Here is a 115,343-nt window from a genome sequence, read left to right as displayed (position 1 = left end):
GAAATCGACGTCGCCCGGATCCGGCAGGCCGAGTTCGGCGGGCAATTCGACCAGGTCGGACGGCACCAGGCTCCGCGCGTGCACGGTGATCCCGAGCCCGGCGGCCGCCGCCGCGCGCAGGCCGGTCAGGCTCGAGGTCTGGCAGGCCGCCCGCCATTCCAGTCCGGCGCGCTCGAGCGTTTCCACCGCCAGCTGCCGGGTGACCGAGGGCATCGGGTACTGCACGAGCGGCACCGGATGGCCGGGTGTGAGGTCCGTCGCCGCCGAGCCGATCCACACCAGGGGTTCGCGGCGCAGCAGCCGTCCCGGGCCGGGCGCGCCCGGACGGCGTTTGCCGAGCACCAGGTCGAGCCGGCCGTCGGCGATCCGGCGGGCGAGCACATCGGACAGTTCCACGTGCAGTTCCACGTCCACCAGCGGATGGCTTTCCCGCAGCCGCCGCAGGATGTCCGGCAGCTCGCCGAGCGCGAAGTCCTCCGACACCCCGAACCGGACCCGGCCGCGCACCTGCGCGCCGCGGAAATGCCGGGCCGCGCGGTCCTCGGTGTCCACTATGGTCTGCGCGAAGCCGAGCATCGCCTGCCCGCGCGCGGTCAGGTCGACCGCGTGCGTGTCCCGGGCGAACAGCAATCCGCCCGCCTCGGACTCGAGCCGCCGGATGTGCTGGCTGATTGTGGGCTGCCCCACACCGAGCCGCCTCGCCGCCGCCGTGAAGCTGCGAGTTTCCGCCACGGCAAGGAAAGAACGGCACAACCGCGGATCCAGCATGCGTCACATCTTATCGGATTTCACAATGACAGTCAGTACGGTCATCGGGGTTCCGAATGACCGTCGGCGACGGGAGAATGACCGGGAAAGGAGATCCACCGTGCTCGCTTCGTTCGCCCGCCCCGTCTCGGCTTTGCTCGCCAAGCTGCGGATCGACCCGTTCATCGCCCTGATCCTCGTCACCGTGGGCATCGCCTCGCTGCTGCCCGCCTCCGGCGCGGTCGCGACCGGATTCGGCGTGGTGACGAAAATCGCGGTCGGTCTGCTCTTCTTCCTTTACGGCGCAAGGCTTTCCAGTCAGGAAGCGGTCGAGGGGATGCGACACTGGCGGTTGCACGTCACGGTACTCTGCGCCACTTTCGTGCTGTTTCCGTTGCTGGGGCTCGCCGCGTCGTTCCTCTCCCCCGGCCTGCTGACCTCGCCGCTGTACACCGGCGTGCTGTTCCTCTGCCTGCTGCCCTCGACCGTCCAGTCGTCGATCGCGTTCACCTCGATCGCGAAGGGCAACGTCGCGGCGGCGATCTGCAGCGCGTCGCTGTCCAATCTGCTCGGCATCGTGCTGACGCCGCTGCTCGTCGCGCTGCTGCTGGCCACCGACGGCCCGGGCGTGAGCGGTTCGGCGGTGCTGGACATCGTGCTGCAGCTCCTGGTGCCGTTCGTCGCCGGGCAGCTGGCGCGCCGCTGGATCGGCGGGTGGGTGCAGCGGCATTCCGCGCCGCTCAAGATCGTCGACCGCGGTTCGATCCTGCTGGTGGTCTACACCGCGTTCAGCGAAGGGATGACCGAGGGCATCTGGCACCAGCTGGACGTCGGCCCGCTGCTGGCGCTGGTCGCGGTCTGCTGCGTGCTGCTGGCGGCGGTGCTCGCCGCGACGAGCGGCGGCGCGCGGCTGCTCGGGTTCGCCCGCGCGGACCGGATCACGATCATGTTCTGCGGGTCGAAGAAGAGCCTGGCGAGCGGCCTGCCGATGGCGACGGTGCTGTTCGGGCACGCCGAGGTCGGGTTGATCGTGCTGCCGCTGATGCTGTTCCACCAGATTCAGCTGATCGTGTGCGCGGCGATGGCGCGCCGGTACGCCCGGCAGGAGGCCGCGCAGGAGCCGGGGGAACTGGCCGCGGTCGGCTGACGTTGACCGGGCGCCTCCGGGCCCGCCAGGATCGGTCCCCATGCGGGAACTGGTGTACGTCTCCGAGGCCAAGCTCAGCCAGTTCGAGAGCCAGGGGCTGGACAAGCACCTGGCCCGGGCGTCGGAGGTCGCCGGGAAGGTCCCGGGCGTCGAGCTTCGCGTGAACCTGTCCGGCCGGGCCGCCCATCCGGGGCTCGACCGGGCGGTCCGGAAGATCGGGACCTCCGCGCGGTGGTACACCGACGACGAGCTGGTCCCCGGGCAATGGGTGCAGTTCGAGGCGCGGCTGAACTACCGCGTCGTGCACGGCGGAAGCCACGGCGGACAGTCCGCCGCGCTGCTCTTCTGGGAGCCCGCGAACGGCGACGAGCCCCGGCTGCTCCTGCACGGTTCGCCGGAGCATCTGGTCGGCACGCGCAAGACCCCGCCCGCCGAAACGATCGGGCTGCCGATCTCGCACAGCGGCGGGATGGCGGATTTCCTCGACGAGCTGACCGGGAAGTCGTTCTCGCAGGCGCTGCACTTCCTGCTCGGGGACCTGGACCGGCGGACGCCGCCCGCACTGGCGGGCTGGATGGCGGGGTACGCGCGCCTGACGGCCGATCTGGCCGTCACGAACACCCCGGCCCATTTCACCCGGGAGGAACGCACCCCGCCGACCCGGGTGGTGCTGGCCAGTCCGCTGTATGTCGAGTACACGAGCGCGCCGGAGCCGGGCTGACGGAAATCCGGTGGAGCCGCGCCCGCATCCGCGGCTACTGTCGCCCGACCAGTGTCGGCTAGGCGAGGACGTGCCGTTGTACATCGCGTGAGGCATCCCAAGCTCTGATCCCGTCGCGCGCCGCGTTCGAGCGTCGCGCTTCTTCGTGCTGCGGAATTCTCACTGGAATCGGTGTACTCCTGTGCTCTTTCACTGGACAGTCCTGCCCACTTGCCTGCCGCTCGTCCGGCGGCGCTGCCATACGTGCTCGTCCGGGCTTTTCCGGGCGGACGGCAAGTTCCGGGTCAACGCCAACCACAAACTCGTCGACGCCTGGCTCCTCGTGCTCTGCACCGGTTGCGGGGAAACGGCGAAACTCACCGTGTTCGAACGGGCGAAGGTGCGCTCGGTCCGGCCGGATCTGCTGGACCGCTTGCACCACAACGATCCCAGCCTCGCCGCCGAACTCCTCCAGGACCCGGTCCTGCGACGGCGCAACCGCGTCGCGCTCGACTGGGAGGGCGCCTGGCGGCTCGACACCGGTGGTCCGGACCACTTGGACCAGGACGCGATCGACGTCTCGGTCGGCTTCGCGGCCCGGATCCCGGTCCGCCCGGTACGGCTCATCGCCGAGGGCTGCCGTCTGCCCCGAGCTGAGGTCGAGCGGTTGCTCGCCGAGGGGAAGGTCGTGTCGGGAGTCCGGCTGAGCGGCAAGCTCTCCGGCGACTTCGCCTTCACGCTCAAGTACTGACCGCCGTGCGGGGAACCCCGCGGGAATCAGGGTTCCCCGCACGGACGGTCGGCGGCGTCTGTCCACAACGGACACCGCAAGTCCGCCCGCGATTTCCGCTCGCATGAGCGCGAACCGCGAACGCGGGCAGCAGCCAGTGCCTGAACGGGCAATCCGCGGCGGCCCCGCACCTCCAGGGGCCCTTCGCGGCTGATCGCCGAGGCGACGTCCGTCCACAGAGGACCGCGCAAGTCCACTCGCGATTCCCGCTCGCATGAGCGCGAACGGCGAACCAGGGCAACGGCGGTGCCTGAACGGGCAATCGCGCGTAACCAGGTCCCGCGGAAAGCGTTGCCGCCGCCCGCGCCCCCCGGGTGGAGGAGCCCCTTGCCCCGCCGTCCGCGCACTGGTGTTCAGAAGGGAACAACGCGGCGACAACCCGTAGACCGGCGCTTACCGTAAGTCCGCAGTCTCCCCGTGCTCTGTCGTATCGGCCGAACGAAGGGCATCCGCGGCGACATCGGCGGTCTGGCATGCCAGTCCGTCATATCCGGAGAACCCGACCAGAGGAGAAAGCATGGCTTCGCAGGACGGCGCCCGCGTCGACACCAGCGTCATGCGCAAGGGCGCGCAGACGATCAGCGACACCGGGCAGAACATCACCGGGGTGAACCAGAAGGTCGACGGCACCATGCAGACGCTGTTCGGCACCTGGCGGTCGGACTCGGCGAACGTGTTCAACCAGGCGATGGGCCAGTTCGACCAGACGGTCCGCAAGATCGTGCAGAAGCTGGACGAGCTCGCGCAGAACGTGCAGACCTCGGCGAGCGAGTACGACAGCCGGGACTCGGACAACACCTCCACCGCCCACAACGCCGCGACGGTCATCGGCGGCGGCGGTCTGCAGGGCTTCTGATCCCCTTCCTTCCCACGAAAGGACATTCCCATGGCTTTGGGCCAGTTCCAGATCAGTTTCGCCACCATGCAGGACACCGTCGGGCAGGCGAAGCAGCAGTCCAACCAGATCACCGAGCTGCTGGACCAGATGAAGGCCGTCATCGAGGGCCAGCGCGAAAACTGGACCGGTGTCGCGGCGGACATGTTCCACGAGACCTACAACTACTGCCACCAGGCGGCGCTCACGCTGCCGCAGGCGCTCGACGCCGCCGCGCAGACCCTCGGCCAGATCAACGAGGGCACCTCCAACACCGAGGGCAACAACGCCAAGCGGTTCGCCGCCAACTGACGCCGCCCGCCTCGCCGCAACTGACCAGAAAGGAGGGTGAACGGCCATGGTCGCGCCAGGTGACACGAACTACGGGATGAACAACGATTCGCACACCCATCAGAAGACCTCGGACGACGGGAAGTTCCACAGTCCGGGCGACCAGACCCCGCCGGACGTGAAGAACGAGTGGATCCCGCCGGGCGACGTCGGCAAGCCGCCGCCGGTGCCGGGCGGTTCCGAGCATCCGGGTCGGGGCGTCACCGCGGTCAACACCGAGGCGATGCGCACGTTCGCGAAGAACATGCAGGCGCTCGCGGACGGGCCGCTGAAGGACCTGCCGGCGAAACTCGACGGCATCCAGCTCAAGCCCGGCGTGTTCCTGACGGCGCAGAGCAAGATCTTCACGCCGATCCAGGGCACGAACGCGCTGCGGGACACCACCCGCACGGCGATCCACGACCTCTGCAAGGCGCTCGACGAGGTCGCGGACGCGGTGAACAAGGCCTCGAAGGCGTACGACAACGCCGACGAGGTCAACAAGATGTCCGCCGACGACTACAACCAGTACTTCAACACCGTCAGCGGGCACATCACCGGCGCCGGTCAGAAACCCTGACCGGACGGGCGGCGGTCTCTCCGGGTTCGAAGCGATCGAGGGAAGATGGCGGACGACAACAACACCCACGGGTTCACCTCGGACGACAACGGGGTCTGGCCCGACACCACGCAGACCGGCAACCAGAACACCACTGGTGACCCGTCGAAGGATTTCGACGGCCTGACGTGGAAGCAGATCGAAGCGGCGATCCTCGGCGGCGGTTCGCTGTCGGGCGGCCAGGACAACCGGGACAAGGCCTACGGCAACGTCAACTGGCAGTCGCTTCAGGACGCGGCCGGGGTGTTTCAGGAGACGCAGCAGAACCTCGCGATGGTCGCTCAGTCCATTCAGGACCAGACCGCCGCCCTCGCCGGACCCGACGGTCCGTGGAAGGGCGACGCCGCGACGAAGTTCAAAGACATGATGACCGCGCTGGGCAACAAGTTCTCCGATCTGGCCGACCGGATCGGCGACGGCGGCGGGTCGAACAACGTGCCGACGAACCTCGTCAATTCCGCGGCCTATCTCAAGTGGGCGCAGGACACAATCCGCTACATCGACAGCTATTACGCCAGCCAGGTCCTCGCCCAGGGCAGCAAGTACCACCTCAGCGACGGGCGCGCGTACATCTCGCAGTTCCCCGAAGCCGTCGAGATGATGACCAACGACATGCGCAAGGTGGGCGGGCAGCTCGCGCAGAAGTACAACACCGTGCACGTCAACGCGGGCAAGACGACCCCGCCCCCGACCCCCGGCGGCGGTGACGTCAACACGCCCAAGCCTCCCCCGCCACCGCCTGCTCCGCCGCCACCGCCCACACCGCCGCCGCCTCCGCCGCCGGTGACCGCTCCTCCCCCGCCGCCGGCTTCTCCGCCGCCGCCTCCGGTGACGCAGCCGCCGCCTACCCCGAAGCCGCCGCCGGTGTCCCCGCCTCCGGGCGGTGGCAACGGCACTCCGCCGCCGGTGAACAAGGCCGCGATTCCGCCGCCGCCGAACGGCGTGAACGGTCCTGGCGGGAGCGATGTGCCGCCGCCGATCAAGAACGCGATGGTGCCGCCTCCGCCCGGGGACGTGAACGGTCCCGGCGGGAACAACGTGCCGCCGCCGATCAAGAACGCGATGGTGCCGCCTCCGCCCGGCGACCTCAACGGTCCCGGGGGCAACGGCACGCCGCCGCCGGTGAACGCTGCCTCCATTCCGCCGCCGCCCAACGGAGTCGGCGGGAACAACGTGAAGCAGCCGTCGGTCAAGCCGCCGGCCATTCCCGCGCCGCCGGGCGATTCGACGGGAGGGAACAACCTCAAGTCGCCCTCGATCCCGCCGCCGCCCGGGGCCTCGGGCAACAACCTGGGCGGGAACGTCAACCCGCCTTCGATCCCGGCCCCGCCGGGCAGCTCGGGCGGGTCGGGGCACGTGAACCCGCCTTCGATCCCCGCCCCGCCGGGCAGTTCCGGCGGATCCGGGCACGTCAACCCGCCTTCGATCCCCGCCCCGCCGGGCAGTTCCGGCGGATCCGGGCACGTCAACCCGCCTTCGATCCCCGCCCCGCCGGGCGATGCCGGCGGCAACCTGGCGAACAACGCGCTCAACCCGGCGCATCTGCCGCCGGGCCTCAACACCCCGCCGGGCAACCAGACGCCGGGCGGCAGCGGCATCCCGATGATGCCGCCGGGCGGCATGGGCGGCGGCGGTGGGCTGAACCCGCCGTCGGCGGAACGTCCGGACTCGTCCGGGCTGCTCGGCAACATCAAGAAACCGTGGATGAGCCCTCCGCCGGACGGCATCGGCAACCCCGATGCGCACGGCGACACCCCGCCGCTCAGCTCGGCCAAGTGGGCTCCGCCTCCTGGCGCGAGCGGAGGCGTCGGCGGACCCAGCACCAACGGCCTCGGCGGCCCCGGCGATGGCGTCGGCGGCCCCGGCGACTCCGGTCCGGGCGCGATCAAGGGCCTCGGCGAGAGCGATCTGCCGAAGATGCCGGACCCGGTCGGCAACCACGAGCAGGTCCCCGGCGGCGGAACCCCGCCGATGATCCCGCCGGGCGGCATGGGCGGCGGCAGCGGCTTGAACACGCCCTCCGCCGAACGTCCGGACTCGTCTGGGTTGCTCGGCAACATCAAGAAGCCGTGGGTAAGCGCTCCCCCGGACGGGATCGGCAACCCCGACGCACACGGCGACACGCCGCCGCTCAGCTCGGCCGAATGGGCCCCACCGCCTGCTGCCGTCGGCGGTCCGGGCGTCAACGGTCTCGGCGGCGAGGAACCGACCGGGCCCGGAGTGAAGGGGCTCGGCGAGAGCGATCTGCCGAAGATGCCGGATCCGGTCAGCAACCACGAGCAGCAGCTACCGGCTTCGGGAACGCCACCGATGGTCCCGCCGGGCGGCATGGGCGGCGGCAGCGGCTTGAACACGCCCTCCGCCGAACGCCCGGACTCCTCCGGACTGCTCGGGAACATCAAGAAACCGTGGGTAAGCGCTCCGCCAGAGGGCATCGGCAACCCCGACGCGCACGGCGACACCCCACCGCTCAGCTCGGCCGAATGGGCCCCGCCGCCAGCTGCCATCGGCGGTCCCGGCGGCGAGGAACCAGCCGGACCCGGAGTGAAGGGCCTCGGCGAAAGCAACCTGCCGAAGATGCCCGACTCCGTCAGCAACCACGAGCAGGCCCCCAGCGGCGGGACACCGCCGATGGTCCCGCCGGGCGGCGGCAGCGGTTTGAACACGCCCGCCGCGGAACGTCCGGATTCGGCTGGACTGCTCGGCAACGTGCAGGAGCCGTGGACGGCCGATCTGCCCGGCGGCGTCGGCGATCCGAGCGCGTTCGGGGAGACCCCGCCGAGCGAAGCGGCGGACTGGGCGAAGAACCAGCAGCCTCAAGGGCCTGGCATGCCGATGGTCCCGCCGGGCGGTGCCGGTGGTGGAGCGAACACGCCCGCCGAACGACCCGACTCCGCCGGGATGCTCGGTGACGTCCAAGAACCGTGGGCAGCAAGCACGCCGGTGGGCATCGGAAATCCCAGCGCACAAGGCGAAACCCCGCCCAGCACCGCAACCAGCTGGGCAAACGACCAGCAACCCGGCGGCATCGCGAACCCCAGTACCCCAAGCACCACAGCCGGTTGGGCAAACGACCAGCAACCCGCCACGCCCGTCGGCATCGCGAACCCCAGCGCCCCCAGCACCTCCGCCGACTGGGCAAACAACCGGCAACCCGGCGGCGCCGGGAACCCCAGCGCCCCGAGCACGGCCGACTGGGCGAAGCAAGCCCAAGGACCGGGCATGCCGATGGTCCCGCCCGGCAATGCGGGCAGCGGAGCGAACACGCCCGCCGCCGAACGGCCCGACTCCGCCGGACTCCTCGGCGACGTCCGGCAACCCTGGACGCCAGCCACACCGGTGGGCATCGGAAACCCCAGCGCACAAGGCGAAACCCCGCCCAGTACCTCAACCAGCTGGGCAAACGACCAGCAACCCGCCACACCCGTCGGCATCGCGAACCCCAGCGCCCCCAGCACCTCCGCCGACTGGGCAAACAACTGGCAACCCGGCGGCGTCGGGAACCCCAGCGCCCCGAGCACCACAGCCGACGGGGCGAACCAAACCCCGGGAGCCGCCATCCCGATAGTCCCGCTGAAGACCCCAGTCAACAGCACAAAGCCCCCAGCCGAACATCCCGACGCGGCCGAAATGCTGAGCGAGGCCCGGCAATCCTGGCTGCCGCAGTCCACTGTGGACACTCTGGCGAACACCGGCTGGGGAACCGCACCAACCCCCGAAGACGAGAGCGTGCGGATCGCTGTGGTCCAACCCCTCGACCACGAGGACATCTCAGCCTGGGACGTAGGCACCGCCGACTTCCTCCCCGCTCTCCTGCCGGTCACCACGCCAGCGGAGGACCGGGCCGAGGAGATCACCACCGACCACGTCCAGCGCACCGACGAACCGTGGCGGCCCGACGAAGCGCTCGGCACCTACCAGCGGGTCCGCGGCGGACCGGCCGAAATCCTGCCTGACGAGCTGCCCACCTGCGGCGACGCACCAGAACCCCTGGAGCCCGAAGCCGACGAGGCGGACGAAGAGACCGAGGAAGAAGAGGAACGCACCATGGCCGACCTGCTCCGGCAGGACGATTCAGCCTGGGGCAGGCATCGCAGCTCTCCGGGGGTGCTCGAATGAGCACGGAAACCGTCAAGCGGGGCCCGCGCGCGGCGGGTCCGGAAATGCCCGAAGGACAGGAAGAACTGCAGGAACCGCCCGTCATGGCGGAACCGGCGGCGCGCGATTTCAACTCGCTGCTGATGATGCTGCCGATGGCCATCGGGTCGCTGGTGATGGTGCTGGCGTTCTCCGGGGTCGCGGGCAGTTCGCCGTTCACCTACGTGATCGGCGGCGGCATGGGCGTGTCCATGATCGCGATGAGCCTCGGGCAGCTGTCCCGCGCGGCCGCCGAGCGCAAGCGCAAAATGCAGGCCGAGCGGCGGGACTACCTGCGCTACATCGGGCAGGTCCGCGAGCGGGCCCGTTCGACCGCGGAGGACCAGCGGCACGCGGTGGCCTGGAACAACCCGTCCCCGGACTCGCTGTGGTCGCTCGCGATGGGGCCGCGGCTGTGGGAGCGCCGGATCAGCCATGAGGACTTCGCGCGGGTGCGGATCGGGCTCGGCACGCAGCAGTCGGCGCTCGAACTGGTGCCGCCGGTGACCAAGCCGATCGAGGACCTCGAACCGCTGTCGGCGATCTCGCTGCGCCGGTTCACCGAGACCTACCGCACGCTGTCGGGCATCCCGACCGCAGTGGGGCTGCGCAGCTTCACCAGCGTCGAGTTCGACGGCGATCCGGACGCGGCCGTCGGGCTGGTCCGGGCGATGCTCGCGCAGCTGGTCGCCTTCCATTCGCCGGACGAGCTGCGGCTCGCGGTGCTCACCACGGAGGCCGCGCAGGCGCAGTGGGACTGGGTGAAGTGGTTGCCGCACAACAACCATCCGACCCTGCGCGACGCGGCGGGCCCGCTCCGGCTCCTCGCCGCCGACCACGACGAGCTGATGGACCTCCTCGGCCCGGACGTCGCCGACCGCGACGACCACGACAAGACCGTCGGGCCGACGACGACCGAACCGTTCGTGGTGGTCGTCGCGCACCTGGCGACGATCCCGGAGTCCTCGCGGCTGGTCGGCGCGGGACTGCGCAACGTGGTGCTGCTCGACGTCACCGGCACGCTCCCGGGCGGCCCCAAGGTCCTGCGGCTGACCACCAAGGACGATCTGGTCGAGTTCCCGGCGGGCAGCGGCGTCGGTTCGGCGACCCGCGACGAGCTGTCGGTGACCCAGGTCGAGGGCCTCGCCCGGCTGCTCGCTCCGAAAAGGACCAGCGGCACCCTCGAGATCGCCGACCAGCCGCTGGAAAGCGATTTCGGCCTGACCGCGCTGCTCGGCATCAAGGACGTGCACACCTTCGACATCCCGGGCCAGTGGCGGCCGAGGTCGGCGCAGCGGGCCCGGATGTCGGTGCCGATCGGCGTGACCGAGGACGGCGAGATCGTCGAACTGGACCTGAAGGAATCCGCGCAGGGCGGGATGGGCCCGCACGGGATGCTGATCGGCGCGACCGGTTCGGGCAAGTCGGAGCTGCTGCGCACGCTCGTGCTCGGGCTGGCCGCGACGCATTCGTCGGAGATCCTCAACTTCGTGCTCGTCGACTTCAAGGGCGGCGCGACGTTCCTCGGCATGGACCGGCTGCCGCACACCTCGGCGACGATCACCAACCTCGCCGACGAACTGCCGCTGGTCGACCGCATGCAGGACTCGCTCAACGGCGAAATGGTGCGGCGGCAGGAACAACTGCGGGCGAGCGGCTACCCGTCGCTCTACGAATACGAAAAGGCGCGCGCGGCCGGCGAACAGCTGGCTCCGATGCCGACGCTGTTCCTGGTGGTCGACGAGTTCTCCGAACTGCTGAGCGCCAAGCCGGAGTTCATGGAGCTGTTCGTCTCGGTCGGACGGCTGGGCCGCAGCCTCGGCGTGCACCTGCTGCTCGCCTCGCAGCGGCTGGACGAGGGTCGCATCCACCGCGTCGAAGGCCACCTGTCGTACCGGATCGCGCTGCGCACCTTCTCCTCGATGGAGTCCCGCAGCGTGATCGGCGCGGGCAGCGCCTACGAGCTGCCGCCGGAACCGGGCAACGGCTACCTGAAGATCGACACCACGAACCTGGTGCGGTTCAAGGCCGCTTACGTCTCCGGTCCGGTCCCCGCGGGCAACGGCGAAACGCACGTGGACGCCGCGCGAGTGAGCCGCGAGGTCGTCCCGTTCCGCACCGAAGCCCGGCCCGCCAAGCTGATCATCCGCGACGACGAACCGGAACCGGCCGAGAAACAGTCCGATGTGGACGCTCTCGAAGCCGCCGTGCCGGGCGGGCCGACGCTCGCCGACGCGTTCATCGACCGGCTGACCGGCGCGGGCCCGGCGGCGCGCCAGGTGTGGCTGCCGCCGCTGGCCGAATCGCCGAGCCTGGACTCGCTGCTGCCGAGCGTCACGCCGGACCCGGTGCGCGGCATGGCGGTCGCCGACCCGGCGCACTGGGGCAAGCTCCGGGTGCCGATGGGGATGATCGACCGGCCGTTCGAGCAGGTCCGCGAGCTGCTGACGGCGGACCTGTCGTCGGCGGCCGGGCACGTCGCGGTGGTCGGCGGGCCGAAGACCGGCAAGTCGACGCTGCTGCGCACGCTCGTGCTGGCGCTGGCGATGACGCACACCCCGCAGGAGGTCCAGTTCTACGGGCTGGACTTCGGCGGCGGCGGGATCATGTCGCTGTCCGGGCTGCCGCACGTCGGTTCGGTCGCCACCCGCCTCGAACGCGACCGTGTCGTCCGGACCATCGAGGAAATCTCGCAGGTCATGGAAGGCCGCGAGACGCTGTTCTCCGAGCACGGCATCGAATCCATGGACGCTTACCGCGCGTTGCGCCGCAAGGGCCAGATCGAGGATCCGTTCGGCGACGTGTTCCTGGTGGTCGACGGCTGGTACAGCCTCAAGAACGACTACAGCGACCTGGAACAGAAGATCGGCGAACTGGCCTCGCGCGGCCTGTCCTTCGGGGTGCACGTGGTGATCGGCGCGACCCGCTGGTCGGAGATCCGCCCGTACCTGCGCGACCTGCTGCAGACGCGGTTCGAGCTGCGGCTCGGCGATCCGATGGAGTCGGAAATCGGCTCCCGCAAGGCGAAAACGGTGCCGAACCAGCCGGGTCGCGGCCTGACCCCGGACGGACTCCATTTCCTGGCCGGGCTCCCGCGGATGGACGGCAGCGGGAACACCGACGACCTCGCCGCGGCGGCCAAGGCGGTCGCCGAGGAGGTCCACCTGTTCTGGCCGGGCGCGCCGGCCCCGGCGGTGCGGCTGCTGCCCGCGAAACTGCCGATGGCCCAGCTGCCCGCGCCGGACGGCGACCTGCGGATCGCGCTCGGACAGGACGAGCAGCGGCTGCTGCCGGTGTGGCACGATTTCGCGGCCACTCCGCATCTGCTCGCCTTCGGCGACAACGAAACCGGCAAGACCAACCTGCTGCGGGTCGTCCTGCGGTCGGTCCTCACGCGCTACTCGCCGAGCGAGGCGAAGATCGTGCTGGCCGACCCGAGCCGCCAGCTCGACGCCGAAGTGCCCGAGGCCTACCGCGTCGGGTACGCGACCACCACCGAAGCGCTGCAGGAATTGGCGCAGCAGGCCAGCGTTTCGCTCACGCCGCGGGTGCCGGACCAGACCATCACCGCGGACCGGCTCAAGCGCCGCGACTGGTGGACCGGCCCGCGGCTGTTCTTCGTGGTCGACGATTACCAGCTGCTGACCAGCGGCATGGGCTCGCCGCTGGAACCGCTGTTGTCCTTGCTGTCGCAGGGCTCCTACATCGGGTTCCACCTGATCCTCAGCCGCAGCACCTCGGGCGCGATGCGGGCGCTGAGCGACTCGGTGGTCCGCCGGATCTGGGAGCTCGGCAGCCCGGGCGTGGTGTTCTCCTACCCCAAGGAGGAGGGCAAATTCCTCGGCGAGGCAGCGCCGCGCCCGCTGCCCGCCGGACGCGCGCAGCTGGTCACCCGCCGCGGCGTGAAGCTCGTGCAGACCGCGATCGCGGAAGAAGAACGGGCCGGCGAGGGCTGGTCCCCGCTCGCGACGACCGAAGGAGGCGTGCGATGACCGCGTCGACCGGCGAACTGTGCCGGATCACCGTCTACGGGCCGCAGGGCAGGGCGGATCTGGCGGTGCCGATGTCCGTCCCGCTGACCAGCCTGCTGCCGGTGCTGCTGGAGCACACCGGCGGCCGCGAGGACCTCGGCGAGGCCTGGGTGCTGCAGCGGCTCGGCGAGGAACCGCTCGACGCGTCCGGCACGCCGGAGTCGCTGGACTGGAAGGAGGGCGAGGAATTCCACCTGCGCCCTCGCGCGGATCCGTTGCCGGAACTGGACTTCGACGACATCGCGGACGGCATGGCCACCGCGGTGAGCCGCCATCCCGGCCGCTGGCGCCCGGAATTCAACCGCGGCCTGTTCCTCGGGTTCGCGATCTTCTCCCTCGTGGTGCTGGCCAAGGTGCTGCTTTACCCGGGTTCGTCCGGGCTGAGCGCGATCGGCGGCGGCGTGGTGTCGCTCGGGCTGCTCGTCGCGGCCGTGGCGACCGGGGTGCGTTCGGACGACAAGGCGCTGCTGGCCCTGCTCGGGCTCGGCGGGTGCGGGTTCGCGTTCCTCGCGGGCGCGGTCGCGGTGGCCGGGCTCGAGCCGGCGTTCGACCTCCAAGGCACGCCGATCCTGACCGGCTGCCTGGCCTTCGCGCTGGCCGGCGGTCTGGTGCTCGGCGGACGGGCCGCCTGGTCGCACGCCATCCCGTTCGTGCCGTTCGGCGCGGTGGTCGCGACCGGGCTGGCCGGGGCGATCTCGCTGTGGCTGCACCTCGGCGCCGGGTTCACCACCGAGCAGGCGGCCGGCCTGGTGTCGTTCGTGCTGGTCGGGCTGATGGTGTTCGCGCCGCGGATCGGCATCCGGTTCGCGCGCATCCGCGGTCCGCAGCTGCCGCGTTCGGCCGGCGAACTGCAGTACGACATCGAGCCGATGCCGGCCGCGCAGATGGTGCACCAGACCGGGTACGCCGACGGCTACCTCACCATCGCCTGCCTCGCCGCCACGGCCGTTTTCGTCGGCTGCTTCCCGTTCCTGGTCGGCCACGGGCTGTTCCCGGCCCTTCTCGGCGGGCTGGTGTCCGCGGCGGTGCTGATGCGGTCGCGGGCGCTGCTGGGCGTGTGGCAGCGGGTTCCGCTCGCCGTCGCCGGCGCGGTCGGCCTGGTGCTGCTCGGGCTGGCGCTGATCCAGCCGCTGCCCGTGCAGTGGCGGGGCGCCTGCCTCGCCGGGCTGTGCCTGGTGTTCTTCCTGCTCCTGCTGGCGATGCTGCGCCCGCCGCCGCGGCGGCTGCTGCCGATCTGGGGGCATCTGGCGAACTGGCTGGAAACGCTGAGCGCGGTGGCGATGATCCCGATCCTGCTGCAGCTGTTCGGCGTCTACGCGTGGGCTGTCGGGCTCACCGAATAAGCGAAGGAGAGGTGCCATGGTGCAGACGCAGAAGGACCACGTCGAGGCGTATTCGTTCCTGATCGGGCGGATGACGTCGGCGCTGGTGCTCGGCGACGCGAGCCACCTCGACGTGCCCGCCCGGCGGGCCTGGGTGGGCCTGCTGGTCGGGCTCGTCCTCGGACTGCTGATCGCGGTCGGGTTCTTCGTGTACGGGCTGATCGCGCACCACACCGGCGGGGCGGCGCCCGCCGTCGGCCGCCGAGCCTGAGCGGAAGGAGGACAGCCATGGAACTCTCGCTGATCCGGCGCGACGACGGCGCTTTGGAGAAGAAGACCGTGGGCAACGCGCTGGTCGTGCACCTCGCGGAGGGGATGACCGGCGAGGCGCAGTCGCTCGCGCTCGGCGTCGCCGCCGATCCCGACCACGACCTGGTGGTCGTCGACCTGCCGGTGGATTCGCCGATCACGATGTGGGAATCGGTCGCCAAGGCGCTCCCCCGGCGCCGCCGCGGCGTGCGGCTGGTGATCGGCGGCCGTTCGCGCGAGACCACCGCGCTGGCCGGGCAGTGGCTGGCCGAGCGGATCAACCGCCCGGTGCTCGCGCCGGACGGGTCGGTGATCCCGAGCGCGGGCGGCGCGCTGTTCGTCCACGCCGGGCGCGGCGGGGGCTGGGTGCGGTTCCGGCCGGGCCGTCCGCCGACGTGGGAGGCGAAGCGGTTCCCGCGCCCGGCATGGGATTCCGGGATCGCCGCCGAGCTCACCCCGACGAGTTCGCGCGGCGTCGCCGAACCGCTGCCGGGCGGCTTATGGGTCCGTCCGGTCGGCTTCGACGCACCCCAGCGGCACCACCGCCGCGCACTGATCTCCCGGATGCCCGCCCAGCACGACACCATGACGATCGTGCTGGGCTGCCCCGGCTGCCCGCCGCTGGCGCTGGACGACGCGGCCCGGCTGTGGGTGCAGCTGCCGGAGAAGGTGCGGGCCAAGGCGCGGTTCGTCCAGTACGGCCCGATGCAGGTGCCCGGCGAGGCCTCGATCGGGCAGGCGCTGGCCGATCTGCTCGGCAAGCCGGTCGCGTTCTACGCTGGCGTCCCGGTCGGTTCGCCACAGCTGCCGACCCTGCGGACAGTGCTGTACGACGGACGGCTCGGCTGGCGTCCGTTCACCACCGAACTCGGCTACGCACCGGGCTCGGATTCCGTGTTGCCTGAGCTGCTGTCGCACCGTCCGCCGATCCACGGACTCGACCAGGTCTCTCCGGCGGTGTACTGGTACTCGCCGGACGCGGTGGTCGAGGTCGTGCAGTCCGGCCTGTTGGTGCGTCCGCCCCAGGACGGTCCTTCGTCGGCGGCGATCCGCGAGATCGGCCTCGACGCCGCGGTGCACAATCTGACCTTTGACGCGGCGGACGAGGGCTCGGCCTCGCGGATGCGGTTGCTGGCGGAGGATTTGCTGGCGCGGCTGGACGAGCAGACTCGCCGGATGAGCCGCGTGCTGCCTGCTGCGGCGCTGCTCGCGGAGCGTGCTCGGCCGCGGGTGGTGGCGCGGGCGTTGGACGCGATCGAGTCCGGGCATCCGGTGCCGGTGGTGGCTGCGCCTGCTCCGGCGGCTTATCTGCCGGCGGCTCCGGCGGCGTTGGGTATTGCCGCGCCGACGGAGGTTCCCGGGGCGATCGCTGCGCCGGTTGCTCCCGTTGCTGCTCCGGTCGCTGCTCCGGCGGAAACTCCCGCCGAGCCCCCGGTCAAGGTCTCCGCCGCTCCTCCGGCCGCGAAGCCGCTCACGCACCTCGCCCCGGCCGACGTCGCACCGGCCAAGCCCGTCGAACCACCGGTCGCCAAGCCCGCGATTCCGGCGTCCACTTCGGACCAGTCGGAACCTCCGGCCAAAGCGGAGCCCGCGCCGAAACCGGCGAAAGCCCCGGCAGAGCTGCGTTTCCAGGAAACCCCCGGCGCGGAATCGACCGCGCTGCTGCCCAAACGCGGGGCCGACAAGGAACGCCAGTGGCTCCGTAAATCGCTCGGCGCGGAATACGGCCTGATGTCGAACACCGTCGCGCGGATCCTGTCCGAGCACCCGGGATTCCAAGGCGTGCTGTCGACGTCGTCCTCGGCAGAGGTGCTGACCGACGCGGTGGCGGTGCAGCTTTACCTGTCCCCCAAGGGATCGACGATCGACGCGGGACTGCGGCGCGGCGCGAACGGCCCGCACGTCCCGGTCGCCCGGTGCGTCGTGGCGGGGCTGAGCAGGCTGCCCTCGCACCGCGGCCCGGCGACCTTCGCCACCGAGCTGCCGCCGTCCGCGTGGCCGCTGCTGGACGGCCGGAAAGTGCTGACCGAATGGGGTTTCCTCAACGCGCTGACGCAACCGTCGTCCACAGTGGACGGGGAGACGGACGTGCTGGTGTGGTCGATCACCGGACGCCGCACCAAATTGCTGGAACCGAGCGAGGGCGGCGTCGAAAACCGCGTCCTGTTCGTGCCGGGGACCAGCTTCAAGGTGCTGGAAACGCGCAAACCGGCTGCCGGTGCGCGCGGCGCGGTGCTGCTGCGGGAGCTGACCGCGAGCGAGATCGACGAGACCGGCCGGGTGGCGAACGACCGGGCTTCGCTGGACGAGCTGGCCATGAATTCGCTCCGGCAGACGGTGCAGACGTGGGCGGAAGCGGGCGAGGACCTGGTCCGGACCGTGATGGACGAGCAGGCCGCGGAGCGGTTCGGGGCGCTCCCGGGCCTGGCGTGAGTGCGGAGAGGCGGAGACGATGAACCGACAGCTGCTCGTGGTCGGCAGCGACCGGCCGGGTGCCTTCGGAACCATCGGCGCGGCGCTGGCGCAGGCGCAGCCGGGGGCGACGATCAGCGTGCACCCCGGCCGGTACGAGGAAAACCTCGTGGTGGACCGGATGGTGTCGCTGGTGGCCGAACAGGGCGCGGGCACCGTGGAAATCGTGGCGAACACCGGGAGCGTGCTCGTCGCGAACGCCGAGGCGGTGCAGCTCAGCGGGTTCGTCCTCACCGGCGTCGACGACCAGCTGGTCACGGTGGACGTCGTGCGCGGCGAGGCGGCGCTGGACGGCTGCCGGTTGTCCGGGACCTCGTGGGCGACGCTGCTGGCCCGGTTGGAGGGTTCGCTCGCGCTGCGGGGCTGCACGGTGACGAGCACCGGCGGTGCCGGGGTCGTGGTCGCGTCGCCGGTGCAATCGGCCATTGAGGACACTGAGATCGTCGACGCCGCGTCGTCCGGCGTTGTGGTGGCCGAGACCGGTTCGGTGCTGCTGCGCCGCTGCGTGGTGCGGGGCGCGGCGGGCAACGGGGTGTGCGTCAATGGCGAAGCGGTCGCGATTGTCGAGCAGTGCGAGATCGTCGGCGCGCAGAAACCGGCGATGGTCGTGGAACAGCAAGGGCGCGCGACGATCACCGGGCTCACCGTGCGGGACAGCGCGAATGTCGACCTGTACGTGACCAGCAAGGGCCGGGTTTCCGTTGCGTCGTCGCAGTTCCGGTCGGCACCGATGCAGGCCGCGCACATCGCCGCGTCCGCCGAGCCGTTGCTGCGCGAGTGCGTGTTCGCCGGGGCAGGTGCGAACGCGGTGCAGGCCACCGGAGCCGCCGCGCCGCAGTTCGTGGACTGCACCTTTGAAGGCTCGCCGGTCACGATCCTGGTCGACGATCAGGCGCGGCCGCGGTTCGAACGCGCGACCGTGCGGGGCTCGACGCACACTGCGATGTCGGCCAGCGCGGACGCAGCGGTGACCGTCGGCGGGCTTCGGATGACGCCGGACAGCGGCGTCGGGATCGTCCTTTCCGGACAGTCCACCTTGGACCTCGCGGACGCCTCCATCGACACCGGCCGGGAAACCGGGGTGCAGGTCACCGAGGACGCCCGGCTGACCGTGGCCGACCTTCGAGTCGATTCGACCTCCGACAAGGCGGTCTCGTTCGCTAGCGGCGCGCCGTCCTCGGCGAAGTCGGTGCAGGTGCGCGGCGGCGGTCTGCACCTTGGCGGTACTGCGGAAATCTCCTTGCAGGATTGCGAGATCATCGATTCCACTGGGGACGGAATCACCGTCGGTACGACGCTGACCGCTTCCCGCTGCCGGGTGCGCAATGCGCGCGGCAACGGCGTGTACGTCGCTGCTCAGGCGTCGTTCACCGAGTGCGAGATCCTCGGCGCGGGCGAGGACGGCTTCCACGTGGAAACCACCGAGCCGGTCAGCATTCGCGATTGCGTGGTCAACGACGCGTCGGGCGAACTCGTGAGCGGCGAGCACGCGGACGTGGACAACCTGAGCACCGATTCCGCCCGGACCGCGGAGCCGGTGCCCGCTGGTCCGCCGAGCGACTTCGCGACTGCCGATCAGACCGTGAGCGAAGCTGCCGGAGAGGTGCTCGAAGGCCCGCTGGGCGATCTGGAGGCGCTGGTCGGGCTCGCCGGGGTGAAGAAGGAAGTCACCGGCCTGATCAACCTGATCAAGATGTCGCAGATGCGCGAGCGGATGGGCCTGCCGATGCCGCCGATGTCGCGGCATCTGGTGTTCGCGGGCCCGCCCGGCACCGGTAAAACGACCGTCGCCCGGCTGTACGGCACGGTGCTCGCCGAACTCGGGATCCTGTCGAAGGGGCACATGATCGAGGTGGCCCGCCAGGACCTGGTCGGCCAGTACATCGGGTCCACCGCGATCAAGACGACCGAGGTCGTCGAGAAGGCCGTCGGCGGGGTGCTGTTCATCGACGAGGCGTACACGCTGAGCGCGCCGACCGGCGGTTCCGGTCCGGACTTCGGGCAGGAAGCCATCGACGCGCTGATGAAGATCATGGAGGACCAGCGCGATTCGCTGGTGGTGATCGTCGCGGGCTATTCCGAGCAGATGGAACAGTTCCTGCAGTCGAACCCCGGTCTCGCTTCGCGGTTCACGCGCACCATCGAATTCCCGAACTACAGCGTCGACGAACTGGTCACCATCACGACCGGCCTGACCCGCAAGCACTACTACGAAATGACCGACGACGCGCTCGCCGCGCTGCGCGAGTATTTCGAACGGGTGCCGAAGAACTCGACGTTCGGCAACGGTCGTGTCGCGCGCAAGCTGTTCGAGGCGATGGTGAACAACCAGGCGTCGCGGCTGGCGCTTTACCCGCCGTCCAAAGACATCGAACTGAACCGCCTCACCGCCGACGATCTTCAGGCCGAACTGGCGCAACTGCCTTCTGCCGCGAAGTCAACGGTTTCGGTCACCGCTGATCCCGCCGCCGCGGTTTCGACCAGCGCGGGCTGGAAACGCCTCAGCGGATTGGTCGGCCAGAAATCGGTGCGAGAGAACGCCGAACGGCTGCTGCTCAAACTCGGCCGGCTCACCCACGAACGGCAACCGCTCGGCCACCAGGCCAACCTGGTGATCAGCGGCAAACGCGGCACCGGACGGTCGGAGTACGCGAAACTGTACGCGCAAATCCTCTCCGAATTCGGCATGGCTCCGATGGGCCAGCTGGTGCACCGCAACCTCGCCGAAGAGCTTTCCCCGCAATGGCCCGGCCAAGCCGAACACCTCGTCGTGGCCGCCGTGGAGGACGCTTCCGGCGGCACCCTGGTCGTCGACCTGGACGGCGACTGGGACACCTCGCCGCACACCCCCGGCATCGAAGCCCTGGAAGCGCTGTCCGAAATGATCGCCCGCCGCCCCGCCGATCCGGTCGTGGTATTCACCGGCGAAAGCGACCGCGTCGGCGAACTGCTCGCGCAACTGCCCACCCTGCGCGACGCGTTGCCGTACGGCTGGCAACTCGGCGAGTACACAGTGGACGAACTCGCCGAGATCGCCGTGCGGTTGCTGGTCCGCCGCGGCCACGAGGTCCCCGACGACGTCCGCGACGCCCTCGCCCACGAGTTGTCCGCCGCGTCCGACCACACCGCCTTCGCCGCGCACGAACTGGCCCGCACGCTGTCGGCCGCCGCCGCGTCCCGCACGCTCGCCGCCGCCGACCTGCGCGGCATCCGCCCGCCCGACACCGGTGCCATGGCCCTCGGGCCCGGCCTCGCCTCGGTCGGCTGAACCCTCGGGAGGAGACCCGATGAGCACGCACTACGAAAAAATGCTCGAGGACGCGATGGCCGCTTACCAGCACCAGCGCGACCATTTCGACCAAGCCCGCCAGGACGTCGAAACCGCCACCAGCACCGTTACTTCCGCTCGCCGCGAGGTGACCGCGACTGTCGGCCGTACCGGCGAATTGACCGAACTTTCCTTCCCCACCAGCGCGTACAAACGCATGGCTCCCGCCGAACTGGCCTCGGTGATCGTGCAGACCGTCTCCGCCGCCCGGCAGAAATCCGTCGCCGCGGCCGCGGAAATGATGGCCCCCATGCTGCCGCCGGGCATTTCCGCGGAGGATTTGATGAGCGGAAAAGTGGACGTCAACGCCCTGTTCTCGGCGCGGGTGCCGGGATTCGACGAAGGGAACCTGCCGTGACCGACCAATTTTTCGTCGACGCCGACGGCCTGGACGGAGGCCGCGACGGCTTCGACGGCAAGAGCGCCGAACTGCGCACGCTGGCCCAGCGGGTGCAAAGCCTGGCAAACCCCAGCCGGATCCAGGACGCGGCCGGGAATGACAAGAACGGCAACGAATTCTCGAAAACGCACATCCAGTCGGCGGCCGAGATCTACAACGGCATCAACGCGTGGGCGCTGGCCGTGGAAGCGACCCGCGACGCGATCGGCGACATGGCGACGTCGTTCCGCGAGGCCGACCAGGGTGCTTTCGACGGGTCCAATGCCCTGTTCAAGAACTTCACCGACCTGCACGAGAAGGTCACCAAGTCCGACCCCGGAGGCGGGTCGGACGCCCCTCCGACCGAGTACCGGCGCGGCGTACGAATCCAAAACAGAGTGCTGGGCAAATCCCCGGAAGCCGAAGACGACGGCTGGACCGCGGCGAAGAGCGTCCGGGCCCGGATTCCGGATCGCGGCCAGGAACCGTTGCCTGACGAGGAACCGCGTTTGAAGCACCTGTCGATCGGACGCCCGGTTCAGCACAAGGTCGTGACCCCGCTGCAGCCGACAGAATCGACCGTCTTCGTCCGCTCGCAAAAGCCAGTGGACGCGATCGAGGGCGAAGTCACGCACCCTCTGGAGCCCGCCGAACTCTGGGAACCCGCGAAGTCGATCCCCGCCCAGCCGCCGATCACCCCGGAAGAACCCGTTTCCTGATTTTCCTCGCGCCAAGGAGGTGCCCCCGCGATGAGTCTCATGGTGGACCCCAGCCTGAACTGGGTGTTCTACATCATCGCGGGCGACGCCTGGCCGCAGGGCGACGAGGACAAAGCCCGCGAACTGGCCGCCGAGTGGGATCAGGTCGCGCAGGAGATTTCCGCTGCGGGCACTGGTTTCAGCCAGTTGGCGGAGCAGGTAGTGTCCAATGTGGGCGGTGAGGTAGCGACCAACTTCGCCGACTACGCCAACAAACTCAGCACCATGGGCGCCGGTTTCTCCTACCGGGCGCAGCAGCAAGCCGCCGCCCTGCGCGAATACGCGTTGAATGTGGAAAACGCCAAATACGGCATCCTCATCTCCATCGCAGTCACCGCGGCGGATCTGATCTGGGCGATGACGAACCCGTTCACCGCCCCGCTGATCCCGGGAATCTGGGCAGCCGGGCGGACCGCGGTGATGCAGATCGAACGCTCGCTGATGTCGCGCCTGATGAGCCTGCTGTCGAGGGTCGCGCGTGAGGCCGCGCAGGAAGCCGCGGAAGAGGCGGCGGAGGAGATGCTGGCCGAGTTCATCCAGATCGCGCAGGGCAACCGGGACGGCTTCGACTGGAAACAAATCGGCCAGAACGCCGCACTGGGCGCGATCGGCGGCGCGTTCGCCGCGGGCGCGCACAGCGGCCTGGGCAAGTGGGGCCACAACGTCTTCGGCGCGGCCGGCGTCGAAGCGGCGACCGAGGTAGTAGTCGGCCTGGCCGGCGCGGGTCTGTTCGGCGGAGACCTGGACAGCCTGGGCTGGGGTGCCCTGAACGGCGGCCTCAGCGGTGCCGCTACGCACGGCGCCCATCACGCAGGCCAAAACCTGCACGACAAACTCACCGGCGGCGGTGGCGGCGGTGAGGGGAAGGGCCCGAACGACCCCGGCGGGGAGAACGGGACCGGGAACATCAAGGTGGACCCGGTCAACGGCCCTAACGGCCTTGGCGGTTCCGGCGATCCGAGGGGTCTCGGCCCTGGCGATTCGGGCGGCTCCGGTCCTGGTGGCTCTGGCCCTGGCGGCTCCAACGGCTCTGGCCCCCATGGCTCCGGCGGCACCGGCCCTGGCGGCGCTGGCCCTGGCGGCTCCAACAGCTCCGGTTCCCATGGCTCCGATGGCACCGGCCCTGGTGGCACCGGCTCCGGCGGCACCGGCCTGGGCGGCACCAACAGCTCCGATCCACACGGCTCCGGCGGCTCCGGTTCCCGTGGCTCTGGCCCTGGTGACGCCAACGCCCCCGGCAATTCCGGCCCGGGCGGCGCTAATAGTTCCAGCAACTCCGGCAACAACGCCCCGCACAGCGACGGCCAGAACAACTCCACCTCCCCAGACACCAACTCCGCCAGCAACTCGCCTGGCAGCCAGAACTCCCCCAACGGCTCGACGACCGGCGGTGCCTCGAACTCCGCGCCCGGCACGCCCAACCCCACACCCGACGCACACTCGACGAACGGCAACCCGTCGACCGGAGACCCCGCCACCAACTCAAGCTCAGCGAACGCCTCCCACACCCCAACCTCACCCGGTGCCAACTCCCCTTCAACGGGCGACCCCAACTCCGCGAACAACGCCCCCCACTCCGACCCCACCACCAGCAACGCTCCCGCGAACGGCTCGGCCAGCAATCCCGCGCCGCAGTCACCCGGCAGCAACCCCGCTGGTTCGTCCGGCAGCACGAACGACAACACCCCCGCCACTGGCTCGACCCCTCCCAGCAGCGGCCCCAGCACCGGAAACCAGGGCGGGAGCAACACCACCAGCCCCACCCCCGACCAGAACCCCGGCACGAATGGCGGCCACAACACTGGCCCTGGCACGAGCGCTGGAAACCCGAGCACCAGTCCCGACGCAAATGCCGGAAACCCCAGCACCAGTTCCAACACAGGCGCCGGGAACCCCAACACCAATCCCGACGCAAATGCCGGAAACCCCAGCACCGGTCCCAACGCAGGCACCGGGAACCCGAGCATCAATCCAGGCACGAACTCCGCCCCGAATCCGGGCGCGAACACCGGTCCCGGCACCAACCCGTCGCCCAGCACGATCACCAACCCAGGCACCAGCACCAGCCCGTCCCCCGGCACCAACCCCGGAGCCAGCACCAACCCACCCTCCGGGGCAAACACCAACCCCAGCACTAGTCCGAACCCCGGGGCAAACACCAATCCCAGTGGCAGCACAAGCCCGTCAACCAGCACAAACACCAGCCCAGGCTCCACTCCCGCCAATCAAGGCACGAACGGTGCCGACCACCACGCCGCGCCGCCCCCGTCCACGCCGGACTCGGTCAAAACCGGGACCCCCACCCCGCCACCGTCCACACCCACCCCCGCCGGGCCGCGAGACTCGACCCCTTCGACCCCGGATTCACCGGCCAACCCCGCCACCAGCCCATCACCGAGCGGCCACCCTGTCTCGCCGCCCGCGACCGGCGCCACCCACACGCCCACCCCGCACCACGACACCGGCCTCCCCGGCTTCGGCGGCCAGAACGCGTCCCCGCACTCCGTCACCGACACCAGCCAGGCGAACGGCTCTTCGAACCCGACGCCCCGCCCCGGTCCGGACACCGCCCCCGACCCGTCCGGCCACACCGGCCCGGTTCCCTCGACCAACGCTTCTTCAAGCTCGTCGCCCGGCCCGAACGTCACCGCCTCCCCGGCCCCGTCCGCTCAGCATGGCCCCGAGACGAACTCGTCACCTGACTCCGTCCGCACCCCGAACACCAGCCCGAGTTCCACCAGCACCAACCCGGACCCGGCGACCGCCCAGCAGACCAAGCCGGTGCCTCCGCCGACGTCAACCAGCGTCAAGGGCATCGACTCCACCCCAAGCCCCTCCCCGAAAACCACCGTCGACGGCTCGAACCCCGCAACCGAACCGAGCCCCGTCCGGACCTCGGTCACCGGCCCGACGACCGGCAACCTCAACCCGGCAACCAACCCGGGCTCCAGCACCGATCCGAACCCAGCCGCGAAACCCGTCTCGAGCCCTGCCCCCGGCCCGGAGCCGACGACCAAGCCGAGCCCCACCCCGGACCCGAGCCCCACCGCCGACCCGAGCGCCCACAGCAATCCGGCCACCAACCCCAGCCCAAGCCCGGCCCCCCGCCCGGATCTGGCAGCGAAGCCCAGCCCCGCCGCGGATCTGAATCTCACCCCGTCTCCCAACCCGAACGTCACTCCCAACCCGGGCACCGATTCGCATCCCGCCACTAACTCCGACCCATCTCCGGCGACCAAGCCCAGCCCCGCCACAAACCCGAACAACGCTGGCAACCTGGGCACCCGCACCAATCCCCATCCGGCCACCAACCCGAGCCCGACTACACACCCGGACCCGGCCGCCAACCCGAGCCCGGCTACCCGGCCGGACCCGGCCAGCAATCCGAACCTGGCACCGTCTCCGGGCCCGAACCTGACCACCAACCCGGATCCGAAGACAGGCACTAACCCCGCTGCCGAACCCAGCTCGAGGCCGAACGCTCCCGGCAGTCCAAGCCCTGACCGCTCCGCCAATCCCACCGGTGACCCGGTCACCGATTCCAGCCCGAACCCGCCTGCGAAGCCAGCTTCCGAACCGAAGCCGTCCGCCAACCCGGTGCCGGCCGTGAATCCGCGCGCAGCCACATCACCGAAACCCGGCTCGGATTCCACCAGCTCTGCGAAGCCCCAGCCGACTCCGGACGACGCCAACAACAACCAACCGCCGAACCCGGCGAAGCCGATCGGCACGAAGCCCACTCCGGCCCCGCGCTCCCGCGACAACACCACGCCGCGCCGGGACCTTCACACTCCAGTCGCAGCGCCCAAAAAGCCCGCGACAACACCCCAAAGCAGCAACCTCCACACCCCAGTCGCAGCACCGAAAAAGCCGACCCCCGCCGCCGGCCCGGGGCCGAATGTCGGCAAGCAGCCGCCTATCACCGGCGGGAAGGGCGACTTCGCTCAGCACCTCAAGAACTTCAAGTTCACCGTCGTGCACGAAACCGGCATCATCGGCAACCTCGGCACCCGCAACGAGAACAACCAGGACAGCATCGGCGTCGTAGCCACCGTCGCCGCGACTCCGGACGACAATCTCCAGGCCATCGCGGAAAAGTACGCAGGCGGGTTCACCGGGAACTCCGCCGACGGACGGTTCGGCCTGGTCATCGGGATCAACGGCACACCAGGCTCGGAACAAGCGATCAACCAGAAAATCCAGCAATTCCAGAATACCTGGGACAACCGCTTCCCGGTAGCGATTATCGGGTTCACCTGGAAACACCCGAGCAACCCGAACATCGACCAGAAGACCATCCCGTACGGCGGCATCCGCGAAACGATGGTCCGGAATCCGGTCACCGAGCAGCTCGTCGGGCAAATCCGCGAAGCGGGCGGGACCAACGAGGTCTACCTGCACACCGGCGACGCCGACGTCCACTCCCTCAACACCCGCACCGGGCCGCTGTTCGACGCGGTCAATACCGTGGTCCAGCAGAATCCCGAAGGGCCGCCGGAGGTGATCAGCGGCGGGTACAACGTCCGGCCCGAGGACGGGGATCTCGCGAATCGCGCGGCGCAACTGGATCTCGACGTGCGACAGGCGCTCGCCGGGGTGGACTCTCGGGCGGTTTACTTCCCGGAGCCGAACACTTTTGTCCGGATGGAGGGCAACAAGCTCGAGAACGACGCGACCTTCGGCACCAAAAACCCGAACACGGGGAATTTCGATTACGGTGCCAAGGAAGGCCAGGGCCTAATCGATTCAGTGCTGTCGCAACGCAATCCGAGCTGGCAATACAGCGACCATCCGACGGCGATCGCGAAGTTCTCGTCCGATCTTGCCATTCAGACCAACGGCACCCGGATCGCGAGCAAGGTCGGCACCGATCCGAACGGGATCACCGCACTGACTCAAAGCCACGCCAACGAAACGACGTGGTCCGATCTGCTTGGCCATTATCTCGGCAACCACACGACGCTCGACCCCAATCTGGCGAAGATCGCCGCGAAAGCCGCGTTCCACGGGATCACTCCGAGCGGGCCGAATCCGAACCGGCCGGAGGTGTTTTCCGAGGTTGTCGCGAATTTGCCCAAGAACGAGCGCACGTCGCTGGTCAAGGGCATGAAGGAGAACGTCGAGGACGGCAAGAAGCTCGCCGATCTGACGCTCGCCACCCGGCAGGCGCTGGTCGACAATCTCAGCGGAAATCGTCCGGCGACCACGCAAACTCCTGCTGCTGCGCCCAAAAACAACGGGCAGGCAAAGGAAACACCGAAGCCGAACCCGAAGACGCTGCCGGGTCCGAAAGACTGGAACGGTCGTCGCGACACCGCGCCGGTTACGCGGTTTTCCTCGGAGCGGTTCGATCCGATCAAGAAGATCGCCGGGCAATTCACCGGAAACCGCGACGGGCTCAAGGGCGGGCAGCTCGCCGGGGCGATGGCGCACATCCGGTTCGACGTGCGGCGGTTCGAGATCGCGCCGGGCCAGTGGGTGCGCGAGCACACCATTCCGATCGACCTGACCTCGCATTCCGGGTCGGTCACGCCGCAGCAGCGAGAGCAATTCGTCCAGGACCTGCGGCAGCATCTCGAAGACTGGGTCAACCAGTCGTCCCGGCTGCCCGGCGGCGACCAGCTGCATCTCCGGCTCGACGTCCGCGTCACCGACGACATCCACCCGGACGACACCGGCTGGCAGGCCGACCCCAGCCGCCGGGTCCCGGTCAACGTGCACGATTCCACTGTGGACCCCGACACCCCGGACACGAACCAGCTCAACTGGGACGTCCACGACTCGCCCTTCGGCGTCACGCACGAGCTGATGCACTTCATCGGTCTCGGCGACGGCTACAAGAACGACGAAATTCTCTTCAACCGCCAGGACCAGCCTGGCGTGATGGGGCCGGACGCGTGGCACGATTCGCGGCTCAACCCGGGCAACCTCGCGCAGATCGAGCAGGTCTCGAACACCGCGAACATCCGCGACCACCACCTCGGCGACGCCCCCGCGCCGAACCCGACGCCGCACCAGGACGACCACCGCTCGGAGCCGGATCCGGACGGCAGGCCGAACCTGCACACCCCTATCAAGGCCCCGCAACCCGACAGCCAAACACCGAACCAGGACCACGCTCAGCCCGGGCCAGACCACAACGCCCCCACGAACACAGCGGAGCAAAACCAGAACCAGCAGGACGCCGTACTCGTAGCGGACGAGCAATCCGAGGAGGAGCCCGACACCCGTCCCCTCGCCGACCGGCTGCCCGAGTTCGTCCGCGACGGCAAAGCGCTCGGTTCCGTGGTCCCGGTCGACGTTCGCGGCGCCAAGGACGTCGGCACGAGCATCGAAAACCTGATCCAGCGCCTCAATCCGAAGCAGCAGAACCCGCCGCAAATACACGGCATCGACGCGATCACCGATTCCCTGTCCGGCCCTGAGTTCGAGTCCTTTATGGGCGACGGCCGCAAGCAAATGGTGCGCGCCGGCGAGAAATGGTACGAGGTGCACGTCACCGCGGAGCCGGACTTCAGCTCCGTCAACGCCGACCAGATCACGAAACTCCCGCAACCGACCATCGGCGACGTCAAGAACGAGGTCAAGACCACCCACGCAAGCCCGAACACCGACACCACCGCGAAGGTCGTCGGCTCCTCGTACTTCGCGCTGTTCCCGGCCGGACCGTACGCGTCCGTCGGCGGCACCGCGCAGCTCGCCAGCCCGTCCGCGGAGCACACCGGCACCACGACCGGGACCGACCAGCGGGTGATCCGCACGGCGGGCGACATGCAGCGGGCCGACGCTCCGGTCACCTATCGCATCACGGTGCGCAACGAAACCGGCGGCCTCGTAGGATCCACAGTGGACGGACAAGTTGGACTCGTCCTCTCCACTGACCTGTCCAACCTGAAGCAGGAACCGACGGTCGGGCCCGCGGAGCCGAAGCCGGACTGGGCCAAGAAGATCGAATTCCTTTCGCCGGAAGCGGTCGACTTCGACGAGAACGCGCTCTTCGATCAGGTGAGCAAGAACCTGCATCCGTCGGTGACCAAATTCGGCGCGCCGGGCCGTACCTCGTTGCGGGAATTCCTCAGCCGCGGCGGGGTGCGCAGCATGCTCGGCACCGCGATGCAGGGCAGTCCGGTGGTGTCGAACGACCTGCTCAGCCCGCACGGCGCCCACCGTGACGCGGTACAGCTGGCGGCGCGGCCGACGAAGGTCGAATACCTCGGCACAATCCCTGGCGACAGCGAACTGCGCTTCAACGATTCCTCGGTAAACGGCGGAAGCACCACCGTCTCGTCGAAATACGGCGGCGAGGTCAATGCGATCTTCGGCGGCGGTTCCTATGTACCCGGGACGGTCGGCGGCGTCGGCGGGGTCAGCGGCAGCTACTCCCGGAAGGTCAACCAACAGTCCACAAGCGGCACCAGCTACACCAACAAGTCCACAGTGAACGCGAAGGGCGACATCGGCCTGTACAAGGTCACCGTCGACCTCGAGGTCACCACCTCAACCGGGGAAACGACCACGATCCAAGCCACTTCGTACACGCGAATGGGCTTGCCCGAGGCGAAAGCCCAGGGGCTTCCGGTGCCGAAGAACACCTCGCCGAAGTTCAAGGACGTCGGCGCGCGCTACGAACCGCCCTATCTCGCGGCGGCCATGGCGGCGGGCACGGCGCGGCCCGGATCGTTCGAACCGGCGACCCGCGTCCAGCCGCAGATCGAAAACGCGCTGCGGAACCTGCCGGGTGCGGACAAGTTCCTGCCCCGCTGGGACAAATTCCAGGGCGACAACCAAGGCTCCAGCCGGGACATCTCCGAGCGGTTCGCGAACCTGCGGAAGATCGCCTCCACGTTCTCGGTCGCCTCGCTGCGGGGCAAAATGGACAGTCTGTTCACGCAAGGCGTTTCAGCGCAGTTGAAGCGGCGCGGGCTGTTCACCGACGAGTACATCAACGTCACGGTGAAGGCGAAGCCGGGACCTGGCCGTCACCTCGGTCAGGCGGACGGCCGCTCGGTCAAGAACAGCAACGAAACCAGCCCCTCGCTGACCAGCGCGACCACCACCGAACGAGGCTGGTCAGTCGGTCTCGAAGGCCGCGTGATCATTCCGGGCGCCAGTGCCGGCGCGAACCTCGGCATCAGCCCGACCGTCAGCCCGCTGCAGTACTCGGACAACCGGACCTGGAAGAACTCCGGCGGCCCGACGGTGACCACGACGACCGGAAAGGGCGGCAGCCCGGATTCGCAGGTCTTCGAGCACGACGTCGAGTTCGAGGTTGAGATCACCAGCTACACCCGCCACCGGCCGTGGGTGCGGCGGCTGACGCCCGGCTCGCCGTTCCGGGTCACGCCGAAGGTGTCCACAGTGGCCAAAACCGGCGATCCCGGCCTGCCGAAGATCGGCGGCAAAGTCGACTTGTGGATCAACGACGGGGCCGCGCTCGCCAAGGACCCGGCCGAATTCACACCGGGCAAGCCGGGCGTCGTCTCGATGTCGCCGAACGAAACCCCGAGCATCGACGACCTGCTGACCCAGCAGCAGAACCAGACGCCGCCGAAGTTCCTGCACGTGGAAGCGTTTGCGAACACCGAGGCACTGCGGGACGAGGCGCTGCGCCAGCTCCAGCGCGCGGCCGGCGGCGACGCGGTGCTCGGCCTGCCGGGCAGCGAGGCGCGCGCCCGCGTGGACCGGATGTTCTCCCCGGAAAACTTCCGCGGCCTCACGCCGAAGCTGCTCAAACAGGGCGGTACCGCGAACGGATTCCGCTACGACCGCCGCGTCGCGGACCGAGTCGGCGGCCTCGGCGTGGGCGTCTCGCTGAGCAATCCGAAGCTCGTCGCGGTTTCGGAAACCGGCGGCGGCGACCGGACGTTTTCCGGCGGCTCGAAAGCCAGTTACGAAGGCACGCACAAGCAATCCATCGAAGCCAACGTGCAGCTAGGCCTCACCATCCGGCCGCCGGGCAGCGACACCCACGGGCAGGGCCAGTTCTTCGGCACCGCGAAATGGAGCCCGTGGCAGCGCAGCTCCGGTTCGTCCCAGGAGATCACCGCGAGCGTCGACCACACCAACCGGTCCTCTTCGGACAGTCGCACCGTGCTGGTGCAGTACGATTCGAACGTCCGGCTGATCGCGGAAAGCCGCCAGGAAGGCCTGGTCAACGGATCGATTTCGCGCGCGGGCGCGGACGTTCATCTGCCGGGTTCGGTCTTCGTGGCGATGACCGAGGACGAGGCACGTGCGGAAGGATTGCTTCCGCCGGTCGAACCGCGCACCCCGGCGCCCGGAAAACTTTCGGCTCCGCCGCTGGTAGGCGGCAAGTCCAGTTCGCTCGGCTCGGCGGTGCTGGAAGACGCGCCCAACCTGACGAAGCTGGTGCAGGACGCCCGGCAGCAGCTCGGCAAGCTCGGCGACAGGCTGCTGCCGAAATCGGTGCTAAACGATTCGATGAACAACCTCCAGCGCACGCTCGACACTGCCTCCCCGGAAGCGGTCACGTCCCTTGTGGACAGTGCACTCGACGGCGGCGTGTCCTTGCTGGCACAAGACGCAGGCGTGCTCTGGACCGACAATTACCAGTTGCAGCTCAAGGCGAAGATCCTCGACACGCAGTTCCTGGGCGTGAAGCATGACGGCAGCGAGGTCGACCACGTCGTCAACTCGACCCAGACGGACAAAAAGAATTCCGGCCACGGCTCGTCCTATGGTGGGCAAGTACGAGGCGCGGGCCGCGGGCTGTTCCAGGACAGCCAGCCCAAGGTCAGCGGCTACGACGGCGCGTACCTCGGCGCTACCGGGACCCGCGCGAAGACCGACCAGACCGTCGAGGCCAAGACCACGACCACCGCGTTGACGTCGTCCTCGAGCGGACCGTCGGCGCGGTATCAGCACCAGGTCCAGTTCGAGCTCGTTGTCGCCCGGGACGGGCGCACCTACCCGGTCGCTTCGCAGGAGGCGACCGTGACGTCGCGGTCGTCCGCGGACGACCACCGGATCTCCGGCGACGAGCAGTACCACACCAAACTGTACGGATCGCGGACGACCGAACTCAGCGCCGCGGAGTCCACTCCGGACCGTCTCGAAGCGTGGCAGCAGGAAGGTTTCGGTGCCCTGCCGAAGTCTTCGACCGTGGAAGGGATCCGCGGCGCCGCGGACGTGCGGGCCGGCGCCATCCGCGCATTGCGGCTAGCCGGCGCGGGCAACGGCCTCACCAGACCCGGCACCGGCGCGCACAACACGCTCTCGTCTTCAATCACCAACGAAACGCTGCAAGCGCATCTGCCGAACATGGTCGGCAAACCGTTCGCGACCCCGGATCTGCATTCCTCCGCGGTGACCGGCAGCAGCCACGCCTCGGTGAAGGTCTACACCCGCGTGGTGAAACCGGATCTGACCGGACTGAGTGATTCGGTGAAATTGGAGCGTTCGGACCAATCCGGATCCACGTTCACCGGCGAGGCCAAGGAAACGGTCACCGGCGAACAGCAGGGCAATATCGGCACCGGCGGCATCACCGACCCCGGCCGGAACACGCATGCCTGGGGCGGGCTCGACGTGCGCGGCCCGGTCGGGCAGAGCGATCCGACGTCCAGCACCGCCGCGGCGCAGCGGTCCGTCGTCGGCAAGGACAAGGGCCGGACCGGGCTGGTCGGGTTCGACGTCGAGTACCGGATCGTCGCGACGGTCGACGGCAAGACCGCGGCGGTCGAGGTGCGGGTGCCGCAGTCGTCGCGGACGCGGATGAGCGAAACGGACCTGGAACAGTCGCTCGGCCAGCCCTTGCCGGAGACGCTCACCTCGGCGCAGGACGCGGTGAAGAAGGCCGCCGAGGATTGGCGCACGGCGGAAGAGGAACTCGAAAAGGCACAGCGCGACTACGACGATGCGTGGCTGTCCGAAAACGACAACGTCCGCACTACGACCGACGGCGCACGCGGGCTGCACCTCCCGGCCGACGGCAATCCCGTGCAGCAAATGCGGCAAGCCGTACAGACGGCGCAGAACGAAGCTCGCGACGTGGGCCAAGCCTTGCGCGCAGGCAATGACGAGATCACCCGGCTCAACGAACTCGACGAGCAGCTTCTGTCGCTGGCTCTCGGCGAGGAACCGGGTTCTGTCGAGCAAAGCGATCTGGTCGCGAGGGCCTGGGACGCGCAACGGCAGGTCCAGCAGATCCGGAACGAGCAGGCGAACCTGGTCCAGCAGCGGCAGGCCGCGCAGGATCGCGCCGCGGAAATCCTGGCTGTGCTGGACGAGTACCGCAACAATCACACCGACCACACCGCGCGGCAGGACGATGCGGCCAACCGGATCCAGGAAGCCCGCGACAAAGCCGACGAGGCGCTGCGGAAATGGTGGCAGGCTAAGTCCGAAGTGGACAGCCAGCTCAACGCGCACACCTGGCCGCGTCCGGCGGAGAACACTGTCGAAGAACATCGCGAAGGCACTGTCGAAGCGAACGACACAGTGTCCGGTTGGGACACTGACACCGACCGGCCGTACAGCTTCGACCCGCACGACATTCAGGTCCGCCAGATCACCGACGCCTCCGGCCGGGTTCGTGCTGTCTCGTTCCTTCCGGCGAACGAGCACACCGAAAGCGTCGAACGAGACTGGGTAGCCAGCAATTCCGGTACGGTCAGCACCCTTCCGGAGGGCGCGACGCCGGAGAAGTTCGATCCGCTTCTGAAGCAGGCCAACGCCAACGGGGCCACGCCGGAACTGTCCGGCCGCCGGTTCGGCGAGTGGGCCGACCACACCGCGGCACCGTGGGACGACGACTCCCTCTTCGTTTTCGCCCACGGACGCGAACAGTCGGTCAAGGTGACTTTGCTGGGCGGCAAGACTGTGCGAGTCGACGGCGATACGTTCGCCCGGATCGTCGCGCAGGCCGCGCCGCTGGCGCAGTCCCATTCGGTCACGCTCATCGCGTGCAGCACCGGCCAGACCGACGGACCAGGCGGCCTGGCCCACGACTTCCAGCGAGCACTCAGCGAACTCGGCGGTCCGTCCACAGTGCACGCGCCGACCAAGCCTGCGTTGTTCGGCCGGGATTCGGCGACACTCGGCAAGGCCATCGGCGCGAAGGACAGCTTCACCGCAGTCACCGACGGCGGGCATTTCCACACCTTCGGCGACCCTTCAGTGCAGTCCACAACAGACAGCGCGCCGCCCGTCGAGGAAACCCGCTATTCCTCGCCCGAGGACCTCGTGGCAGACCTTCGGCAGACCGCGGTCAACGGTCCGGCGCCAGCGCCGTTGCTGGGACCAGACCTGTTCGGCCTGTACCGCGCCCCGGAACCGCCGGAATTCCTGCGCGGACACGACTTCCGGACCCTCACCGCCGGACAGGGCATCAGCTTCCTGGACCTGCTGGACCTCGCCAAGGGCTACCAGCTGAGCAGCGAACACTTCGATCCCGCCAACCTGGACGACAATCGCGACTGGACCCTCGAGAAGGAACGACCCGACGAGAAACTGTCCACATGGGCGCCCGGCAACGTCGAACCGCTCGCCAAGACGACGTCCACCCCCTTGCTGATGCACTCGATCTGGCTGGGCGGACCGCTCAAGGACACCGGCACGATGCACGCCTTCCGCCGCAACTTCGGCGACGCGGCGGACCGGCTCGGCGACGGCATCGTCCCCGTACTGTGGACGGACGTCCCGCGCTGGCAAACCGAACTGGCTCTGACCACCACCGCCCCGGAAGAGGGCCCGGATCCGCTGCACGACGTCCGGGACCTGCTGCGCTGGGCCGGCGAGCACCGCGTCCAACTGGTCAATGTGGACGAAGTGTTCACCAGCGAGCATCCCATGCGGACACAGGAGTTCTATCTGTCCGAAGTGGCCAAACAGACCGGCCCAGGGTTCGCGGCGGCGAGCGACATCCTGCGGCTGGAGCTGATGCACCGGTTCGGCGGTCTCTACACCGACGGCGACAATGTCGTGCACGGCCTGGACGACGTCGTCCGCGCCGCCGAGTCCGACGCCGGCTACGCGGTGCACCGGGTCGGCGGGAACATCGCGAACTCGGCGTTCACCATGTCGAAAGGACACCCGTTCGCCTCGTCCTATTTGGACCAGCTGCGGGACAACTACGGGCAGACGCAGGCGAATCTGATGCCGCGCGAGGTGGACTCGCTCGGCCAGGGCTTCTTCGCCACGCCGATGGGCCGGGTGCACCGGCAGTCGGTGATGTACCGTTCCGGCCCGGTCGCGATGACCGAAACGGCCCGGCGGATCGGCCTGAGCTCCGCGCTCGAACTCCCGGGCATGACGGAGATCCGGATGAACAGCGACCACAGCTGGCTCCTGCCGCCGCAGGGCGATCCGGCCCCGCTGGCGGACCGGTTCGAGACGCTGGAGCTGACCCAGCGCGTGATCCAAACGCTGGTGCGCGGCCTGCACAACCGGGACGGCGACCTGCATCTGACCGCGGTCGAACCCGCGGTGCGCCGGCACGCCGACCCGGATCTGGTGTGGCACGCGGCGTTGTCCTATATCGCGGCGAACCCGGAGCTGTCCGCCCTCGTTCGCACCGTGACCGACCGCAGCAGTTACACCGGCAAGGTGCACGACGTTCCGCTCCCGCCCGATGCCCGCGCGCTGCTGACCATCGACGACAGCCGCGTGCACTACCACCTCGGCGAGGTCCAGCGCGGCGCGACGATGCAAGCCGCCGACGCCGTCCTGGTGGCAGATACGCCGCTGGATAACCTGATCTCCCGCCTGCGTTCGACGGACGGCCCAGTCCCGCCGGTCGAGGTCACGGGAACCGGACCGGACGGCCGAGCGCTCGCTACTGCCGCAGCGCGCGAATTGGCCGGGAAGCTCGCCGACGCCTTGGGTTCCGACGTGCTGGACCGCGTCCCGGTGAAGATCCGAGTGTCCGAGGGGGACGGTCAAGTCAGGATCGCTTTCGGCCCGGGTATGTCGACTGGCACGCCAACGCCGAGGGTTTTCCGCGGCCTGGACGACTCCCCCGCACCCGCGACACCTCGGCCATGGACACCTGACGGCCGTACCGTGGGGGTCCACTACGGACCGTCCGATGTGTCCGTCCCTAATGGATCGTCCTTCTTGACCACTGACGCAACAGCGATCCGAAACTTCACCGAACAACTGCGTATCGACGGCACAGACCGTCCAGCCGACGCCGTCCGGCTGCCAGCGGCCGAACACCCGACTGCGGATTACTTGCTCAGCGACACCCCCGACGCGGATCTGATGCTCGAAGAACTGGTACGCACCGCCACGCACCGCTGGTGGTTCCGTCCGACGCCACCGACCGGGCCGATCCCGCTGAGCGACCGGGACGGCACCGCCAAGCTGCTCGGCTGGGTCCTCGCGGAACTCGGCCGCGGCGAATCGGCGGCCGCCCTCGCCGAGGACGTCGCGCGGCACGAACGACCGGACCTGATCTGGACCGCCGCCCGCGAACTCGCCGCGCTGTCCCCGCGACACACCGACCTGGCCGAGCAGCACGCCGTCCTCCATCTGCACGGCGTGACCGACACCTTGCTGGGCAAGCCGGACGCCGCCGGAGTGCTCTCCGACCTCGCCCAAGCGACCCGAGACGGCGCGGACGTCACCCGAATCGCCGAGGCGGTCGAGGTCCTGGAACGGCACGGCACCCTGGACGCCGTCCTGAGCGCCCCCGGCGGCCGGACCTTGCTGCTCGAAGAACTCACCCGGCTCGCCGACCGCCCGAACCCCGACGGTTACGCCCGCGACCTGGCCGCCGTCATCCGGAAACTGGCCGCGAAGGATCTGTCCGCGGCCGCCTTCCGCACTGCGCTGCGGAATGCCCTCGACGGCCCGAGGACGCGACCGAGGCCGCACCGGCTGAGCGTCGTCGGGCTGGGCTGGCTGGACCGTTGGCACACGGCCGCGGCCATTCGCCGGTACCAGGCGGAGGAACGCGCGGCGTCCGCTCGCCAGGCCGCTGAACTGGCCGAACTGGCGGAAGGAAGTCCCAGCCATGAGTGAAGCCCGCCCGGTAGATTCATCGGACGCGAAGGAGGCGCCAGCGATGTCCGAGGACCAGTGGGTGCTGCTGGTCGACCCAGCGTGGACGGCCGACGGCAGCGAGGCCCCGACCCCGCCGCCGGAGGCCGTGGTCGGCGGCTGGCTCGCGCGCGAAGACGGGTCCGTCAGCCGCTTCGAGCCCAACCCGTCCTACGAACCGTCCGCGGAAGACTCCCCGACCGACCCGCTGGACGCCGTGCTCCGCCTGACGGCGCGCGGCGAGGCGGACTTCGACCAACTGGCCGCCGTCTTCCGCGAATCGGCCTTCGCGGTGGCTGTGGATACCGATGAGTCTCCGCTCGTCGCGCCGTCGCCGGACAACATCCCTTGCCTGCTCGTCACGACCGCCCCGGCGCACCGCCGCCGAGTACGCGCCGCCGGTTGGCGTCCGGCTGGTCCTGTTGATCTGCTCCGTTTGCTCAATGACTACGACGGGGTTGATCTGCTGCTCAATCCTGGTGCGCCGGGGTGCCTTCGGCTGCTGGCTGACAGCGTGCGGGAGATCATGAGCTGACCGGCGGGTCGGTGCTCAGCGGACAGATCGCTCCGGACTGGCGGCAGGCGGGGCGGGCACCGGACGCATGCCACCCTCAGCTCACAACGGCACCGACCGCACCGGCGAAGCACCAGGCTGGCTGTCCACCGAAAGCCAGTCGTTCCGAGTCGCGTGCAGGGCGAGCTGGAACCGGTTCGCCGCGCCCGTGCGAGCCATCAGGTTTTCCAGGTACCGGAACATCGTCCGCCTGCTCACGCCGAGCACCCGGGCGACCTGGTCGTCGGTGAGGCCGGCGGCGAGCAATGCCAGCAGCCGTCGTTCGCTGGGGCGGATCTCCGGGCCGGAGGTGTCGTCGGCGAGGCCTAACGGCAGCGCGACTTGCCAGCACATGTCGAACAAGCCGGCCAGTGCGTCGAACAGGCCGCACGAGCGGATGAGCAGGACGGTGCGGTCCGCGCCGGACAGGGCTGCGCAGTCGTCGACGATCAGCAGTTTCACCGGGACCTCAGGCAGCACCCGGGCCTCCTCCCCGCGTTTGCCGCAGGGCAGGATGTTTTCCTCGACGTACTCGGGGCGTTCCAGCGCGAGCCGCCCGTAGACGGCGCGGTAGCGGACGCCGCGGGCCAGGTTCTCGAGTTCGATCTCGTTGGCGTCCGCGTCGGCGTAGTACGGCGGCGAGTCCAGGCCGCGGACCTCCTTCCGCGCCGCTCGTTCCAGTTGCTGCACCCGTTCGGCGGCAGTGGTTCCGCTGACTACCTCGATCATCGAGTCGGCGTCGTAACGGACCGCATGTCTTCGGTATTGCTCGTACAGCCGGGTCATCGCCGCGCGGGCTCCGGCCAGCTCGGCCTCGCGTTGCCTGCTCAGCACTTCCAGCACCGGTTCCGGGCGCAGCGCGGACATCGGCGAGCCGGGGCCGTCGACCGGGCCGGCCAGTCCGATTCCGGCGAGCACCGTCAGCACGCGGCGCACTTCGCCGGGGTCGCGGCCGGTCTCGTGCGCTAGCCGATCAGGCGGAACCGGTCCCGACGAAAGTAGGTCGAGATAGATTTCTGCTTCGTCCGCTTTGAGCCCGAGCGTCAGGAGATGGCCGATTGCTTCGGGAACCATTCGGAGGCACCTCCACCGGGCTTGCCGACACCATTGCGCCACTGGCACCAGCGCGTCACCGCCAGGGCTGAACGAACTGTAGACAACGGGGCACCGAATGGCCCGACGCCGTTCGCAGGAAATTCCCTGGGAGGGATCGTGTCCCGTTCAGCCCGAAGAATCCTTGCCATGGCCGGTTTCGCGGCCTTGGCCTTGACCGCCCCGGCCCTGCCCGCCGTGGCCGCGCCCGCCGCGGCGCATCCGACCGCCCGCGTCTGCGCCGAGAAGGCGAAGCCCGGCATGGTCACGTGTTTCGCCGAACGCCAGACCGACACCATGCGCGCGCTGCTCTCCCCCGGCGCGCTGCCCAGCGGGTTCGGCCCCGCGGACCTGCGCTCCGCCTACAACCTCACCGCCGCCGGCAGCGCCTCGGCGACGGTGGCGATCGTCGACTCCAACGACGACCCGAACGCTGAATCGGACCTCGCGAGCTACCGCTCCACCTACGGGCTCCCGCCCTGCACCACCGCGAACGGCTGTTTCAAGAAAGTCAACGAAAACGGGCAAACCAGTCCGCTTCCGTCCGCCGATTCGGGCTGGGCGGGCGAAATCTCGCTCGACGTCGACATGGTTTCGGCGATCTGCCCGAATTGCCACATTCTGCTCGTCGAAGCGAACCAGCCGAGCATGGCCGATCTCGGCACCGCGGTGAACACCGCCGTGTCGATGGGCGCGAAGTACGTCTCGAACAGCTACGGCGGCGGCGAGGACGGCTCCGAACCCTCCTCCGACTCGAGCTACTTCCACCACCCCGGCGTCGCGATCACCGCGAGCACCGGCGACAACGGCTACGGCATCAGCTACCCGGCCTCGTCGCAGTACGTGACCGCGGTCGGCGGCACCTCGCTGACCCGCAACAGCAGCGCCCGCGGCTGGGGCGAAACCGCGTGGAGCGGCGCGGGCAGCGGCTGCTCGGGCTACGTGACCAAGCCCGCCTTCCAGAACGTGACGACCGCTTGCAGCAAGCGCGCGGTCGCCGACGTCTCGGCGGTGGCCGACCCGCAGACCGGCGTCGCGGTGTACCAGACCTACGGCGGCAGCGGCTGGGCCGTGTACGGCGGCACCAGCGCCTCCGCCCCGATCATCGCTTCGGTCTACGCCCTCGCCGGCACGCCCGGCGCGTCCGACACCCCCGCCGCCTACCCGTACTCGCACACCGGCAACCTCAACGACGTGACCTCCGGCAGCAACGGCAGCTGCTCGTCCTCGGTGCAGTGCAACGCCGGCCCGGGCTGGGACGGCCCGACCGGTCTCGGCACCCCGAACGGCACCGCGGCCTTCACCGCGGGCACCCCGAGCGGCGGCGTCACGGCGAACAACCCCGGCAGCCAGAACGGCGTCGTCGGCACCGCGGCGAAGCTGCAGCTCTCCGCGTCCGGCGGCAGCGGCGGCTACACCTGGACGGCGACCGGCCTGCCCGCCGGACTGTCGATCAGCTCCGGCGGCCTGATCTCCGGCACGCCGACCACCGCGGGCACGTACTCGGTGACCGCGACCGCCAAGGACTCCTCCGGCGCCACCGGCTCCACCACGTTCAGCTGGACGATCGCCCCGACCGGCGGCGGCACCTGCTCCGGCCAGAAGCTGGGCAACCCCGGCTTCGAGAACGGCACCAGCCCGTGGACCGCGTCCAGCGGAGTCGTCAGCACGTCGTCCAACGGCGAGCCCCCGCACAGCGGCAGCTACCTCGCCTACCTCGACGGCTACGGCAGCGCGCACACCGACACGGTCTCCCAGTCGGTGACCATCCCCTCGGGCTGCCACGCGACGCTGAGCTACTACCTGCACGTCGACACCGCCGAGACGACCACCTCGACGGCGTACGACAAGCTCACCGTCAAGGCTGGGTCGACCACGCTCGCCACCTACTCGAACCTGAACCAGGCGAACGGATACCAGCTGCGCACCGTTGACATGTCGGCGTACGCCGGCCAGACGGTGACGCTCACCTTCACCGGCACCGAAGACTCGAGCCTGCAGACGTCCTTCTGCCTCGACGACACGGCGCTGACCGTGAGCTGACTCTGTACCGACGGAAGGGCCGTCCCGTACGCGGGGCGGCCTTTCCTTGGTGGGCAAGGAACTTTCACCTCGCGCGGGTGCGGAATGCCTCAGCCGGGCTCGGCGGCAGGCGGATCCAGCAGGACGCCGCCCGGTCACTCGCCGAGCACCGCGCGGCCCTCGGCGCCCATCGGCGACCGGTTCAGCACACTGTCGCCGTCGATCATTGCCACGCCGTTGCCGTAGAACAAATCCGAGGCCACTCACCGGCGGCCGCTTCCCAGCCAGGAAGCCGCGGCGTCACACCTCGACCACCTCCGCCAGAGTCGGCAGCGAGGGATGCGCCCCGTGCCGCGTCACCACGACCGCGGCTACTTTCGCTGCGAAACCACAGGCCGCCACAACCTCCGCGGTCGTCGGCTCGCCGGAGATCTCCGCGAGCCGGGCAGCAAGCGCCCCGACGAACGAATCTCCCGCAGCCGTGGTGTCGACCGCCCGGACCGCAACGGCAGGGACATGTGCGGACGACGACGCGTCGAGCACCGCGCACCCCTCCGCCCCCAGCGTCACGATCACCCATCGGCAGCCCCTCGCGAACAGGTCAGCGCTGCCACGTTGCAACCCGTTGCTGTCGAAGGGATCTTGGCCGGTGAGCTGCCGGAACTCGATTTCGTTCGCCACCACCACATCGCTGAACGGCAGCAGCTTCCCGGCCACGTCGGCGACGGGCGCGGTGTTGAGCACCGTCAGGACCCCGCGTGCGCGAGCAGCCGCGAACGCCCGTTCCGTCGCGTCGGCCGCCGCCTCCAACTGGCCTACTGCGACTCGAAGACCTGGCATCGCGTCGATCGCCGCTTCGGCTGCCGCTGCGGGGATGTCGGCGTTCGCCCCGGCCACGACGACGATCGAGTTGACGCCCTCCGCGTCGACGGTGATCGCGGCCCGGCCGGTGGGCAGCGGCGACCTTCGCACATGGGTGACGTCCGCGCCCTCGGCGGCGAGGGCTTTCAGGTACTCGTCGCCGTCCTCGTCCTGGCCGACGCATCCGATCACCGCGACGTCCGCGCCGAGCCGGGCGGCGGCGACGGCTTGGTTGCCGCCTTTTCCGCCCAGTTCCCGGCTCGCCGAGAATCCCATGAGGGTCTCCCCTGGTTCGGGAATCCGCGGTGCTTGGACGATGTGGTCGACGTTGAGCGACGCGACGACCGCTACGACGGCGCTCATGCGGTCAGCCATCGCACCGGGACATCCCGCATCAGCCGGGCGACCGCGTCGGCCGGGACGCCTTCGGCTTCGAGCAGATCAGCGAAAACAGTCGGCACGAAGACCAGCCCGTTGCCGCCGTTGTGCGTCCACATCTGCTTCAGGAACAGGTCGTGCGACAACATGATCTGCTCCCCGAAGCCCTCGTGCACCCATCGCGCCACGGCATGCGCGGTCTGGGAAACCGTCGGGGCCACGCCTTCGCCGGGGAACGAAATGTCGAGGCCGATCATGTCGAACTCCAGCAGCACGCCGCGTTCGAGGAGCTCGCGCTGGTAGCCGGGATCGTCGCCGGACGGATCGCTGTGCGCCAGCGCGACTTTGCCCGGCAGCGCACCGCATTCGTCCAGCACCAGGTCGAGCACCTCGTGCCCGCGGCGTTGCCAGCCCGGCATGTGGATGTTGAGCCCGACGTTCGGCCGGGCCGCCTGCGCGAGCGCCGCGGCGCGCAGCGAAGCCCGTTCCCCGTCGGTGAACAACGGCGAGACGCCGACCTCGCCGATGACGCCGGCCCGGATTCCCGTTTCGCCGACGCCCTCGTCCAGCTCCGTGAGAATGCGCGCGGTCTGCGCTTCGACGGCGACCGCGGTGATGCGCTCGCCCTCGAATTTCTCCAGGTACGCACCGGTGCCCATGATGACGGTGACCCCGGTGGCCTCGGCTACCGCCGCCAGCGCGCGCGGGTCGCGGCCGATCGCCGCGCTGCCGGTCGCGTCGACTACCGTGCCGCCGCCTGCCGCGGCGAACGCGGCCAGCTCGCGCACGACACTCGCGTGGTCCTTCACCGCCACGTTGTCGGCGCAGCAGTAGGGATCCTGGCGAAGCAGGAACTGCCAGGCAGGCCCCACTTCCGCTTCGACGAGCCGCCGGGTGGAGGCGTAGGACGGTTCGGCGACGGCGGAAGACAGGTCGTTGAAGAGGTGCTCGTGCGGCAGCACCAGCCCGAGGTCCGCCGCCTCGACCGCACCGAGGACGCCGCGCACCTCAGCCACGATGCACCTCGGCGGGCTGGGCGAGGACCGCCGGTTCGGCCGTGTGCCGGGACGGAATCATCGCGATCGCCGCGGCCGCCAGTGCCACGAGCGCGCCGAGGACGGTGACCAGGTGCAGGCTGGACCCCGCCGCGGGAGCGACGACCTCGAGCAGCAGCGACCCGATGAGCTGGCCGGCCGTGGAGGCCAGCCCCAGCAGCAGCAAGCCCAAACCGCGCACCAGCAAGGCCATCAGCGCGATCGACAACAGGCCGAGCGGCCCGCCGAAGTACATCCACCACGTGCCCGGCAACGCGAAGTGCGCGCCCGAAGCCGCCATCCGCACGACGTACACGAGGCCGAGCGCCACGAAGCCGATGAGGAAGTTCCAGGTGATGGAGATGAACATCGAGCCGGACAGCAGGCCGATCTCGGAGTTGCCCGCGGGCTGCCAGCCGGCGAGCAGGCCGCCGACGAACGGCATGATCGCCAGCGCGATCATGTGCGGGGCCGACCAGTTCGGGGAGACGACCAGCACCGTGGCGCAGATGGCCAGGATCGCCCCGGCGATGCGCGGCGCGCTCATCGCCTGCTTGAACGGGACGCCGATGCCGAGCCGGTCGCACACCACGCCGGAGATGACCATGCCGGAGATCAGCGAGGTCTGGAAGATCGCCACCCCGAGGAAGCCCACCGTCACGCCTTCGGAGAGCACGATCACCGCGCCGCACAGGCCCGCGAAGAAGTTCCACCGCGGGATCTCGCCGCGCACCAGCTGACCCGGCAGCCGGAAGAACGCGGCGCGCGTCCGGGCCCGCGTCAGCACGATGACCAGCATCAGCACCAGGCCGGTGCCGAAGGACACCAGCGCGGCGGCGTGCCCGTCGCCGAGTTCGGTGCCGAGATGTCCGTTGACCAGCGACTGCAACGGGCCGAGCATGCCGGCGAAGACGGTCGCGATCGTCAGCACGACGACCGAGGTCGCGCGGCGGGTGGGTGACGTACTCATCGAATCCTCCTTGATCCCGAGTGCGCGCGGCTCAGCTGTCGCGTCCGGCGAGCCAGGTCAGCGCCTGGGCGAAGAGCTTGCGGTAGCCGTCCCAGCTCATGAACTCCTCCGGAGCCCAGTGCGGGGAGATGTCCGAGGTGAACGCGAGGGTGCGGCCCTCGCCGAACCGCCGCGCGGCCAGCATGACGTCGCCCTCGACGGTGGCGAGCAGTTCGGCGTCCGGCTTCAGCGTGGTGTGCTGGTAGCCCAGCAGGATCGGCCATTCCTGATCGAGACCGGCGACCACCGGATGGCCGGACTGCACGACGTGGGCGCGGACGCCCTCCGGGGTCTCGACGCGGTCGTCGAACGGGTCGATGTCGACCGGGAGAATCTCCTCGATCGGCGTCCGGTGGTAGTTGGCCTTGCCCTCGAAGCCCTGGAAGCTCAGGTAGCCGCCCGCCATCATCAGGCCGCCGCCGCCCCGGACCCACTCGCGCAGCAGCTTGAGCCGGTTGGGCGTCGGGCGGCCGCGGGTGAACGTGTCCGGGTGCAGCAGCAGCGTGTTGGAGCCGACGTCGGAGAGCAGCACGACGTCGTAGGCCCCGAGTTCCTCCAGCGTCTGCGGGAACTTCTCGGCCACGTCGTGCGAACGCAGGTGAGTCACCTCGACCCCTTCCGCCGCCAGCACCGCCAGCAGCCGCTCGCACCCGATCTCCACCTGCGTGTGCGCGAACGGGTCGTATCCCTTGTGGTCGATCGTCGCACTGACCCACGACTCCCCGGCTAGCAGGACCTTGACCATCGACGACTCCTTCGGGCGAAAGCTTTAGCGTGTGTTGCGCAACATAGCGCAACAACGCCAATATAGGATGCGGTTGCAGTCGCCGTCAACGCTCGAACGGGGAGGAGCCGGATGTCGCTGGCGAAGGTGGCCCGAGAGGCCGGGGTGGCGGTGTCGACGGTGTCGAGGTACGTCCGGGGCGAGCTCAATGTCGCCTCCGAGACGGCCCGGCGCATCGATGCCGCACTGTCCGCCGAAGGGCATCCGCCCGTCCAGAAACAGGTGACCGGGCTCAGCCTCGGCCTGGTGGTGCCGTCGCTGGACAACCCGTATTTCTCCACGCTGGCGGACGCGGTGGCCGACGCCGCCGCGACGGACGGCATCGACGTGTTCACCGCCCTCACCGGCTCGTCGCCGTCGCGGGAGCGCGCCAGCGTCGAGCGCCTGATGCGGGTGCCGGACGTGGGCGGGCTGATTTATCTGGGGATGAACAGCACCAACGAGGCCTTCGCGGGCAGGCTGGCGGGCGATTTCCCGGTGGTCTTCCTCGACGAGTACGTCGAAGCCGCCGGGCCGCGGATCGCGCACATCACCGCGAACAGCTTCGGCGGCGCGTACCAGGCGACCACCCACCTGATCTCCCAGGGCCACCGGCGCATCGCCCACGTCGGCGGCCCGGCCGGGCTGCGGACGGCCGACCAGCGCGAGGCCGGGTACCGGGCGGCGCTGAAGGCGCACGGCATCGAGGCCGACGAGGCGATGATCGTGCGCGGCACCTTCAGCTCGGCGTTCGGCATGAACTTCTTCGCGCACATGGCACGGGCCGGCGCGGAGCCGACCGCGGTGTTCACCGCCAGCGACATCGCCGCGGTAGGCCTGCTCGAAGCGGCCCGCCGCGCCGGGGTCGCGGTGCCAGGGGACCTCTCGGTGATCGGCTGCGACGGCATCACCCTCGGCGAATGGACCTCGCCGCGCCTGACGACCGTTGCGCAACCGACCGAGCAGATGGCCCGCAAAGCGGTCGACGAGATCACCCGCCTCGCGGCCGGGGACAGCCCCGCGGACCACGTGCTCTCGATGCAGCTAGTCGTCCGCGAATCGACCCGGGAGTACTCCGCATGACCGACGACGCCCTTGACCTGCTGCGCGACCTCGTGCGCCAAGACACCACGTCCGGAGGCAACGCCGCACAGGCCTCAGCCCAGGAACTGGCGACCTCCTACGCCACGGCTATTGCGGGCGTACGCGTGCTGCAACGTTCCACCACCGGCCGCCCGTGGATGCTGCTCGGCACCGGATCGGGCCGCGGCCCACTGTTCGTATGCCACATCGACACCGTCCCGGTCGGCTCCCCCGATCTGTGGGACCGCACCCCGTTCTCCGCGGACACCGACGAGAAGCACCTGCACGGCCGAGGCAGCGTCGACATGAAGGGCGGCCTGGTAGCCGCCCTGGAAGCGTTGCGCAACGCCGCGGAAGCCGGTGCCGACGCACAAGTCCTGATCACCAGCGACGAAGAAATCGGCTGCCGCGGCGCGGCGGAGGCCGCAAACTCGCTGGAGCTGACGCCGCAGATCGTCGTAGTACCCGAAGCGACACAAAACCGCGTCTCGCTCGGCCATCGCGGGGCCACGTGGCTGCGCCTCGCCGCGTCCGGCAAAGCCGCCCACGGGTCCACACCGCACCTCGGCCGCAACGCGATCCAACTGCTCGCCGAGCGGGCCCTAGGTGCGCTCGACTCGTTTCCGCTGTCCACTGAGGACTATCTCGGCAAGGAGACCGTCAACGTAGGCACCTTCGAGGGCGGAACCGCGACGAATATCGTTCCCGCTGCGGCAGTTCTGACGCTGGACGTGCGCACCGTAGACGGAGGAGCGCCCGCGATCGCCTGGGCGTCTTCGCTCGATCCGGCAATCAGTACCGAGGTGGATCTCGACCTGCCCGCCGTCCGGACCCCACGCCTGCCGGACGCGCTCTCCGACCAAGTCACCGCTCCAGCCGCCACCTACTTCACCGACGCCTCAGCATTGGCCGGATCGGTGGCCGGAGCCCCGATCGTGATCTGGGGACCAGGAGACCCACGCGAAATGCACGCAGCGAACGAAAAACTGGAACTGAAATCCTGGCAAGAGGCGTCGCGCAACTATCAAGAACTGGTACTTTCCGCCGCACGGTGACCCCACAGTCCAATATGGACTGAGACCCCGCCGCTCGACCCCCCAACCCAATACGCCCCCGCACCGATGCACCCAACGAGCGAGGCACCCACACCACCCCCGCACCCCAGACCGTCAGCACAATCAAGCTTCGGGGTGCCCCACGCAACCCCCACGGCAATGTCGCCGCCAGGCGACGAGCCGAACACGAACAGCCGACTACCCAAGATCAATACGAGGCCGAGTCCGCACAGTCCCGAACAACAACGCCTGCCCAGTAGCCGCCATATGATCCGAAATCACCTGCTGAGTCTTGACCGGATCCCCGGACTCAATAGCGGTGACGATCTCCAAATGCCGCCCAGCACTCATATTCGACAGCGCCCGCTCAAGCCCCCGATACATGATGCACATCCGAATCGCCCCCTCGAGCAGCTTCCAAGACCGCACCAGCGCGTCATTGTCCGTAAGCTTCACAAGCAGCTCATGGAACGCCAGATCAGCCTCGATCTGCGCCTCCAGCGACACCCGCTCCGCACGAGCCATCGCATCGACCGCTTTCCGCAGCTTGGCGCAGTGCTCCTCCCGGTAGTAACTCGAGGCCAGCGTCTCCCCCGCGAGCGCCTCCAGCGCGGCGCGCACGGTGAAGGTGTTGATGATGTCCTTCTCGTTGATCGAGCGCACGGTGACGCGACCCCGCTCGCCGTACGAGACCAGGCCTTCCTGCTGCAGCTCGCGCAGTGCCTCGCGCAGGGTGCCCCGGCTGATCCCGAGCTGCTCGGACACCTGGACCTCGCCGAGGTGGCTGCCGGGCGGGAACTGGCCGGTGGTGATCGCCTCGCGCAGCGTGTCGACCGCCATCTGGCGCAGGTTGCGGCCGGGTTGGCTGGCCGAAGCCGGACGGCTCACCGCACGCCTCCTCTCTGACTCGGCGTCAGCACCGTTCGTAGTCGTCGAGCAACTGTACCTTCGCCGCGCTCGGCGACCGGTCGTCGAAGGCGTACCCGAGCCATTCGCGCACGAGCCGGCGGGCGAGTTCGAGACCGATCACGCGCTGGCCCAGGGCAAGCACCTGGCAGTTGTTGGACAGCACCGAGCGTTCCGCGGAGAACGAATCGTGCGCGGTGGCCGCGCGGATCCCGGGCACCTTGTTCGCCGAGAGCGCCATGCCGATCCCGGTCCCGCACACCAGCACCGCGCGGTCGGCCGTGCCCGCCCGGATCGCCTCCCCCGCGGCGAGCCCGATCTCCGGGTACGGCCGGTGTTCGTCCTCGGCGCCGCGGTGCACGCCGAGGTCGAGCACCTCTGACACCCGCGGATCCGCGCGCAGGTCGCGGGCGAGTTGTTCCTTGTAGTCCAGGCCGGCGTCGTCGCAGCCGACCGCGATCCGGTAGGTCATCGGATTCCTTCCGCGAGAGTGCGCACGATCAGTGCGAGGGAAACGGCACCGGCGTCCGGGGTGCCGACACTGCGTTCGGCCAGCGGGCGCGCCCGGCCTTTCTTCGGGGTCAGCGCGGCGGTGTCCCGCGCCGCGGCTTCCGCGACCGCGGCCGCTTCCGCCCACGGCTTCCCCACCACCAGCGCGGTACGGAACGGTTCGAGCGCGTCGACCATCGTCTTGTCGCCCGGTTCGGCGCCGCCGAGTCGCACGACCCGGTCGGCGAACGCGTCGACCACGACCCGGACGTCGACGACCCCCGATTCCGCACCGATGGCCTCTCCTGCCGCGCGCAACCCGGCGCCCCACAGGACACCGGACGTGCCACCGGCCCGAGCGGCCCACTCGTCCCCGGCGGCCGCGAGGCAATCGCCCGCGCCCGCCCCGTCGTGCCAGGCGGACTCGGCGCCCGCGAGAGCAGCGTCGATGCCGCGGACCATGCCGCGTCCGTGGTCGCCGTCCCCTGCGACGGCATCGATGGCACCCAGCTCGGTTTCGGCTCCGTGCAAGGCTTTTCGGACCGCGCGCAGGCCGTCCAGCACCGCTTCGGCGAGCTTTCGCGACTCAGGCGAGGCAGCGGCGTAACGCGGCGCAGCGGGTTCGGCCACGACCTCGGCTGCCGGAGCGGCGGCCGGTTCGTGCCGGGTTTCGCCGCGACGGAAGGCGGGCGTGGCGGCGGGCGCGCGCCACCAGCGTTCCAGTTCCTCGTCCAGCCAGGTCACGGTGAGTGAAACGCCCGCCATGTCGAGGCTGGTGACCAGTTCGCCGACCTCCGGGAGCACCGGCGTGTGGCCGGATTCCCGCAGCAGCGCGGCGATCCGGGTCCACAGCACGAACAGTTCCTCGTGCTTGACCGAACCGAGGCCGTTGAGCACCACCGCGACGCGATCGCCCGCACCGCCGGGCTTTTCGGCGAGGATCCGGCCGACGAAGTCCTCGGCCAGGACGGCGGCGGACGGGAGCGGGAGGTCGCGCAGCCCGGGTTCGCCGTGAATGCCGAGGCCCAGCCCCATCTGCCCGTCCGGGACGGTGAACAGCGGGGTGTCCGAGCCGGGGAACGTGCAGCCGGAGAACGCGGTGCCGATCGTGCGGGTCGCCGCGTTGGCCTTGCGCCCGGCGCGCACGACCGCGTCGAGATCCAGGCCTTCTTCGGCGGCCGCGCCAAGGATTTTGAAGACCACGAAGTCGCCGGCGATGCCGCGCCGCTGCTCCGCTTGTTGCGGCGGGGCGCTGGCGATGTCGTCGGTGACCACGACGTGTTCCGCGCGGATCCCGCGTGCCCGCAGCGATTCCGCGGCGAGACCGAAGTTGAGCACGTCGCCCGCGTAGTTGCCGTAGCTGAACACCACTCCGGCGCCGGAATCCGCGGCTGCCGCCACCGAACAGGCGTCCTGCGCGGACGGCGAGGTGAAGAGGTTGCCGCTCACCGCGCCGTCGGCGAAACCCGGCCCGATCACGCCGTAGAACGCCGGGTAGTGCCCGGATCCGCCGCCCGGCAGCACCGCGACTTTCGGCCGGGCGGGCCGGTCCGCGCGCACCGCGCCGCCGGGCACCCGCCGCACCGCGCCTGCGTGCAGATCGCAGAACCCGGCGAGCGCGTCCTCGGCGAACGCCGCCGGATCGTCGTAGAGGTAGGTCATCGCGTGTGCTCCGTCCTCAAGGGAGGGTCAGTGGAGGAACGAGCCGCCGTTGACGTCGATCGTGGTGCCCTGCAGGTAGCCCGCGTCGTCGGTGGCGAGCCAGGCGATCACCCCGGCGACGTCGTCCGCGGTGGCCTGCCGGCCGAGCGGGACGCTGCGGGTGATCGCGGCTTCCAGTTCGGCGGTGGTCGATTCGGCGCGGATGTCGGTCTCGACCGCGCCGGGCGCGACCGCGTTCACCGTCACCCCGGCGTCGCCCAGTTCCCGCGCCAGCGCCTTGGTGAAGCCGAGGATCGCGGCTTTCGCCGTGCTGTACGGGGTCCGGCCGAACACGCCGCCGCCCTGCTGCGCCGACACCGAGGACATGTTCACGATCCGTCCCCAGCCCGCCTCGATCAGGTCGGGCAGGAACGCTTTCGTGACCAGGTAGGTGCCGGTCGCGTTGACCGCCAGCACCTTGTTCCACAGGTCGAGCGTCGTCTCCAGGAACGGCACCGGCGAGGTGATGCCCGCGATGTTGACGACCGCGCCGACGCCGGGCAGGCGGCCCGCGTCGACGTCGGCCCGCACGGCCGCGTACGCGGCGAGCACGGACGCTTCGTCGGCGACGTCGACGCCGTGCGAGAAAGCGGTCGCACCGGTCGCGGCGAGTTCGCCGGCCACTTCCTTGGCGGCGGGCTCGTCGAGGTCGAGCACGACGACCGCCCAGCCGTCCCTGGCGAAGCGGGCGGCGGTGGCGCGGCCGATTCCGCGGGGCGCGCCGGCTCCGGTGATCACGGCGGTGCGACGGGTTCCGGTCATGTCCGTTGTCTCCTTGGCGTCAGAAGGGAATCAGAGGGCGGCGAGATAGGCGGCGGCTTTGACCGCGGCGGCCGGACGTTCCTCGTCGGTGACGTCCCGCGTTTCGAGTTCGAGAGAGCTGTGGCCGCGGTAGCCCGTGGCGCGCAGCGCGGCGAAGGTCGCGGCGAAGTCCACGTCGCCGTTGCCGATGCTCAGGTTGATCTGGCCCGGCGTCGCGTCGCGGAGGTGGACGTGCGCGATCCGTCCGGCGAACCGGTGCGCGAACGCGGCCGGGTCGCCGCCGGACGCGACGATGTGGCTGGTGTCGAGGACCAGCCCGACCGCCGGGTCGAGCCGGTCGGCCAGCTGACCGGCGAGGTCGACCGTGTGGCAGAGCCGGTACAGATGCGGCGCTTCGCACCACAGCTCGAGGCCCCGGCTCGCGGCCAGCGCCGCCGCCCTGCCCAGCTGGTCGGCGACGAGGTCCAGATCCGCTTCCAGGCTCGTCACCGGCTCGTGCGACGACGCGCCGCACGGCAGCACGAGCGCCCGCGCCCCGCACGCGGCGGCCAGGTCGAGCAGCCGCCGCAGGTGGGCCGCCCGGTCCGCCGCCTCCGCCGGGGCGAGCGGGCGGTTCAGGTCGCCGACGTCGCCGTTGACCGAGCGCACCGCCAGCCCGGACGCACGCACCTGCCCGGCGACGATGCGCACCGCCGCGTCGGTGAGGTCGTACGGCACGTGGTCGCAGACCCCGGGCAGCGCGCCGAGGTCGATCTCGGCGAAGCCGCAGTCCGCGACAACCGCCAGCGCGGCGGGCAGAGGCAGGTGCCGGAAGCTGATCGTCGAGCAGCCCGGCGCGGGGAGGCGTTCCATGGTCGGCAATGTTAACAGAGAAGTGTCAACAGACAAGGCCACGCCGAATGATCAGTTCTCACAAGGGATTATCTCCGGTATTCACTGTTGACAGAGCAGCCAGCAGAGCGCACGATACGCTCCATTGTTGACAGCCAGGCAGCTCGATTACTGTCGAGACGGCCGCTGGAAGAGAGAGGCGATCGACATGCGCAGCGAAGCGCTCACCATGCGGGGCCCGGTGCACGGCACCGCGGACGCCCGCCGGGTGGCCTGGGGCTCCACCGCCGGGGCCGTGATCGAGAGCTACGACTTCATCGGGTTCGGCACCGCCGCGGCGCTCTACCTCGGCCACGCCTTCTTCCCCGGCGCGTCGCCCATCGCCGGCACGCTGTCGGCGTTCGCGACCCTCGGCGTCGGATTCATCGCGCGGCCGCTCGGCGGGATCGTCGGCGGGCACCTCGGCGACCGGATCGGCCGCAAGCCGGTGCTGGTCGCGTCGCTCATCATCATGGGGCTGGCGACCTTCGCCATCGGCCTGCTGCCGACCTACGCGACGGCGGGCGTGCTGGCGCCGGTCCTGCTGGTGACCGTCCGGATCGTGCAGGGCCTCGCCTACGGCGCCGAGTGGAGCGGCGCGATCCTGATGACCTACGAGCACGCGCCGTGGCTGCGCAAGGGCAGGTTCACCGGGATCGTGCAGTCCGGGTTCCCGATCGGGCTGCTGCTGGCGAACCTGGTGTTCCTCGTGTCGGTGAACCTGCCCGGCGACTGGGCGTGGCGGGTACCGTTCCTGGCCAGCCTGGTGCTGGTGATCGTCGGGCTGGTGCTGCGGGCGAAGGTGCCGGAATCGCCGGTGTTCCAGGACGTGCGCGACAGCGGCGACCTGGTGAAGGCCCCGATCGCGGCGGTGCTGCGCGACGACTGGCGCAACGTGGTGCGCGGCATCGGCCTGCGGATCGCCGAGACGGCGGGCTACGCGGTGTCGATCACCTACCTGATCTCGTACCTGAAGTCGGAAAAGCTCGCCAGCAGCGGGGAAACGATCCTGGCGCTGTGCATCGCCTCGGCGATCGGCATCGCCGCGACCGTCGGCTGGGGCGCGCTCACCGACCGGGTCGGCCGCCGCTCGGTGTACGTCTGGGTGACGCTGTTCGCCGCGCTGTGGGCGATCCCGATGTTCCTGCTCGTCAACACCGGCACGCTGATCGCGATCGTGTGCACCGTCGTCGTCTCCTACGGCGTCTGCCAGAACGCGCTCGCCGGATCGCAGGGCGCGTGGTTCCCGGAGCTGTTCCAGGCGGGCACCCGCTCCTCGGGCGCCGCGCTGGCCTATCAGATCTCGGCGATGATCTCCGGTCTCACCCCGTTCGTCACGACGCTGCTGTTCCTCGGCATGGGCTGGCTCGGCCCGGCGCTGCTGTTCCTCGCGTTCTCGCTGCTCGGCCTCGTCTCGGCGCTGGTGACCCGGGAAACCTGGGGCCGCGCGGAGCGCGAGGCGGCCCGCGCGGCGGTCGCGAGCTCCGCGCCGGCCGCCCAGCCCGCCGCCTGAATCCCTGTCGCCGAAAGGAAAATCGCTGTGAGTCTCGACCTGATGACGCCGACTTCGTTCCGGCGACGGCTGGACGCCTGCGCGGAATCGGCGTACCGCATCCGGATGGGCGTCCTCGACGAGGGCGAAGCGCAGGGCGAGGGCTACGTCGGGCAGGCGCTCGGCGCGGCCGACCTTCTCGCCGTGCTCTACCGCGACGTCCTGCGCTTCGACCCGGCGGATCCGGAGTGGCCGGACCGCGACCGGTTCCTCCTGTCCGTCGGCCACTACGCCCTGCTGCTCTACTCCGCACTCGCCGAGGCCGGGGTGCTCCCCCGCGAAGAACTGGCGACCTACGCCGCGGACGGCTCGCGGCTGCCGATGTCGGCGATGGCCACCTACACGCCCGGCGCCGAGATCTCCGGCGGTTCGCTCGGCCACGGGCTGGGGCTCGCCGTCGGGATGTGCCTCGGGCTGCGCGCGCAAGGCCGGACCGGGCAACGGGTCTTCACGCTGTTCAGCGACGGCGAACTCAACGAAGGGTCGACGTGGGAGGCCGCGATGAGCGCGGCGAGCTGGCAGCTCGGCAACCTCGTCGCGTTCGTCGACATGAACGGGCTGCAAGCGGACGGACCGACCCGTGACGTCCTCGCCCTCGACCGCCAAGAAGACCGCTGGCGCGCCTTCGGCTGGCACGTGCAACGCGTCGACGGCAACGATCCCGAGGCGTTGCTGCGCGCGGTGGACGAGGCGACCGGCAACGCGTCGGCCGTCGGACAGCCGCACCTGGTCATCTGCGACACCGTGGTCGGCAAGGGCGTCCCGTTGCTCGAAGGCCGGGAAAAGCTCCACTTCATGAAGATCGCCGCCGAGGAATGGCCTGTGTGCAAAGAGCAGCTGACCGCCGGACACGAGAAGAGGACCCGCCGATGACCGTCGCCCAGCCGCAGCGCTCGGCCGCGATGATCGCCTCGATCGCCGACCCCGGGGTGCGCACGACGCGGGCCCCGTTCGGCGACGCGCTCGTCAAGGCGGCCGAGGCGGACCAGCGGATCGTCGGGCTCGCCGCGGATCTGGCGAAATACACCGACATGCACGTGTTCGCCCGCGCGTTCCCGGACCGGTTCTTCCAGATGGGCATGGCCGAGCAGGTGATGATGGCCGCCGCCGCGGGCATGGCCGAGGTCGGCCAGATCCCGTTCGCCGCCACCTATTCGGTGTTCGCCACCCGGCGCGCCTACGACTTCCTGTGCCTCGACATGGCCGAACCGGGGCTCAACGTCAACATCGTCGCGGCGTTGCCCGGCCTCACCACCGGCTACGGCCCGAGCCACCAGGCGACCGAGGACGTCGCGATCCTGCGCGGGATGCCCGGACTGACCATTGTGGACCCGTGCGACGCGGTGGACATCGAGCAGGCCGTGCCCCAGCTCGCCGCGGCACCCGGCCCGAGCTACACCCGGCTGCTGCGCGGCGCGGTCCCCCGGATCCTCGACGACTACGACTACTCCTTCGAACTCGGCAAAGCGAAACTGGTCCGGCCCGGCGACGACGCCGTTTTCGTCTCCTCCGGCCTGATGACCATGCGTGGCCTCCTCGCCGCCGAGCAGCTGGCGAAGCGGGGAATCGACGTGGCGGTCGTGCATTGCGCGACGCTCAAGCCGTTCGACGAGGAGACCGTGCTCGCCCAGATCGCGGGCGACCGTCCGGTGTTCACCCTCGAAAACCACAGCGTGATCGGCGGCCTGTTCGAAACCGTCGCCGCCGCCCTCGCCCGGCGCGGCATCGGCAAGAAGGTCGTGCCGATCGCCCTGCCGGACGAATTCCTGGCCGCCGGCGCGCTCCCGACGTTGCACGACCGCTACGGCATTTCGACGAACGCCGTGACCGACCGGGTCCGGGAGGAGCTGTCCGCGCGGGCCTGACCGAACTGGCGCGCGCCGGACGTCTTACGCCCGCCCGGATTCGTCCGGGCGGGCCAGCCGCTCGACCAGATCCAGCTCGAGCCGGACGTTGGCGAGAATCCCTTCCACCGTCGGGGATTCCGGTGCGCGGTCGTCGCTCCGGACGGTGCGCACGGCCATCTCCGCGAGCTGGTCGGCGGTTTCCTGGTCGTCGCCGCCTTCCTGGTGCCACCAGGCGATCCAGTTGAGCATGCCGATGACGCCGAGCGCCGCGGTGCGCGGGTTGACGTTGCGGAAGCTTCCGTCGGCGATGCCGCCGTCGATCACCTCGACGAGTTCCTTCAGCACGCGCCTTCGGCTCGCCCGGTAGGACTTCGCGAGGTGCTCGGGCAGATCGGATTCCGACCGGATCATCAGCCGGAACCGGTCCGGGTCCGCCATCTGGTGCAGCGCCAGCGTCTGTGCCATGCGCCGCAGCTTCGCGGACGGGCTCAGGTCCGCCAGCGCGTTGATCTCGCGGAGCAGCTGGGCGGGCTGGTCGGCGATCTCGCTGACCAACTGGGCGAACAGGTCGTCCTTGCTCGCCACGTAGTGGTAGACCGCCTGGCGGGTCAGGCCGGTCGCGTCGGCGATGTCCTGCAGCGTCGTCCCGGCGACCCCGCGCTCGGCGAACAGCCGGGCGGCGTTCTCCTTGATCTCCCGTTCGACCAGTTCGCGCCGCACGCTGGGGCGGCCCCGGCGTTTGGGCGGCGGGTCGGCGGCAGGGGAAGTCATAGCGGCCAAGGCTAGTCCATCACCCGGTGAAGGCCACGAGATCGACACGCTCGCTGGCGAGCGCGCCCGCGGCGACGGCCCGGAACCCGGCGGGCACGTCCGCGACCAGGAGCGCGCCAGTCGCGCGGCGGATGCGCTCGCCGAGGTCCAGCCGGTCGAGGGTCGCCTCGCGGTCGGCGGGTCCGGTCAACCAGTACGCGCTCGCGGGCGGCAGGCCCGCGATCAGTTCAGCCGCCTCGGGGCTCCACGGCCGGACCGAGATCTCGACCGGCAGCGTGCCGGCGGCGGTCCGCAGCGCCTCCGGAGCGGTGCGGCCGGGGAACCTCCGCCCGCCCGCGGTCAGTGGCCGGTCGAGGATCCACTCCGTGACCGAGGCCGGGCACGGGACCTCGTCGGTCCCGACCCCGCCGAACGCGGCGAGACCGGGGACGGCGACCTGCGGCGCGGACTCCGCGAACCGGTCGACGGGCACCTTCCCGGCCCGCGTCATGTACGCGACCATCAGCTGCTCCACCGGCATCGACAGGCGCTCCGGGAACGAGTCCCACCACGCCATCGAGCGTTCGGCGATGGACTGCAGGTGTTCGACGGCGGGCCGCCGCTCCGCCTCGTATGCGGCGAGCGCGTCGTCGAGGCCGTCGGCGACGAGCACGGCCCGGTCGAGCGCGATCGCGTCCTCCATGGCGAGTTTCGTCCCGGAACCGATCGAGTAATGCGCGGTGTGCGCGGCGTCTCCGAGCAGGACCACGTTGCGCGTGTGCCAGCGGCGGCACCGGATCGTGCGGAACCGGAGCCATTTGGTGCGATTGCCGATCAGCCGGTTTCCTTGCAGGGTCTCGGAAAACGCCTCCTGGAGGTAGCCGAGCGAGCGCTGGTCGCTGTCTCCGTTGGGCGTCTCGCGGGTCGAAACGTCGAATCCCGCCCGCCGCCACGTCTGCTCGTCGGTTTCGATCAGGAAGGTGCTGCGGTCGGCGGCGTACGGATAGGCGTGCGCGACGAAGGTGCCGTGCTCGGTAGTGACCGGGGTGAAGATCGCCCGCGGCAGCGCGAAGTCGGTGCCGCACCACAGATACAGGCCCTCGCCCTCGGCGATCTCCGGACCGAACTCCTCGGCCAGGTCGGTCCGGGTCGCGCTCGAAATCCCGTCGGCGGCGACGATCAGGTCGGCATCGAGCTCCGACACCGCCCGGCGCTCGCCGAAGCGCAGCTCCACTCCGGCGGCTTCGGCGTGCTTTTGCAGTACGGACAACAAGGTCGCGCGTCCGATGGCGAGCAGTTCGCCGTGCGCGAGACGCACCTCCGAGTCGCCGACGCGCATCGACATCTCGTGCCCGTGCGAGGCGGCGACGATGCTGTCGAGCGATTCCTCGTCGGCGAGCCGCAAATTCCGCTGCGTCCGCGACGCCAGCCCGACGCCGAAGCCGAAGGTCTTGTCCGGCACGCCTTGTTCGTAAACCGTCACCTCGGCGCCGGGATGACTGCGTTTGAGCAGCCGGGCGGCGTACAGCCCGCCCGGCCCTCCGCCGAGGACGGCGATGGTGTCGAGCTTCATGCTCCGGCTCCTCGCGGGGTCGGTCCGGCCGCCAGCGGTGCCGCCGCTTCGGCCCGGAGGCGCTTCTTGTCGATCTTCCCGACGTTGGTCTTCGGCAGTTCCGGCACCCAGACCAGGCGTTCGGGCCACTTGAACTTGGCCACGCCGAGCCCGTCCAGATGCCGCTGCACCTCGGGCATCGTCAGGGTCTGCCCGGTCGCGGACACCAGGAACGCGCAGGCCTTCTCCCCCAGCCGCGCGTCGGGCATCGCGACCACCGAGGCGATCGCGACGTCCGGGTGCTTCATCAGCAGCACCTCGACCTCCTCGGCGTTGACCTTCTCGCCGCCGCGGTTGATCAGGTCCTTGATCCGGCCCTCGATCGACACATGCCGGCGGCCGTCGACGACGTGGACCGCGGCGAGGTCGCCGGTGCGGTAGAAGCCGTCCGAGGTGAACGCGACCGCGTTGTGCTCGGGCGCGTCGAAGTAGCCCGGGATCGTGTACGGGCCGCGGCAGCACAACTCGCCGACCGCGCCGTCCGGCACTTCGGTCTCGGTGCCCGGTTCGAGGATCCGGACCTCGTCCGACGGCGCGATCGGCGTGCCGACGGTCGTCGTGCGCAGGGTTTCCGGATCGCCGGCCCGGCTCGCCAGGAACATCCCCTCGGACATCCCGAACATCTGTCCCGCCCACCGCGTTTCGCCGTCGTCCACGCGCCGGAACACGTCCGGCGGGACCTTCGCCCCGGACAGCACCGTGCGCCGGACAGTGGGGAGAACCGCGTCGAACTCGGCTGATCGGAGCGCCTGGTAGTGGCCGTGCCCGATGAGGACGTCGGTCACGCCGTGCTCCGCCATCAGCGCGAACGCGGCGACGTGGTCGGGATTGGCCAGGATCAGCGTCGCGCCGACCGAGTGGGCGGCGTGCAGCGCGCAGGAGATGCCGGCGTTGTGGATGACCGGGATGAGGTGCGCGAGCCGGGTGCCGGCGTCCCATCCCAGCGCCTGGGCGTACAGGAGCGCGTTGTTCCAGTACTCGGCGTGGATCCGCGGGATCACCTTCGGCACTCCCGTTGTCCCGCCGGACAATTGGAACACCGCGACGTCCTGCGGATCGGTTTCCGCCTCGACGCTTTCGACGAACGCCCGTGCTCGCGCCGGATCGATCCCGGCGCCGAGGTCCTCGATCCGGTGCGTTCCTTCTGCCGCGCCGACGGTGAGGACGGTGCGCAGCGTCGGATGTCCCTCGGCGACCTGGCGGGCGAACGCGACCAGGTCGAACCCGAGCCCGGCCTCGACCAGATGCGCCGCCGCGCCGACCTTGCGGCTGATGTGGCCGATCTCGTGCATCCGGTGCTGCGCCAGCGTCGCCACCGGCACCAGGCCCGCCTTGAGACAGCCGTACCAGGCGAGCACGATCGCCGTCCGGTTGGTCGACTGGAACAGCACCGGATCGAGCCGGCGCAGGCCCAGGCTGCGCAGCCCGGCGGCGATCCGGTCGGTGCGCTCGTCGAGTTCGCGGTACGTGAGGACACCTTCAGCGGTAATGAGCGCGGGGCGATCGCCTTGCCGCAGCGCGGATTCGTGCAGCCGCGCGCTGATCGGCAGGTCGCTCCATTCGCCGCTCTCCCGGTAGCGGCGGGCGCGATCGGCGGGGTACCGGACCACTCGCCCGTCCCAGTCGAATGCGGTCACTGAATGCTCCTCAGTCGATCGGCGCGGCGGTCAGCAGCGCGGTCAGTTCGCCGACGTGGTCGGGGTGGTCGGCCGGAACGACGCCGGAGTAGACCGCGGACCAGCAGCCCGGGCAGCACTGCTGGCGGAACACGACCTCGGCGTCCACGTACTCCGACGGAGCCGAAACCACCTGCGGTCCCGCCGTGCTCGACGGCCCCTCGTAGCGGGCCAGCGCCAGCTTCCCGGATTTGGTGTCGCCCAGCAGCCGGCCGCAATGCGCACAGGCGATCACGCGGGCCTCGCCGATGGTGACCTCGGCCAGGTTGTCGTCGATCCGGCGCGCGTTGCGCAGATCCACTGTCGCCTCTTGGGAAAGCGGCGTCTCGGAACGGTCGCGCCGCTCGTCCAGCATGCTCGCACGCAATTCGGCGGTGGCGGACTCGTCGAGTTCGCCGTTCGCGATCACGACGCCGTAGTTGGTGCGGGCGCCTTCAGCGGTCACCTTGCCGTTCGCCACATCCCAGGCGACCGCGTCGGCATCGCGGCGCAGCGGATCGCCGTAGCCTCCGCCGCCCTGCCAGTGCATGTACAGCACCTCGCCGGGAGCCAGGTAGCTCTCCGCGTAGCAAGCGCCGATTTCCTTGGTGCCATTGAGTTCTTCGAGGTTGCCCGGCAGCTTGCCCGACGAAAGCAGTTCCTGCACCCCGGAATCGCGCGCCAGGATCTCGAGACCGGTGTTGCCGGGGAGTCCGCCCGCGAGGCCGCCGTTCTGCGCAACGGCCTTCCCTGCGGACGCGAACACCAGCCCCATCGGCAAGCTGCTGCCGTACGGGGTCACGGCGAGCGACGCACTCACCCCGCCGCGCATCCGCCCCGGTCCGCCCGAGTCGGGTTCTTCCCGGCGCCAAAGCGTCAGCAACGGGTAGAGGAATTCGGTCATTTCGGTGTCCGGGATCCGGCCCATCGGAATGCAGAACAGGCCGCCGGTGTCCATGCCGTCGGCCACCGGACGCGCGCCGTAGCCGCCCGCCATCGGCTCCATCAGGATGTTCAGGAACGGCGCCGGCTGCTCGCCGCGCTCGTCCAGCCCGGCGACGATCGCGGTGTCCCACGTCCCGCAGCACGATGCCTGGACGCTCTTGCCGAGGTCGACGTCGCGGTCGAGCATCTGCGCGAGGCATTCGGCGATCAGGTTCCCGGTGAGCCAGGCAGGTCCGATCGGACCCCGGCTGACCGCGGCGGGGAAGGTGGCGTTGTTGATGGTGCCCTCTTCGGAGATCAGGTCGAAGCAGCGCATCAGCCCGCCCGCGGCCCACGGGATGTCGCCGGCCAGCACCGGCAGCACGGCGAGCATCACGCCGCCGCGCATCCCGGCGTAGGTGCAGTTGATGACGCCGGCTTGTGGGTCGGTGCCGGTGAAATCGAAGACCAGGCGGTCGTCCGATTTGGTCATCGCGACGGTGATCTTGTGCAGCCGGCGGTCGCCGGTCGACGCCTGGTCCTGGTAGCCGGTGGCCTTCCAGGTGCCGTCCGGGAGCCCGCGCAGCTTGGTGCGCAAGCGCGCCTCGGAGTCGTTCATCATCCGCTTCATCACGGCCTTGACGGTGTCCGCGCCGTACTGCTCGATCACCGCGAGAAGCCGGTCGCGGCCGACGGTGTTGGCCCCGATCTTGGCGCGCAGGTCGAGGCCGACGAGCATCGGGACGCGCGAGCGGCGGGTCCAGGCGTCGGCGACGTCGCGCTGCAGGACGCGGTCGCGGACCACCTTGATCGGCGGCGTCGGCACCGATTCGGAGAAGACGTCCTTGGCACCGGGGTCGAACGAGCCGAGGCCGGACCCGCCGAGATCGGGTTCGTGGCAGATCGCGCTGGTCCACGCGAAGAGCTTGCCGTCGTGGAAAATCGGCTGGTACACGATGACGTCGCTCTGGTGCAGCCCGCCGCCGACCCAGGGGTCGTTGCACAGGAACATGTCGCCGTCGGCGATGCCGGGGTTGGCGGAGCGGTGCTCTAGCGTCCAGTAGATCGCGAGGTCGACGGCCCCGACGAGCATCGTGTTGTAGAGGCCCACCTGGACCTCTTGGCCCACCTCGTCGCTGACGGCGAAGTCGAAGTCGTTGGCGTCGGTGACGATCGGGGAACCGGACATGCGCTTGAGCGCCTCCCCCATCTCGTCGGTGACCGACCACAGCCGGTGCCGGATCACCTCGTAGGTGAGCGGGTCGACGGCGTCGATCTGGTCCTGGGTGACGGTGTGCAGCGGGACGGTCCCGCCGACGGCCCGGCTGAGCGCGTCGGGGTCGAGCGGGCGGCTGGAGAAGATTTCCGAGCCGGGGATCGGTGCGGTCATGCCAGTTCTCCTTGGGGCTCAGGCCTGGTCGAGAGCGATGTGCAGGTTGCCGAGCCGGTCGACGGTCCCGGTCGTGCCGTGCGGGACCACGACGGTGGTGGTGGGCACCTCGATCACCGCGGGACCGCGCAGCACGTGGCCCGCGCGGAGCTTGGTGTAGTCGTAGATGGCGGTGTCGGCGTAGCCCTGGCTCGCGCCGAGGCACACCTTCCGGGTGCCGGTGAGCGCCGGGGACGCGTCCGCGGAATCCGCCTTTTCGAGTTCGGGCAGGGTCGGCGAGAACGGCAGGACGCCGGTGCCGCGGACGCGGTAGGTGATGGCCTGGATGCCGGCCTCGCGGAATCCGCTGTCCTGCCCGAAAAGCGTGGCGTAGCGGGCTTCGAAGAGATCCGCCGCCTTCGCCACGTCCTCGGCGGCCAGGTCGCCGCTGGGGATCGGGGTCGCCACCTCGGCCAGCTGCATGGTGTAGCGCATGTCGATCTCGCGCTCGATTTCGACGGCCGAGAACTGCATGCCCTGGCGTTCGAGCATCTCGCGGACCTCGGACTCGAGCTCCTCGAAGTTGCGCTGCACGCGGACCGGGTCGAGCGGAAGCGCCGCCGGGTCGGAAAGTTCCTTGGCCAGCACGATGTCCGACGAGGCGAGCCCGTACGCGGAGAACGCGGAAGCGACCTGGCCGAGCGGCACCACGACATCCGTGGCGCCGATCTCCTGTGCGTACCGGCCGCAGTGCGCGGGGCCGGAACCGCCGAAGGCGTAGACGATGAAGTCGCGCGGGTCGTGTCCGGCCTCGACCACCGTCTTCCGCAGCAGGTCGCCGGTCTGCGCGTTCTGCACCTCGTAGATCGCCGCGGCGGCTTCTTCGACGCTCAGCCCGAGCGGTTCGGCGATGCGGGTGCGGATCGCGTCGCGGGCCAGTCCGACGTCGAGCGCGCGCCGCCCGCCCAGCAGACCGCGTTCGGGGATGATGCCCAGCACCAGGTTCGCGTCGGTGTTGGTGGGCTCGGTGCCGCCGTTGCCGTAGCAGGCCGGGCCGGGAACCGCCTGCGCGCTGTGCGGGCCGATCTGGAGATTGCCGCCCGCGTCGATCCACGCGATCGCGCCGCCGCCGGAGCCGATGGCGTGCACCTCGAGGGTGGGCACGTTGATCGGATGGTGGTTGATGATCGTGGTCGACGACCGCACCGGTTCGCCGTCGACGACGAGCCCGGCCAGGAAGGTGGTCCCGCCCGCGTCGGTGGCGATGATGTTGCGGTGGCCCAGCTGCTCGCCGAGCGACACCGCGCCGACCACGCCGCCGGTGAGCACCGAGCCGACGGTGGAGATCGCGTTGCCCGGAGCCTCGGACGCGGCGACCGCCCCGCCGTTGCTCTGCATCACCAGCAGCGGTCCGGCGAGCTTTTCCTTGCGCAGCTTGCTTTCCAGCTCGCCGAGGTAGTCGCGCAGGCCCGGGCCGACCTGGGTGCTCATGATGGTGGTCGCGTTGCGCGCGAACTCGCGGATGCGCGGGGAGACCTCGCTGGAGATCGCGACGAAAAGGCCGGGGTCGATCTCGTGCGCGATCTCCCGGATCCGCTGTTCGTGCGCGGGATTGCGGAACGACCACAGCAGCGACACCGCGATCGCGGAGATGCCGTCGGCGACGAGGGCGCGCACGGCGGCGCGGACCTCGTCCTCGTTCAGCGGGACGACGACCCGGCCGTCTCGGTCGACCCGCTCGGTGACCTCCAGCGCGTGGCGCTTGCGGACCAGCCCGTGCGATTTGCTCTGCCCGATCGGGTTCTGCAGCTCCTCCGGCGCGCGCCCGAGGTAGCGGCCCTCGACGTTCATGATGTAGATCGAGTCGCGGTGGCCCTTGGTGGTCAGGAAGCCGATGTCCGGGACCTGGTTCATCACCAGCGCGTTGAGCGACGAGGTGGTGCCGTGCGCGATGTGGTGGGTGCGGGACAGCATCTCCGCCACCGGGACGCCCAGCTGCTCCGCGAGCACGCCGAGCACGTCCATCACGCCGTCCGAGTAGTCCGGCGGGGTCGAGGCGGTCTTGCCCGCGAGCACCAGGCCCTCGCCGTCGTCGAGGACGGCGTCCGTGAACGTGCCGCCGACGTCCACTCCGATTACGTATGCCATGAGCTCCGCTCTCCCTTGAGCTGAACGATCCTAGGTGACCCAGATCACTGGTTCGACTACTATGACGATTATTCGACGCTTGCGCAGAAAAAGTCAAGGAGATGTGTGCATCGCCCTCTGCCTGCGCGGACGACTTGACTGTTTTACATGAGCGTCGAATACTCGTCGTAGACGCAAGGAAGTGAAGGGGACCCGCATGAGCACCCACCGGATCGGGCTCGTCGTACCGAGCAGCAACGTCACCGTCGAAACCGAGATGCCGGCCGTCCTCGCGAGGCACCCCTCCGCGGAGTTCTCGTTCCACTCGACGCGGATGCGCATGCACACCGTCTCGCCGGCGGGCCTCGCGGCGATGAACGCCCAGCGCGAGCGATGCGTCCTGGAGATCGCGGACGCTTCGCCGGAGGTGATCCTGTACGCGTGCCTGGTGGCCGTCATGGTCGGCGGCCCGGGCGAGCACCGGCGGGTCGAGTCCGCCGTCGCCGAACAGCTCGCCACCGGCGGGTCCGAGGCCCTCGTCCGGTCCAGCGCCGGTGCGCTGACGGAAGGTCTGCGCGCACTCGGCGCCCGGCGGGTCGCCTTGGTGACGCCGTACCTGAAGCCGCTCGCGCAGCAGGTCGTGGACTATCTCGAGGCCGAGGGGTTCGAGATCGCCGGCTGGCGGGCGCTGGAAGTGTCCGACAACAACGAGGTCGGCTGCATCCCCGGCGAACGGGTGATGGCGGCCGCCCGGTCGCTTGATCTGTCCGATGTGGACGCTCTGGTGCTCAGCTGCTGCGTGCAGATGCCCTCGCTCAGCCTGATCGAACCCGCGGAGCAGGAGTTCGGGATTCCCGTCCTCTCCGCCGCGACCGCCGGCGCGTACAGCATTCTGCGCAGCCTCGGCCTCGACGTCTCGATCGACGGCGCGGGCAGCCTGCTGCGCGCCCGCGCCACTGTCTGATACCGCCGGAAAGGAGAACCAGCATGTCCGAAACACACCTGGTGAAGGGCGTCGACCACGTCGCCTTCCCCACGTTCGACCCGGCCGGGACGGTCCGCTTCTACCGGGACACCCTCGGTTTCCCCGTGGTGCACTCGATCTGCGCCGCGGGCTGGGGCCCGGAGCAGCACCCGGACTTCATCCACTTCTTCTTCGACATCGGCAACAACGACCGGCTCGCGTTCTTCTACTACTTCGGGCTGGACCAGTTCGACGGCGGCCCGCAGGGCGACGTGTACGCGAAGTTCGCCGAAGACGTGCCGCTCTTCTTCATCCGCTCGCGCCACCTCGCGATCCACGTGGACAGCGAGGAGCACCTCCTGGAGTACCGCCGCCGGCTCGACGCGAGCGAGTGGCCGGTCGAAATGCAGATCCAGCACGAGACCATCGAGTCGATCTACACGCACGATCCCAACGGCTACATGGTCGAGATCACCCGGGCGCTGCGTCCGGTGACCCCGCAGGAAGACCTCGACGCGAACCTCACCATCGACGCCCTCCTCGACGTCGTGTCCGGTCCGGCACCGTCGATGGACGCACTGCTGGTCCGCAAGGCGGAACTCATCGTCGAGCGGTCTTCGGCGGCGGAGGTGCCCGCGCGATGACTGCCGTGTTCTTGTTGGATGTTCCCGAAAACCAGCCGATCGTGGCGGTCGCGGCCCAAGCCGACACCGTCACCGTCGACCGGGTCGGCGCGTATTTCAAAGTCAGCGCACCGGGTCCGATCGTGATCGATCGCCGCGCCACCGGCTGTCGGCACGCTGTCTGGTACAGCAGCATCGCGGGCCTGCTGGACGCGAAAATCACGCAGTGGGACAAGGACGCGCTCCGGTTGGAAGCACGATGACCGCGAGGCTCGGCGCTGGACGGTATGTCGACAACGCCGAACTCCCTTCTGGCACCGTCACTTCCGCCCACGAATTGACCACATTAGACGGTGCGAAAGTCTCCGGCGTGCTGCGCGCACTGCCCGGTGCCGACACCGTCGTGTCGATCATGCATCCGCGGATGGACACGACCCACCACGTGCTCGTCCCGGAACTGGTGGCACGGGGTTTCGCGGTGTGGACGCAAGGCACGCGCTCGCCGAACAACGACCTGAACCTAATCCACGAACAGGCCCTGCTGGACGTCGCCGCCGGTCAGGTTTTCCTGCGGGATAAGGGATTCTCCGCCCGCGTCACGCTAGGCCACTCCGGCGGCGGCGCCCTGTTCGCGTTCTACCACCAGCAAGCAGGACTGCCGCCAGAACGACGACTCACCGCCGTCCCTTCCGGCCGACCGGTCGACCTGGCGTCCGCAGACCTGCCTGCCCCGGACGGTGCCGTGTTCCTCGCCCCGCACCCCGGCCAAGGCGCGCTGCTGCAACGGCTGATCGACCCGTCAGTCGCCGACGAGTCGGATCCGCTGTCCGTGCTCCCGGAGCTAGATCCGTTCTCGGCCGCCAACGGTTTCGCCCCTCCCCCGTCGTCTTCGGCTTATTCCGCTGACTTCATCGAGCGCTACCGCACAGCTCAAGCAGCCCGGATCGCCCGCATCGACGCGGAGGCCCGCGCCCGCGTCGCCCTCGCCGCCGAAGCCCGCGCCCGGTTCAAGACCACGCAGGACCCCGCGGACCGCCGAGCATCACTGGCACCCCGGGTCCTGACGATCTACCGCACCGACGCCGACCTGCGTTTCGTCGACCTGTCCCTGGACCCGAACGAGCGCCCGTACGGCTCGCTGTTCGGCCGCCGCCCCGACCTGACCGACTACGGCCTGGTCGGCTTCGCGCGGCTGGTGACCCCGGAAGCGTGGCTGTCGACCTGGTCGGCGAACACGAGCAATGCGTCCTTCCTGCGCTGCGCGCCGGGCGTGCGGACCCCGTCGCTGTTCGTGGAACTGACCGGAGACGCGGCTTGTTTCCCTGACGATGCGAAGGCGATGGTCGCTGCGTTGGGCGCTGAGGATGTCGAGCATCGTCAGGTACCGGGGACCCATTTCGGCGGCCCGCTTCGGCCTGGCGAACCTACCGGAGCCAGTCTGGCGGCGGCGGAGATCGGCGAATGGCTTTCGGCTCGGTTTCCGGGGTGAAGGTGCGCTCACCGCGGTGTCGCAGGGACTCCGCCGACCTCAGCGCTTCACCACAACCCTGCGGTAATCGCGAATCCCCACGACGGTCAATGCCACAACGATCACCCCGGCAGAGCAAACCTGCGCGAGCACTATCTCGTCGAACGGGATGATGCCGTTCTTCAGCACCAAGTTCTGGACCAACGCCAGCGCGATGCACAGGGCCAGCGCGAACGTCCATGCCGGGCGTGGTTCGGAGCGGAGCCGGAGCAGCAGGTATCCGGCTCCGGCGAACGCGCACAGCCAGGCGAGCGGGGACAACCCGGTGAGCCGGTCGAGGTCGCCCGGGAGCCCGAACCTGAGCGCGAGGACGGGAGCGAGGAGCAGGCTTCCGCCGATGGCCAACCACCACGGTCGAGTCGGGGGCAGTGGGGCGTCGGCGTGGAAGGCTGGCAGCAACAGCACCAGCGGGAGCCACTGCGGAGCGAAGTACGCGGCCGCTTCCGGGCTGGGATGTTTGACCAGGAACCAGATCGCGCCGGCGGTCAGGATCGTCACGGCAGCGACCCGCGCCAGACGGCGCCAGCCGTCGACCAGCAGGACGAGCGGGATCAGCGCGGCGGCCAGCGGGATGAGCTCGGTGATCAGGTCCGACGTCAGCGCGGCGCGGAAGGTGCTCGGGTAGGAGCCGGAGAGGGTGCGGAGCATCCAGAGCGTGTTGCTGGCGTTGCAGGCCGATTTGAGCACGTCCCAGAGCAGGCCGAGGAGCGCGACCTGCCGGACGAGATCACCGAGGGCAACTGTTCGGGCGGGTGCGGCCCGGGCTGCCAACCGGGTGCGGACGCCCAGCGCCAGCACCGCCCACAGTTCGCTCCACAGCGCCTTGCGATCCTGCTCGTCATGCAGGTCGAGCAGGGCTCCGACCATCTCCTCGCCTCGGTCGGCGCGGTACCAGGCCGGGAGGACGCGGACCAGGGCGCGATACTTCGTCTCGGCGCCGATCATGCTCGTGCTTCCGCTGCGTGCGGGCTTCGCACCATGCTCCACATATATCCTAGGACGATATATAGCGGCGTACGTTGCTTCGACGTCCGCGAAACTTCGCCGAAGCGGCGTTGCGGCTGTTCATCCGCCCCTACGGTCACTCCATGAAGTCTTTGCGGGATGCCCTCTCGCTGGATGAACTCAGGGGGAAGAAGGAACGGTTCTTTGCGGTCTCGATGGCGATCCTTTACCTCGGCACCGGCCTGTCCTACTCCTCGCTGGCGATCTACCTGATCCGCTACGCCGGCCTGCCTCCGTCGGTCTACGGGGCGGGCATGAGCGTCGCCGCGGTGGTGGGGATCGCGGCGGGGCCGCTGGCGGGGTGGCTGGCCGATCGCCGCGACGGACATGCTGTTTACGCGGCGCTGGTGTGGTTGATGGGCATAGCCACCTTGAGCTTCACCGTCGCGCCGGGCTGGGTGGCGCTCGTTCTGCTGAGCGTGCTGGTGGCATGCGGCCGAGGCAGCGCGGCGGTGATCGGCGCGCTGATCGGGCGGGCCGTTGATGCCGAACGCCGGGTGCCGTACCGAGCGGTGCTGAAGTCGCTGAGCAATGTCGCGATGGTTGTCGGCCTCAGTCTTGGTGCACTGGTGCTGGGATTCGGGTCGGTTGTTGCGTTCCGGGTCAGTTTTGCCGTCGAGGCAATGACTTTCGTGGTCGCCGGGATGCTGGTTCGGACAGCCGGGAAGCGCCTCGCGCCGAAGCGGGCGGATCCGGCGCGGGCGGACGAGCCGGGTGCGGGCCGGGCGAGCGTGGTGCGGGACCGCCGGTTCGTGCTGCTCACGATCGCCAACGGCGTGCTGACGTTGTCGGAATCGATGATCACCATCGCCCTGCCGTTGTGGGTCCTCGGCCGGATGCACGTCCCGCTGTGGCTGGTGTCGGTGGCGCTGGTCGTGCAGACGGGCGGCATCGTGGTCTGCCAGATCCCGGTGAGCCGCCGGGTGACCGATGTGCCGACGGCGGCCAGGGCAGCCCGGCTCGGTGCCCTCCTCCTCGCCGCGGCCGCCGTGCTGTTTCCGGTCGGGGCGCTCGCCGATCGCGGTGCTATCGCTGTCGCCGCGATCGTCGGGATCGCGCTGGCCGTCGTAGGCGGAGAAGTGCTGTACGGCACCGCTTCCTGGTGCTTTCTCTACGACCTGGCACCCGAGTCGGCGCTCGGCCGGTACCAGGGCTTCTACAACATGGGATTCGACCTGAGCATGATCGTCGCACCGTCCCTGTTCGGCTGGTTCGCGAGCACCGGCACCCAGGTGGGCTGGTTCAGCCTGGCAGCGGCGTTTCTCGTGACCGGACTCGCGTTGACGCCACTCACCCGCCGGAGCCCATCCCGCGCACAGCCGGGACACGGCGCTCGCCCGAACGCCTAGGCGAGCACCGTGCCCCGCTGCCCGATCCCCCGGGGTCTACCGTGCCGTCAACGCGACAGCGAAAGCGTTCCCTTCCCCCTGAAACAACGAACTGAGGTACCCGGTGAAGGCACCGCAGTCAGTCAACGGCGGGATCGCATACGTCCCGGTCACCGGGCCACCGGCGGCCAACGCGAACCCGGTGCCAGTGCGCAAATCGACCGGGATCGGGGCGCTCGCGCGGCAGTTCTGGTCCGCGACGGGCACGCCGAACAGCGACACTTGCGGCACGGCCAACGCGAGCTTCGTGTGCGCCACGAAACCGCCGTCGCCCAACGAGCCGGTTTGCTCGCCGTCAGGCGTGAAGCGCAGTTCGGCGGTTCCTGGCACGAATCCGAAGAGCTTGAACGCCGCTTGGGCCGGGTCGAATGCCGGGCGGTCGCTGAAAGACGGCTGCGTGGTGACGGCGAAAGAACCGTTGAGCGGCACCGTCGTTCCCAGTGCCTTCACCGTCGTCGTGCCGGTGAGGCTGTAGTGGTAGCCGCTCTGCGTGGTGCCGACGTCGAAGCTCAGCAGGACCGAATCCTGACCCGGGTCGAGTGTGCAGTCCGAGGTGAACGAGCCCAGTCCGGTGAACGATCCGTCGGCCTTCTTCGGGGTCAGCCGGGTGCTGAAGCCGCCGAGGGTGACCGTTGTCTTGCCTGCGTTCGGGACCACTATCGGCGGTACCGAGCCGGTCGCTTGGGCGGTGAACGGACCCGACTGCGGCAGCGTCGTCTTAGCCACAGTGAGGGGCACGGTCACGGGGAGGGTCAGGGAGCCGTTGGCCAGCGTTACTTCTGCGGCGGCCGTCCCTTCGACGCTCGCTGCGCCGACTAGTGCCAAGCCGCGCGTGGCTTTGTCCGGAACGACCACCGAGACGGCGAGACCCGACGTCGTGAGCGTGCCGCCCGGTGCGGACGGTACGTCGAACGACGCCTTCACCTCGACGTCCAGTTTCTGTTCCCCGATCAGGGGAAACGGGCAGGTGTAGCTCAGCTTCTTGTCGACCTGCGTCGCCGCGGCCGAGGGAGAAGCCAGGCAGGCGACGGCGAGGCAGGCGAGACCCGCCGCGAGCAACCACCGGGCTTTCGGCACGGTTTCCCCCTTTCCGAGGGCATGGCACCGGTCCCCGCCGCGGCGCGGCGGGGACCGGCAGATCGGATTACTGGCGGGCGAGGTTCAGGTCGAGCGTGTTGCCGTCGCTCTTGGCGAACGCGCTGATCCAGTCGTTGAACGAACCGCAGTTCTGGAACGCCGACAGCGCGTAGGTCCCGGTCAGCTTGCCGCCCTTGAGCAGGTCGAAACCGTCGCCGGTGCTCATCTCGCTGGTCGACGGGCTGACCGTGCCGCACTTCGGGTCGGTGCTGATCGGGAAGCCGAACAGGTTGACCGTGGGCAGGAAGACGTCGAACTTGATGTGCGCCTTGAACCCGGTGCCGACCAGTTCGCCGCTCTGCGTGCCGTTCTGCACGACCTTGACGTCTGCGCTGCCCGGCAGGAACCCGAGCAGCTTGAAGTCGGTCTTGGTCGCGTCGAGCTTCAGCGAGCCGGTGAACTTCTTGGCCGCGATGTCCACGTCGGCGTCGAAACCGCCCTTGATCGGCGCGGTGCTGCCGAGCGCTTTCAGCGCGGTCTTCCCGTCGATGCCGAACACGAACTTCGTGCCCCCGGGCGGCGGCGTGTCCGACGTCGGCGGCGGGGTGGCCGAGGTCGGCGGCGGCGTGTCGGACGTCGGGGGCGGCGTGTCCGAGGTCGGCGGCGGGGTCGAGGTCCCGCCGCCGCCGTTGATGGTGATCGTGGCGAGGGTGTTGTTCTGGCCCGGGTCCTGGGTGCACGGCGCGTTGATGGTGCCGTCCGGGGTGATCCCGGTGACCGAGCCGTCCGCCTTGCGCGGGGTGACCTTGAGCGCGAGGTCGCCCACGGTGATCTTCGCCTGGCCGGGCTGGGTGAACGTGAGCGACGGCGTCTTGCCGGTCGCGTTGATGTTCATCTCGCCCGACGGCGGGATGTTCGTCTTGTCCAGCGCGATCGGGACGCTGACCGGGAGGTCGAGGCCGGGTGCGGCGACCTTCGCGCTCGCGGTCGCGCTGCCTTCCAGGGTCGTGGCCCCGATCAGGCCGAGCCCGCTGACCGTGTCCGCGTTGATCGTGGACACGGCCTTGATGTCGAACGCCCCGGTCGCCTGCCCGGCGTTCACCGCGGGCGGCAGATCGGTGTTGATCACCACCTTCAGCGACTGCGATCCGACCAGCGGGAAGGTGCAGTGGTAGTTCAGGGTCAGCGAGATCGGGTCGGCGGCACTGGCCTGGGCCCCGACCACCAGCGCGGCGGCGACGAGCCCCGCCGCGCCCGCGGCCGCGGCGGCCACGACCGTCTTCTTCTTGCCTCTTGGGTGACTCACGATGGTCCTTCCGGGTATCAACAGTGATACGAAAAGGCGGAGCGGTAAAACGGTAATCGCTACCGGTCAGCAAGCTAGCGAGCGAGGAGAGCGCCGATCAAGGGCTGGCGCGTAAATCTCCCGGGCAGTCCGGCAAATTGTCATCCCGGCACGCCGTGCGGGCCGTTTTCCTAGCAGGCGCAGGCGACTTTCCCCGCGCTCGCCGCACGAACAGGGCGCTGACGCGGGTGACAAAACCGAATCCGGAAATGTTTACGCGCGTGCCAATCGGGCATTCCTTTCTTGCCCGCCCGCGACCGTGCTGCGTAGCCTCGAAAACCATGAACAGAATGCACAGCGCGGTGCTGGCGACGTCGGCCGCCGTGCTCATCTCGTGCGCCGCCTGCTCCTCGGCCGCGCCCGCCGACACCGGCCGGCACGCCGACCCCGCGGCGCTCGCGTGGGTCGACAAGGTGTGCACCAGCGTGGCCGCGGGCTCGGCGAAACTCTCGCAGCCGCCCGCCGCCGACAGCGCCGCGCCCGGCAAGACCCGGGACGCGATGGTCGCCTTCCTCGACCGGCTGGGCTCGGCACTCGGCGACATGGCGAGCGGTCTCCGCGCGGCGGGCGTGCCGCCCGTCCCGGACGGACAGTCCGCAGTGGACAAAGCCGCCGCCAACCTGAGCGAGACCACGAACAAGATCGCCGCGACGAAGGCCACGATGGAGCAGGCGAAGGTCGACGACCAGGCGAGCCTGCACCAGGCGATCGCCGCCGCCGACGCGACGATGGGCCAGCTCACCGACCCGGAGGGGCCGATCAAGGACCTCAAGGCGAACCCCGAGCTGAACCTCGCCTTCGCCGAATCCCCCACCTGCAAGCGCGTTTACGGGACGAGTTCGTGACCGCCCGCCGCGCGCTCGCCGCGCTGGTCGCGCTCGTCCTCGCCGCGGCGCTCGCCCCGGCCGCCGCGGCGGAGCCCAGCCCGGGCCCGCCCGACGACTCGTTCTACACGCCGCCTTCCCCGCTGCCCGCGGGCAAACCCGGCGACGTGATCCGCTGGCGGCCGTCGAAGGCCGGGCCGCGCCAGGCGTCTGTCGATGCCTGGCAGGTGATGTACTTGTCCACCAACGCACTCGGGAAGCCGGACGCGGTCACCGGCACCGTGCTGGTGCCGAAGAACGCGGACCGGGCCAGCGCGCCGGTCGTCGCGTTCGCCCCCGGCACGCACGGCCCGGCCTTCGCCTGCGCTCCGTCGAAGATGATCGACATGGGCGCTTTCTACGAGCAACCCGGTCTCGACGACCTGCTCGACGCGGGCTACGCCGTCGCGGTCCCGGATTACGAGGGCTACCAAAGCTCCCCCAAGACGACGTACGTCGTGGGACGGTCCGAAGGCCCGGCCGTGATCGACGCGGTCCGCGCGGCACAGCGACTCGCGCCCGCCGGGCTCTCCAGCACGTCGAAGGTGGTCTTCCGCGGCTACTCCCAAGGCGGCGGCGCGGCGGTGTGGGCGGGCGAACTGCAACCGTCGTACGCGCCGGAGCTGAATCTCGCCGGGATCGCCGCCGGCGGGGTTCCCGCCGATCTGGTCCAGGTGACGCTGCAACTCGACGGCAAGTTCGGTTTCGGCGTCTTCGCCTACGCCCTGCTCGGCCTCGACCAGGCCTACCCGGAGCTGAAACTCGATTCGTTCCTCAGCGACAACGGCCGCGCGAAGCTCGCCGAGATGAAGCAGAGCGCGTGCACGTTCGAACTGCTGACGACGTACGCGAATCAGAAGATCGCTGACTACACCACGAGTCCCGGCTACATCCAGCCCGCGTGGGCAACCCGGCTGGCCGAGAACAAGCTCGGCACCACCCCGCCGAAGGCCCCGCTGTTCCTCTACCACGCGACCGGCGACCAGCTGGTGCAGTTCGCGCAGGCCGACGCCCTGCACAAGACCTACTGCGCCGCCGGCGTCCAGGAAACCTGGAAGACCTACGACACCGACCACATCACGCTGGTCTACACCGGCAACGCCGACGTGCTGTCCTTCATCAAGGACCGGATCGCCGGCAAACCGGCCACGTCGAACTGCTGATCCATGCCCGGGCCGCGCGCACTGTTCCGCTTCGCCGTCGTCGGAGCGGCCGCCTACGGGGTCACCGTGCTGGTCGACTACAGCCTCAAACTCACTGTGCTGCAAGAGAAACCGGTGACCGCACTGGCGATCGCGACGGTCGCGTCGACGGCTTTCGCCTACTTCCTGTCCCGTCAATGGTCGTTCGTGGACAGAGGCGGCCACGGACGGCTGCGAGAGGCGACGCTATTCTTCGCGGTCAATGCCGGTGCGGTCGCGGTGAATCTCGTGCCGCTGCTGGTATCGCGGTACGTGCTTCGTCTCGAAGAGCCGCATATCGGGTATCTGGCACAGGAAATCGCCGACTTCGTCGCGGGGATGATTCTGGGCACGGCGGCGGGCACGGCGTTCCGCTGGTTCGGTTACCGGCGGTGGGTCTTTCCGCGACCGGCTCGTCCGAAGGAGATCGACGGCGAGCTGGTCGCTAAACTTCCGTAAATATCGCCCGGCGGAACGGGCGCTCCCGTCAGCCCCGCTCCGGGAGCGCCCGTTCCGCCAGCAACGCCAGCTCGAGCCGGAGCCGCTCGCCGGGGTCGGTCAATCGGTTCCCGAACAATTCCGCGAGCGTTTTCAGCCGCGCGCGGATCGTTTGCGGGTGCAGGTCCAGCATCCGCGCGAGCTCCGGGGCGCTGCCTCGTGTCCGGACCAGCGCCAGCAGCGTCTCCGCCAGGTGCTCGCGCCGTTTCTCCGGAAGCCCGGCGAGCGGGGCCAGCGTCGTCTCGGCCAGCTGCGCGGCCAGGAATTCGTCCGCGAGCAGCAGCAGCGCGGGCACGTGGTCGCGGCACCAGACCACTGGGCCCGGCGCGTCCAGCAGCCCCCGGGCCGCCAGGCCGGTCGCGCGGCGCGCGACCCGGAACGATTCCGCCGCCGAGCCGGACGGCACCAGCGGGCCGACCGCCGCGGTCCAGCCCGCGGGCAGTCCGGCGAGTCCCGTCAGGTCGGCGTCCGGCGCGGCGGTGAGCGCCGCGGGCGGATCGCCCGCCAGGTCCGCGAGGACGTGGTCCGGAAGCAGGTCCGGCGGAAGCCCAGGCGCTCCCGGGACCGCGCGGAACACCACCGCCGCGACCCGCTCGGGCAGCCCGGCCGGACTGTCCTCTTCGGTCCGTTGCCGGTCGCCGAGCAGCGCGCGGAGCACGCGGCGGTTGCGCTCGCCGTCGCCGGACAGCTCCGCTTCGGCCGCGCTGTAGCCCTCCGCGACCGCCGTCATCGCCGTCTCGACGTCGCCGAGCATGCCCTCGGCCATCCCGTAGACGACGTCGCCGGAGAGGCCGGTTTCCTGGGCTATTTCGGCGATCCAGCGCCACATGACCCGGCTCGCGACGCGCACCGCGGCCTGCACCGACTCCCGGCTGAGCCCCTCGTGGAACGCCGTCCGCCCGTGCGCGCGGAAATCGGCGAGCCGGTCGCTCTGCCACATCGCGGGAGCGCCCACGCGGTCGATGTCCCGCTCGATCCCCCGCCGGGTCTGCTCGATCGCGGCGCCCCGCCCGGGTTCGCGGCCGAAGCAACCGGAATATTCCGGGATCTCGGCGGCGACGGCGTCGACGCACGCCCGGGCGATCTCCGGGATCCGCGGGCGCACCGCGTCGCCCAGCCGGCGCGGGATCCGCGCCCACACCGAGCCGTCGGAAGCGGCGGAACTGCGCATGGCGATTTAATCCCTCACTCGGAAATTGAAGTTTCAGGAATAACCGGCACCAGCCGGCACGGAGCGTAGAACGCGCACTCGTCCGTGTCAAAAGGACAGGTTCGCGTCGCTCTTTCGGGCGCCGATCGTTCATTTTTAGTGACGCACGTTTTCAGCTACGCTCACCTCCCTCCGTCCCAGCGCCTCGAAGGGGGATTCGTGGTCGAGTACCGCAGCTTCGCTCTGCTGGCCTCGCTGCCGCGCGCGCTCGGCGCGTGCCTGCGCCCGCACGCGGCGCACGCCGCCGCCGCGATGATCCAGGAGACCCAGCGCGCGGTCCCGGCCTACGGCCAGCCGCTCAAGGGGGTTTTCGGGAAGGTGCTGGTCCGCAGCGTCGAGTACGCGGTGCTGCACTGCGTCGACTCGATGGGCGCGCCGGACCTGCCGCACGAGCAGTGGATCGCGTTCTACCGCGCCCGCGGCGCGATGGAGTTCAGCGAGGGCCGCAACCTCGACGCGCTGCAGGACACCGCCACGATCGGGGCCAGGGTCGCGTGGCGGGCGATGCACCCCGCGGTGGTCGCCGCGGGCGTCGATCCGGCCGTGATCTCGGTCGGCGCGGAAGCGATCTTCGCCTACGTCGACGAGCTGTGCGCCACCGCGATCGCCGGCTACCAGCAGGCCCAAACGGACGCCGAGGGCGCCGTGCCCGCCCGGCGGCGACGGCTGCTGGAGCTGATCGTCCAGGCCCCGGAAGGCGCGGCGAGCAGCATCGCCGAACTGGCGAACGGGGCGGGCTGGCCGCTGCCCGAAACGGCCGCGATGGTCGCCCTCGAGCGCGGTCCCGAGGCCGGCGATTTCCCGGCCGAACTGCTCGGCGGCGGCGTGCTCGCCGACCTCGACGGCCCGGAGCCGCATCTGCTCGCCGTCGATCCGGACGCCGGCCTGGCCCCGCTTGCGGCGATGCCCGGCGGCTGGCGGGCCGCGGTGTCGCCGACCGTGCCGCTGGCCGACGCGCCGGCCGCGTTGCGCACCGCGCGCCGGGCACTGCAGCTGTCCGGACCGGAGACTCCCGGGCCGGTCATCTGGTGCCGCGACCATCTGGCCACGCTCTGGCTGCTCGCCGAGGACTTCCTGGCCGCCGAACTGGCCCGGCAGAGCCTCGACCCGTTCGCCTCGCTGAGCGCCAAGCAGCGCGACCGGCTGAGCGAAACCCTGCTGGCCTGGCTGGAAACCCGGGGCGGGGCGCCGGAGATCGCGCAGCGCCTCGGCGTGCACCCGCAGACGGTCCGCAACCGGCTGCGGCAACTGGAGGAGCTGTTCGGCGACCGGCTCAAGGACGCCGACGACCGGCTCGGCATGCAACTCGCCCTGCGCGCCCAGCGCCTCATGCGGGCACACCGTCCGACGGACAACTGACCGGCGACCGGTCCACGGGCGCGCTCCGGTGCCGCGAACGTCCGTGAAGGACTCCTTTTCGGCGACCTGCTCGGCATGCAACTGGCCCTGCGCGCCCAGCGCCTCATGCGGGCACACCATCCGACGGACAACTAACCCGCGACCGGTCCACGCGCGCGGTCCGCTGCCGCGAACGTCCGTGAAGGACTCCTTTTCGGCGACCTGCTCGGCATGCAACTCGCCCTGCGCGCCCAACGCCTCATGCGCGCGCACCATCCGACGGACAACTAACCCGCGACCGGCCCACCGGCGCGCTCCGCTGCCGCGAACGTCCGTGAAGGGCTCCTCGAGGGAATCTGAGTCCGGCAAGGAGTCCTTCACGGGCCTCAGCGAAGCGGGGCGCGCCCCCAGGGCCGCGCCGCCGGGCGCGCCGGAACAGGCGGAGCAGCCGCGCGGTCGTCATCCGGGGCAGTCCCCGGCCGGTGCCCCGCTCGAGCCTGCTCGCGGGCATCGGCAGCACCCGCCGCCACGGTCTCCCGGCAGGTGGCGGCGAAGGCGGCCGGTGCTCTTGGCGGGCGAAATGAATCCTCGCGCGGCACGACATCAGCGCGTCCGGTGCGTCATTGCGACCATGCGTCGAGGATGACCCGGACCCCGCCGCGATGTCGACAAGCCGTTCGGCGGTCCCGGAAAATCCGCACCCGCGAACGTTTTTTCGTTTCTTTTACTGTCACGCGCGTCCCGAATTCCCGGAAAGTGGCGTTTGCCACAGCGGGGAAAGCGAGCGGCTGCCCTAATTTCGGATTCGCGAGAAAGGCTGCCGATGACACTCGAGACGTACACCCTCGTCCTCCACGGCCGACGGGTCCGGCTGCGCGAATACCGGCCCGCGACCGACACCGGCGACGAAGCAGTCGTGCTGCTGCACGGAATCGCGGGCAGCATGGCGACCTGGAACCCGGTTTTCGACCGCCGCACTACCTTCGACCGACGCGTGCTGGCACTGGATCTGCCCGGACACGGCGATTCGGACGCACCCCGCGCGGACTACGGGCTCGGCGCGATGGCGAGCATCGTGCGGGACGTGCTCGCGGTGTCCGGCGTCCGGCACGCGACCGTCGTCGGGCATTCGCTGGGCGGCGGCATCGCGATGCAGTTCTCCTACCAATTCCCGGAAATGTGCGACCGGCTGGTCCTGGTCGGCAGCGCCGGGCTCGGCACGGAGGTGAGCCCGGCGCTCCGGGCCGCCGCGTTGCCCGGCGCGGCGGCCTTCCTCGCGCTGGCCGTCAACCCTGCGACGCTCGCGCTCGCCCGCGAGGCGGCGCGGCTCGGCAGGCGGCTCGGCGGGTCGTTGAAAACTGAAACACGAGAGCTGGCCCGGCATTTCGGCTCCCTCGCCGATCCCGGGCGGCGGCGGGCGTTCCTGTCCATCGCGGGCAGCCTGATCGACCTGCGCGGCCAGCGCGCGAGCGCCGCGGAGAAACTGTACCTGGCCGAGTCGGTGCCGATGCTGCTGGTCTGGGGCGCGCGCGACCCGCTCATCCCGGTCGCGCACGGGCGGCGGACCGCCGAACTCCTGCCGCACAGCAGGCTCGTCGTCCAGGAAAACGCGAAACACTTTCCACACGTGGCCGACCCCGACGGGTTTTGCCTGCTGCTCAACGAGTTCCTCGCCGACACCGAGCCCGCGCGGCTCACCGCCGCCGACGTGGCCGCCCGGCTCGCCGCCTCGGTCGGGGACGCGAAAACGCCCGCCGGAAAATTGTCATCCGGATAGCATTCGCGGCGTCCGGAGGTATCACCTCCACCCAGGTGTTTCCACCCGTTCGGGTGTAGTCCGGACGGGCGACGGACCCGGCGGTCACCGGCCCGTTGACAGTGCCGTTCCGGGGAAATTATGTTGCCTGTGCCGCAAAATCTGGATCGGCTTCGACCGCGAAGAGGCCGGTTTTGTTGCCAGCAAGGATAAAAACATGACCGACGTGGACTCCGGGTTCGTCCGTCCCGCACCGCTGGGCTACCGGCCGCACCCCGGCGAACGCACCGCCGGACCTTCCGCCCGCCCGCGTTCCGGGCCGGTCCCGCCCGCCCCCCGGAGCCCCGCGGAAACCCGGCCGGTCCGGGCTTCCAGCGCGCTCGGGCTGTGGGCGTCGCTCCCCCGCGAGCTGGCGGTCCGCTTCACGCCGCGGGTCGATCCGCTGGCGACGGCCATCCTGCGCGAGGTCCAGCTGGCGGTGCCGGAGTACCGGCAGCCGATCGAAGGCGCGTTCGGGCACGTCATCACCCAGGGCGTGCGGCAGGCGATCGTGCAGTGCCTCGACAGCGTCGGCAAGCCCGCGGCCGCTCCGGCCGCCGCCTGGTCGGCGGTCTTCCGCGACCTGGGCAAGATCGAGTTCGCCGAGGGCCGCAGCCTCGACTGCCTGCAGACCGCTTACCGGGTCGGCGGGCGGGTGGCGTGGCGGCACCTCTCGGAGTTCGGGCAGACCGCCGGGCTCCCCGCGGAAACGCTCTGCACCAGCGCGGAAGCCATTTTCGCCTACGTCGACGAGATCTCCGCGCTGTCGATCGAGGGCTACACGGCGGCGCAGACCCGCGCGGCCGGGAATCTGGCCCGCCGCCGGCGCCGGCTGCTCGACCTGCTGCTCGCCGATCCGCCGTCCGCGCCGCAGACCATCGCCGCGCAGGCCGCCGCCGCGCAGTGGGCGCTCCCGGAAGAGGTCACTGTCGTCGCCCTCGAACCGCGCTCCGGGCAGCATCGCCTCGCCACCCCCGACCTCCATCCGGACGTCCTCGTCGACTTCGAAGGCACCGAACCGTGCCTGGTCACCGGAGCCCCGGACGAGCATCTGGCCGACCTCGCCGAGCGGCTGCCCGGCTGGCGCGCGGTGCTCGGCCCCGCCGTCCGGCTCGCCGACGCGCCCCGGTCGCTGCTCTGGGCGCGCCGGACGCTGCGGCTGGTCCAGCGCGGCGTGCTGGCGGACGCGCCGGTCACGCACTGCGCGGACCACCTGTCGACGCTGTGGCTTCTCGCCGACGAATTCCTGGTCCGCGAACTGTGCGAGCGCAGCCTGGAGCCGTTCCGGGACCTCACGCCGAAACAGCGCGCGCGGCTCGGCGAGACCCTGCTGATCTGGCTGCAGTCCCGGGGCAGCGCACCCGAGATCGCGAAGATCCTCAAGGTGCATCCGCAGACCGTCCGGTACCGCATGCACCAGCTCACCGAACTGTTCGGCGCGCGGCTCGACAACGCCGACGACCGGCTCGACCTGGAGATCGCCCTGCGCGCGGAAGCGCTGCTCGGCTCCTGAACCGCGTCATCCCAGCGAAGTGGTGAGGCATGTGACAGGACTGTCCGGCGAGACAGCCTTCGGACCGATGCTGAGCGGAGACGGACGGCCGGGGCGGCTGTGGGCGATGCTCCCCCGCGAACTGGCCGCCGTTTTCCGGCCTCGGCTGCTGGACGTCGCCGACGAGGTGCTGCGCGAAATCCAGCGCACCGTGCCCGGCTACGCGCAACCCCTCGAAGGCCCGTTCGGCAAAGCGCTGCGCGGCGGCGTGCAGACGGCGCTCCTGCAGTTCGTCGACCGGATCGCGGCGGCGGGCGCGGTGGCCGACGACCGCCGGAGGGTGTTCGTCGCGCTGGGCGTGCACGAGTTCGAGCAGGGCCGCAACCTCGACGTCCTGCAAGCGGCGTACCGGGTCGGCGCGCGCGTGACCTGGCGGCGGATGGCCGAGGTCGGCACCCGGGCCGGGGTGCCGTCGGCGACGTTGTGCCTGCTGGCCGAAGCGATTTTCGCCTACATCGACGAGCTGTCGGCGTTGTCGGTGGAAGGACACGCCGCCGCTCGGGCCCGGGCGACGGGCGCGCGGGAACGCCGCCGGCGCCGGCTGCTGGATCTGCTGCTCTCCGACCCGCCGACCCCGATCCAGATCCTCGAGGAAGCCGCCTCGGACGCGGCGTGGCCGTTGCCAGGGCGGTTGGTCGCGGTCGCTTTCGACGGACCGGCCGACGTCGTCGGGCTCGACGCTCTCGAAGACCTCGAAGACGCGGCGCCGCGGTTGTTGCTGGCGATACCCGAGGAACGAGGCCCGCTCACCGCCGCCTTGTCGGGACATCGGGCGGCGGTCGGCCCGCCGGTGCCCCCGCACCGCGCGGGCCGCTCGCTGACGGCGGCGCGGGAGGCGTTGCAGCTGGTCGCCGCCAACGTGCTCCCGGACGAGCCGCTGATCTGGTGCGCGGATCATCTCTCAACCCTGTTGCTGCACAAGGATCCATTGCTCCCGGCGAATGTCTCCCGCCGCCGGCTGGCTCCGCTGGCCGCCTTGACGGCGAAGCAGTACAGCCGGTTGGCCAGGACGTTGCTGGCCTGGCTGGAGACGCGCGGGAACGTCCGCGAGGTGGCGGACCGGCTCGCGATCCATCCGCAGACCGTGCGCGCACGCGCCCAGGAGCTGGAGACGATGTTCGAGGGCCGGTTGTGGGACCCGGACGACCGTTTCGAGCTGATCCTCGCCCTCCGCGCGACCCTGGTCTGAACGCTGCCCCGGCGCGGAGATGTGTGAGGGGAACCCTGACGGAATCAGATTCCCGCAGGGTTCCCCTCACGCACTTTGCCGGAGCGTTCAGGCGGCGGACATCCCGGTGATCCGCCACTTCCCGTCGATCCGTTCGGCGGTGACGCTCAGCTGCGCGGCCCCGGTGCTGCGCTGCCCGTCGCCGCGCGTGCCGGTCTGGTCGAGGAACACCAGCAGGGCCGCGCGATCTCCGTCCAGGAGCTTCACCCCGGACGCGACGGCGGTCGAGGTCACGACGAGCTTCTGTTCGGCGGCGAGCTGGCGGACCTGGCCGAACAACCGGGTGTACTGGGTGAGCGCGGACCCGGTCAGCAGGTCCTTGGCCGCCCGGTCGTTGCGGGCCGGATCGTCGTAGCGGTAGGAGAAAAGCGCGCCGAGCGCGGAGCTGATCTGTTTGCCCGCGTCCGCGGTGCCCGACACGTCGGACAGCGCGGTGTTGTGTGCCACCACCGCGTTCGTGTCGCGCGCCTCGACGGTGAACCACACCGCCAGCGCGGCCATCACGACGGCGACGGCCGCGAAAACCAGTGGTGCTCGGCGCTTCCGCGGCGACGAGGCAGGCTCCTCGACCAGTGCCGCTGGCTCTTCGACGGTGTCGTCCGGTTCCGGTGCCGGATCACCGTGGCGTCCGGCTACTTTCACGACCCGTTTCTTCGTTCGCGTGGTCACGGTGCCTCCCCTGCCGGGACTTGGCCCAGTGCGGTGACCCGCCATCCGTCCGGAGCGCGGGTCAGCTCGGCCTGGAACCGGGACCGTTTGGTCACCGCCTCCTGACCGGCGGGCGTCACGACCAGTTCCACGGAGGTGATCAGCTTCGCCGTGCCCGCGCCAGTGTCCACTTCGGTCACCGCGGCGTCGGTCACCTTCCCGGTGGTGACGGTTTTCGCCTGGGCGATCCGGTCGAGGCTGCCTTGGCGATCTTGCGCCAGCTCGTCGTGCAGCGCGCCGCCGGACACGTCCAGCCAGTGCTGGTATCCGGCCGCCGCCTGCCGGTAGTCCAAAGTGGTCAGTCCGGCGATCGCGGAACGCCCGGCTTGCAAGGCATCCTCCCGGACGACCGCGCGCGCGACGCCGTCGTCGTGCGCGGCTTGCCACCAGGTGTACCCGGTCCAGCCGGCCGCCGCGGTCGCGAGGACCGCGGCGATCTGGGCCAGCGACGCGAAAATCCTCACGGCTGTCCTCCCGGTGCGTTTTGCGAGCCGCGCACGTTCGTCGGGTCGCCCTTCGGCAGCGCGCACCGTGCGGCGGTGTTCAGCGGCCTGGTCGAGGTGTCGAGACCGTCGCGATACGGCGTCGTGTATCCCGTCGTGCACGGCGGCGGGTCGAAGAACGACAGCGACAGTCCGAAATGCGCCCCGTCCGGCCGGACGACCGCGCTGGCCGCGCCGACTGCCCGCGGCGCGGTGATCAGCAGCTGCCGGATCCCGCTTTGCCGGGATTCGAGGACGTCCGCGGTGGTGAGCAGGTTCGCGAGCAGCACGCCCAGCTGCGGACCGGAGTCGCGGATCAGCGAACCGACCTCGTTCGCCGCGGCGGGCACTGCCGGAATGAGCTTGCGGAGGTCCCCGTCGGATTGCTTCAAGGTCGACGCGAGCAGTTTGGCATTGGCGCCGAAGCTGCGGATCGCGTCCGCCTGCTGCGCCTGGGTGTCCAGCACGGTGTGTGCGTCGGTGACGAGCTGGGTCAGGGGCGCGACGTGCGCGCTCGCGGCTTGCACGAACTCGATGCCGCGGCCGACCAGCTGGTCCAGCGCGGGACCGGCGCCGGACGTCGCGTTGTACAGCTCGTCGACGACGGTGCGCAGGGCGGGCTTGGGCACCGACGACGCGAAAGAGTCCACAGTAGACAGCACGGTGTCCACCGGAAGCGGGATCTTCGTGTTGTCCTGGGTGATCACCGAACCGTCGTGCAGCATTGGCCCGCCAGCGGTGCGCGGCCGCAGGTCGACGTACTGCTCGCCGACCGCCGACCGATCGGCGACGACGGCTTCGGTGTCGGCGGGGACGGATGCGGTGCCGGAATCGATCTCGAGATCCGCTTCCATTCCAGCGGACGTGAGCCGGAGCTGCCCGACCCGGCCGATCGGCACTCCCCGATACGTGACCTCGGCGTTGGTGAAAATGCCGCCGCCGGTGGGGAATTGCGCCTTCACGGTGTAACCGCGGCCGAAAAACACCTTGTCCAGACCGGCATAAGTGGCCCCGACGTAGGCCACGCCGACAACGGCGATGACGACGAACAGCGTCACCTGGACGCGCACGAACCGGGTCAGCATCAGTGGCCTGTCTTGAGGAAGCCGTTGAGGTAGTCGCCGCGGATCGCGTCCAGCGCGGCGTCCGGGAACGGGAAGGTGAAGATCATCTCCATCGCCTTCGGCAGCTTGTCCCCGGAATCGGCCAGCCGCCGCAGCAGGGGCGCGAGGGCCTGGAGGTCGGCGACCAGGTCGTCCTTGCTGCGGTTGACCGTGGTGACGGCGACCGAGGTCAGCCCGTCGAGCGATTTGAGCATCCCGACCAGCGCCTCCCGCTGCTGGTTGAGCACGCTGATGCCCGGGGTCAGGCCGTTGAGCGTCGTGGTGATCTGGTCGGTGTGCGCGTTCAGCGTTTCGGCGAGCCGGTTGACGCTCTCGATCGCCCGGGTGATCTCGCCGCGTTGTTCGTCGAGCCCCTTGACCAGCGTGTCCAAACTGGACAGCAGACTGCGGGCCGCGGTTTCCTTGCCGCCGAGCGCCGCGTTGAGCTGGTGGCTGATGTTCTGGACCTGCGCCACGCCGCCGCCGTTGAGCAACAGGGAAAGCGCGCCGAAGACCTCCTCGATCTGCGGGGTCAGCGTGGAGCGGTCGAGCGGGATGACCGCCCGGTCCACCAGCCTGCCTGCCGGGGTCGCGTCGGGCGGCGGGGCCAGCTCGACGAACTTCTCGCCGAGGATGCTGGCCTGCCGCAGCCGCGCGACGGCATTGGCGGGCAGGTCGACGTCGCCGTTGAGCACCAGGTCCACGATCGCGCTGTGCCCGTCCGGCGCGAGCCGCACCTTGGTGACCTGGCCGACCGGCACGTCGTTGACCTTGACGCCGGACTGCGGCACGAGGTCCAGCACGTCGGCGAAGCTCGCGGTGACGTGGATCGGGTGGTCGCCGAGCGCGGCGCCGCCGGGCAGCGGGAGGTCGTACACGCTCACCCCCGTCCCGCATCCGGTGGTGACCAGGACCAGCGTCAGCACCGCCGCGGCCTTCGCCAGGGATTTCATTTCGTCTCCGGGAATTCGAGGAGGTTGCCGCGGCCGTCGATGACGCCGGCGTCCGGGTCGTAGGCTCCGAGCAGGTTGGTCAGCGCGTTCGGGGCGGCGCTCAGCGCCTCGGCGAGCGAGTCCTTCTGGTTCACCAGCACCTTCGTGACCCCGGCCAGTTTGTCCACATCGGACTGCACCTTGCCCCGGTTGTCCTTGATGAATCCCTGCACGACGCCGAGTGCCTGGGTCAGTTCGGTCAGCGCGCCGGAGAACTGGTCGCGCTGGTCGGCGAGGACCTTGCTGAGCGACGAGATCTGCGCGATGGCCTGTTTCACCTGGCCGTCGTTCGCGGCGAGCATCGCGGTGAACTTGCTGATGTTGTCCACCGAGCTGAACAGGTCGTCCTTGGAATCGCTTGCCGCGCGGGCGAATTCGCCGAGATTCTTGATCGCCTGCCCGATCGTCGCGCCGTTGCCGTCGAGGTACGCGGCCGACTTCGTGAGGACGTCGCTGACCGCGCCGTCCTTGTTCGCGCCCTGCGGGCCGAGCGCCGCCATCAGCTGGTTGAGGCTGCGCAGCAGATCGTCGACCTCGACCGGCGTCGCGGTGCGCTCGCGCGGGATCGACGCGCCGTCGGGCAGTTCGGGCCCGCCGGTGAAGACGGGCGTGAGCTGCACGTACCGATCGGCGACGAGGCTGGGCGTGATGACGACCGCGCCGGCGTTCGCGGGCAGCCGCACGTCCGGCTTGAGCGTCATGGTCACTTTGACGTCGGTGCCGTTCGGCTCCACTTGGGACACCGAGCCGATGGCGACCCCGAGGACGCGCACGTCCGAGTTCGGGTAGATGCCGACGGCCGCGCTGAAATACGCCGTCACGGTGCGCTCGCGCGGCGCGGTCGCCAGCTGCCATCCCGCCGTGACCAAGAGCGCGCACACCACCCCGAGCGCGAGCGCGCGCAGCCGGGCCCGCCGTCGCGCGTGGGCTCCCAGGTCGATGAGCTGGTGCGCCATCAGCGCCCCCCGTTCTTCGGTGGCAGGCAGCTGCCCGGTGCGGCGCCGTTCGGGACGAGCCCGCACAGATAGGTGTCGATCCAGCGGCCGTTGCCGACGGCGTTGCCGAGCAGCCGGTAGAACGGGCCAGCGAGCCGGAGGCTGTCCTCGAGCCGCCCCTGGTTCCGCTGGAGCACGGTCGCGACGCGGTCGAGCTGGTCGAGTGCGGGACCCAGGGTTTTCTGGTTCTCCGCGACCAGTCCGCGCAGCTGGATCGACAGGTTCTTGACGCCGCTGAACAGCTTCGCGATCGCGTCCTTGCGGTCGTTCAGTTCCTTGAGCAGCGTGGTGCCGTCGCGGATGAGGGCCTGGATCTGACCGGAGCGCTCGCCGAGGGTCTTCGAGACCTTGTTGGTGTTCTGGAACAGCTTCACCAGCTCGTCGTCGCGGGACGCGAGCGTTTGGGACAGGGCGGCGATCCCGTTGAACGCGGTCCGGACGTCGCTGGGCGCCGACGCGCCGAGCGTCTCCGACAGCGTGCGGAACGCCTGTGCCAGCTGGCCGGTGTCGATGGCTCCGACGGTCCCGGCCAGGTCGTTGAAAACCGCGGTGACGTCGTACGGCGAACTCGTGCGCTCGACCGGGATCGGCTGGTCCGGGTTCAGCTCGCCGTCGCCGACTGGGTCGAGCACGAGGTTCTTCTGGCCCAGCAGGGTCTTGATCTTGATCGCCGCGGTCGTCCGGTTGCCCACCCAGGCGTCCTTGACGCGGAACAGCACCTCGACGTGGTCGCCGGCCAGCCCGACCTCGGTGACCTCGCCGACCTTCACCCCGGCGACCCGGACCTCGTCGTTGGGCCGGAGCCCGGCGGCCTCGCGGAACTCCGCCTTGTAGGTCGTGCCGCCGCCGATGATCGGCAGGTCGTCGGAGAAGAAGGTCGCGGTGCCGATCAGTGCCATCACCAGCGCGGTCACCGCACCGACGGCGATGGGGTTGCGCAGCCGGAACGGCTTGATGCGCGGCGGTTTCACCGGCACCTCGCAGCGGTCACCGGAATGCCAGGCATCGGTCCGCCCGGCGCGGGCTTCGCGTCAGTCTGCACGGAGCAGAGGTAGAAGTTCGCCCACGAGCCGTAGGAGAAGATCGTGCCGATGCGGTCGAGTTTCTTCGGCAGGTTGGCGAGGAACTGCTCGAACACCGGGGTGTTGTCGGCGAGGTTCTTGGACAGGTCGCCGAGCGCGGAAATGCTGTCCTTGAGCGGCTGGCGGCCGTCCTGCAGCAGCCCGGCGGTGGATGTCGTGAGTTCGCCGAGGCCGCCGATGGCCTGCCCGATCGGTTTCGCGTCCGCGGCCAGACCGGTGACGAGTTGTGCTGTCGTGTCCACGAGGGCGTCGAACTGGTCGCCCTGCGCGTTCACGGTGTCGAGGAGCGTGTTGAGGTTGCCGATCACCTTGCCGATCACGGCGTCCTTTCCGGCCAAAGTGGACGTCAGCGACGCCGTGTGCTGCAGCAGGCTTTCGATCGTGCTGCCCTCGCCTTGGAGGACCTGGATGATCTCGAAGGACAGCTGGTTGACGTCTTTTGGCGACAGGGCTTGGAAAAGCGGTTTGAAGCCGTTGAACAAGGTGGTCAGGTCGAGCGCCGGTTTCGTCTTGTCCGACGGGATCAGCGCGCCGTCACCGAGCGTCGGGGCGGTTTCGGCGGCACCGGGGTCGACCGAGAGGTAGCGCTGCCCGACCAGGTTGCGGTAGCGGATCACGACCGAGGCCGCGGCGGTGAGCCGGTGGGTCCGGTCGACGGAGAAGGTGACGTCGGCGAGCCGGTGCTCGACCACGCGCACCTCGTCGACCTGGCCGATCCGCACGCCGGCCATCCGGACCTCGTCGCCGGGGTTGACCGAGGTCGCGTCGGTGAAGCGGGCGGTGTAGCCAACCGTCGTGCCCACGCCCGAGTTGGCGATCGTGATCGCCAGCACCGCGGTCGCGCACACGGTGACGACAAAGAAAAGCAACCCCTTGAACGCAGGTCCCGCGACGCTCCTCATCGGACAGTCACCTCCGTTCCGCGCAGTGCCGGTCCGATGAGGACACTGCTCCAATCCGGCACCTCTCCCAACGAGGGCCGTAAAAGTTCGGCGACCAGCTGGCGCTCCCCCGGCGAGTTCGCCGGGCCGAGATCGCCTCCCGGGGCCGCACCGCCGCCGTAGCACTTCGGGCCGCCCGTCGCGTCGTAGCGCGGGCTGTCGCGGCCGGGCACGTACTTGTCGCGCGGGTCCTGCACAGTCAGCGTCACGTGCAGGCCCGGTTCGTTCGTTCCCTTGCCGAGCGCCTTCTCCATCAACGGCTTGAGCCGGTTGACAGCGTCGAACAGGCACGGAAACTCGGGCGAGTACCGCGACAGCAGCTCCAGCGACGGCCTGCTCGCGGCGGACACCCCGATGAGGTTGTCCGCGTTCTTCCGCAGGAAATCGTTCAGGTTCCCGGCTGCCCCGGTCACGCTCGAGTAGAGACTGCCCAGGTCGGCGCGAGTGTCCACAATGGTCTTCGCGGTAGTCGACAAATCGCTCAAGGCTTGGAGGATGTCCGGCGCCGCGCCGGTGTAGACGTCGGCGGCGTCGGCGAGTCCGGTGATGTCCGCCTTGAACTGCGGCAGCAACGGGTTCAGCTTGGCCAGCAGGTCCTGCAGCTGCACGATGCTGTCGCCCAGCGGTTTCCCGCGGTTGTCGAGGGCGAGCGAGATCGCGCCGAGCGAGCTGTTCAGCTTCTCCGGCTGAACCGCCCGCAGCAGCGGCAGCAGATCGCCGAGCACGCGCTCCAGCTCGATCGCGTTGGCCGAGCGGTCCTGCGTGATGACGTCGCCGGCACGCAGCGCGCCAACCGGGTGAGCGGGCAGCACGAGGTTGACGTACCGCTCGCCGAACACCGTCTTCGGCAGCAGCCGCGCGGAGACGTTGCCCGGCAGTTGCCCGATCTTCGCCGGGTCGAGGGCCAAGTCGATCTCGGCTCCGGACGGCGTGCTGCGTACTGCCCGTACCTCGCCGAAGGGCACCCCCTTGACCTTCACCTCGGCCGTCGGCGCGAGCTGGCTGCCGACCCGGTCCGCTTCCAACGTCACCAGCACCGAGTCGTCGAAATCCTTGTCATAGATCGCCACCGCGAGGTACCCGAGCAGGGCGAGCACGCCGAGGAACGCGACCCCGGCCAGCTGCGTGGCCGCCCGGTTCATCCGGACACCTTGACCGTGGTGGTCGCGCCCCAGATCGCGAGCGAGAGGAACAGGTCGAGCACGCTGATCAGCACGATGGACGTCCGCACGGCCCGGCCCACCGCGACGCCGACGCCCGCCGGTCCGCCGCTCGCGCGGTAACCGTAGAAACAGTGCGTGAGGATCACGCCGACGCTGAAGACCAGTACTTTCCCGAAGGACCACAGCACGTCGCCGGGCGGCAGGAACAGCGTGAAGTAATGGTCGTAGGTGCCGCCGGACTGTCCGAAGAAGACGACCGTGGTCAGCCGGGAGCCGAGGTAGGAGATCAGCAGTCCGATGACGTACAGCGGGATGATCGCGACGAACCCGGCGACGATCCGCGTCGTCACCAAGTAGGGCATGCTTCGCACGGCCATCACCTCGAGCGCGTCGATCTCCTCGGAGATCCGCATCGCGCCGAGCTGGGCGGTGAACCCGCTGCCCACTGTGGACGAAAGCGCGAGCCCGGCGACGAGCGGCGCGATCTCCCGGGTGTTGAAGTACGCGGTCAGGAAGCCCGTCATCGCCGAGATGTTGATCTGGTTGAGCGCGCTGAATCCCTGCAGTCCCACCGTGACGCCGGTGAACACGCACAGCCCGACCATCACGCCGATCGTGCCGCCGATCACCGCGAGCGCGCCGCTGCCGAACGTCACCTCGGCCAGCAGCCGCACGACCTCGCGGGAGTAGCGGGTCACCGCGAGCGGGACGGCCGCGATCGCGCGGACGTAGAACAGCAGCTGGTCGCCGAGGTCGAACAGCTTGTCGCCGGGCTTGCTGAGGTTGACCACTCAGGTTCCCTTCGCCGGAACGAGTTGCAGGTACAGGGCGGTCAGCACGGTGTTGACGAAGAACAGCAGCAGGAACGTGATGACGACCGACTGGTTGACGACGTCGCCGACCCCCTTCGGCCCGCCCTTCGGGTTCAGGCCGCGGTAGGACGCCACCACCCCGGCGAGGAAGCCGAAGATGACCGCTTTCACCGAGCTGGCAACGAGATCGGACAGCTGCGCGAGCGCGTTGAAGCTGGCCAGGTAGGCCCCGGGAGTGCCGCCCTGGACGATGACGTTGAAGAAGTAGCCGCCGAGCACGCCGACCACGCTGACCAGGCCGTTGAGCAGGACGCACGCGAGAACCGCCGCCTGCACGCGCGGCACGACCAGGCGCTGGATCACCGAAACGCCGAGCACCTCCATCGCGTCGATCTCCTCGCGGATGGTGCGCGCACCGAGGTCGGCGCAGATCGCGCTGCCGCCCGCGCCGGAGATGATCAGCGTCGTGACGATCGGGCTGGCCTGCTGCACGACGGCCAGCACGCTCGCCGCGCCGTTGAACTGCTGCGCGCCGATCTGGCTGGTGAGCGAGCCGAGCTGCAGCGAGATCACCGCGCCGAAAGGGATGGAGACGAGGATCGCCGGCGAGATGGACACGCTGGCGATGAACCAGAACTGCTGGACGAATTCCCGGACCTGGTAGGGACGGCGGAACATCGCGAGGATGATGTCCAGCCCCATCGCGCACATCCGGCCGAACTCGCGCAGGCCGCTCGCCGCCCGTTGCGGGAGCTGGGTCAGCAGGGTCGTCACGGCGCCGTCCCGCACCCGTTCGGGCCCGAGCTGCCGACGCAGCGGAGCACCAGATCGGTCGTCAAAGTGTTGCCCGGCCCGGAAACCAGCCCGGTGAACAAGCGGCTGTAGTCCTCATGGCCGACGCAGCCGGCGAACGGCGGCGTCGTGAAGGTGGTCGTCACCTTCGCCGGCGGCGCGGGGAAAGCCAGCGGCAGCAAGGCTTTCAGGGTCACCTCGGCGGGCTGGGCGGTGCGGCAGTCCGGGCCGACGTCGAGCGGCTTGCCGTCCACTTTGACGTTCGACAGCTTCACGAAGACCTTCGCGGTGACCTCGGAATCGGCGCAAAGGTTGGTCCCCGTCTGCTTGCAGTTGGTGTCCTTGCCGGTCAGCACCTGGGTGGTGCCGGTGACGTCGCCGTCCGGGACGAGTTCGACCGTGCCGGTGGCGGGCATGAAGCGGAAGGCGACGAAATAGCTTTCGGTCACGGGGATGCTGAGCTTGCCGGTCAGCGGCACGCGGCCGCTGAGGCCGAGCAGGGCGCCGTCGAACCGGCCCTGCGGAAAGCTGATGTCCGAACCCAGCTTCGCGACGTGGCTGGTGGTGGGCTGCTGTGCGTCGCCGACATAGAACCCGACGGGGAAATTGACGGCAGCGGGCGCCGGTGCTGGCGCGTTGTCGCCGGGCGCGGCTTGCGCGGAGCCCAGCGAGAACGCGGCCAGCACCAGCACCAGCACCAGCGGCAGCGAGAACCGGGTCAGCGCAGACATTCGGACTTCCTCATCGAAGGCGATCCTTTCCGAAGCTAATGCCGATTCTCGTTGCCGCACAAGGATTTTCGTGTTCTTGTCACGCCGGTCGGCGTTTTCGCGGGACGAATTCACTTCCGGGTGAGCGTCACGTCCAGTTTGTTGCCCGGACCGGAGGCGAGATCGGTGATCAGCCCGGTCAGGAAACCGCAGCCGGTGAATGCCGGAATGGCGTAGGTCGCGGTCAGCTTGCCGCCGGCGGCGGGGTCGAACCCGGACGGCGACGCGAGCGGGACTTGAGCCGGAGTTTTCGTGCGGCAGGAGTTCGAGGTCATGACCGGGAAGCCGAGCAGGCGCACCTTGGCGAGCCGGACGTCCACCTTGGCGTTCGCCTTGGCCGTCCCGTCGGCGAAGGTGCCGTCGATCGCGCCTGCCTGGCTCAGCTTGACCGTCGCGGAGGCGGGGAGGAAGCCGAGCAGCCGGAAGTGCACGTCCGATGCGGGCAGGGCGAACCGGGCGTCGAACGTGCCCGCGGCCGCGTCGAGCTTCGCTTCGAGCTTGCCGGGGCCGAGCGGCAGGGTGGCGTGCAGTTGCTTGAGCGTGGTTTTGCCGCGGAGCGAGTAGGTGAAGGAGGTGCTGCCCGGCGGCGTGGTGGTGGGCTGGGTCGGCTGGGTGGTCGGTTCCGTGGATTGGGTCGGGGACGTCGGCTGGGTTGGTTCGGTGGAGGAGGTCGGCGAGGTCGGTTGCGTCGAGGACGTCGGCTGGGTTGGCTCGGTCGACGACGTCGGTGAGGTTGGCGAGGTGGGTTGCGTCGGCTCGGTGGATGACGTCGGCTGGGTCGGGGACGTGGGCTGCGTCGGTTCCGTGGAGGACGTCGGCTGCGTCGAGGAAGTGGGTTGGGTCGGCTCAGTGGACGACGTCGACGGGGTGGGCGAAGTCGGCTGTGTCGACGTGGGCTCGGTCGGAGACGTCGGCTGAGTGGGCTCGGTGGACGACGTTGGCGACGTTGGCGAGGTCGGCTGGGTCGGCTCGGTGGACGAGGTCGGCACGGTCGAGGAGGTCGAGGAAGTCGGGGAGGTCGGCGTCGTCGTGCCTCCGCCGGGCTTGATCTCGAAGGTGCCCAGCTGCTGGTTCTGGCCGGGGACGACGACGCAGTCCGAGGTGAACGTGCCGAGGTCGGTGGGCTGGCCGGACGCGGTGCGCGGGGTCATCGTCGTGCTGAAGTTCCCGACGGTCACCGACGCGGTGCCCGCGCTGGGGAACGTCACGGCCGGGGCCTGGCCGCTGGTTTTGACGTGGAACGCGCCGGACGGCGGCACCGGCGTCGAGGGGATCGTGAGCGGGAGGCCGAGGTTCAGCGTCTTGTCGACGGGATACTTGAGCTGGGCCGCCGCCTTGGCCGAGCCGTCCAGGGTTGTGGCGCCGACCAGTGCGAGGCCTTCGGTCGCGGTCTCCGGGACGGTGACGTCCACGTCGAACTTGATCGGGGTGGACGCCGAACCCGCGACCGCGTTGTCCGGCAGGTTGGTGTCGATCTTCACCGCGAGCACCTGGTCGCCGATGAGCGGGAACGGGCAGGTGTAGTTCAGGGTCAGGCTGGCCGGCGCGGCTTGCGACAGCCCGGCCCCGGCCAGCGTGGCGGCCGCCGCGGCGCTCGCGACGGTCAGGGCGGCCAGCGCGCCGGCCGCTTTTCTCGACTTCCACGGAAACTTCACGGCTCGTCACCTCGGGGAATCGGGACAATGTTTCCGGAAAATACCGCCGCGATTGCCCGCGCACCACCTCCCGGCTATTTCTTTGTCACACCGGCCGGAATGCCTTGCCGCAAAAGGGTCACCTGGCTCATGACTTGTCACGCGCGTGCTATTCGCCGCGCGGAAAACTGTTACGCCGAGGACAGCGGGCGGCCGGGTTCTTGCTTTTCCCGGCGGCCTCTCGTTACCTTTTCCGGGAAAGGGAAGGAGCGGCCATGCGCCCGCCGGTCATCGCCGTGACGGACCTCGTGAAGAAGTACCGCGAAGTCACCGCGCTCGCGGGGATCAGCCTCGCCGTCGCCCCCGGGACGGTGCTCGCGGTCCTCGGGCACAACGGAGCCGGGAAAACCACGCTGATCGACATTCTCAGCACGCGGATCCGGCCGAGTTCCGGCACCGCCCGGGTTTGCGGGCACGACGTCGTCCGGCGCGGGCGCGCGATCCGGCGGCGGATCGGGGTCACCGGGCAGTTCACCGCGGTCGACGACGCATTGTCCGGACGCGGGAACCTGCTGCTGATCGCGCGGCTGCTGGGCGCGAAACCGGCGCAGGCGCGAGCGCGCGCCGCCGAACTGATCGCGTCGTTCGGGCTCGAGGACGCGGCGGACCGGCCCGCCGGGACCTACTCCGGCGGCATGCGGCGGCGGCTCGACCTGGCCGCCGGGCTGGTGGGCGCGCCGGAAGTGCTGTTCCTCGACGAGCCGACCACCGGACTCGACCCGGTGAGCCGGGCCGCGTTGTGGAACGTCGTCGAGGAACTGGCCGCGCGCGGCACCACGATCGTGCTGACCACCCAGTATCTCGAAGAGGCGGACCGGCTGGCCGACCACGTCGTCGTGCTCGGGCTCGGGCGCATCACCGTCTCCGGCACGCCTGCCCAGCTCAAAGCGCGGCTCGGCAGCCGCACCGCGACGCTGACCCTGGGCAGCGAACTCACCGTGCGCCGCGCGGTGGACGCGGTGTCCCGCCTCGGTCTTTCAGCGGGCCGCGCCGGGCTGACGCTGACCGTTCCGCTGCGCGGCCCCGGTGACATCACAATGCTGGTGCGCGCGCTCGACGCGGCCGAAGCTCCGCTGCGGGACCTGACGGTGACCGAGCCGACGCTCGACGACGTGTACCTGTCCCTGCACACGGCAGCCGCGAACTCGTGACGCGATCCCGCCACCGCGCACCGGCCGCGGTCCTCGCCGATCCGCCGAGGTGGCCCGAAACCACCTTCTGGACCCAGGTCCGCGTACTCGCCGCCCGCTCGCTGCGCACCGCGTTCGGCGACTGGCGGCTGGTGTTCTTCGGCTTGCTGCAACCAGTCGTTCTGCTGCTGCTCTTCAGCCAGGTGTTCAGCGGCGTCGGCGCGCTGCCGAGTGTCGCGGCCTATCAGGGATACGTGAATTTCCTGGTGCCCGCGACGCTGGTCAACATCTCGATGACGACCGCCATGAGTTCGGGCGCGGGCCTGCTCGCGGAGATCTACAGCGGGTTCACCGCGCGGCTGCGCTGCCTGCCGATCTCGCTGTTCTCGGTGCTGGTGGCCCGCACCCTCGCCGATTCCGCGCGGCTGTGCGTGCAACTGATCGTGACCTCGGCCGCGAGCGTGCTGTTCCTCGGCTTCCGCCCGGCCGGCGGGGTGCTCGGGCTCAGCCTGGCTCTGGTGCTGACGCTGGTCGTGGGCTGGTGTCTGAGCTGGGTGTTCGTCGCGATCACGACGTGGCTGCGCAAGGCCGAGACGCTTCAGGCAGCGTCGTTCGTGGTGATGTTCCCGCTGATGTTCTCCTCCAGCGCGTACATGCCGCTGGACTCGATGCCGCAGTGGGTCCGCGCGGTGTCGGCGGTCAACCCGCTGACGTACGCGATCGACGCGACCCGAGCGCTGGCCTTGGCCCGCCCGGTCGGCTGGTCGGTCGCGGCGGCACTGGCGATCGCGGCGGTGGCTGCGGTGGTGGGGAGCACGTTGGCCGCGCGGACGTTCCGCGACCGAAGCTAGCCCGCCGGCACCAACGCCTCCAGCCGAGACGCCGCCTCCGGCGCGCCCCCAGCCGCGGCGAACGACGCGCCGATCCGCGCCGCACCCGCGCGATACTTCTCGGCCGACTCCACCGCCGCACGGATGTCGGCAGCGCGAGCACGATCGAAACGCACCCGGATCCCCGCCTGCGCCGCGACCACTTGCTGAGCCAGCATCGACTGGTCATCACGGATCGGGGCGAGCACCAGCGGCAACCCGGCCGCCAGTGCTTCGCACACGGTGTTGTGCCCGCCGTGGCAGACCACGACCGACGCCTGCGCGAAGACCTCGACCTGCGGGATCCGCCACGCCAGCGCGACTTCCTCGCTCTCCAGCGTGCCGGTCGGATCGACGACCAGCCCCTGGACGTGCGGCATTCCGGCCAGCGCGGCGACGCTCTCGGCGAGAAACCGCTCTCCCGCCGCAGCATTCGACGTGCCGAGAGTCACCACCACGAGCGGTCGAGTGTCCACAAAGGACCTCGCAAACCCGTTGGGGGAAGCGGGAAGCACCGGGCCGACGTAACAGACCGGTGCGGAAACCCGTGGCCGCCCGGCCAGGGCGCGCGTCGTGAACGCCAGCACCAGGTGCGGGGAGAACCGCAGGTCGGCGACGCGGGCTCCGTGCCGTGCGCACAATCCCGTCTGGAGCCCGGCCACCCACGACGCGATCCTCGGCATCGAGGCGAGCGGATCGGCCAGTTCGGTGGACGTCGAGGCCGACGTCGCCCACGGCAGCCCGCGGCGGGCGGCGACCAGCGGGCCCGCCAGCGCCTGCTGGTCGGCCACGACGACGTCGGGGCGGAAAGCGTCGACGGCGAGTTGGACGCCGGGAACCATCGCGTCGGCGAGCGGGACCAGATAGGACTCCCAGAGGTACTTCAACGCGGCGAATCCGCGCAGCTCCGGAGGCCGCAGCGCCACCGAAAACGGCCGGGAGTCGCCCGCCGCGAACACCTGCCCGGCGACCAGTCCGGACACTCCCGGCGAGGGCCCGCACCAAGCCACCTCGTGGCCGCGCGCGGACAGCTCCTCGGCCACCCCGCGCAGCGGTGCGATGTGCCCGGCCAGCGGCGGGACGACGAGCAGGAACCTCATGCCGAATGCCGTCCGATCCATTCCAGCACCAGTTTGCGCACCTCGCGATGCTGTTCCACGAGCACCGAATGCCCCTGCCCTTCGAACACGTGCAGTTCGCCGCGCGGGAGCATCGAGGTGAGCGCTTCGAGGTCGTCGGCCTGGTAGCCGTGGCTGCCCAGCACGGACAGCACCGGGCAGCCGATCGCCGCTACCTGTTCCCAGGAGAGCAGCGGCCCGAGCGGCACCTCCTCGGCCATTTTCGTGGACGTGATCCGCTCGGCGGCCAGGCGCGCCAGCCGCCGGTGGTGCGCGCTGAAGTTCGCCTCGATCCAGTCGAAACTCTCCTCTTCCTGGAGGAAACGCACGGTGTGCGCGAGGATTTCGCTCATTTTCCCGGCCCACGCCTCGGTCGCGGGCTCCGATTCGATGCAGACGATGCTGCGGACCCGCGACGGGTTGGCGACCGCGTAGCTGTAGGCGAGCGTCCCGCCGAAGCTGTTGCCCACCAGGTGCACCGGCTGCTCGACGCCGAGCTGGCCCAGCAGATCGTCGAGGTCGGCGACGAAATCGGCCAGGGTGTAGCCCCGCACCGGCCGCTCGGTCTTGCCGTGGCCGCGCAGGTCGTAGCTGATCACGTCGATGCCCGCGGCCGCGACCGGGGGCGCGAGCGTCAGGTAGAAGCTCGCGAGGCTGTCGGTGCCCATGCCGTGCAGGAACACCACGGTCTCGGCGCCGCCCGCGCGGACGAGCTGCACGTTGGTGCGCAGCCCGTTCACCGTCATCGTGGGCACGTGCGCTCCCCCACGAACCGGGCGATGTCGCCGACGGTCAGCCCGATGACGTCGTCGAGGTCCTTCTCCGCCAGGTACTCGGCGAGGTTGACGTCCTCGCCGAAGTGCTCGGCCAGGATGCTCGCGAAGGTCACCAGGTCGATGCTTTCCAGCTGCAGGTCTTCGTGGAACGTCGTGTCGGGCGTGATCTCGGCGCCGAGCACGTCGGCGTCGCCGACCAGCTCGCCGAGCAGTTCCGCGACGACGTCGAAGACAGCCGAGGCGTGGTCGATGGTCATGTCGTGCTCCTGAGTTGTGCGATGGCGGTGTCCCCGTTCAGCTCAACGGAAACAGCGAAACGAGGCAGCTCCCGACCCCGGCCGGACACCCGGCCGTCGGCATGCACGCGGATCTCGGCTGGGTAAATCTCTTCGGCCAACTCCGCGCGGACAGCGTCCTTCGCCGCGATCCGGGTCAGCAGCCAGCCACGCTGCTCGCGCGGTGGTACCGCGGCGAATTCGGCCCGTTCCTCGGCCGCGAGGTAGACACCGGCGTAAATCTCGCGCGCGGCGACCGTCGGCCAGCGGTCGGTGACAGACACGCGACCGCCGTCCAGGCGCTCGGAAAGCAGGTGCTGGTGCGGGAAGGCGTAGACGCGATGGGCCGCGCGGTCGCACGGGAACCGGACGTCCCGCCAGCCCTCGACGGTCGCGAGCACCTGGCCGTCGCGCACCAGTTCGGCGTCCATTTCCAGCACGTCCGGCCGGGGCAGCCGCGTTCGCACCAGGCATTCGACCCGGGTGCCCGGTCCGGGTTCCGCGCCGTGCCAGGTGATCCGGCCGATCGAGCGGGGGAAGGCGAGCAGATCGTCGGTCCGGGTCGCCATCAGCCAGCAGCCCAGCAGCTGGCCCACGTTGTCGAGCAGCCCGCCGGGAGCGGACGGCACCACCAGCTCGCCCCGGATGTGCTGTTCGCCGAGACCGGTCAGCCGGGCCAAGCCTTGGTACGCCGGGCCGTGGAACATCTCGCGGCGTGCGTAGATTTCGGCCGCGGCCAACGGCGGCGGGGTTTCCGGCGCTGGAATCCGCGCGCGGGGCGGCGGTGGCCGGTACGCGCCCAGCTCGACGGTCAGCAGTGCGTACGGTCCGATCTCGACAGTCACCTGGTCGCCCCGGCGGCTGAGCGACAGCGGCACCTGCTGGGCGGGAGCGGCGATCAGCCACCGCGAGAACACCGCGTCGCGCACTGTGGCCGCGGTCGTGCCCGGCCACGTCCGTTCGACGGCCCGGCAGGCGAGGTCCACCAGCGTGGTCGCGGGCACCACCGGGCGGAAGTCGGTCTCGTCGGGCCAGTCGTCGCGCTGCCGGAAGAACCGGTGGTCGCGCAGGTACGGCATCGCGGCGAGCGATACGTCCACAGTGGACTCGACCGGACGCTGGACCGCAGCCGCGACGACGTCCGCCGCGCTCTGGCGGGTCTGGTCGAGCAGCGCGCGGAACTCCGCGGCGATCGCCTCGGGCGTCCCCGCGGGCAGCTCCGGCAGGCTCCGGTCCTCAAGCAGCCCACGCGCCCGTTCCCCTAGTGTCAGCAGCGGTCGCCCGGTGTTCAGTCGGATCCGCCGCGGCTCCGCGGCCGCGAAGTCGGGTGCGCCGCCTTCGGTCCACAAGGCCGTCGCGACCCGGCGGAGCTGAGCGAGCCCGGAGCGGGTACCGGATCCGGCGGCGACGACCAGGTGCTGCCGATCGCCGAGCGTGTCGGTGACGAACGAGCCCAGCTGTCCGGCGCCGACCTGCACGAACACGCGGAATCCGTCCTGGTGCAGGGACTCGGTCAGCTCGCGGAAGCGAACCGGGCGCACGAGGTGCTCCAGGTACAGCCGGCGGATCGCGTCCGGTTCGGCGGGATAGGGCCGCGCGGTGGTGGCAGACCACACCGGCACCGCGGGTTCGCGCAGCTCCAGCTCCGCCGCGAGCCGAGTGAATGGCTCCAGGTGCGGCCGCAGCAACGGCGTATGGAAACCGGACCGGAACGGCAGCGTCCGCGCCACGATTCCCTTGCTGCGGCACGTTTTGGCGAACGCCGCTATCGCGTCCGGCGGACCGCACACGATCGTCTGCTGCGCCGCGTTTTCGTGGGAGACAACGAGGTCTTCGGTGAGCAGCTCGGCCGCTCGCCCGGCCGGGCAGCCCAGCACCAGGTAGTCCGCGGCGGGCAGTTCAAATCCTTCCGGCCAGTACCGGTCCAGCAGATCCGGCTCCGGCTGGTACATCCCGGCGGCCTGCATCGCGGTCCACTCGCCGGCGCTGTGCCCGGCGAGCGCGTCCGGGCGGATCTCCAGCCGTCGCAACGCCTGGTCGAGCACGAGCCCCGCCGCCGACACGCTCGCCGCCCGCGCGGGCACGCTCGCGGTCGACCAGCGCGGACGGTCGAGTCCGAAGTGCCGCGCGACGTCGGCGAGGCGCGGTTCGGCGTCCGCTTCCAATCCCGGATACAGGAACACGGTTTTCCCGTGCGGCAACAGTGGCTCGGCGGTGCACCAGAGGTCGGCGCTGTGCCACGCCCGGCCGGTGGCCGCGACTTTCCCGATCACCTTGCGAGCCATGGCCAGTTTGCGTTCGTCCGGGCCGACGATCCCGATCCGGCACCGCCCGTCCCCCGGCTCCCCCGGCCGGTCGAGGCGCTCCAGCAGCTCCGCTGGAGAGCCCGCGGCCAGCCGCAGCACGCGTTCCGGCTCGGTGACGCGTGCCTTGCGTTTCGGCGCCGGATCCCCAGCCTCCACCACCAGATGCGCGTTCACGCCGCCGAACCCGAACGCGCTCACCGCGGCCACCCGCGGCAACGCGCCCCACGGCTCGGCTTCGGCCAGCACGCGGAACCGCGTCTTGTCGAGCAACGGGTTCGGGTCGCCGCAGTGCAGCGTCGGCGGAAGCACCTCGTGGTACAGCGCGAGTGCCACTTTGACCAGCCCAGCGACCCCGGCCGTCGACAGCGTGTGCCCGATCATCGACTTGACCGAGCCGATCACCGCCCGCGGACCGCTGGTCGTGCCGAACACCTCGGCGACGGTGGTCAGCTCGGCCGCGTCCCCGGCGGGCGTGGCCGTGCCGTGCGCCTCCAGCAGGCCGATTCCCGCCGGGTCCATTCCGTCCCACGCCCGGCGCAGCGCGAGGGTCTGACCCGCGACGGACGGGCTGAGCAAGCTCGCGCCCCGCCCGTCGCTCGACGTGCCGCTGCCCCGCAGCACGGCGTACACACGGTCGCCGTCGCGCCGCGCGTCGGCCAGCCGCTTGAGCACGACGATCGCGGTGCCCTCCCCGATCAGCATCCCGTCGGCGCCGCGCGAGAGCGGGCTGATCCGCTGGCTCGGCGACAGCGCGCCGAGCTGGGTGAACAGCGACCAGAGCGTGTCGTCGTGCGTTTGGTGCACTCCGCCGGCCAGCACGGCGTCGCAGCGTCCCCGGGCCAGTTCCCCGATCGCCTGGTCGACCGCGACCAGCGACGACGCGCACGCGGCGTCGACGGTGTAGGCCGGGCCGCCGAGGTCGAGCCGGTTCGCCACGCGGGCCGCGGCGAGGTTGGGCACCAGCCCGGCGGCGGTCTCCGGCCGGAACTCGCCCAGGGTTTCGCGCAACGCCGTGCGCAGCCGGTCGAGCACGTCCGGCCCGGCGGACGGGACCAGTTCGCCGACCGTGCGGGCGATCTGCCGGACCGTGCGGACCCGCTGGTCGAATCCTTGCAGCCCCGGCGAAAGGTAGCCTCCGCGGCCGAGCACGACGCCGATCCGTTCGGGGTCGCCGAGCCCGCGGAGACCGCCAGCGTCGTCCACTGCGGCCACGGCGACCGCGAGCGCCGTCAGCTGGTCCGGCTCGATCCCGGCCAGCGACGTCGGCGGCACGCCGTGGGCGGCTGGGTCGAATTCGAGAGTGTCCGGAGCGAATCCGCCGCGGCGGCCGTGCGTCCGGTCCGGCGCGGAGCCGGCTAGCCCGTGGAACGCCGGGTCGCGGCGATCCTCCGGAATCTCAGTGACGGCGTCAGCACCTTCGACGAGATTCCGCCAGTACTGGTCCACAGTGGACGCTCCCGGGAGGAAAACGCCCATCCCGACGAGCGCGACTGGTTCCTGCCTCACCATAGCGACGCCGTGTACAGGACCGCGCGATCAATTCCGTAGGCGAGTTCGCGCAACAGAGCCGCGACGCCTTCTCCGGCGTCGAGCAGGGCGACCTCCCGGCGTTCGTACTCGCGGGCCAGCTCCGGCGAAACCATCCCGCTGTGGTCAGCGCCGGGGGCCCACGGCCCCCAGTGGACAGTGACTGCGCGGCCGGGCCAGCTCGTGCTCAACGCTTCCAGAGCGTCGTTCGCCGCGGCGTAATCGGTCTGGCCGCGGTTGCCGAGCACTGCGGCGATGCTGCCGAAGAACGCGACGAACCCGGGCTCGACGCCGAACTCCGGCAACGCCGAGAGCAACGCGCGCGCACCGTCCACTTTGGTCTCGAAGACGGTGCGGAACGACTGTCCGTCCTTGTCCGCCATGAGCTTGTCGTCGATCACGCCCGCGGCGAAGACGACGCCGTCGATCCGGCCGTGTCGCGCGACGAGGTCTTTGACCAGCTGGTGCACGGCGTTCGCGTCGCGTACGTCGAGCGACTGGTACGCGGGGTCGCCGCCCGCAGCCCGGATCTCGTCAAGGGTGCGGCCGATCTCCCGCTGCGCCAGGACGGTCCGCACCTGGCGTTCGATGTCGGCCACCGATCCGCCGCGTCCGGCGAGCACGGCCCGCATCGCGGCGGGGTCGGCGGGCAGGTCGTCGGGTTCGCCGGGCCACGGAGTGCGTCCGGCGAGTTCGATCCGGCAGCCGGACTCGGCGAACGCGACCGCCGCGCGGGCGGTGATCCCGCGCGCCCCGCCGACGAGCAGGACCAGGGAATCCGGGCCGAGGTCCAGCGCGGCGAGTTCGCCGCCGCCCGGTCCAGCCCCGGAGTAGGCGATCGACCCGAGTTCCTGGGGTTGTGGCTCGATGGTGAAGCGGCCGTCGTGGTCATGGCCGACGACGGACGGGCCGCCGCTGCAGGCTTCGTCGACCAGCAACTTCGCGAGGTCTTGCCCGACCTCGACCAGCCGGGTGGCGCCCTCGCGTTCCAGCGCGGCCGAGCGGACCAGGCCGCGAAGCCCGGGAGTTCCCGGCTCCGCCGCGATCAGGACATCTCCATGCACGGCCTTGAGCCGGGTGAACAGTTCCGGGGCCTCGGCGCCTTCGGCGAGCAGCACGGTGAGTTCGGCGTCCTCGGTGACGACTTTCGCTCCCGCGCACGCGAAAGCCTCACGGACCGACGCGTCGTCGCCTAGCACCGCCACGGACTTTCCGCGCAGCCGCGCGGGATCCGGGTCGAGCGGCACCGGCACTCTGGCCAGCCGGTACCGCTTCGGCGCGGCCGCCGCCGGAGCGGGCGACAACCAGCTCTCCAGGTGCGCGGTGAGGGCGTTCGCGGTCCGGTCGCGGCTGAGCTGATCGGTGCGGTCGTCGGCGGGCAGCCCGAGTTTGCCCAGCAGGGTTCCGGCGATCTCGGTCCGTTTGATCGAGTCGATCGACAGGTCCGCCTCGAGGTCGAGGTCGCCCGCGATCATCTCCGCCGGATAGCCGGTGCGTTCGCTGATCACGCCGATCACTGTCGTCAGCACGTCGGCGGGCGCTGCCTCGATCGCCGCTGGTTCCGGTGCGGCCGCCGGCTCCTCGATCACCGGGACGGCTGGCGCGGGTGCGGCGGGCGCGGTGCCCAGGTAGCCGAGCATCACGTCGCGCTGCGCCGCGACGAGTTCGCGGGCGGTGCGCAGGAAGTCGACGACCGCTTGGTCGCGGCTGGGGGCGGGCTCGGTCATCGCGGTGCTCCGTATCCGTCGGGCAGGCGGGAGGGCGGGGGTTTCGGCGCCGGGTGCGCGGACGGACCTGCCGTCGACTGCCCACGCGGTGTCGGCGGGTTCGGGACGCGACGGCCGGACCAGCCGTTCGGTGCGGACGGCGACGCCCGCTTGCGCGAGGCGGGACAACGCCGTCAGGAATCCGTTGAGTCCGGGTCCGCACGCGACCGCGGTGTGCGGGCGGTCCCCGAGGATGTCCCCCACCAGCGCGGTCAGCACCCGGCCGGGTCCGACCTCGACGAACGTCCGCGCGCCCGCCGCGTACATCGATTCGATCTGGTCGAGAAACCGCACCGGTGCGCCGATCTGCGCCGCGAGTTCGCCGCGGACGTCGCCTTCGTACGGTTGCGCCATCCGGTTCGACCACACCGGCAACCGAGGCGCGGAGAGGTCTTCCTCGGCAAGCGCCGCCGCGAAGGCGTCGCCAGCTCCGGCGACCAGCGGGCTGTGGAACGCGCAGGCCACCGGGATCCGCTTGGCCGCGATACCGGTCTCGCGCAGCCGCCGGATCGCCCGTTCCACCGCAGGCACCGGCCCGGACAGGACACTCTGCGCGGGCGCGTTGTGGTTGGCCACCACGACGTCCGGGCCGATCAGGGTCGGAGTGAGGGCGTCGCGCGTCGCCTTCACCGCGGCCATCGTGCCGGGTGCGGCAACGTCGGCGATGGCCTTCGCCCGGGCTCGGCTGAGCCGCACGAGGGTCGCGGTGTCGAACGCGCCCGCGACCGACAGCGCGACCAGTTCGCCGTAGCTGTGCCCGCCGAGGAAGTCCGGCCGGACGCCGACTTGGTCCAGCAGCCGCGCCACCGCGGTTTCGACCAGCCCCAGCGCGGGCTGTGCGACGCGCGTGTCGGTCAGCGCGTTCTCTTGCGCCGCAACGGAATCAGGGTCGAAGGCATTCGGCGGGAAAGCGGTTGCGGCGACGTCGGGGGCGAGGCGCAGGACGTCGGCCAGTTCGGGGAAGTGCACGAACAGCTCGGCGAGCATGCCGACGCGCTGGCTGCCCTGGCCGGGGAACAAGAACGCGACTTTGCCGGGATCAGCCGCGCTCGGGGCGATGCCGGCGAGGGTCTCCGCGGTTCCGGCGGGCCAGTCGCGGAGCCCGTGCCGCCGGTCGGGAGCGACCGGGCCCGCGCCGAGCACGGCGTGGAAATTGGTACCGCCGAACCCGAACGCGCTCACTCCGGCCAGCCGCGCCGGGTCCGCCCACGGCCGGGCCGAGGTGGTGAACGTGAACGGGCTGGCCGCCGGGTCCCAGGCCGTGGTGGGCTTGGTCAGGTGCAGCGTCGGCGGGACGACCTCGTGCCACAGCGCGAGCGCGGCCTTGATCAGCCCGGCCAGCCCGGCCGCGCACTTCGTGTGGCCGATCTGGCTCTTGACCGAACCGAGCGCGCAGGAGCCCGGCGTGGCCCCGGACTCAGCGAAGAAGCTCGTCAAAGTGCGCAGTTCAGTCGCGTCGCCGACGACCGTTCCGGTGCCGTGCGCCTCCACCAGCCCGACGTCCGCCGGAGACACCCCGGCGTCGCGGTAGGCCCGTTCCAGCGCGCGGGCCTGCCCTTCCGGACGCGGCGCGGTGAGCCCCAGCGCCTTCCCGTCGCTCGCCGCGCCCACCCCCTTGACCGCGGCGTAGATCCGGTCGCCGTCGCGTTCGGCGTCGGCGAGCCGTTTGAGCACCAGGCAGGCGACGCCCTCGCCGAGCGCGATGCCGTCGGCGGACGCGTCGAACGGACGGCACCGCCCGGTCGGCGACAACGCGCCGGCGGCGGTGAACATCAGGTAGTCGTGGATGCCGTTGTGCAGGTCGACCGCCCCGCACAGCACGAGCGAACTGGTTCCGCTGCGCAGTTCCTTCACCGCGAGATCCAGTGCGGCCAGCGAGGATCCGCAGGCGGCGTCGACGGTGTAGTTCGCGCCGCCGAGGTCGAGCCGGTTGGCGATCCGGCCGGAGATGACGTTGGCGAGCGTGCCGGGGAAGGTGTCCTCGGTCGGTTCGGGCAGCTGGTCCCGGAGTTCGCTCGGAACCTCCTCGAAGTAGCCGTCGAGCAGCGAGCGCAGCGTGCCCGCGTTCGCGAGGTCACCGCCTGCCTCGGCGCCGAAGACGACGCTCGTGCGTTCCCGGTCGAACTCCCGGTCTTCGTACCCGGCGTCGGCCAGCGCGCGGCGCGCGGTCTCCAGCGACACGAGCTGCGCCGGGTCGATGCTGCTCATCGCGGACGGCGGAATGCCGTAGTCCAGCGGGTCGACCGGCAGCGGCGGCAGGAAACCGCCCCACTTCGACGTCGACTGTCCGAAGTAGACCTCCGGGTCCCAGCGCTCGGGCGGCACCTCGGCGACCGAATCCTCGCCGCGCAGGATGTTCGACCAGAACGCTTCGATGTCGGGCGCGCCCGCGAAGGTACCGGCCATGCCGATGACCGCGATGTCGCGGCTCGCCATCTCCGCCTCTTCGACGGGGCGAGCGAACGTCCGTCCCGAAGCGACTTCGGCGTGCAGTTCCGCGATCGTGGTCCGGCGGTCGCGCAGTACCGCGACCTCTCCGGCCATGTACATCCCGTCGGCGAGCTGGGTCTGCGCGCTCAGCCGCGTTCCGTCGCGGCGCACGCCCTTGCTGGCGATCCGCGACCGTCCGGTGTTCAGCTCTTCGAGCCGTTGCCAGGCCTCCCGCGCGGGCACGTCGGTCAGATCTGCCTTGAGCTGCTGGAACTCCGTCGTGTACGGGCTGAGCAGGCAGCGCGTGCGATGGCCCGGCGCGGTTTCGAGGGTGACGGTGGTGTCGGCGGCGAGCACGCATTCCTGGAACAGCCGGGTGATCGCGCCGTGCTGCACGGCTTCCTTGGTGAAGAGGTAGGCAGTGCCCAGCAAAACGCCCGCACCGTCGAGCGGCGCAGCCATCGCGGCGACCATCGCGGCCGAACGGGCGTCGTGGATCCCACCGGCGAACAGCACCTCGACGTCCTTCTCCCCCGCCAGGACAGCCAGCTGCTCTTCCCACAGCTCGAAGCTCGACCGCGGTCCGACGTGGCCGCCGCATTCGGCTCCCTCGAACACGAACCGGCGCACCCCGGCGTCGAGGTACTGGCGGAGCAGGATCGGCGAGGGAACGTGCAGGAAGGTCGCGATGCCCTCGGCTTCCAACGCCTTGGCCTGCCCCGGTTTCCCGCCCGCGATCAGCACGCAGCGCGGCCGGGCGGCCCGGATCGCGGCGAACTGCTCGGCGCGCAGGTCGTCGGGGACGAAGCCGAGGATGCCCGCGCCCCACGGCCGGGCACCGAGCCGTTCGGCGGTGCCGCGCAACAACTCGGCCGTGCGCACGCCGTTCGCGGTAGCCACTGCGATGAACGGAAACCCGTCCGCGTCCGCGACCGCGGCGGCGAACGCGGGCTGGTCGCTGACGCGCGTCATCGGGCCTTGCACGATCGGCAGCGCGGTGCCCAGCGTGCGGCACAGCCGGTCGCCCAACGCTGCCGAGGGCAGCTCCGCGCCGATGATCCGGCGGACGCTGGCCTCCGTCGCGGACGGCAGTAGCACCCCCGCCGCGCCGCCCGCGAGCGCGCCCACCGCCGTCCGCTCTCCGGCCGCGCGACCCCAGACCGGAACGTCGAACCTGCCGAGAAGCTGTTGCAGCAGAACGAAATCGCTCAACTCGCCGACCCCGGCGACGAGCCCCAGCGCACCGCCGCGGACCGCTTCGGCGGCGGTTGCGGCGTCCGTGACCTCGGCGAGCGCACCCTGCCACGGCGCTTTCGTCCGGATCGCGAAGGCCGCGCGCGCGGGCAGCGGACCGTCCGTGCGCACGCCGTAGGGCACGCGAACCCGGGCCGCGACCAGGCGCAGCTCGACCGGGTCGGCCCCGTCGAGCACGCCCAGCCCGCCGCCGCGCGCGACGGCCGCCACCGTGTCGGGATCGCCGACGCCCAGGCACCGCAGCCGTCGAGCGTGCGACGGCGGGACGAGCTCGACCATCGGCTGACCTCCTGTACCGGGATGGGCAGTGGTGCGCGGACGATCGCCGCGGAACCGTTTACAGCAATAACGCATGGGCTGCGGAAAACGCAATACCGGCCGGGAATAATTGCCGCGGAGCGTACCATCGACCCCCTCGCCGTGCTAATGTCCGAAACCGTGGACCGACCCCTCATCAAGCCGCTGAGCAGGTCTTTTGTCATGCGAATGACAGTCCGGAAATACACTTTGGTCACCCCGGTAACACTGTCGCCGAAAATAGTGGAGAACAGGTGGAACTGATCGGACGGGTAGTCGTGCTCACCGGCGCGGCGCACGGAATCGGCGCCGCCATGGCCCGCAGATTCGCCGCCGAGGGCGCGAGCGGGGTGGTCGTGTCCGACCTCGACGCGGACGGCGCCGAACGCGTCGCGGCCGGGATCCGGGCCGCGGGCGGGCGGGCCGTCGCGGCGGTGACCGACGTGACGTCCAAAAAGGACTTGAAAGCGCTGGTCGCGGGCGCGCGAGCCGAGTTCGGGCCGGTGGACCTGTTCTGCGCCAACGCGGGCGCCGCGTTCGGCACCGGCGTGCACGCCGCGGACGAACAGTGGGCGAAATCCTGGGAAATCAACGTGATGCAGCACGTGCACGCCGCGCAGGCGGTGCTGCCTTCGATGCTCGCCCGCGGCGAGGGCTGCCTGCTGCTCACCGCGTCGGCCGCCGGCCTGCTCGGCGTGCCGGGCGACGCGCCGTACTCGGTCACCAAGCACGCGGCCGTCGCGCTGGCCGAATGGCTCGCGATCACCTACCGGCCGCGCGGGGTGCGGATCAGCGCGCTGTGCCCGCTCGGCGTGCGCACCGCGCTGCTGGAGCCGGGCCTCGCCGCGGGCCACCCGGCCGCGCTGGCGATCGCGGCCGCCGCGCCGCTGCTCGAACCCGAGGACGTCGCCGACGCGGTCGTGCGCGGGCTCTCCCGGGACGAATTCCTGATCCTGCCGCACGAAACGGTGCGGGACACGTTCGCCCGCAAAGCCAGCGCGGTGGACGCGTGGATCACCGAGATGGCCGCCCAAGGAGGCTGAAGTGGAATACCGCAGGCTCGGCACCAGCGGCCTCGCCGTCAGCGAAATCGCCTACGGCAACTGGTACAACCACCACGCCCCCGGCTGCGTCGCCGCGGCGCTGGACGCGGGCGTCACGACGTTCCACACGGCAGCGGCCTGGGACGGCGGCGCCGCGGAAGCCGCTTTCGGCACGGCGTTCGCCGGCGCCCGCCGCGACGATCTGGTCCTGTGCACCGGGGTGTTCTGGCCCGAAGGCCCCGGGCCCAACGACGCCGGACTGAGCCGCAAACACGTGATCGCGTCCCTCGAGGGTTCGCTGCGGCGGCTGCGCACCGACTACATCGACGTCTACCAGCTCTTGAGATTCGACTACAAGACACCGGTCGCGGAGACGTTCCTGGCCCTGTCGGACCTCGTGCGGCAAGGCAAAGTGCGCTACGTCGGCACCGCGGAGTGGACGGCGGACCAGCTGGCGCAGGCAGCCGAGGCGGCCGCGCGGTACGACGTGCCGCTGATCTCGAACCAGGCGCACTACTCGATGCTGTGGCGCGTGCCGGAGGCACAGGTGATCCCGGTGTCCGACCGGCTCGGCATCGGCCAGTTCGCCGCTGTCCCGCTGGCACAAGGCGTCCTGACGGGCAAATACGGCAACGGCGCGGTCCCGCCGGGTTCGCGCGCGACCGGACCGGCGCACGCGCGCCCGCTGCGGTACCCGGAACTGGTCGACCGAGTCGAACTGCTGCGCGGCGTCGCCGACGACGCGGGGTTGACCATGGCACAGCTGGCGCTCGCCTGGACCCTGCAACACGAAACCGTCGCCGCGGCGGTGGTCGGGGCGAGCACGCCGGAACAGCTGACTGAGAACGCGAAGGCCGCGGGTGTCCGGCTCGATCTGGATGTGCTGATGCGAGTGGACCAACTGCTAGGAAGCTTCGTGCAGACCGATCCTCGGCTGGTGTGGATGCCACCGCCGGGGAACTGACGCGATGTCGGCGGTAAATGGGCACCGCTGGACCATCAGCCGCAGCTGCGCGGCAGCGCTGGCGCCGAGTACGGCCGCATCGACAAGGTGTGCTGCGTCTGAGCGACGTCCGATGGACAGCCGAGTTCAGGCGTCTCGCGGACAGCGCAACCCGCTCCGGCCTGTGCCGCTCGAGCAGCACGAGTATTTCAGCGCTCGGTAACACGCTCCGCGATCCCGCCGTCTGTCCTGGTACAGACGAGGAGTTCACGCGATGATCGGTTCCCATTCTGGCGGCCCCGCGCCGTGGCCGGGCGCGGTGCCCGCCGCGTTCCCGTGCCCGTACTGCGCACAGCAGGTCCCGGCGGGCACGGTGCGCTGCTGGCGCTGCGGCAACCGGCTGGCTGCCGAGGCCACGCCGGGCGACACCGTCCGGCGGTTCGCCGCCGCGACCGGGCTGGCCGCGGGCGGCGTGCTGGTCGGGGTGTCGCCGGTCCTGCCGTGGTTTCAGGTCGTGCTGCTGGGGAACGCGAGCCTGTTCGACGTCGCTCGCCTGGCAAGCAGCCGAACCGTGCCGCTCGTCTTTCTTCCCGTGGCTCTGGCGGTCTGCGGCACCGCCGCGATCGTCGCGGCTGTCGTGCTGCGGGAGGGCGTCGCGGTCCGGGCGACTGGCTTCGTCCTGTTCGGCGTCGCCGGAGTCCTGGGCGGATTGCTCCTCTTCAGCTTGCTGAGCGGTCTCGACAGTGCTGGCGGCCTCCTGCACATCGGGCTGGGCCCCTGGGTCAGCGTCGCCGGTGCGCTCTTCATGCTCGTCGGCGCGGTGGTGCCGCAGCCTGCCGTCCGGCCACCGCGCACCGACGGCCGCACCGTCTTCTCCGCCATCACCTGCGCGGTCGCCATCGTGGTCGCCGCGCTGGGACTGACCGCCGTCACCGGCATCGACAGAACGACCCGCAGCACTGCGGACGGCGCGACGGCCCCGACGCTGGCCGCCCCCTCGTCGCCGGAACCCGTTCTCCCGGTGCCGTCCACCAGCGACCCGCAGCCAAGCAGCGCCCCGACTTCCACCGTGACCAAGGATTCAGCGCCCCCGGCCGCCCCGCGCGACACCCTCGCCGACGCCGAAGCAGTCGTCCAGGCGAAGGGCTACCGCCCCTATCCAGCCACCTCCTGGGAATCGGCCGACGGCCTGCAGGTCGTCCTCGCCACCATCGCCGAGTCGGCTGACGGCTACGCGAACCGGGCCTTCTTCTTCCACGACGGCAAGTACCTCGGCACCGACACCTCGGTGGACAGCGCCGGCATCCAGGAAGTGTGGTCCACCGACACCACCATCGCCCTCTCGTACGAGATGTACAACGCCGAAGACCCGCAGTGCTGTCCCACCGCCGACGCGGCGACAGTCCGCTACCACTGGACAGGAACCCGCCTCGTCCCCCTCGACGCGATACCGCCCGCCGACCCGAGTGCGAGCCCGAGCCGACGCTGACCTGAACTGCCGGAACCGACCTATATCCGCAGCAACCCAGCTACGCGGCCGAACGTGAGATGGAGTCGCCGTTGCCCACCCTTTCAATCCCTGACCGAGACAGTGGACCGAGCGGGGCGCTTCCCCTCACGTTCGACCGCGTTTTTCGCCCGTGGCGCTATGCCGTCAGCCATTCGGAACTTCGGTTGCGCACCGTCGACACCGAAGCCGGCGACCTGATCGAAGCCGCCTTCTTCGGGGTGGTCGGGATGAAACTCAAATCCCTCTACCAGTCCCTGACCATAGACTACGCAGACCGTGCGCAGACCGCGGAAATACTGCGGTTCGCAGACATCAAAGAGAAGTCCGCCCATCACGTGCGATGTTTGACACTGCACTCGACCGGCGACAGCGGATTCATCGCATGCCTCAGTTTTGTCGTCAGATCCTATCCCCCTGGACGCGGCCCCGACCGCACCGACAATTCTGCTTTGATCGCGAGGAGCAATCGCTAAGGTACCTTTCTGACACTTCGTTAAGCCGGATGCGAAAGCCTCGTCCAGCGTGTGCCCCGGCAGGCCTCACTCCACCGCGGGACCGATCGGCCCCAGCACCCCGGTCTCGGTCCGGACCCCTTCTTTGAGCTCGATGAACAGGGCGTGACTGTCGGTGTCGCCGATGTTGTGCCCGGCGTGCTGCTGAGCGGCCAGCCAGCCGACCTTGCCCGCGGTCAGCTCCAGGTCGTGCGTGCTGTCGTCGGCGGCGTACATCCGGCGGCGGAACGAACTGAGCACCACCAGCACGCTGTCGGGATGGGCGTGGCGGGTGGTGCGGTCGCCGGGCTTGTCGGTGTATTCGAGCACGCGGACGCGCTCGTTCTCGAACACCACGTGGTAGTGCTCCGGGTTGGTGACAGTGGGATCCAGGGCGGTTGCCGCATCGATGGTCATGACTGCCTCACCGAGAAGGTTCGAGGTCCGCCCGGCGGACGCCGGACGTGCGGCCCGGCCGCCGTCGCGGCGGGTACCGCAACGGAGGATTTTATTGCACGCATGCGTGCATGTAAATGAGTAGACTGGACGCATGCCTCGCCGTTATTCAATGCAGACCCGGCGCCGCGCCAGCGAAGAAGCGCGGACCCGCATCTTCGACGCGACCCTGGACGCCCTGGTCGCCTCGGGCGGGCAGCAGGTCACCATGCAGGAGATCGCCGAGCGGGCCGATGTCGCGCTGCGCACCCTCTACAACCACTTCTCCAGCCGCGACGAACTGCTGACCGCGGCGTTCGACCACCACACCGCGCAAACCCGTGCGGCCGTGGAGGATCTCGGCTTGCCCGACGCCGCGCCCGAACATCAGCTGCAGCACATCATCGAGGTGTACTACTCGCGGTACGAGCAGATGGGCCCGCGCCTCACCGTCCTGCTCGCCCAGCAGGACGCACCGGAACTGGACGAGCAGATCCGCGCGATCCGCCGATGGCGGCGCACCCTCCTGAACAGCATCGTCGAACGCGCCCACCGGGACGGCAGACTCGCGGTCTCCGCGTCGGCCGCCCTCGCGCTGGCCTACACCCTGACCAGTCACGCCGGCTGGCAAACCCTGCTCGACACCTTCGACGGCGACACGGCATCAGCTGCGCGCGCCGCCACCGAGGCGTTAACCTCCGCGCTGTTCCACCAGCAGCCCAGCGTCGATCATTGACCTGACCGAGGAGCGCCTCATGGCAACCGGAGCCGACCGGACCGCGTTCGGGCCGATGGTCATCGTCGCCGCCGACCAGCACGAGGCCCGGCCGCTGATCGACGACCCGTGGGCCCGCCGCCTCCTGCCCGCCAGCGGGAGGCTCGCGGCCGCGCTGACGAAATACCGGCCGATCCGGCGAGCGCTGATCGCCGCGACCGAGAAGAAGATCCCCGGCCTGTGGGCGAGCATGCTGTGCCGCAAACGCTATGTCGACGATGCCCTCCGCGCGGCTCTCGACGAGGGCGGGATCGAGGCGGTGGTCATCCTCGGCGCGGGCTTCGACACGCGCGCCTGCCGCCTGCCCGCGCTCGCGGAGATCCCGGTCTACGAGGTCGATCTGCCCGCCAACATCGACCGCAAACGCGCCGCGCTCACCAAGGCGCTCGGCCGCGTCCCCGCCAATCTGACCCAGGTGCCGGTCGACTTCAATACCGAAAACCTCGCCGACGCCCTCGCCCGGCACGGCTACCTCCCCGGTCGGACTTTCTTCGTCTGGGAGGCAGTCACCCAATACCTCACCGAGGACGGCGTCCGCCGCACGTTCGACTTCCTGGCCACCGCGGCCGCGGGCAGCCGCCTGGTGTTCACCTTTGTCCGCAAGGACTTCCTCGACGGCACCCGCCTTTACGGCGCCGAAGCCGCCTACACCGAGTTCGTTCGCAAGCGGCCGCTCTGGCGCTTCGGCCTGACTCCCGACCGCGTCGAGGCGTTCCTCGCCGAATACGGCTGGCACGAACGAGAACAAGCCGGACCGGAGGAATTCACCGCCCGGTACCTGCGGCCCGCCGGACGGGACCTGCCGGTGTCGGAGATAGAACGCTCCGTGCTGGCCGAGTTCACCGGCTGATCCCGCCTGCGGAATTCGCTCAGGTCAGATGGTCGAATTCCCCGCTGACCCAACGGATATGCGCGTCGGCAGAACGATGCACGACCGCCTTGGCGTCCGCGTCGATGGTGTCGCCGCCGAGCGTGTACAGCCGGTCGTAGGACCAGCCGTCGAGCCGGTCCACGATCCGCCGGACCACCGCGGCGGACAGCGGGATGTGCTTCGGGAAATTGCGCTGGAACGACACCCAATTCGGTGCGAGGCCGCCGCTGATCGAGTCGCCGGAGAGGATCGTGCCGTCGTGGGTGCGCAACACGGCACTGCCCAGCATGTGCCCGCCGACCTGGATCAGCTCGACCCCCGGCACCGGCTCGGCGTGCTCGGTCCAGAACTCGAGCACGGGATCGGTGCGGCCCAGCCATTCGCGGCCCGCGGCGTTCACCAGCACCGGAATCCGCCCGAACGCGTGACTCCAGCTGACCTGGGCGGCGAACATGTGCGGATGACTGGTCGCGATGGCGGCGACCTCGCCGAGCGCCCGAACCGCGGCGAGCGTGTCCGGCTCGATGGAAGTCGGCGGATCCCACAACACGTTCCCCCGCGCGGTCCGCACGACGAACGACCACTGCCCGATCCCCACCACCGGTTCCCGTCGCAGACTGTGCACCCCGCGGCCGTGGTCCCGCTCCCGCACCACGTGCGGTTCGGCGGCAAGCTGTTCGTGAGTGCGCCAACTCCCCGAATGCGGGCCCAGGTCGCCGCGCTCCTCGATGCCAACCTCGCCGCGGTCCAGCACGCAGTGCGGGGGTTCCGGGGAGCCGGGTTGTTCGATGCCGCATCGGTCGCAGATCCACAATGTCATGATCGAGATTCTTGAACCTCGACCATGGTGGAGGTCAACCTCCGATCGACGAACCACGCCGGTTGCTCCCCCGACCTGGCTCGCGAGCTACCGAATCCTCCAGCGCCGCAATCATTCCCGTCAGCGCGCCGAGGCTGACGGTCCGGACCTGGTCGCGGGTGAGGCGGTCGTGTTCGAGCCATTCCAGGCACAGGGTGTGCACGAACATCAGCCAGGACGTGAGCGCCGCGGACATGGTGGCGCGCTGTGCGCCGCTGAGGCCGGTGGCGGCGAGCATGACGTCGTGCATGGCCCGGTGGTCGCCCAGCACGATGGCTTGCACGACGGGGTCGCCGGCGAGATCGCGGTTGGCGGCCAGCACGGTGTGGCGGTTGGCCGCGAAGTAGTCCATGTGCGCGTCGAGGCCGGCGGCGATCTGGTCGGTCAGCGGCAAGTCTGGCTCGATCCGGATCTCGGCCTGCAGCTGCTCGGCGGCGCGCTGGTAGATCGCCGCGAACAGGACGCTCTTCTTCGGGAAATGCCGGTACAGCAGGGCACGGGAGACCCCGGCGCGTTCGGCGACGCGGTCCATCTGCACCTGCTCGTAGGGCAGTTCGGCGAACAGCTGCGCGCCGATGTCGAGGAGTTCGGCACGGCGCTGGTCCGGAGCGAGACGGCGGCGAGGCGGCATCGCCCCACCTTAGTTGACGCGCGTCCACTAGCGCGGTTACGCTTCGGCGGCTTAGTAGACGCGTGTGTACTAGTGGCGCGCGTCCGGGACCGGGAGGCGATCATGAAGGCCGTATTGCGGTGGTATCTCGTCGTTTTCGGGATCGCCTGCGCGCTGATCGCGCTGGCGCACATCCTGATCGGGCCGAGCACGATCATCGGCGCGAACACCCCGAACGCCACCCTCGACGGCGATCTGCGGTTCTCGATGCTGCTGTTCCTCGCCTACGGGATCGCCTGCGTGTGGGCCGCCCGGGACCCGGACCGGCACGCCGGCCTGATCCACCTCCTCATGCTGGTGTTCTTCGCCGGCGGGCTCGTGCGCTTGCTGACCGTCGCCTACTCCGGCTGGCCGCACTGGTTCTACGTCGCGATGCTGGTTGTCGAACTCGTCACGCCGCTGATTTATTCGCCCCTGCTGCAGAAAGCCACCGGACGCCCGGCGACCGCGGACCTCGCGGCGTTGACGCGATAGGGCTTCCCGTTGCGAACAAAGGAAAACATCATGCTGGCCGGTTTCATCGCTTACCACTATCCGCATCCGCATTACCGCGACGAGTTCTTCCGGCGCGTGGAAGGCGTCGCCCGGGTTTTCCGCAGCGCGCCGGGGTTCCTGTCGGCGGATTGCTGGCTCACCGCAGACGGGGAAACCATCGTGTGCGTTGCCAAAGCCGAATCTCGCGAAGCGCTCGAAGCCGCCATAGCCCTGCGCCATTCGCCGCAGACCCGGCTCGCGCTCGACGCGGAGTTCGGCGAAGCGCCGCCCGGGGTCGTTGACGGCACGAACACCGAACTGTTCGCGCGCCCGCATCTGGTTCACCAGCTCGTGTCGCGGTAAATCCGGCTCGTTTCCCGGTCAACGGTGAGGACAATCGTGATGAATGCGCAAGAACCCGCTCGCACTGAGGTTTTGGTAGTCGGAGCCGGTCCGGCCGGAATGGCGGCAGCGGCCTCCCTGTCCGATCAGCGCGTCGAAACGATGGTCGTGGACAAACAGGCCGAAATGATGAACACCTCACGGGCAGCGGTCGTGCATGCCCGCACGCTTGAGGTGCTCGAGGAACTTGGCGTCACCGAGGAACTCGTGGCACGCGGCATCCGCGTCTCGAAATTCACTGTGCGCGAGCATGATCGCGTGCTGCTGCACATCGATTTCGACCAACTGCCCAGCGCTCATCCCTATACCCTGCTGGTGCCGCAGGACATTACCGAGCAGGTACTGCTCAAGCGGCTGCACAAGGCAGGCGGGCAGGTAACCCGGCCCAGCGAGGTGACCGCGTTGGCGCAGGACCCCGCAGGCGTCACCGTCACCCTGACCACCGGCGAGCAGATCCGAGCCGGATACGTCATCGGTGCCGACGGAATGCACAGTCTCGTCCGCGAGCAGGCCGGCATCACGTTCCACGGCGACAGCTACCCGCAGTCGTTCGTCCTCGCCGACGTCGTCCTGACCGGCGACGTGACCGACGCGGAAGTCCGGCTCTACTTCGCCCCCGAGGGAGTCACCGTG

General features: G+C 70.0%; 85 protein-coding genes (1 of these 85 running past the window's edge). 45 read left to right on the top strand and 40 right to left on the bottom strand.

The window, feature by feature from the left end; translation table 11 throughout:
- Window positions 1–768, bottom strand: the 5' portion of a protein-coding gene (locus WA670_RS40855; RefSeq protein WP_037812605.1) for a LysR substrate-binding domain-containing protein. Its footprint begins 96 nt before the window's first position; only the first 768 of its 864 coding nucleotides appear in the window; its start codon is at window positions 766–768; the stop codon falls past the left edge of the window.
- Between the two features lie 100 nt (window positions 769–868).
- On the opposite strand from WA670_RS40855, the gene WA670_RS40850 reads away from it, so the two are divergent.
- The 16 genes from WA670_RS40850 (at window position 869) to WA670_RS40775 (ending at window position 37,481) form a co-directional block, all read left to right on the top strand.
- On the top strand, window positions 869–1,894 hold the full coding sequence (locus WA670_RS40850) for a bile acid:sodium symporter family protein (RefSeq protein WP_199817628.1): 1,026 nt from the start codon (window positions 869–871) through the stop codon (window positions 1,892–1,894).
- A 40-nt stretch (window positions 1,895–1,934) separates the two neighbouring features.
- The gene (locus WA670_RS40845; protein WP_336161479.1) at window positions 1,935–2,615 is read left to right on the top strand and encodes an SAVMC3_10250 family protein; all 681 of its coding nucleotides are present in this window, start codon (window positions 1,935–1,937) and stop codon (window positions 2,613–2,615) included.
- 181 nt (window positions 2,616–2,796) lie between these two features.
- Entirely contained in the window at window positions 2,797–3,345 is a 549-nt protein-coding gene (locus WA670_RS40840) for a DUF1062 domain-containing protein (RefSeq protein ID WP_336161477.1), read from the top strand.
- Window positions 3,346–3,901: 556 nt separating this feature from the next.
- Window positions 3,902–4,240, top strand: a complete 339-nt coding sequence (locus WA670_RS40835) for a WXG100 family type VII secretion target (protein ID WP_037812610.1) — start codon at window positions 3,902–3,904, stop codon at window positions 4,238–4,240.
- A gap of 30 nt (window positions 4,241–4,270) precedes the next feature.
- The gene (locus WA670_RS40830) at window positions 4,271–4,570 is read left to right on the top strand and encodes a WXG100 family type VII secretion target (protein ID WP_037812613.1); all 300 of its coding nucleotides are present in this window, start codon (window positions 4,271–4,273) and stop codon (window positions 4,568–4,570) included.
- Between the two features lie 46 nt (window positions 4,571–4,616).
- Window positions 4,617–5,168, top strand: coding sequence for a WXG100 family type VII secretion target (locus WA670_RS40825; protein ID WP_037812616.1), 552 nt, complete (start codon window positions 4,617–4,619; stop codon window positions 5,166–5,168).
- A gap of 45 nt (window positions 5,169–5,213) precedes the next feature.
- Entirely contained in the window at window positions 5,214–9,326 is a 4,113-nt protein-coding gene (locus WA670_RS40820; protein WP_336161475.1) for a WXG100 family type VII secretion target, read from the top strand.
- Window positions 9,323–13,336, top strand: a complete 4,014-nt coding sequence (gene eccCa / locus WA670_RS40815; protein ID WP_238605409.1) for a type VII secretion protein EccCa — start codon at window positions 9,323–9,325, stop codon at window positions 13,334–13,336. The genes WA670_RS40820 and eccCa overlap by 4 nt, the downstream gene beginning before the upstream one ends.
- Entirely contained in the window at window positions 13,333–14,718 is a 1,386-nt protein-coding gene (gene eccD / locus WA670_RS40810; protein ID WP_336161473.1) for a type VII secretion integral membrane protein EccD, read from the top strand. Before eccCa ends, eccD begins: the two co-directional genes overlap by 4 nt.
- A 16-nt stretch (window positions 14,719–14,734) precedes the next feature.
- Complete coding sequence (locus WA670_RS40805; protein WP_037812626.1) at window positions 14,735–14,968, top strand: type VII secretion protein EccB; 234 nt, start codon at window positions 14,735–14,737, stop codon at window positions 14,966–14,968.
- A gap of 17 nt (window positions 14,969–14,985) precedes the next feature.
- The gene (locus tag WA670_RS40800) at window positions 14,986–17,439 is read left to right on the top strand and encodes a hypothetical protein (protein ID WP_336161471.1); all 2,454 of its coding nucleotides are present in this window, start codon (window positions 14,986–14,988) and stop codon (window positions 17,437–17,439) included.
- A gap of 19 nt (window positions 17,440–17,458) precedes the next feature.
- The gene (locus tag WA670_RS40795; protein ID WP_336161469.1) at window positions 17,459–20,746 is read left to right on the top strand and encodes a right-handed parallel beta-helix repeat-containing protein; all 3,288 of its coding nucleotides are present in this window, start codon (window positions 17,459–17,461) and stop codon (window positions 20,744–20,746) included.
- 19 nt (window positions 20,747–20,765) lie between these two features.
- On the top strand, window positions 20,766–21,164 hold the full coding sequence (locus WA670_RS40790) for a YbaB/EbfC family nucleoid-associated protein (protein ID WP_043834115.1): 399 nt from the start codon (window positions 20,766–20,768) through the stop codon (window positions 21,162–21,164).
- On the top strand, window positions 21,161–21,904 hold the full coding sequence (locus tag WA670_RS40785; RefSeq protein ID WP_037812637.1) for a hypothetical protein: 744 nt from the start codon (window positions 21,161–21,163) through the stop codon (window positions 21,902–21,904). Before WA670_RS40790 ends, WA670_RS40785 begins: the two co-directional genes overlap by 4 nt.
- Window positions 21,905–21,934: 30 nt before the next feature.
- Complete coding sequence (locus WA670_RS40780) at window positions 21,935–36,928, top strand: WXG100-like domain-containing protein (protein ID WP_336161465.1); 14,994 nt, start codon at window positions 21,935–21,937, stop codon at window positions 36,926–36,928.
- Between the two features lie 43 nt (window positions 36,929–36,971).
- Complete coding sequence (locus tag WA670_RS40775; RefSeq protein WP_205673249.1) at window positions 36,972–37,481, top strand: type VII secretion system-associated protein; 510 nt, start codon at window positions 36,972–36,974, stop codon at window positions 37,479–37,481.
- A gap of 81 nt (window positions 37,482–37,562) precedes the next feature.
- Here the strand turns inward: WA670_RS40775 and WA670_RS40770 are convergent, their stop codons facing one another.
- Complete coding sequence (locus WA670_RS40770) at window positions 37,563–38,573, bottom strand: helix-turn-helix domain-containing protein (RefSeq protein ID WP_037812648.1); 1,011 nt, start codon at window positions 38,571–38,573, stop codon at window positions 37,563–37,565.
- Between the two features lie 168 nt (window positions 38,574–38,741).
- On the opposite strand from WA670_RS40770, the gene WA670_RS40765 reads away from it, so the two are divergent.
- Complete coding sequence (locus WA670_RS40765) at window positions 38,742–40,634, top strand: putative Ig domain-containing protein (protein WP_336161463.1); 1,893 nt, start codon at window positions 38,742–38,744, stop codon at window positions 40,632–40,634.
- 279 nt (window positions 40,635–40,913) lie between these two features.
- Here WA670_RS40765 and WA670_RS40760 read toward each other — a convergent pair whose 3' ends face one another.
- From WA670_RS40760 to WA670_RS40745, 4 genes are read right to left on the bottom strand one after another with little or no spacing between them, the layout of a single operon-like run.
- Entirely contained in the window at window positions 40,914–41,837 is a 924-nt protein-coding gene (locus WA670_RS40760; protein WP_336161462.1) for a ribokinase, read from the bottom strand.
- Entirely contained in the window at window positions 41,834–42,868 is a 1,035-nt protein-coding gene (locus WA670_RS40755) for a phosphotriesterase family protein (RefSeq protein WP_336161460.1), read from the bottom strand. Before WA670_RS40755 ends, WA670_RS40760 begins: the two co-directional genes overlap by 4 nt.
- Window positions 42,861–43,856, bottom strand: coding sequence for a DMT family transporter (locus WA670_RS40750; RefSeq protein ID WP_336161458.1), 996 nt, complete (start codon window positions 43,854–43,856; stop codon window positions 42,861–42,863). Before WA670_RS40750 ends, WA670_RS40755 begins: the two co-directional genes overlap by 8 nt.
- 31 nt (window positions 43,857–43,887) lie before the next feature.
- Window positions 43,888–44,640 carry a glutamine amidotransferase gene (locus tag WA670_RS40745; protein ID WP_336161456.1) on the bottom strand — a complete coding sequence of 251 codons (753 nt, stop codon included), beginning with the start codon at window positions 44,638–44,640 and terminating at the stop codon, window positions 43,888–43,890.
- Between the two features lie 111 nt (window positions 44,641–44,751).
- Between WA670_RS40745 and WA670_RS40740 the strand changes: the two genes are divergently transcribed.
- Together WA670_RS40740 and WA670_RS40735 are read left to right on the top strand one after the other, a co-directional pair.
- On the top strand, window positions 44,752–45,741 hold the full coding sequence (locus WA670_RS40740) for a LacI family DNA-binding transcriptional regulator (protein ID WP_238605401.1): 990 nt from the start codon (window positions 44,752–44,754) through the stop codon (window positions 45,739–45,741).
- The gene (locus WA670_RS40735) at window positions 45,738–46,796 is read left to right on the top strand and encodes a M20 family metallopeptidase (RefSeq protein WP_336161453.1); all 1,059 of its coding nucleotides are present in this window, start codon (window positions 45,738–45,740) and stop codon (window positions 46,794–46,796) included. The genes WA670_RS40740 and WA670_RS40735 overlap by 4 nt, the downstream gene beginning before the upstream one ends.
- Before the next feature lie 198 nt (window positions 46,797–46,994).
- On the opposite strand, the gene WA670_RS40730 is transcribed toward WA670_RS40735, so the two are convergent.
- From WA670_RS40730 to WA670_RS40710, 5 genes are read right to left on the bottom strand one after another with little or no spacing between them, the layout of a single operon-like run.
- Window positions 46,995–47,684 carry a GntR family transcriptional regulator gene (locus WA670_RS40730; RefSeq protein WP_336161451.1) on the bottom strand — a complete coding sequence of 230 codons (690 nt, stop codon included), beginning with the start codon at window positions 47,682–47,684 and terminating at the stop codon, window positions 46,995–46,997.
- Window positions 47,685–47,709: 25 nt separating this feature from the next.
- Entirely contained in the window at window positions 47,710–48,174 is a 465-nt protein-coding gene (locus tag WA670_RS40725; protein ID WP_134730647.1) for a ribose-5-phosphate isomerase, read from the bottom strand.
- The gene (locus WA670_RS40720) at window positions 48,171–49,853 is read right to left on the bottom strand and encodes a dihydroxyacetone kinase family protein (protein WP_037812667.1); all 1,683 of its coding nucleotides are present in this window, start codon (window positions 49,851–49,853) and stop codon (window positions 48,171–48,173) included. The genes WA670_RS40725 and WA670_RS40720 overlap by 4 nt, the downstream gene beginning before the upstream one ends.
- A gap of 27 nt (window positions 49,854–49,880) precedes the next feature.
- A complete protein-coding gene (locus WA670_RS40715) occupies window positions 49,881–50,654 on the bottom strand; it encodes an SDR family NAD(P)-dependent oxidoreductase (protein ID WP_037812669.1) in 774 nt (257 codons plus the stop codon).
- A gap of 30 nt (window positions 50,655–50,684) precedes the next feature.
- Complete coding sequence (locus tag WA670_RS40710) at window positions 50,685–51,506, bottom strand: sugar phosphate isomerase/epimerase family protein (RefSeq protein WP_336161448.1); 822 nt, start codon at window positions 51,504–51,506, stop codon at window positions 50,685–50,687.
- A 187-nt stretch (window positions 51,507–51,693) separates the two neighbouring features.
- Here WA670_RS40710 and WA670_RS40705 point away from each other — a divergent pair, with 187 nt between their 5' ends.
- Genes WA670_RS40705 through WA670_RS40695 form a run of 3 tightly spaced genes read left to right on the top strand, consistent with a single transcriptional unit; the run spans window position 51,694 to window position 54,941 of the window.
- Window positions 51,694–53,037, top strand: a complete 1,344-nt coding sequence (locus WA670_RS40705; RefSeq protein WP_043834145.1) for an MFS transporter — start codon at window positions 51,694–51,696, stop codon at window positions 53,035–53,037.
- A 27-nt stretch (window positions 53,038–53,064) separates the two neighbouring features.
- A complete protein-coding gene (locus tag WA670_RS40700; RefSeq protein ID WP_308196535.1) occupies window positions 53,065–53,949 on the top strand; it encodes a transketolase in 885 nt (294 codons plus the stop codon).
- On the top strand, window positions 53,946–54,941 hold the full coding sequence (locus WA670_RS40695; RefSeq protein ID WP_134730655.1) for a transketolase family protein: 996 nt from the start codon (window positions 53,946–53,948) through the stop codon (window positions 54,939–54,941). Before WA670_RS40700 ends, WA670_RS40695 begins: the two co-directional genes overlap by 4 nt.
- 24 nt (window positions 54,942–54,965) lie before the next feature.
- On the opposite strand, the gene WA670_RS40690 is transcribed toward WA670_RS40695, so the two are convergent.
- The 5 genes from WA670_RS40690 to WA670_RS40670 are packed head-to-tail and all read right to left on the bottom strand — an operon-like array spanning window position 54,966 to window position 63,381.
- Complete coding sequence (locus WA670_RS40690) at window positions 54,966–55,694, bottom strand: TetR family transcriptional regulator (protein ID WP_043834150.1); 729 nt, start codon at window positions 55,692–55,694, stop codon at window positions 54,966–54,968.
- A 19-nt stretch (window positions 55,695–55,713) separates the two neighbouring features.
- Window positions 55,714–57,246: an FAD-dependent monooxygenase gene (locus WA670_RS40685; RefSeq protein WP_037812681.1), complete on the bottom strand. Its 1,533-nt coding sequence runs from the start codon at window positions 57,244–57,246 to the stop codon at window positions 55,714–55,716.
- On the bottom strand, window positions 57,243–58,922 hold the full coding sequence (locus tag WA670_RS40680; RefSeq protein WP_336161443.1) for a (2,3-dihydroxybenzoyl)adenylate synthase: 1,680 nt from the start codon (window positions 58,920–58,922) through the stop codon (window positions 57,243–57,245). Before WA670_RS40680 ends, WA670_RS40685 begins: the two co-directional genes overlap by 4 nt.
- A gap of 10 nt (window positions 58,923–58,932) precedes the next feature.
- Window positions 58,933–61,254: a hydantoinase B/oxoprolinase family protein gene (locus WA670_RS40675; protein WP_336161442.1), complete on the bottom strand. Its 2,322-nt coding sequence runs from the start codon at window positions 61,252–61,254 to the stop codon at window positions 58,933–58,935.
- An 18-nt stretch (window positions 61,255–61,272) separates the two neighbouring features.
- Window positions 61,273–63,381, bottom strand: coding sequence for a hydantoinase/oxoprolinase family protein (locus tag WA670_RS40670; protein ID WP_037812688.1), 2,109 nt, complete (start codon window positions 63,379–63,381; stop codon window positions 61,273–61,275).
- Window positions 63,382–63,577: 196 nt separating this feature from the next.
- Between WA670_RS40670 and WA670_RS40665 the strand changes: the two genes are divergently transcribed.
- From WA670_RS40665 to WA670_RS40650, 4 genes are read left to right on the top strand one after another with little or no spacing between them, the layout of a single operon-like run.
- Entirely contained in the window at window positions 63,578–64,324 is a 747-nt protein-coding gene (locus tag WA670_RS40665) for a maleate cis-trans isomerase family protein (protein ID WP_336161440.1), read from the top strand.
- Window positions 64,325–64,347: 23 nt separating this feature from the next.
- Window positions 64,348–64,968, top strand: coding sequence for a VOC family protein (locus WA670_RS40660; protein ID WP_037812693.1), 621 nt, complete (start codon window positions 64,348–64,350; stop codon window positions 64,966–64,968).
- Window positions 64,965–65,210 carry a hypothetical protein gene (locus WA670_RS40655; protein ID WP_037812696.1) on the top strand — a complete coding sequence of 82 codons (246 nt, stop codon included), beginning with the start codon at window positions 64,965–64,967 and terminating at the stop codon, window positions 65,208–65,210. Before WA670_RS40660 ends, WA670_RS40655 begins: the two co-directional genes overlap by 4 nt.
- Window positions 65,207–66,436, top strand: coding sequence for an alpha/beta hydrolase (locus WA670_RS40650; protein ID WP_336161437.1), 1,230 nt, complete (start codon window positions 65,207–65,209; stop codon window positions 66,434–66,436). Before WA670_RS40655 ends, WA670_RS40650 begins: the two co-directional genes overlap by 4 nt.
- 39 nt (window positions 66,437–66,475) lie before the next feature.
- Here WA670_RS40650 and WA670_RS40645 read toward each other — a convergent pair whose 3' ends face one another.
- Entirely contained in the window at window positions 66,476–67,420 is a 945-nt protein-coding gene (locus WA670_RS40645; protein WP_336161435.1) for a hypothetical protein, read from the bottom strand.
- 143 nt (window positions 67,421–67,563) lie between these two features.
- On the opposite strand from WA670_RS40645, the gene WA670_RS40640 reads away from it, so the two are divergent.
- Window positions 67,564–68,829 carry an MFS transporter gene (locus tag WA670_RS40640; protein ID WP_336161433.1) on the top strand — a complete coding sequence of 422 codons (1,266 nt, stop codon included), beginning with the start codon at window positions 67,564–67,566 and terminating at the stop codon, window positions 68,827–68,829.
- A 36-nt stretch (window positions 68,830–68,865) separates the two neighbouring features.
- On the opposite strand, the gene WA670_RS40635 is transcribed toward WA670_RS40640, so the two are convergent.
- Window positions 68,866–69,945: a DUF6801 domain-containing protein gene (locus WA670_RS40635; protein ID WP_336161431.1), complete on the bottom strand. Its 1,080-nt coding sequence runs from the start codon at window positions 69,943–69,945 to the stop codon at window positions 68,866–68,868.
- Between the two features lie 67 nt (window positions 69,946–70,012).
- Complete coding sequence (locus WA670_RS40630; protein ID WP_134730669.1) at window positions 70,013–71,251, bottom strand: DUF6801 domain-containing protein; 1,239 nt, start codon at window positions 71,249–71,251, stop codon at window positions 70,013–70,015.
- 320 nt (window positions 71,252–71,571) lie between these two features.
- Here WA670_RS40630 and WA670_RS40625 point away from each other — a divergent pair, with 320 nt between their 5' ends.
- From WA670_RS40625 to WA670_RS40615, 3 genes are read left to right on the top strand one after another with little or no spacing between them, the layout of a single operon-like run.
- Entirely contained in the window at window positions 71,572–72,135 is a 564-nt protein-coding gene (locus WA670_RS40625) for a hypothetical protein (protein WP_238605386.1), read from the top strand.
- Complete coding sequence (locus WA670_RS40620) at window positions 72,132–73,316, top strand: lipase family protein (protein ID WP_336161428.1); 1,185 nt, start codon at window positions 72,132–72,134, stop codon at window positions 73,314–73,316. Before WA670_RS40625 ends, WA670_RS40620 begins: the two co-directional genes overlap by 4 nt.
- A 3-nt stretch (window positions 73,317–73,319) precedes the next feature.
- Window positions 73,320–73,793: a GtrA family protein gene (locus WA670_RS40615; RefSeq protein WP_134666797.1), complete on the top strand. Its 474-nt coding sequence runs from the start codon at window positions 73,320–73,322 to the stop codon at window positions 73,791–73,793.
- A gap of 28 nt (window positions 73,794–73,821) precedes the next feature.
- Here WA670_RS40615 and WA670_RS40610 read toward each other — a convergent pair whose 3' ends face one another.
- Window positions 73,822–75,003 carry a helix-turn-helix domain-containing protein gene (locus tag WA670_RS40610; RefSeq protein WP_336161427.1) on the bottom strand — a complete coding sequence of 394 codons (1,182 nt, stop codon included), beginning with the start codon at window positions 75,001–75,003 and terminating at the stop codon, window positions 73,822–73,824.
- A 198-nt stretch (window positions 75,004–75,201) separates the two neighbouring features.
- On the opposite strand from WA670_RS40610, the gene WA670_RS40605 reads away from it, so the two are divergent.
- The 4 genes from WA670_RS40605 to WA670_RS40590 all read left to right on the top strand — a co-directional run bounded on the left by WA670_RS40605 (window position 75,202) and on the right by WA670_RS40590 (window position 80,916).
- Window positions 75,202–76,401, top strand: a complete 1,200-nt coding sequence (locus tag WA670_RS40605) for a PucR family transcriptional regulator (RefSeq protein ID WP_336161425.1) — start codon at window positions 75,202–75,204, stop codon at window positions 76,399–76,401.
- Window positions 76,402–77,203: 802 nt separating this feature from the next.
- A complete protein-coding gene (locus WA670_RS40600) occupies window positions 77,204–78,157 on the top strand; it encodes an alpha/beta fold hydrolase (RefSeq protein ID WP_134730677.1) in 954 nt (317 codons plus the stop codon).
- 196 nt (window positions 78,158–78,353) lie between these two features.
- Window positions 78,354–79,688, top strand: a complete 1,335-nt coding sequence (locus WA670_RS40595) for a helix-turn-helix domain-containing protein (RefSeq protein WP_134730679.1) — start codon at window positions 78,354–78,356, stop codon at window positions 79,686–79,688.
- Window positions 79,689–79,755: 67 nt separating this feature from the next.
- A complete protein-coding gene (locus tag WA670_RS40590) occupies window positions 79,756–80,916 on the top strand; it encodes a PucR family transcriptional regulator (RefSeq protein ID WP_336161422.1) in 1,161 nt (386 codons plus the stop codon).
- An 87-nt stretch (window positions 80,917–81,003) separates the two neighbouring features.
- Here WA670_RS40590 and WA670_RS40585 read toward each other — a convergent pair whose 3' ends face one another.
- The 12 genes from WA670_RS40585 to WA670_RS40530 form a co-directional block, all read right to left on the bottom strand.
- Window positions 81,004–81,624, bottom strand: a complete 621-nt coding sequence (locus WA670_RS40585) for a hypothetical protein (protein WP_134730683.1) — start codon at window positions 81,622–81,624, stop codon at window positions 81,004–81,006.
- Window positions 81,621–82,127 (bottom strand): hypothetical protein, encoded by a 507-nt coding sequence (locus WA670_RS40580; protein WP_134730685.1) that lies wholly within the window; start codon window positions 82,125–82,127, stop codon window positions 81,621–81,623. The genes WA670_RS40585 and WA670_RS40580 overlap by 4 nt, the downstream gene beginning before the upstream one ends.
- Window positions 82,124–83,230, bottom strand: a complete 1,107-nt coding sequence (locus WA670_RS40575; protein ID WP_134730687.1) for an MlaD family protein — start codon at window positions 83,228–83,230, stop codon at window positions 82,124–82,126. Before WA670_RS40575 ends, WA670_RS40580 begins: the two co-directional genes overlap by 4 nt.
- Window positions 83,230–84,201 (bottom strand): MCE family protein, encoded by a 972-nt coding sequence (locus WA670_RS40570; RefSeq protein ID WP_336161419.1) that lies wholly within the window; start codon window positions 84,199–84,201, stop codon window positions 83,230–83,232. Before WA670_RS40570 ends, WA670_RS40575 begins: the two co-directional genes overlap by 1 nt.
- On the bottom strand, window positions 84,198–85,196 hold the full coding sequence (locus WA670_RS40565) for an MCE family protein (protein ID WP_134730691.1): 999 nt from the start codon (window positions 85,194–85,196) through the stop codon (window positions 84,198–84,200). The genes WA670_RS40570 and WA670_RS40565 overlap by 4 nt, the downstream gene beginning before the upstream one ends.
- A complete protein-coding gene (locus WA670_RS40560; RefSeq protein ID WP_336161416.1) occupies window positions 85,196–86,206 on the bottom strand; it encodes an MCE family protein in 1,011 nt (336 codons plus the stop codon). The genes WA670_RS40565 and WA670_RS40560 overlap by 1 nt, the downstream gene beginning before the upstream one ends.
- Window positions 86,203–87,219: an MlaD family protein gene (locus WA670_RS40555; RefSeq protein WP_336161415.1), complete on the bottom strand. Its 1,017-nt coding sequence runs from the start codon at window positions 87,217–87,219 to the stop codon at window positions 86,203–86,205. The genes WA670_RS40560 and WA670_RS40555 overlap by 4 nt, the downstream gene beginning before the upstream one ends.
- Window positions 87,216–88,400, bottom strand: coding sequence for an MCE family protein (locus WA670_RS40550; RefSeq protein ID WP_336161413.1), 1,185 nt, complete (start codon window positions 88,398–88,400; stop codon window positions 87,216–87,218). Before WA670_RS40550 ends, WA670_RS40555 begins: the two co-directional genes overlap by 4 nt.
- Window positions 88,397–89,212: an MlaE family ABC transporter permease gene (locus WA670_RS40545; RefSeq protein ID WP_336161411.1), complete on the bottom strand. Its 816-nt coding sequence runs from the start codon at window positions 89,210–89,212 to the stop codon at window positions 88,397–88,399. The genes WA670_RS40550 and WA670_RS40545 overlap by 4 nt, the downstream gene beginning before the upstream one ends.
- A complete protein-coding gene (locus WA670_RS40540) occupies window positions 89,213–90,007 on the bottom strand; it encodes an MlaE family ABC transporter permease (protein WP_134666825.1) in 795 nt (264 codons plus the stop codon).
- Entirely contained in the window at window positions 90,004–90,756 is a 753-nt protein-coding gene (locus WA670_RS40535; RefSeq protein WP_336161409.1) for a hypothetical protein, read from the bottom strand. Before WA670_RS40535 ends, WA670_RS40540 begins: the two co-directional genes overlap by 4 nt.
- 110 nt (window positions 90,757–90,866) lie before the next feature.
- Complete coding sequence (locus WA670_RS40530; protein WP_336161407.1) at window positions 90,867–92,450, bottom strand: DUF6801 domain-containing protein; 1,584 nt, start codon at window positions 92,448–92,450, stop codon at window positions 90,867–90,869.
- A 254-nt stretch (window positions 92,451–92,704) separates the two neighbouring features.
- Here WA670_RS40530 and WA670_RS40525 point away from each other — a divergent pair, with 254 nt between their 5' ends.
- Window positions 92,705–93,640, top strand: coding sequence for an ATP-binding cassette domain-containing protein (locus tag WA670_RS40525; RefSeq protein ID WP_336161405.1), 936 nt, complete (start codon window positions 92,705–92,707; stop codon window positions 93,638–93,640).
- The gene (locus tag WA670_RS40520; protein WP_336161403.1) at window positions 93,637–94,470 is read left to right on the top strand and encodes an ABC transporter permease; all 834 of its coding nucleotides are present in this window, start codon (window positions 93,637–93,639) and stop codon (window positions 94,468–94,470) included. Before WA670_RS40525 ends, WA670_RS40520 begins: the two co-directional genes overlap by 4 nt.
- On the opposite strand, the gene WA670_RS40515 is transcribed toward WA670_RS40520, so the two are convergent.
- From WA670_RS40515 to WA670_RS40495, 5 genes are read right to left on the bottom strand one after another with little or no spacing between them, the layout of a single operon-like run.
- Window positions 94,467–95,609 (bottom strand): glycosyltransferase, encoded by a 1,143-nt coding sequence (locus tag WA670_RS40515; protein WP_336161401.1) that lies wholly within the window; start codon window positions 95,607–95,609, stop codon window positions 94,467–94,469. The genes WA670_RS40520 and WA670_RS40515 overlap by 4 nt on opposite strands.
- Window positions 95,585–96,361 (bottom strand): alpha/beta fold hydrolase, encoded by a 777-nt coding sequence (locus WA670_RS40510; RefSeq protein WP_134666835.1) that lies wholly within the window; start codon window positions 96,359–96,361, stop codon window positions 95,585–95,587. The genes WA670_RS40515 and WA670_RS40510 overlap by 25 nt, the downstream gene beginning before the upstream one ends.
- Window positions 96,349–96,639 carry a phosphopantetheine-binding protein gene (locus WA670_RS40505; RefSeq protein WP_134666837.1) on the bottom strand — a complete coding sequence of 97 codons (291 nt, stop codon included), beginning with the start codon at window positions 96,637–96,639 and terminating at the stop codon, window positions 96,349–96,351. The genes WA670_RS40510 and WA670_RS40505 overlap by 13 nt, the downstream gene beginning before the upstream one ends.
- Window positions 96,636–100,472, bottom strand: a complete 3,837-nt coding sequence (locus WA670_RS40500) for a type I polyketide synthase (protein ID WP_336161398.1) — start codon at window positions 100,470–100,472, stop codon at window positions 96,636–96,638. Before WA670_RS40500 ends, WA670_RS40505 begins: the two co-directional genes overlap by 4 nt.
- On the bottom strand, window positions 100,466–106,219 hold the full coding sequence (locus WA670_RS40495; protein ID WP_336161397.1) for an SDR family NAD(P)-dependent oxidoreductase: 5,754 nt from the start codon (window positions 106,217–106,219) through the stop codon (window positions 100,466–100,468). Before WA670_RS40495 ends, WA670_RS40500 begins: the two co-directional genes overlap by 7 nt.
- A gap of 272 nt (window positions 106,220–106,491) precedes the next feature.
- Between WA670_RS40495 and WA670_RS40490 the strand changes: the two genes are divergently transcribed.
- From WA670_RS40490 to WA670_RS40475, 4 genes are all read left to right on the top strand, one after another.
- Window positions 106,492–107,280 (top strand): SDR family oxidoreductase, encoded by a 789-nt coding sequence (locus WA670_RS40490; protein ID WP_336161395.1) that lies wholly within the window; start codon window positions 106,492–106,494, stop codon window positions 107,278–107,280.
- Window position 107,281: 1 nt separating this feature from the next.
- Window positions 107,282–108,244, top strand: a complete 963-nt coding sequence (locus tag WA670_RS40485; RefSeq protein WP_336161394.1) for an aldo/keto reductase — start codon at window positions 107,282–107,284, stop codon at window positions 108,242–108,244.
- Between the two features lie 253 nt (window positions 108,245–108,497).
- Window positions 108,498–109,712, top strand: coding sequence for an LppP/LprE family lipoprotein (locus WA670_RS40480; protein ID WP_336161393.1), 1,215 nt, complete (start codon window positions 108,498–108,500; stop codon window positions 109,710–109,712).
- A 71-nt stretch (window positions 109,713–109,783) separates the two neighbouring features.
- A complete protein-coding gene (locus WA670_RS40475; protein WP_336161392.1) occupies window positions 109,784–110,206 on the top strand; it encodes a hypothetical protein in 423 nt (140 codons plus the stop codon).
- A 66-nt stretch (window positions 110,207–110,272) separates the two neighbouring features.
- On the opposite strand, the gene WA670_RS40470 is transcribed toward WA670_RS40475, so the two are convergent.
- On the bottom strand, window positions 110,273–110,641 hold the full coding sequence (locus tag WA670_RS40470) for a hypothetical protein (protein WP_037812704.1): 369 nt from the start codon (window positions 110,639–110,641) through the stop codon (window positions 110,273–110,275).
- 133 nt (window positions 110,642–110,774) lie between these two features.
- Here WA670_RS40470 and WA670_RS40465 point away from each other — a divergent pair, with 133 nt between their 5' ends.
- Together WA670_RS40465 and WA670_RS40460 are read left to right on the top strand one after the other, a co-directional pair.
- Window positions 110,775–111,395, top strand: a complete 621-nt coding sequence (locus WA670_RS40465) for a TetR/AcrR family transcriptional regulator (protein ID WP_134730720.1) — start codon at window positions 110,775–110,777, stop codon at window positions 111,393–111,395.
- A 19-nt stretch (window positions 111,396–111,414) separates the two neighbouring features.
- Window positions 111,415–112,284 carry an SAM-dependent methyltransferase gene (locus WA670_RS40460; protein WP_336161391.1) on the top strand — a complete coding sequence of 290 codons (870 nt, stop codon included), beginning with the start codon at window positions 111,415–111,417 and terminating at the stop codon, window positions 112,282–112,284.
- A 19-nt stretch (window positions 112,285–112,303) separates the two neighbouring features.
- Here the strand turns inward: WA670_RS40460 and WA670_RS40455 are convergent, their stop codons facing one another.
- Both WA670_RS40455 and WA670_RS40450 read right to left on the bottom strand, forming a co-directional pair.
- Window positions 112,304–113,125 (bottom strand): hydrolase, encoded by an 822-nt coding sequence (locus WA670_RS40455; RefSeq protein ID WP_336161390.1) that lies wholly within the window; start codon window positions 113,123–113,125, stop codon window positions 112,304–112,306.
- Window positions 113,126–113,159: 34 nt separating this feature from the next.
- A complete protein-coding gene (locus WA670_RS40450) occupies window positions 113,160–113,795 on the bottom strand; it encodes a TetR/AcrR family transcriptional regulator (protein ID WP_336161387.1) in 636 nt (211 codons plus the stop codon).
- A gap of 102 nt (window positions 113,796–113,897) precedes the next feature.
- Here WA670_RS40450 and WA670_RS40445 point away from each other — a divergent pair, with 102 nt between their 5' ends.
- From WA670_RS40445 to WA670_RS40435, 3 genes are all read left to right on the top strand, one after another.
- Window positions 113,898–114,308, top strand: coding sequence for a DUF4345 domain-containing protein (locus tag WA670_RS40445; RefSeq protein ID WP_336161386.1), 411 nt, complete (start codon window positions 113,898–113,900; stop codon window positions 114,306–114,308).
- Between the two features lie 30 nt (window positions 114,309–114,338).
- Window positions 114,339–114,671, top strand: coding sequence for an antibiotic biosynthesis monooxygenase (locus WA670_RS40440; protein WP_275295040.1), 333 nt, complete (start codon window positions 114,339–114,341; stop codon window positions 114,669–114,671).
- A gap of 39 nt (window positions 114,672–114,710) precedes the next feature.
- A partial coding sequence (locus WA670_RS40435; RefSeq protein WP_336161383.1) for an FAD-dependent oxidoreductase occupies window positions 114,711–115,343 on the top strand: 633 nt, incomplete at its 3' end.

Source organism: Amycolatopsis sp. VC5-11 (assembly GCF_037034185.1).
Lineage (GTDB): Bacteria > Actinomycetota > Actinomycetes > Mycobacteriales > Pseudonocardiaceae > Amycolatopsis > Amycolatopsis nivea.
Note: the sequence above shows the minus strand (reverse complement) of the source record. Positions and strands in the feature narration are given on the sequence as shown.

Excerpts from the sequence above, each read along its gene's own strand:
- eccCa (WP_238605409.1), top strand. The coding sequence starts at position 9,323 with ATGAGCACGGAAACCGTCAAGCGGGGCCCGCGCGCGGCGGGTCCGGAA.
- WA670_RS40450 (WP_336161387.1), bottom strand. The coding sequence starts at position 113,795 with ATGCCGCCTCGCCGCCGTCTCGCTCCGGACCAGCGCCGTGCCGAACTC.
- WA670_RS40565 (WP_134730691.1), bottom strand. The coding sequence starts at position 85,196 with ATGGCGCACCAGCTCATCGACCTGGGAGCCCACGCGCGACGGCGGGCC.
- WA670_RS40765 (WP_336161463.1), top strand. The coding sequence starts at position 38,742 with ATGGCCGGTTTCGCGGCCTTGGCCTTGACCGCCCCGGCCCTGCCCGCC.
- WA670_RS40695 (WP_134730655.1), top strand. The coding sequence starts at position 53,946 with ATGACCGTCGCCCAGCCGCAGCGCTCGGCCGCGATGATCGCCTCGATC.
- WA670_RS40795 (WP_336161469.1), top strand. The coding sequence starts at position 17,459 with ATGAACCGACAGCTGCTCGTGGTCGGCAGCGACCGGCCGGGTGCCTTC.
- WA670_RS40555 (WP_336161415.1), bottom strand. The coding sequence starts at position 87,219 with ATGAGGAGCGTCGCGGGACCTGCGTTCAAGGGGTTGCTTTTCTTTGTC.
- WA670_RS40455 (WP_336161390.1), bottom strand. The coding sequence starts at position 113,125 with ATGACATTGTGGATCTGCGACCGATGCGGCATCGAACAACCCGGCTCC.
- WA670_RS40495 (WP_336161397.1), bottom strand. The coding sequence starts at position 106,219 with ATGGTCGAGCTCGTCCCGCCGTCGCACGCTCGACGGCTGCGGTGCCTG.
- WA670_RS40845 (WP_336161479.1), top strand. The coding sequence starts at position 1,935 with ATGCGGGAACTGGTGTACGTCTCCGAGGCCAAGCTCAGCCAGTTCGAG.
- WA670_RS40465 (WP_134730720.1), top strand. The coding sequence starts at position 110,775 with ATGCCTCGCCGTTATTCAATGCAGACCCGGCGCCGCGCCAGCGAAGAA.
- WA670_RS40800 (WP_336161471.1), top strand. The coding sequence starts at position 14,986 with ATGGAACTCTCGCTGATCCGGCGCGACGACGGCGCTTTGGAGAAGAAG.
- WA670_RS40570 (WP_336161419.1), bottom strand. The coding sequence starts at position 84,201 with ATGAAATCCCTGGCGAAGGCCGCGGCGGTGCTGACGCTGGTCCTGGTC.
- WA670_RS40740 (WP_238605401.1), top strand. The coding sequence starts at position 44,752 with ATGTCGCTGGCGAAGGTGGCCCGAGAGGCCGGGGTGGCGGTGTCGACG.
- eccD (WP_336161473.1), top strand. The coding sequence starts at position 13,333 with ATGACCGCGTCGACCGGCGAACTGTGCCGGATCACCGTCTACGGGCCG.
- WA670_RS40660 (WP_037812693.1), top strand. The coding sequence starts at position 64,348 with ATGTCCGAAACACACCTGGTGAAGGGCGTCGACCACGTCGCCTTCCCC.
- WA670_RS40685 (WP_037812681.1), bottom strand. The coding sequence starts at position 57,246 with ATGAAGCTCGACACCATCGCCGTCCTCGGCGGAGGGCCGGGCGGGCTG.
- WA670_RS40745 (WP_336161456.1), bottom strand. The coding sequence starts at position 44,640 with ATGGTCAAGGTCCTGCTAGCCGGGGAGTCGTGGGTCAGTGCGACGATC.
- WA670_RS40645 (WP_336161435.1), bottom strand. The coding sequence starts at position 67,420 with ATGATCGGCGCCGAGACGAAGTATCGCGCCCTGGTCCGCGTCCTCCCG.
- WA670_RS40715 (WP_037812669.1), bottom strand. The coding sequence starts at position 50,654 with ATGACCGGAACCCGTCGCACCGCCGTGATCACCGGAGCCGGCGCGCCC.
- WA670_RS40675 (WP_336161442.1), bottom strand. The coding sequence starts at position 61,254 with ATGACCGCACCGATCCCCGGCTCGGAAATCTTCTCCAGCCGCCCGCTC.
- WA670_RS40690 (WP_043834150.1), bottom strand. The coding sequence starts at position 55,694 with ATGACTTCCCCTGCCGCCGACCCGCCGCCCAAACGCCGGGGCCGCCCC.
- WA670_RS40525 (WP_336161405.1), top strand. The coding sequence starts at position 92,705 with ATGCGCCCGCCGGTCATCGCCGTGACGGACCTCGTGAAGAAGTACCGC.
- WA670_RS40600 (WP_134730677.1), top strand. The coding sequence starts at position 77,204 with ATGACACTCGAGACGTACACCCTCGTCCTCCACGGCCGACGGGTCCGG.
- WA670_RS40640 (WP_336161433.1), top strand. The coding sequence starts at position 67,564 with ATGAAGTCTTTGCGGGATGCCCTCTCGCTGGATGAACTCAGGGGGAAG.
- WA670_RS40655 (WP_037812696.1), top strand. The coding sequence starts at position 64,965 with ATGACTGCCGTGTTCTTGTTGGATGTTCCCGAAAACCAGCCGATCGTG.
- WA670_RS40575 (WP_134730687.1), bottom strand. The coding sequence starts at position 83,230 with ATGCTGACCCGGTTCGTGCGCGTCCAGGTGACGCTGTTCGTCGTCATC.
- WA670_RS40550 (WP_336161413.1), bottom strand. The coding sequence starts at position 88,400 with ATGAACCGGGCGGCCACGCAGCTGGCCGGGGTCGCGTTCCTCGGCGTG.
- WA670_RS40665 (WP_336161440.1), top strand. The coding sequence starts at position 63,578 with ATGAGCACCCACCGGATCGGGCTCGTCGTACCGAGCAGCAACGTCACC.
- WA670_RS40670 (WP_037812688.1), bottom strand. The coding sequence starts at position 63,381 with ATGGCATACGTAATCGGAGTGGACGTCGGCGGCACGTTCACGGACGCC.
- WA670_RS40440 (WP_275295040.1), top strand. The coding sequence starts at position 114,339 with ATGCTGGCCGGTTTCATCGCTTACCACTATCCGCATCCGCATTACCGC.
- WA670_RS40710 (WP_336161448.1), bottom strand. The coding sequence starts at position 51,506 with ATGGAACGCCTCCCCGCGCCGGGCTGCTCGACGATCAGCTTCCGGCAC.
- WA670_RS40650 (WP_336161437.1), top strand. The coding sequence starts at position 65,207 with ATGACCGCGAGGCTCGGCGCTGGACGGTATGTCGACAACGCCGAACTC.
- WA670_RS40480 (WP_336161393.1), top strand. The coding sequence starts at position 108,498 with ATGATCGGTTCCCATTCTGGCGGCCCCGCGCCGTGGCCGGGCGCGGTG.
- WA670_RS40595 (WP_134730679.1), top strand. The coding sequence starts at position 78,354 with ATGACCGACGTGGACTCCGGGTTCGTCCGTCCCGCACCGCTGGGCTAC.
- WA670_RS40535 (WP_336161409.1), bottom strand. The coding sequence starts at position 90,756 with ATGTCTGCGCTGACCCGGTTCTCGCTGCCGCTGGTGCTGGTGCTGGTG.
- WA670_RS40830 (WP_037812613.1), top strand. The coding sequence starts at position 4,271 with ATGGCTTTGGGCCAGTTCCAGATCAGTTTCGCCACCATGCAGGACACC.
- WA670_RS40790 (WP_043834115.1), top strand. The coding sequence starts at position 20,766 with ATGAGCACGCACTACGAAAAAATGCTCGAGGACGCGATGGCCGCTTAC.
- WA670_RS40760 (WP_336161462.1), bottom strand. The coding sequence starts at position 41,837 with ATGAGCGCCGTCGTAGCGGTCGTCGCGTCGCTCAACGTCGACCACATC.
- WA670_RS40725 (WP_134730647.1), bottom strand. The coding sequence starts at position 48,174 with ATGACCTACCGGATCGCGGTCGGCTGCGACGACGCCGGCCTGGACTAC.
- WA670_RS40735 (WP_336161453.1), top strand. The coding sequence starts at position 45,738 with ATGACCGACGACGCCCTTGACCTGCTGCGCGACCTCGTGCGCCAAGAC.
- WA670_RS40445 (WP_336161386.1), top strand. The coding sequence starts at position 113,898 with ATGAAGGCCGTATTGCGGTGGTATCTCGTCGTTTTCGGGATCGCCTGC.
- WA670_RS40775 (WP_205673249.1), top strand. The coding sequence starts at position 36,972 with ATGTCCGAGGACCAGTGGGTGCTGCTGGTCGACCCAGCGTGGACGGCC.
- WA670_RS40835 (WP_037812610.1), top strand. The coding sequence starts at position 3,902 with ATGGCTTCGCAGGACGGCGCCCGCGTCGACACCAGCGTCATGCGCAAG.
- WA670_RS40805 (WP_037812626.1), top strand. The coding sequence starts at position 14,735 with ATGGTGCAGACGCAGAAGGACCACGTCGAGGCGTATTCGTTCCTGATC.
- WA670_RS40720 (WP_037812667.1), bottom strand. The coding sequence starts at position 49,853 with ATGACCTACCTCTACGACGATCCGGCGGCGTTCGCCGAGGACGCGCTC.
- WA670_RS40820 (WP_336161475.1), top strand. The coding sequence starts at position 5,214 with ATGGCGGACGACAACAACACCCACGGGTTCACCTCGGACGACAACGGG.
- WA670_RS40505 (WP_134666837.1), bottom strand. The coding sequence starts at position 96,639 with ATGACCATCGACCACGCCTCGGCTGTCTTCGACGTCGTCGCGGAACTG.
- WA670_RS40590 (WP_336161422.1), top strand. The coding sequence starts at position 79,756 with ATGCTGAGCGGAGACGGACGGCCGGGGCGGCTGTGGGCGATGCTCCCC.
- WA670_RS40780 (WP_336161465.1), top strand. The coding sequence starts at position 21,935 with ATGAGTCTCATGGTGGACCCCAGCCTGAACTGGGTGTTCTACATCATC.
- WA670_RS40625 (WP_238605386.1), top strand. The coding sequence starts at position 71,572 with ATGAACAGAATGCACAGCGCGGTGCTGGCGACGTCGGCCGCCGTGCTC.
- WA670_RS40515 (WP_336161401.1), bottom strand. The coding sequence starts at position 95,609 with ATGGATCGGACGGCATTCGGCATGAGGTTCCTGCTCGTCGTCCCGCCG.
- WA670_RS40770 (WP_037812648.1), bottom strand. The coding sequence starts at position 38,573 with ATGGTTCCCGAAGCAATCGGCCATCTCCTGACGCTCGGGCTCAAAGCG.
- WA670_RS40705 (WP_043834145.1), top strand. The coding sequence starts at position 51,694 with ATGCGCAGCGAAGCGCTCACCATGCGGGGCCCGGTGCACGGCACCGCG.
- WA670_RS40500 (WP_336161398.1), bottom strand. The coding sequence starts at position 100,472 with ATGGTGAGGCAGGAACCAGTCGCGCTCGTCGGGATGGGCGTTTTCCTC.
- WA670_RS40615 (WP_134666797.1), top strand. The coding sequence starts at position 73,320 with ATGCCCGGGCCGCGCGCACTGTTCCGCTTCGCCGTCGTCGGAGCGGCC.
- WA670_RS40610 (WP_336161427.1), bottom strand. The coding sequence starts at position 75,003 with ATGCGCAGTTCCGCCGCTTCCGACGGCTCGGTGTGGGCGCGGATCCCG.
- WA670_RS40825 (WP_037812616.1), top strand. The coding sequence starts at position 4,617 with ATGGTCGCGCCAGGTGACACGAACTACGGGATGAACAACGATTCGCAC.
- WA670_RS40460 (WP_336161391.1), top strand. The coding sequence starts at position 111,415 with ATGGCAACCGGAGCCGACCGGACCGCGTTCGGGCCGATGGTCATCGTC.
- WA670_RS40470 (WP_037812704.1), bottom strand. The coding sequence starts at position 110,641 with ATGACCATCGATGCGGCAACCGCCCTGGATCCCACTGTCACCAACCCG.
- WA670_RS40750 (WP_336161458.1), bottom strand. The coding sequence starts at position 43,856 with ATGAGTACGTCACCCACCCGCCGCGCGACCTCGGTCGTCGTGCTGACG.